General features: G+C 52.6%; 117 protein-coding genes. 28 read left to right on the plus strand and 89 right to left on the minus strand.

Translation table 11 applies throughout. The annotated features are described in order from the left end of the window. The first annotated feature begins 395 nt into the window (after positions 1-395). Complete coding sequence (locus J1779_RS03925; protein ID WP_217202928.1) at positions 396-938, plus strand: gamma carbonic anhydrase family protein; 543 nt, start codon at positions 396-398, stop codon at positions 936-938. Between the two features lie 49 nt (positions 939-987). On the opposite strand, the gene aroE is transcribed toward J1779_RS03925, so the two are convergent. The 5 genes from aroE to dprA are packed head-to-tail and all read right to left on the minus strand — an operon-like array spanning position 988 to position 4,579. Further along, a complete protein-coding gene (gene aroE, locus J1779_RS03930; RefSeq protein ID WP_217202929.1) occupies positions 988-1,806 on the minus strand; it encodes a shikimate dehydrogenase in 819 nt (272 codons plus the stop codon). Between the two features lie 11 nt (positions 1,807-1,817). Next, complete coding sequence (tsaC, locus tag J1779_RS03935; protein WP_056778095.1) at positions 1,818-2,387, minus strand: L-threonylcarbamoyladenylate synthase type 1 TsaC; 570 nt, start codon at positions 2,385-2,387, stop codon at positions 1,818-1,820. Next, entirely contained in the window at positions 2,380-2,940 is a 561-nt protein-coding gene (locus J1779_RS03940) for a DNA topoisomerase family protein (protein ID WP_056778091.1), read from the minus strand. Before J1779_RS03940 ends, tsaC begins: the two co-directional genes overlap by 8 nt. Positions 2,941-2,964: 24 nt before the next feature. Then, entirely contained in the window at positions 2,965-3,438 is a 474-nt protein-coding gene (locus tag J1779_RS03945; RefSeq protein WP_056778086.1) for a DUF494 family protein, read from the minus strand. Beyond that, a complete protein-coding gene (gene dprA / locus J1779_RS03950) occupies positions 3,410-4,579 on the minus strand; it encodes a DNA-protecting protein DprA (protein ID WP_183851047.1) in 1,170 nt (389 codons plus the stop codon). Before dprA ends, J1779_RS03945 begins: the two co-directional genes overlap by 29 nt. 128 nt (positions 4,580-4,707) lie before the next feature. Here dprA and def point away from each other — a divergent pair, with 128 nt between their 5' ends. The 5 genes from def to mscL all read left to right on the plus strand — a co-directional run bounded on the left by def (position 4,708) and on the right by mscL (position 9,520). After that, positions 4,708-5,220, plus strand: a complete 513-nt coding sequence (gene def / locus J1779_RS03955; RefSeq protein WP_056778079.1) for a peptide deformylase — start codon at positions 4,708-4,710, stop codon at positions 5,218-5,220. A 1-nt stretch (position 5,221) separates the two neighbouring features. Continuing rightward, on the plus strand, positions 5,222-6,181 hold the full coding sequence (fmt, locus tag J1779_RS03960; protein WP_183851053.1) for a methionyl-tRNA formyltransferase: 960 nt from the start codon (positions 5,222-5,224) through the stop codon (positions 6,179-6,181). 75 nt (positions 6,182-6,256) lie between these two features. Beyond that, the gene (rsmB, locus tag J1779_RS03965) at positions 6,257-7,546 is read left to right on the plus strand and encodes a 16S rRNA (cytosine(967)-C(5))-methyltransferase RsmB (protein WP_056778072.1); all 1,290 of its coding nucleotides are present in this window, start codon (positions 6,257-6,259) and stop codon (positions 7,544-7,546) included. A gap of 59 nt (positions 7,547-7,605) precedes the next feature. Beyond that, the gene (gene trkA, locus J1779_RS03970) at positions 7,606-8,982 is read left to right on the plus strand and encodes a Trk system potassium transporter TrkA (RefSeq protein WP_056778068.1); all 1,377 of its coding nucleotides are present in this window, start codon (positions 7,606-7,608) and stop codon (positions 8,980-8,982) included. A 121-nt stretch (positions 8,983-9,103) separates the two neighbouring features. After that, positions 9,104-9,520 (plus strand): large-conductance mechanosensitive channel protein MscL, encoded by a 417-nt coding sequence (gene mscL, locus J1779_RS03975; RefSeq protein ID WP_056778064.1) that lies wholly within the window; start codon positions 9,104-9,106, stop codon positions 9,518-9,520. A gap of 27 nt (positions 9,521-9,547) precedes the next feature. Here the strand turns inward: mscL and J1779_RS03980 are convergent, their stop codons facing one another. The 31 genes from J1779_RS03980 to rpsJ form a co-directional block, all read right to left on the minus strand. Further along, the gene (locus J1779_RS03980; RefSeq protein WP_056778060.1) at positions 9,548-9,748 is read right to left on the minus strand and encodes an alternative ribosome-rescue factor A; all 201 of its coding nucleotides are present in this window, start codon (positions 9,746-9,748) and stop codon (positions 9,548-9,550) included. Positions 9,749-9,802: 54 nt separating this feature from the next. Next, positions 9,803-10,243: a Zn(2+)-responsive transcriptional regulator gene (gene zntR, locus J1779_RS03985; RefSeq protein ID WP_056778056.1), complete on the minus strand. Its 441-nt coding sequence runs from the start codon at positions 10,241-10,243 to the stop codon at positions 9,803-9,805. A 2-nt stretch (positions 10,244-10,245) separates the two neighbouring features. After that, positions 10,246-10,614 carry a DnaJ family domain-containing protein gene (locus J1779_RS03990; protein WP_217202930.1) on the minus strand — a complete coding sequence of 123 codons (369 nt, stop codon included), beginning with the start codon at positions 10,612-10,614 and terminating at the stop codon, positions 10,246-10,248. A gap of 154 nt (positions 10,615-10,768) precedes the next feature. Continuing rightward, entirely contained in the window at positions 10,769-11,158 is a 390-nt protein-coding gene (rplQ, locus tag J1779_RS03995; protein WP_013573706.1) for a 50S ribosomal protein L17, read from the minus strand. Between the two features lie 40 nt (positions 11,159-11,198). Next, positions 11,199-12,188 carry a DNA-directed RNA polymerase subunit alpha gene (locus J1779_RS04000; RefSeq protein ID WP_002919219.1) on the minus strand — a complete coding sequence of 330 codons (990 nt, stop codon included), beginning with the start codon at positions 12,186-12,188 and terminating at the stop codon, positions 11,199-11,201. A 25-nt stretch (positions 12,189-12,213) separates the two neighbouring features. After that, positions 12,214-12,834, minus strand: a complete 621-nt coding sequence (gene rpsD / locus J1779_RS04005) for a 30S ribosomal protein S4 (protein WP_056778049.1) — start codon at positions 12,832-12,834, stop codon at positions 12,214-12,216. 30 nt (positions 12,835-12,864) lie between these two features. Beyond that, the gene (gene rpsK / locus J1779_RS04010; RefSeq protein ID WP_004929731.1) at positions 12,865-13,254 is read right to left on the minus strand and encodes a 30S ribosomal protein S11; all 390 of its coding nucleotides are present in this window, start codon (positions 13,252-13,254) and stop codon (positions 12,865-12,867) included. A gap of 17 nt (positions 13,255-13,271) precedes the next feature. Next, positions 13,272-13,628 carry a 30S ribosomal protein S13 gene (rpsM, locus tag J1779_RS04015; RefSeq protein ID WP_013573704.1) on the minus strand — a complete coding sequence of 119 codons (357 nt, stop codon included), beginning with the start codon at positions 13,626-13,628 and terminating at the stop codon, positions 13,272-13,274. 148 nt (positions 13,629-13,776) lie between these two features. Next, positions 13,777-13,893 carry a 50S ribosomal protein L36 gene (gene rpmJ, locus J1779_RS04020; protein WP_012768118.1) on the minus strand — a complete coding sequence of 39 codons (117 nt, stop codon included), beginning with the start codon at positions 13,891-13,893 and terminating at the stop codon, positions 13,777-13,779. 33 nt (positions 13,894-13,926) lie between these two features. Next, positions 13,927-15,258 carry a preprotein translocase subunit SecY gene (secY, locus tag J1779_RS04025; RefSeq protein ID WP_034793668.1) on the minus strand — a complete coding sequence of 444 codons (1,332 nt, stop codon included), beginning with the start codon at positions 15,256-15,258 and terminating at the stop codon, positions 13,927-13,929. Between the two features lie 7 nt (positions 15,259-15,265). Next, a complete protein-coding gene (gene rplO / locus J1779_RS04030) occupies positions 15,266-15,700 on the minus strand; it encodes a 50S ribosomal protein L15 (RefSeq protein ID WP_056778046.1) in 435 nt (144 codons plus the stop codon). Between the two features lie 3 nt (positions 15,701-15,703). After that, positions 15,704-15,883 carry a 50S ribosomal protein L30 gene (rpmD, locus tag J1779_RS04035; protein ID WP_013573701.1) on the minus strand — a complete coding sequence of 60 codons (180 nt, stop codon included), beginning with the start codon at positions 15,881-15,883 and terminating at the stop codon, positions 15,704-15,706. Positions 15,884-15,889: 6 nt separating this feature from the next. Continuing rightward, positions 15,890-16,390: a 30S ribosomal protein S5 gene (gene rpsE / locus J1779_RS04040; RefSeq protein WP_013573700.1), complete on the minus strand. Its 501-nt coding sequence runs from the start codon at positions 16,388-16,390 to the stop codon at positions 15,890-15,892. 14 nt (positions 16,391-16,404) lie between these two features. Then, a complete protein-coding gene (gene rplR / locus J1779_RS04045) occupies positions 16,405-16,758 on the minus strand; it encodes a 50S ribosomal protein L18 (protein ID WP_034793671.1) in 354 nt (117 codons plus the stop codon). Between the two features lie 9 nt (positions 16,759-16,767). Continuing rightward, positions 16,768-17,301, minus strand: a complete 534-nt coding sequence (rplF, locus tag J1779_RS04050; RefSeq protein WP_056778041.1) for a 50S ribosomal protein L6 — start codon at positions 17,299-17,301, stop codon at positions 16,768-16,770. Between the two features lie 13 nt (positions 17,302-17,314). Further along, on the minus strand, positions 17,315-17,707 hold the full coding sequence (gene rpsH / locus J1779_RS04055; protein ID WP_013573697.1) for a 30S ribosomal protein S8: 393 nt from the start codon (positions 17,705-17,707) through the stop codon (positions 17,315-17,317). Positions 17,708-17,740: 33 nt separating this feature from the next. Beyond that, the gene (rpsN, locus tag J1779_RS04060; protein WP_013573696.1) at positions 17,741-18,046 is read right to left on the minus strand and encodes a 30S ribosomal protein S14; all 306 of its coding nucleotides are present in this window, start codon (positions 18,044-18,046) and stop codon (positions 17,741-17,743) included. A gap of 13 nt (positions 18,047-18,059) precedes the next feature. Then, positions 18,060-18,599, minus strand: coding sequence for a 50S ribosomal protein L5 (gene rplE / locus J1779_RS04065; protein ID WP_013573695.1), 540 nt, complete (start codon positions 18,597-18,599; stop codon positions 18,060-18,062). A 14-nt stretch (positions 18,600-18,613) separates the two neighbouring features. Further along, the gene (rplX, locus tag J1779_RS04070; protein WP_056778037.1) at positions 18,614-18,928 is read right to left on the minus strand and encodes a 50S ribosomal protein L24; all 315 of its coding nucleotides are present in this window, start codon (positions 18,926-18,928) and stop codon (positions 18,614-18,616) included. An 11-nt stretch (positions 18,929-18,939) separates the two neighbouring features. After that, complete coding sequence (rplN, locus tag J1779_RS04075) at positions 18,940-19,311, minus strand: 50S ribosomal protein L14 (protein WP_008457164.1); 372 nt, start codon at positions 19,309-19,311, stop codon at positions 18,940-18,942. A gap of 169 nt (positions 19,312-19,480) precedes the next feature. Next, the gene (gene rpsQ / locus J1779_RS04080) at positions 19,481-19,735 is read right to left on the minus strand and encodes a 30S ribosomal protein S17 (protein ID WP_056778032.1); all 255 of its coding nucleotides are present in this window, start codon (positions 19,733-19,735) and stop codon (positions 19,481-19,483) included. Continuing rightward, on the minus strand, positions 19,735-19,926 hold the full coding sequence (gene rpmC, locus J1779_RS04085) for a 50S ribosomal protein L29 (protein WP_013573692.1): 192 nt from the start codon (positions 19,924-19,926) through the stop codon (positions 19,735-19,737). Before rpmC ends, rpsQ begins: the two co-directional genes overlap by 1 nt. After that, complete coding sequence (rplP, locus tag J1779_RS04090) at positions 19,926-20,336, minus strand: 50S ribosomal protein L16 (RefSeq protein ID WP_009639183.1); 411 nt, start codon at positions 20,334-20,336, stop codon at positions 19,926-19,928. Before rplP ends, rpmC begins: the two co-directional genes overlap by 1 nt. Before the next feature lie 12 nt (positions 20,337-20,348). Next, on the minus strand, positions 20,349-21,047 hold the full coding sequence (rpsC, locus tag J1779_RS04095; RefSeq protein WP_056778028.1) for a 30S ribosomal protein S3: 699 nt from the start codon (positions 21,045-21,047) through the stop codon (positions 20,349-20,351). Positions 21,048-21,064: 17 nt separating this feature from the next. Further along, positions 21,065-21,397, minus strand: coding sequence for a 50S ribosomal protein L22 (gene rplV, locus J1779_RS04100; RefSeq protein ID WP_004391423.1), 333 nt, complete (start codon positions 21,395-21,397; stop codon positions 21,065-21,067). Positions 21,398-21,411: 14 nt separating this feature from the next. Then, complete coding sequence (gene rpsS, locus J1779_RS04105) at positions 21,412-21,690, minus strand: 30S ribosomal protein S19 (RefSeq protein WP_004929772.1); 279 nt, start codon at positions 21,688-21,690, stop codon at positions 21,412-21,414. Positions 21,691-21,704: 14 nt separating this feature from the next. Further along, a complete protein-coding gene (rplB, locus tag J1779_RS04110) occupies positions 21,705-22,529 on the minus strand; it encodes a 50S ribosomal protein L2 (protein WP_056778025.1) in 825 nt (274 codons plus the stop codon). A gap of 19 nt (positions 22,530-22,548) precedes the next feature. Beyond that, the gene (gene rplW, locus J1779_RS04115; RefSeq protein ID WP_056778023.1) at positions 22,549-22,851 is read right to left on the minus strand and encodes a 50S ribosomal protein L23; all 303 of its coding nucleotides are present in this window, start codon (positions 22,849-22,851) and stop codon (positions 22,549-22,551) included. Next, positions 22,848-23,453 (minus strand): 50S ribosomal protein L4, encoded by a 606-nt coding sequence (gene rplD, locus J1779_RS04120; RefSeq protein ID WP_056778021.1) that lies wholly within the window; start codon positions 23,451-23,453, stop codon positions 22,848-22,850. Before rplD ends, rplW begins: the two co-directional genes overlap by 4 nt. 16 nt (positions 23,454-23,469) lie before the next feature. Continuing rightward, a complete protein-coding gene (gene rplC, locus J1779_RS04125) occupies positions 23,470-24,099 on the minus strand; it encodes a 50S ribosomal protein L3 (RefSeq protein ID WP_056778020.1) in 630 nt (209 codons plus the stop codon). Positions 24,100-24,130: 31 nt separating this feature from the next. After that, a complete protein-coding gene (gene rpsJ, locus J1779_RS04130; protein ID WP_009639175.1) occupies positions 24,131-24,442 on the minus strand; it encodes a 30S ribosomal protein S10 in 312 nt (103 codons plus the stop codon). 426 nt (positions 24,443-24,868) lie between these two features. On the opposite strand from rpsJ, the gene J1779_RS04135 reads away from it, so the two are divergent. Continuing rightward, complete coding sequence (locus J1779_RS04135) at positions 24,869-25,693, plus strand: prepilin peptidase (protein WP_238485059.1); 825 nt, start codon at positions 24,869-24,871, stop codon at positions 25,691-25,693. 25 nt (positions 25,694-25,718) lie between these two features. Here the strand turns inward: J1779_RS04135 and bfr are convergent, their stop codons facing one another. From bfr to fkpA, 11 genes are all read right to left on the minus strand, one after another. Further along, positions 25,719-26,198 (minus strand): bacterioferritin, encoded by a 480-nt coding sequence (bfr, locus tag J1779_RS04140; RefSeq protein ID WP_056778014.1) that lies wholly within the window; start codon positions 26,196-26,198, stop codon positions 25,719-25,721. An 85-nt stretch (positions 26,199-26,283) separates the two neighbouring features. Beyond that, positions 26,284-26,478: a bacterioferritin-associated ferredoxin gene (gene bfd, locus J1779_RS04145; protein ID WP_056778102.1), complete on the minus strand. Its 195-nt coding sequence runs from the start codon at positions 26,476-26,478 to the stop codon at positions 26,284-26,286. A 145-nt stretch (positions 26,479-26,623) separates the two neighbouring features. Beyond that, positions 26,624-27,808, minus strand: coding sequence for an elongation factor Tu (gene tuf / locus J1779_RS04150; protein WP_122097336.1), 1,185 nt, complete (start codon positions 27,806-27,808; stop codon positions 26,624-26,626). 71 nt (positions 27,809-27,879) lie between these two features. Then, positions 27,880-29,994, minus strand: a complete 2,115-nt coding sequence (fusA, locus tag J1779_RS04155; RefSeq protein ID WP_056775179.1) for an elongation factor G — start codon at positions 29,992-29,994, stop codon at positions 27,880-27,882. A 96-nt stretch (positions 29,995-30,090) separates the two neighbouring features. After that, the gene (rpsG, locus tag J1779_RS04160; RefSeq protein WP_005969574.1) at positions 30,091-30,561 is read right to left on the minus strand and encodes a 30S ribosomal protein S7; all 471 of its coding nucleotides are present in this window, start codon (positions 30,559-30,561) and stop codon (positions 30,091-30,093) included. Positions 30,562-30,657: 96 nt separating this feature from the next. After that, positions 30,658-31,032, minus strand: a complete 375-nt coding sequence (gene rpsL / locus J1779_RS04165) for a 30S ribosomal protein S12 (RefSeq protein WP_013573668.1) — start codon at positions 31,030-31,032, stop codon at positions 30,658-30,660. 143 nt (positions 31,033-31,175) lie between these two features. Further along, positions 31,176-31,463: a sulfurtransferase complex subunit TusB gene (tusB, locus tag J1779_RS04170; RefSeq protein ID WP_056775182.1), complete on the minus strand. Its 288-nt coding sequence runs from the start codon at positions 31,461-31,463 to the stop codon at positions 31,176-31,178. Positions 31,464-31,476: 13 nt separating this feature from the next. Then, positions 31,477-31,836: a sulfurtransferase complex subunit TusC gene (tusC, locus tag J1779_RS04175; RefSeq protein WP_056775186.1), complete on the minus strand. Its 360-nt coding sequence runs from the start codon at positions 31,834-31,836 to the stop codon at positions 31,477-31,479. 22 nt (positions 31,837-31,858) lie between these two features. After that, positions 31,859-32,251 carry a sulfurtransferase complex subunit TusD gene (tusD, locus tag J1779_RS04180; RefSeq protein ID WP_082465728.1) on the minus strand — a complete coding sequence of 131 codons (393 nt, stop codon included), beginning with the start codon at positions 32,249-32,251 and terminating at the stop codon, positions 31,859-31,861. Further along, positions 32,248-32,970 (minus strand): helix-turn-helix transcriptional regulator, encoded by a 723-nt coding sequence (locus tag J1779_RS04185; RefSeq protein WP_056775190.1) that lies wholly within the window; start codon positions 32,968-32,970, stop codon positions 32,248-32,250. Before J1779_RS04185 ends, tusD begins: the two co-directional genes overlap by 4 nt. 264 nt (positions 32,971-33,234) lie before the next feature. Then, positions 33,235-34,086: an FKBP-type peptidyl-prolyl cis-trans isomerase gene (fkpA, locus tag J1779_RS04190; protein ID WP_056775194.1), complete on the minus strand. Its 852-nt coding sequence runs from the start codon at positions 34,084-34,086 to the stop codon at positions 33,235-33,237. 292 nt (positions 34,087-34,378) lie between these two features. On the opposite strand from fkpA, the gene J1779_RS04195 reads away from it, so the two are divergent. After that, a complete protein-coding gene (locus J1779_RS04195) occupies positions 34,379-34,597 on the plus strand; it encodes a protein SlyX (protein ID WP_056775197.1) in 219 nt (72 codons plus the stop codon). A 72-nt stretch (positions 34,598-34,669) separates the two neighbouring features. On the opposite strand, the gene slyD is transcribed toward J1779_RS04195, so the two are convergent. The 4 genes from slyD to kefG all read right to left on the minus strand — a co-directional run bounded on the left by slyD (position 34,670) and on the right by kefG (position 38,121). Further along, entirely contained in the window at positions 34,670-35,275 is a 606-nt protein-coding gene (gene slyD / locus J1779_RS04200; RefSeq protein WP_056775200.1) for a peptidylprolyl isomerase, read from the minus strand. Positions 35,276-35,475: 200 nt separating this feature from the next. Further along, a complete protein-coding gene (locus tag J1779_RS04205; protein WP_056775203.1) occupies positions 35,476-35,679 on the minus strand; it encodes a YheV family putative zinc ribbon protein in 204 nt (67 codons plus the stop codon). A 79-nt stretch (positions 35,680-35,758) separates the two neighbouring features. After that, positions 35,759-37,567 carry a glutathione-regulated potassium-efflux system protein KefB gene (gene kefB / locus J1779_RS04210; protein ID WP_217202931.1) on the minus strand — a complete coding sequence of 603 codons (1,809 nt, stop codon included), beginning with the start codon at positions 37,565-37,567 and terminating at the stop codon, positions 35,759-35,761. Then, positions 37,567-38,121, minus strand: a complete 555-nt coding sequence (gene kefG, locus J1779_RS04215; RefSeq protein WP_056775210.1) for a glutathione-regulated potassium-efflux system ancillary protein KefG — start codon at positions 38,119-38,121, stop codon at positions 37,567-37,569. The genes kefB and kefG overlap by 1 nt, the downstream gene beginning before the upstream one ends. A 129-nt stretch (positions 38,122-38,250) precedes the next feature. On the opposite strand from kefG, the gene J1779_RS04220 reads away from it, so the two are divergent. Next, positions 38,251-40,170 (plus strand): ABC transporter ATP-binding protein, encoded by a 1,920-nt coding sequence (locus tag J1779_RS04220; RefSeq protein WP_217202932.1) that lies wholly within the window; start codon positions 38,251-38,253, stop codon positions 40,168-40,170. A 96-nt stretch (positions 40,171-40,266) separates the two neighbouring features. Here the strand turns inward: J1779_RS04220 and tauD are convergent, their stop codons facing one another. The 5 genes from tauD to J1779_RS04245 all read right to left on the minus strand — a co-directional run bounded on the left by tauD (position 40,267) and on the right by J1779_RS04245 (position 44,497). Then, positions 40,267-41,115: a taurine dioxygenase gene (gene tauD, locus J1779_RS04225; RefSeq protein ID WP_056775219.1), complete on the minus strand. Its 849-nt coding sequence runs from the start codon at positions 41,113-41,115 to the stop codon at positions 40,267-40,269. Next, entirely contained in the window at positions 41,112-41,945 is an 834-nt protein-coding gene (gene tauC / locus J1779_RS04230; protein ID WP_183849679.1) for a taurine ABC transporter permease TauC, read from the minus strand. The genes tauD and tauC overlap by 4 nt, the downstream gene beginning before the upstream one ends. After that, positions 41,942-42,709 (minus strand): taurine ABC transporter ATP-binding subunit, encoded by a 768-nt coding sequence (gene tauB, locus J1779_RS04235; RefSeq protein WP_136375002.1) that lies wholly within the window; start codon positions 42,707-42,709, stop codon positions 41,942-41,944. Before tauB ends, tauC begins: the two co-directional genes overlap by 4 nt. A 10-nt stretch (positions 42,710-42,719) precedes the next feature. Then, entirely contained in the window at positions 42,720-43,730 is a 1,011-nt protein-coding gene (tauA, locus tag J1779_RS04240) for a taurine ABC transporter substrate-binding protein (protein ID WP_183849681.1), read from the minus strand. Positions 43,731-43,894: 164 nt separating this feature from the next. Further along, a complete protein-coding gene (locus J1779_RS04245) occupies positions 43,895-44,497 on the minus strand; it encodes a LysE family translocator (protein ID WP_056775230.1) in 603 nt (200 codons plus the stop codon). 111 nt (positions 44,498-44,608) lie between these two features. Between J1779_RS04245 and J1779_RS04250 the strand changes: the two genes are divergently transcribed. Both J1779_RS04250 and J1779_RS04255 read left to right on the plus strand, forming a co-directional pair. Next, complete coding sequence (locus J1779_RS04250) at positions 44,609-45,610, plus strand: hydrolase (protein ID WP_056775233.1); 1,002 nt, start codon at positions 44,609-44,611, stop codon at positions 45,608-45,610. Further along, a complete protein-coding gene (locus J1779_RS04255; protein WP_056775236.1) occupies positions 45,607-45,852 on the plus strand; it encodes a YheU family protein in 246 nt (81 codons plus the stop codon). The genes J1779_RS04250 and J1779_RS04255 overlap by 4 nt, the downstream gene beginning before the upstream one ends. 74 nt (positions 45,853-45,926) lie before the next feature. Here J1779_RS04255 and glgP read toward each other — a convergent pair whose 3' ends face one another. The 6 genes from glgP to asd form a co-directional block, all read right to left on the minus strand. Next, on the minus strand, positions 45,927-48,374 hold the full coding sequence (glgP, locus tag J1779_RS04260; RefSeq protein ID WP_056775239.1) for a glycogen phosphorylase: 2,448 nt from the start codon (positions 48,372-48,374) through the stop codon (positions 45,927-45,929). A 39-nt stretch (positions 48,375-48,413) separates the two neighbouring features. After that, on the minus strand, positions 48,414-49,850 hold the full coding sequence (gene glgA / locus J1779_RS04265) for a glycogen synthase GlgA (protein WP_056775242.1): 1,437 nt from the start codon (positions 49,848-49,850) through the stop codon (positions 48,414-48,416). Between the two features lie 72 nt (positions 49,851-49,922). After that, positions 49,923-51,200, minus strand: coding sequence for a glucose-1-phosphate adenylyltransferase (glgC, locus tag J1779_RS04270; protein ID WP_217202933.1), 1,278 nt, complete (start codon positions 51,198-51,200; stop codon positions 49,923-49,925). 17 nt (positions 51,201-51,217) lie between these two features. Next, positions 51,218-53,242: a glycogen debranching protein GlgX gene (gene glgX, locus J1779_RS04275; RefSeq protein WP_217202934.1), complete on the minus strand. Its 2,025-nt coding sequence runs from the start codon at positions 53,240-53,242 to the stop codon at positions 51,218-51,220. Then, positions 53,242-55,425, minus strand: coding sequence for a 1,4-alpha-glucan branching enzyme (gene glgB, locus J1779_RS04280; protein ID WP_217202935.1), 2,184 nt, complete (start codon positions 55,423-55,425; stop codon positions 53,242-53,244). The genes glgX and glgB overlap by 1 nt, the downstream gene beginning before the upstream one ends. A gap of 412 nt (positions 55,426-55,837) precedes the next feature. Continuing rightward, on the minus strand, positions 55,838-56,941 hold the full coding sequence (gene asd / locus J1779_RS04285; protein WP_056775255.1) for an aspartate-semialdehyde dehydrogenase: 1,104 nt from the start codon (positions 56,939-56,941) through the stop codon (positions 55,838-55,840). A 226-nt stretch (positions 56,942-57,167) separates the two neighbouring features. Between asd and J1779_RS04290 the strand changes: the two genes are divergently transcribed. Beyond that, positions 57,168-57,761, plus strand: a complete 594-nt coding sequence (locus J1779_RS04290; protein ID WP_056775258.1) for a YhgN family NAAT transporter — start codon at positions 57,168-57,170, stop codon at positions 57,759-57,761. Between the two features lie 62 nt (positions 57,762-57,823). On the opposite strand, the gene gntT is transcribed toward J1779_RS04290, so the two are convergent. After that, positions 57,824-59,140, minus strand: coding sequence for a gluconate transporter (gntT, locus tag J1779_RS04295; protein WP_217202936.1), 1,317 nt, complete (start codon positions 59,138-59,140; stop codon positions 57,824-57,826). Between the two features lie 246 nt (positions 59,141-59,386). On the opposite strand from gntT, the gene J1779_RS04300 reads away from it, so the two are divergent. Further along, positions 59,387-59,902 carry a gluconokinase gene (locus tag J1779_RS04300; protein ID WP_056775267.1) on the plus strand — a complete coding sequence of 172 codons (516 nt, stop codon included), beginning with the start codon at positions 59,387-59,389 and terminating at the stop codon, positions 59,900-59,902. A 19-nt stretch (positions 59,903-59,921) separates the two neighbouring features. Here the strand turns inward: J1779_RS04300 and J1779_RS04305 are convergent, their stop codons facing one another. Then, on the minus strand, positions 59,922-60,284 hold the full coding sequence (locus J1779_RS04305; RefSeq protein ID WP_217202937.1) for a hypothetical protein: 363 nt from the start codon (positions 60,282-60,284) through the stop codon (positions 59,922-59,924). A 53-nt stretch (positions 60,285-60,337) separates the two neighbouring features. Here J1779_RS04305 and J1779_RS04310 point away from each other — a divergent pair, with 53 nt between their 5' ends. Next, entirely contained in the window at positions 60,338-61,207 is an 870-nt protein-coding gene (locus J1779_RS04310; protein ID WP_056775274.1) for a phosphoribulokinase, read from the plus strand. A gap of 6 nt (positions 61,208-61,213) precedes the next feature. Here the strand turns inward: J1779_RS04310 and J1779_RS04315 are convergent, their stop codons facing one another. Both J1779_RS04315 and J1779_RS04320 read right to left on the minus strand, forming a co-directional pair. Next, positions 61,214-62,398 (minus strand): amidohydrolase, encoded by a 1,185-nt coding sequence (locus J1779_RS04315; protein WP_217202938.1) that lies wholly within the window; start codon positions 62,396-62,398, stop codon positions 61,214-61,216. A gap of 15 nt (positions 62,399-62,413) precedes the next feature. After that, positions 62,414-63,604, minus strand: a complete 1,191-nt coding sequence (locus J1779_RS04320; protein ID WP_217202939.1) for an MFS transporter — start codon at positions 63,602-63,604, stop codon at positions 62,414-62,416. 192 nt (positions 63,605-63,796) lie between these two features. Between J1779_RS04320 and J1779_RS04325 the strand changes: the two genes are divergently transcribed. Further along, positions 63,797-64,708, plus strand: coding sequence for a LysR substrate-binding domain-containing protein (locus J1779_RS04325; protein ID WP_136375010.1), 912 nt, complete (start codon positions 63,797-63,799; stop codon positions 64,706-64,708). Position 64,709: 1 nt separating this feature from the next. On the opposite strand, the gene J1779_RS04330 is transcribed toward J1779_RS04325, so the two are convergent. Continuing rightward, positions 64,710-65,117, minus strand: a complete 408-nt coding sequence (locus tag J1779_RS04330; protein ID WP_122097314.1) for an OsmC family protein — start codon at positions 65,115-65,117, stop codon at positions 64,710-64,712. A gap of 362 nt (positions 65,118-65,479) precedes the next feature. On the opposite strand from J1779_RS04330, the gene crp reads away from it, so the two are divergent. Both crp and J1779_RS04340 read left to right on the plus strand, forming a co-directional pair. Continuing rightward, positions 65,480-66,112: a cAMP-activated global transcriptional regulator CRP gene (crp, locus tag J1779_RS04335; protein WP_056775291.1), complete on the plus strand. Its 633-nt coding sequence runs from the start codon at positions 65,480-65,482 to the stop codon at positions 66,110-66,112. 61 nt (positions 66,113-66,173) lie between these two features. After that, positions 66,174-68,249 carry a YccS/YhfK family putative transporter gene (locus tag J1779_RS04340; RefSeq protein WP_217202940.1) on the plus strand — a complete coding sequence of 692 codons (2,076 nt, stop codon included), beginning with the start codon at positions 66,174-66,176 and terminating at the stop codon, positions 68,247-68,249. A gap of 161 nt (positions 68,250-68,410) precedes the next feature. Here the strand turns inward: J1779_RS04340 and argD are convergent, their stop codons facing one another. The 8 genes from argD to J1779_RS04380 all read right to left on the minus strand — a co-directional run bounded on the left by argD (position 68,411) and on the right by J1779_RS04380 (position 76,383). Next, on the minus strand, positions 68,411-69,628 hold the full coding sequence (gene argD / locus J1779_RS04345) for a bifunctional acetylornithine/succinyldiaminopimelate transaminase (RefSeq protein WP_217202941.1): 1,218 nt from the start codon (positions 69,626-69,628) through the stop codon (positions 68,411-68,413). Positions 69,629-69,750: 122 nt separating this feature from the next. Next, positions 69,751-70,326: an aminodeoxychorismate synthase component II gene (locus J1779_RS04350; RefSeq protein WP_136374712.1), complete on the minus strand. Its 576-nt coding sequence runs from the start codon at positions 70,324-70,326 to the stop codon at positions 69,751-69,753. A 95-nt stretch (positions 70,327-70,421) separates the two neighbouring features. Beyond that, entirely contained in the window at positions 70,422-71,024 is a 603-nt protein-coding gene (locus J1779_RS04355) for a putative adenosine monophosphate-protein transferase Fic (RefSeq protein ID WP_122097311.1), read from the minus strand. Continuing rightward, positions 71,014-71,184 (minus strand): YhfG family protein, encoded by a 171-nt coding sequence (locus J1779_RS04360; protein ID WP_072158094.1) that lies wholly within the window; start codon positions 71,182-71,184, stop codon positions 71,014-71,016. The genes J1779_RS04355 and J1779_RS04360 overlap by 11 nt, the downstream gene beginning before the upstream one ends. A 96-nt stretch (positions 71,185-71,280) precedes the next feature. Continuing rightward, positions 71,281-72,486, minus strand: coding sequence for an aldose 1-epimerase family protein (locus tag J1779_RS04365; protein WP_122097310.1), 1,206 nt, complete (start codon positions 72,484-72,486; stop codon positions 71,281-71,283). A 242-nt stretch (positions 72,487-72,728) separates the two neighbouring features. Then, on the minus strand, positions 72,729-74,252 hold the full coding sequence (locus J1779_RS04370) for a helicase HerA-like domain-containing protein (RefSeq protein WP_217202942.1): 1,524 nt from the start codon (positions 74,250-74,252) through the stop codon (positions 72,729-72,731). A gap of 136 nt (positions 74,253-74,388) precedes the next feature. Further along, a complete protein-coding gene (ppiA, locus tag J1779_RS04375; RefSeq protein ID WP_056775319.1) occupies positions 74,389-74,955 on the minus strand; it encodes a peptidylprolyl isomerase A in 567 nt (188 codons plus the stop codon). A 144-nt stretch (positions 74,956-75,099) separates the two neighbouring features. Next, positions 75,100-76,383: a cytosine deaminase gene (locus J1779_RS04380; protein WP_217202943.1), complete on the minus strand. Its 1,284-nt coding sequence runs from the start codon at positions 76,381-76,383 to the stop codon at positions 75,100-75,102. A gap of 211 nt (positions 76,384-76,594) precedes the next feature. Here J1779_RS04380 and nirB point away from each other — a divergent pair, with 211 nt between their 5' ends. The 3 genes from nirB to cysG all read left to right on the plus strand — a co-directional run bounded on the left by nirB (position 76,595) and on the right by cysG (position 80,952). Further along, on the plus strand, positions 76,595-79,147 hold the full coding sequence (gene nirB / locus J1779_RS04385) for a nitrite reductase large subunit NirB (protein ID WP_217202944.1): 2,553 nt from the start codon (positions 76,595-76,597) through the stop codon (positions 79,145-79,147). Next, positions 79,144-79,494 (plus strand): nitrite reductase small subunit NirD, encoded by a 351-nt coding sequence (nirD, locus tag J1779_RS04390; RefSeq protein ID WP_056775329.1) that lies wholly within the window; start codon positions 79,144-79,146, stop codon positions 79,492-79,494. The genes nirB and nirD overlap by 4 nt, the downstream gene beginning before the upstream one ends. A gap of 75 nt (positions 79,495-79,569) precedes the next feature. Next, complete coding sequence (cysG, locus tag J1779_RS04395) at positions 79,570-80,952, plus strand: siroheme synthase CysG (RefSeq protein WP_217202945.1); 1,383 nt, start codon at positions 79,570-79,572, stop codon at positions 80,950-80,952. 108 nt (positions 80,953-81,060) lie between these two features. Here the strand turns inward: cysG and trpS are convergent, their stop codons facing one another. The 11 genes from trpS to pilM all read right to left on the minus strand — a co-directional run bounded on the left by trpS (position 81,061) and on the right by pilM (position 91,077). Next, the gene (gene trpS / locus J1779_RS04400) at positions 81,061-82,077 is read right to left on the minus strand and encodes a tryptophan--tRNA ligase (RefSeq protein ID WP_056775333.1); all 1,017 of its coding nucleotides are present in this window, start codon (positions 82,075-82,077) and stop codon (positions 81,061-81,063) included. Position 82,078: 1 nt separating this feature from the next. After that, positions 82,079-82,777 (minus strand): phosphoglycolate phosphatase, encoded by a 699-nt coding sequence (locus J1779_RS04405; protein ID WP_056775336.1) that lies wholly within the window; start codon positions 82,775-82,777, stop codon positions 82,079-82,081. Continuing rightward, positions 82,770-83,447 carry a ribulose-phosphate 3-epimerase gene (gene rpe / locus J1779_RS04410; RefSeq protein WP_122097303.1) on the minus strand — a complete coding sequence of 226 codons (678 nt, stop codon included), beginning with the start codon at positions 83,445-83,447 and terminating at the stop codon, positions 82,770-82,772. Before rpe ends, J1779_RS04405 begins: the two co-directional genes overlap by 8 nt. A gap of 51 nt (positions 83,448-83,498) precedes the next feature. Continuing rightward, the gene (dam, locus tag J1779_RS04415) at positions 83,499-84,311 is read right to left on the minus strand and encodes an adenine-specific DNA-methyltransferase (RefSeq protein WP_056775343.1); all 813 of its coding nucleotides are present in this window, start codon (positions 84,309-84,311) and stop codon (positions 83,499-83,501) included. A gap of 80 nt (positions 84,312-84,391) precedes the next feature. Further along, positions 84,392-85,423 carry an SPOR domain-containing protein gene (locus tag J1779_RS04420; protein WP_217202946.1) on the minus strand — a complete coding sequence of 344 codons (1,032 nt, stop codon included), beginning with the start codon at positions 85,421-85,423 and terminating at the stop codon, positions 84,392-84,394. Between the two features lie 130 nt (positions 85,424-85,553). Further along, on the minus strand, positions 85,554-86,636 hold the full coding sequence (aroB, locus tag J1779_RS04425) for a 3-dehydroquinate synthase (protein ID WP_217202947.1): 1,083 nt from the start codon (positions 86,634-86,636) through the stop codon (positions 85,554-85,556). Positions 86,637-86,693: 57 nt separating this feature from the next. Next, the gene (aroK, locus tag J1779_RS04430) at positions 86,694-87,215 is read right to left on the minus strand and encodes a shikimate kinase AroK (protein ID WP_014333540.1); all 522 of its coding nucleotides are present in this window, start codon (positions 87,213-87,215) and stop codon (positions 86,694-86,696) included. 346 nt (positions 87,216-87,561) lie between these two features. Beyond that, positions 87,562-88,824, minus strand: a complete 1,263-nt coding sequence (gene hofQ / locus J1779_RS04435; protein WP_217202957.1) for a DNA uptake porin HofQ — start codon at positions 88,822-88,824, stop codon at positions 87,562-87,564. Continuing rightward, positions 88,824-89,669: a DNA utilization family protein gene (locus tag J1779_RS04440; RefSeq protein ID WP_217202948.1), complete on the minus strand. Its 846-nt coding sequence runs from the start codon at positions 89,667-89,669 to the stop codon at positions 88,824-88,826. Before J1779_RS04440 ends, hofQ begins: the two co-directional genes overlap by 1 nt. Beyond that, positions 89,666-90,238 carry a PilN domain-containing protein gene (locus tag J1779_RS04445; protein ID WP_217202949.1) on the minus strand — a complete coding sequence of 191 codons (573 nt, stop codon included), beginning with the start codon at positions 90,236-90,238 and terminating at the stop codon, positions 89,666-89,668. Before J1779_RS04445 ends, J1779_RS04440 begins: the two co-directional genes overlap by 4 nt. Next, the gene (pilM, locus tag J1779_RS04450) at positions 90,238-91,077 is read right to left on the minus strand and encodes a pilus assembly protein PilM (protein WP_217202950.1); all 840 of its coding nucleotides are present in this window, start codon (positions 91,075-91,077) and stop codon (positions 90,238-90,240) included. The genes J1779_RS04445 and pilM overlap by 1 nt, the downstream gene beginning before the upstream one ends. A 121-nt stretch (positions 91,078-91,198) precedes the next feature. Here pilM and mrcA point away from each other — a divergent pair, with 121 nt between their 5' ends. After that, a complete protein-coding gene (gene mrcA, locus J1779_RS04455; protein ID WP_217202952.1) occupies positions 91,199-93,754 on the plus strand; it encodes a peptidoglycan glycosyltransferase/peptidoglycan DD-transpeptidase MrcA in 2,556 nt (851 codons plus the stop codon). A 96-nt stretch (positions 93,755-93,850) separates the two neighbouring features. Here the strand turns inward: mrcA and nudE are convergent, their stop codons facing one another. Next, positions 93,851-94,408 carry an ADP compounds hydrolase NudE gene (gene nudE / locus J1779_RS04460; protein WP_056775361.1) on the minus strand — a complete coding sequence of 186 codons (558 nt, stop codon included), beginning with the start codon at positions 94,406-94,408 and terminating at the stop codon, positions 93,851-93,853. A gap of 467 nt (positions 94,409-94,875) precedes the next feature. Between nudE and J1779_RS04465 the strand changes: the two genes are divergently transcribed. The 7 genes from J1779_RS04465 (at position 94,876) to J1779_RS04495 (ending at position 101,810) form a co-directional block, all read left to right on the plus strand. Further along, positions 94,876-97,020: an intracellular growth attenuator family protein gene (locus J1779_RS04465; RefSeq protein WP_183849722.1), complete on the plus strand. Its 2,145-nt coding sequence runs from the start codon at positions 94,876-94,878 to the stop codon at positions 97,018-97,020. 108 nt (positions 97,021-97,128) lie between these two features. Beyond that, positions 97,129-97,818 (plus strand): GMP/IMP nucleotidase, encoded by a 690-nt coding sequence (gene yrfG / locus J1779_RS04470; RefSeq protein WP_217202953.1) that lies wholly within the window; start codon positions 97,129-97,131, stop codon positions 97,816-97,818. Between the two features lie 24 nt (positions 97,819-97,842). Next, complete coding sequence (hslR, locus tag J1779_RS04475; RefSeq protein WP_122097296.1) at positions 97,843-98,247, plus strand: ribosome-associated heat shock protein Hsp15; 405 nt, start codon at positions 97,843-97,845, stop codon at positions 98,245-98,247. 24 nt (positions 98,248-98,271) lie between these two features. After that, positions 98,272-99,156 carry an Hsp33 family molecular chaperone HslO gene (gene hslO / locus J1779_RS04480; protein WP_056775370.1) on the plus strand — a complete coding sequence of 295 codons (885 nt, stop codon included), beginning with the start codon at positions 98,272-98,274 and terminating at the stop codon, positions 99,154-99,156. Between the two features lie 239 nt (positions 99,157-99,395). Further along, positions 99,396-101,018, plus strand: a complete 1,623-nt coding sequence (gene pckA, locus J1779_RS04485; protein ID WP_217202954.1) for a phosphoenolpyruvate carboxykinase (ATP) — start codon at positions 99,396-99,398, stop codon at positions 101,016-101,018. Between the two features lie 103 nt (positions 101,019-101,121). Continuing rightward, positions 101,122-101,334 carry a FitA-like ribbon-helix-helix domain-containing protein gene (locus J1779_RS04490; protein ID WP_056775379.1) on the plus strand — a complete coding sequence of 71 codons (213 nt, stop codon included), beginning with the start codon at positions 101,122-101,124 and terminating at the stop codon, positions 101,332-101,334. Beyond that, positions 101,331-101,810, plus strand: a complete 480-nt coding sequence (locus tag J1779_RS04495) for a PIN domain-containing protein (RefSeq protein ID WP_217202955.1) — start codon at positions 101,331-101,333, stop codon at positions 101,808-101,810. The genes J1779_RS04490 and J1779_RS04495 overlap by 4 nt, the downstream gene beginning before the upstream one ends. Before the next feature lie 122 nt (positions 101,811-101,932). Here the strand turns inward: J1779_RS04495 and envZ are convergent, their stop codons facing one another. Continuing rightward, positions 101,933-103,294 (minus strand): two-component system sensor histidine kinase EnvZ, encoded by a 1,362-nt coding sequence (envZ, locus tag J1779_RS04500; RefSeq protein ID WP_056775384.1) that lies wholly within the window; start codon positions 103,292-103,294, stop codon positions 101,933-101,935. Further along, positions 103,291-104,010, minus strand: coding sequence for an osmolarity response regulator transcription factor OmpR (gene ompR, locus J1779_RS04505; RefSeq protein ID WP_009635740.1), 720 nt, complete (start codon positions 104,008-104,010; stop codon positions 103,291-103,293). The genes envZ and ompR overlap by 4 nt, the downstream gene beginning before the upstream one ends. Between the last annotated feature and the right edge of the window lie 356 nt (positions 104,011-104,366).

Raw genomic sequence — 104,366 nt, forward strand, 5'->3', positions numbered from 1 at the left:
TGTGAGTGCCCACACAGATTGTCTGATAAATTGTTAAAGAGCAGTGAGTTACGCGCTTTCGCTTGCTAACTCGAGGTGGCGTATATTACGCTTTCCTCATTCAGTGTCAACCGTTTATTTCATCCGGCCATCACTGTTTTTAATCTTTCCGACCCGGTTACTTCGTGATGTTGTTCACGTTGTTCCCTGTCGATGGAGCGGCATTATAGGGATCCGTATTTTTTGCACAAGCATTTATTTCGATAAAAAGGATCGACTGCGTGTTTTTCAACCCCATCGAGGAGATCTCACTCGATCCGCGGGTTTTACAACCGATCCAGGCACCTCATAATTGGTATTTCTTCATACCCGAACTATATTGCCAAGATTAAAACCCAATTATGAGGTAATTAAACATGTCTCAGGCATTACGTGCATATCAGGGATCATTGCCCACCTTGGGGGAAAACGTCATGGTTGACCCCTCCAGCGTCATCATTGGTGATGTTGCTCTCGCGGACGATGTCAGTATCTGGCCATTGGTTGTGATACGTGGTGACGTTAATCACGTTGTCATCGGTTGCAGAACCAATGTGCAAGATGGGAGCGTATTGCATGTCACCCATCAGTCTCGTCACAATCCGGAAGGTCATCCGCTGATCATTGGTGAGGATGTCACGGTCGGTCATAAAGCTATGTTGCATGGTTGTACCATCGGCAATCGGGTACTGGTTGGAATGGGATCAATACTGCTGGATGGGGCGATCATTGAAGATGACGTGATGATCGGTGCAGGAAGTCTGGTCCCCCCAGGGAAGCGACTTGAAAGTGGATATCTTTATCTGGGAAGTCCGGTGAAGCAGATCCGGGAGCTGACGTCTGAAGAACTTGCAGGACTGACTTACTCTTCCAATAACTATGTTACCTGGAAAGATCTGTATCTTACCGACCAGAAATGATTAAACGGTTCTCATGCCTGAAGCATCTTTCTTCAGGCATGCTTCAAAATTAACTCAGCAAATCCTGCTTCAATTGCGCCAGCACGGGTTCAATCTCAGGCATAACACCATGCCAAAGATGAAACGCATGTGCTGCCTGCCCGACCAGCATGCCCAAACCATCTGCATAATGCGTCACTCCCTTCTTTTGCGCCCATTCGATAAAAGGTGTGAGTCCGGCCTGATAGTACATATCGTATAAGCGAGTCTGCGAGGTGATCACTTCTTGGGGGATCGCTGGGATCTCACCTTTAATACCAGAGGCAGTGGCATTGATGATCAAATCAAATGATTCGTTCATCAGCTGTTCCAATGGCATTGCCTGAATATCGCCTCTGCTTTCAAAAATATGGCTTAAATGCTGTGCCCGCTCGAACGTCCGGTTAGTCACGACAAGAGAACAACCATAAGACAGCAGCGGAAGAATGACGCCCCGCGCCGCGCCGCCGGCGCCGATCAGCAGAACCCGGTCGCCTTTACGGATGAGGTTGAGCCGTTCAAGATCGCTCAGCATACCGATGCCATCGGTGTTATCCCCGAGCAGACGCCCGTCCTCAAGTTTCTTCAGAGTGTTCACCGCGCCAGACAATGCCGCACGATCGGTCAGTTCATCACACTCAGCAAATGCGCGCTCTTTAAAAGGGACTGTGATATTCGCCCCTTGGGCCCCACCGTGAAAAAAGGATCGTAGTGTTTCCTCAAACTCTTCGTGCGGGGCCAACACCGTTCCATAAGTATGATCAATACCCGTCTGGGCGGCGAAAAGTGCATGAATTCTTGGTGACTTGCTGTGACTAATCGGATTCCCAAACACTGCAAAAGATGGCATGAACTCGATCCTTAGCCCTGGCGAATGAGATCCCCGGTGAGGGCATCCCGGATTTCTGATGGATTTTCTCTTCCGCCGACATTACCCGCCAGAACCGGAAACTCATTCCCAAATTGCTGACTGACTTCTGCTGCGAAACGACAAGGTGGCTCACCATTGAGGTTGGCGCTGGTTGATACCAGAGGCTTTCCAAATTTCTGGCAGAGTTCTTTAACCTGAGGATGATCCGTAACACGAACCGCGAGCGAGGAAAAACGCCCGGTCAGCCAGTCAGGAGTGGAGACTTTAGCTGGCATTACCCAGGTGACAGGGCCGGGCCATGAGGACCATATTGTCTGACGTTGTTGCTCAGTCAAAAAAGAGTCATCTATATAAGGGAGGAGTTGCTGATAATTATCAGCAATTAAAATCAGCCCTTTATCTTTAGGACGTTTTTTTAGCGCCAGCAGTGCTTCGACTGCCCGTTCACTGTCAGGGTCGCATCCCAAACCAAAGACGGCCTCTGTGGGGTACGCGATCACTTGTTGTTGACGCAGTGCTTCAAGCACTACGCTAAATGAGTTTTCAGCTTCTTTATTCATCTGTTGGGTTATCTTTCGTTTGTACGGCTTTTCCGCATAATTTACTGGCACAAAATAATTTAATACCGTGCGCTGTTTTCTTTTCCATTAACAAGGAGTAGTGGCAATGCGCACACTCGCCCGCGACAGGCTTATTATTAATAGCAAACTGACAATCAGGATAGCGATCGCAGGCATGAAAGACTTTGCCGAACCGTGATTTGCGCTGTAACAGATGCCCGCTGCCGCACTGTGGACAACTCAGACTGGTTTCTTCAGGTTTGTCGATCACTTCAATATGATCACATTCGGGATATTGGCTGCATCCAATAAACATTCCATAACGGCCCTGACGCAATACCAGTGTCGATTCACATTTTGGGCAGTGCTGCCCATCCAGTACTTTGACGATATGGCCGTCAGCCTGCGCTTTGAGCGGTCGAATATACTGACATTGTGGATAAGAAGAACAGCTGAGAAAGGGGCCGTGGCGACCACTACGGATCACCAAACCGGCCCCGCATTCCGGACAGGATTCATTTTGCTTCTCAGCAAAAAGTGCTGCTTTAGTCATACGCTATGTTTTACCTGTTATCTGTTAGTGCAGATAACCTTCATTAACTTCAAATAACAGCTCTTCCATTTGCTGATACGCACTTTCATATCCGGGAATATTAAAGAGAACCATCAGCACGACCCACTTAAGATCTTCAAGATCGAACTCTTCAGTGTCCAGAGCCATAACACGATCGATAACCATTTCCCTGGTATCGAAATTCAACACTTTGATCTGTTCGAGGAACAATAAAAAACCACGACACATGCAATCTAACCGGTTTGTTTCCTCATCGGTGTAGATTCGTAATGCTGAAGGATCAGAATCCAGCATGTAAGATGGGGTTCCACCCTCTTGCATATCCGCAAGTTTTTCAAGCCAATTCAACGCATTGTGAATATCGGCCCGGTGGAAACCAGCTTCGGTCAAGTCATCCGTTAACCTATCCTCGTCAACATTCATCTCCGCTTCGTTGTGAATGTAAGTTTCAAATAAGTACATTAGTACGTCGAACATGGCCTGCCCTCTTAATTCGGACATAGCCGCCGGATACAGCTGCGATCCATCCTGCTAACTCCAGCTCGAGTAGTTTACCTACCACTTCTGGCACAGGTTGGCCGGCACGTTCGGCGACGACGTCAACAGATGTCACCTCATATTCTACGTTAGCCAACACATCAGCAAATGGCAATTCAACTTCGTCATCTTGTGCATAAAAAATCGCCTCTGAGGCACATATTTCCTCATCCTGCGGAATTTGCCGCAATGATGAGTCCACAGGCGCCGGAAACCATGTCAACCCGCTCCCCATATGCTCAGCGATATCCTTGGGTTCGGTGACCAGATAAGCACCCTGGCGGATAAGCCAGTGCGTTCCTTCTGAAGTCAGACTCCCCAGCGGTCCCGGTAAAGCAAATATTTCCCTGCCCTGCTCCAGCGCAAAGCGGGCTGTGATTAACGAGCCACTGCGCAGCGTCGCTTCAACCACCAAAACGCCCACGCTCAGGCCACTGATAATCCGATTTCTGCGAGGAAAGTGTGCGGCAATGGGAGGCATGGAGACTAAATGCTCAGACACCAGTGCGCCTCCTTGCGCCAGAATACGGTCAGCTAATTTGGAATGACGTGCTGGGTAGCGGTTCATTAATCCGCTACCCAGCACAGCGACAGTGTTTCCGTCTGAATCCAGAGCGGCTTTATGGCTGATGCCATCTATCCCCAGAGCAAGTCCGCTCGTGACGGTAAACCCGCTGCAAACTAATCCACCGGCAAAAACCTGCGCATAGTGATCACCATAATGGGTGAAGTGGCGACTTCCAACCATAGCAATCTGCGGGGATGACAACAGTCCAGCTTGTCCTTCGACAAAAAGAATTAACGGAGGTGACGATATCTGTGCCAATAGAGGCGGATAAAACTCACTGTTAAAGGTAACCAGATGGCGGTTATCACCTTCCAGCCACTTCAGGGATGCCAAAAGCCATTGCCGGTTGATTTGAAGGAAATCATCTATCTGCTCCGGTGAAAGTCCGCAACCAGAAAGCCCGGACCTCATGTAATTCCCCCGACTAAACAGAGCCTGGATAATCCCTTCAGCACGATGAGCGCTGAGCCGTTTCACCGCAGACAAACGTATCCATACTTCCTGTAGTGTCATTACTGCGCTCCGTTTCAATGCCTTTTAGCGAGTGATTCAATTGGCAGAGGATGCTGTCAATCGGAGCGAGAAATGTCTAGAATAGAAACTATATATCTTCAATCAATTGAATAAAGATCCAGAAAAATATGTCCGTATTACAGATATTACATTTCCCAGACGAGCGGCTTCGCATTACTGCAAAACCGGTCAAAGTAGTTGACGCCAAAATCCAGCAAATCGTGGATGATATGTTCGAAACCATGTATGCAGAGGAAGGCATTGGTCTGGCTGCGACTCAGGTCGACATCCATCAGCGTATTATTGTCATTGATGTTTCTGAAAATCGTGACGAGCGCCTGGTGCTCATCAACCCTGAGTTGCTGGAAAAAAGCGGCGAAACGGGAATTGAAGAAGGCTGCCTGTCGATTCCAGATCAACGTGCCCTTGTTCCACGCGCTGAGAAAGTGAAAATTCGTGCTCTGGATCGTGAAGGCAAAAGCTTCGAACTGGAAGCTGACGACTTGCTGGCGATCTGCATTCAACATGAAATGGATCATCTGGTCGGTAAATTGTTTGTGGATTACTTATCTCCACTGAAACGTCAGCGCATCCGTCAGAAAATGGAAAAGATGGCCAAGCTGAACGCCCGGCCTGACTAATATTCGTGTAACACAGGATACTGCTTTGCGGATTATATTTGCCGGTACACCCGATTTTGCAGCGCGTCATCTTGACGCGCTTTTGACATCTGAACATCAGGTTGTGGGTGTATTCACCCAACCTGATCGCCCCTCTGGCCGTGGCAATAAGCTGACTGCGAGCCCGGTAAAAATGCTGGCAGAGGCCAACAACATTCCGGTTTTCCAGCCTAAATCTTTGCGGCCCGAAGAAAATCAGACGCTGGTTTCCGCATTAGAAGCGGACATCATGGTCGTTGTTGCCTATGGGCTGATTTTGCCTAAAGCCGTACTGGAAATGCCGAGACTGGGATGCATCAATGTGCATGGTTCTCTGCTTCCACGCTGGCGCGGTGCGGCACCGATCCAACGTTCGCTGTGGGCCGGAGATACTAAAACGGGCATCACTATTATGCAGATGGATGTGGGACTGGACACCGGCGACATGCTGCATAAGGTCGAGTGCGATATCTTGCCTGAAGATACAAGCGCATCACTTTATAACAAACTGGCATTACTCGGCCCATCTGGGTTGCTTGAAACGCTACACCAGCTGGCAAAGGGCACTGCTCTTCGGGAAGTTCAGGATGAAGCGCATGTCACTTATGCAGAAAAACTCAGTAAAGAAGAAGCTCGCTTAGACTGGATGCTTTCTGCTGAGCAACTTGAACGTTGCATCCGTGCCTTTAACCCGTGGCCAGTCAGTTATTTCATGATTGACGACCAACCGGTGAAAGTATGGCTGGCAGACACTTTGCCCGATGAAACTGGTGCGCTACCGGGCACCATTATCGCCGCAGATAAAAAAGGGATACAGATTGCGACCGCCAGCGGTATCCTGAATATCACCCAACTCCAGCCTTCGGGTAAAAAAGCCATGTCCGCGCAGGACTTGCTGAACTCTCGTCGTGAATGGTTTATCGCAGGCACTCGTTTAGCCTGACCATTACGACTACGCCCGGCTTAATGCCGGGCCTTATCCCCATGATAATGCTGATATTGTTCAGCTTCTTTGACTATGAAAACAGCCTATAATCTCCGTAGTATTGCAGCGCAAGCTATTAGCCAGGTATTAGACAAAGGTCTGTCGCTTTCCACCGTTCTTCCCGGTTTGCAGAAAAACATCTCAGATAAAGATCGCGGATTACTGCAGGAATTGTGTTTCGGTACGCTGAGGGTTTTACCTCAGCTGGAATGGTGTTTGCAGCAACTCATGGCAAAACCATTAACGGGTAAACAACGGACTCTGCATTATTTACTGATGGTTGGCTTATACCAGCTGATCCATACCCGTATCCCTGCACACGCCGTGCTGGCAGAAACAGTTGACGGTGCTGTAGCACTAAAACGTCCACAATTAAAAGGTTTGATCAACGGTGTTCTGCGTCAGTTCCAGCGACAGCAGGAAGAGTTACTTCCGAAAATGGCTAATAATGACAGCCGTCATTTGCACCCAAGCTGGCTGTTAAATCGTCTGAAGAAAGCCTATCCCGCAGAATGGGAAAATATCGTTGATGCTAATAACCAAAGACCACCGATGTGGTTACGCGTCAATCGTCTGCATCATACCCGGGATGAGTATCTGCACCTGTTGAGCGAAGCTCAGATTGAGGCGATTGCGCATGACGAGTATCGCGATGCACTTCGTCTGGTTACACCTTGCCAGGTGAACCTGCTGCCAGGATTCGCAGAAGGATGGGTGACAGTTCAGGATGCATCGGCACAAGGTAGCGTTGATCTGCTGGATCCGCAGGATGGAGAAATGATCCTCGATTTATGCTGCGCCCCGGGCGGAAAAACCACACATATTTTGGAAGCAGCGCCTAAAGCGCATGTGTTAGCCATCGATGTGGACGAGCAGCGACTAAAACGGGTCCATGAGAATCTCCAGCGCCTTAAAATGAGTGCTGAAGTCAAACAAGGTGACGGCCGCGAGCCACAAAACTGGGCTGGCGACCGTGTCTTCGATAGAATTCTTCTCGATGCTCCTTGTTCCGCTACCGGTGTTATTCGCAGACATCCGGACATCAAATGGCTGCGCCGTGATAGTGATATTGCGGAACTCGCAAAACTGCAAAAAGAAATTCTGGAAGCCGTCTGGCCGCGACTGAAAAGTCAGGGTGTGATGGTTTATGCCACTTGCTCAATTCTGCCAGATGAAAACAGCGAACAAATTTCTGCTTTTTTACAAACGCATCCCGATGCAATGTTGGTTGAAACCGGTTCAGCTGAAAAACCAGGCCGACAAAATCTGCCTCATGCTGAAGACGGCGATGGCTTCTATTACGCTAAACTGATTAAACGTTAAACGTCTGCATTAGCGCTATCTACTCAGGCTGATACTTTTTAGGCAAAGCAGAGAGTCATATGAAAATAATCATTCTCGGTGCCGGGCAAGTTGGCGGAACGCTCGCCGAAAACCTGGTAGGCGAAAACAACGATATTACCGTTGTTGATACTAATACCGTTCGTTTACGTCAGCTCCAGGACAAGTTCGATCTGCGCGTCGTGCAAGGTCATGGCTCTCACCCGCGCGTTTTACGCGAAGCCGGCGCCGAAGATGCCGATATGTTAGTGGCAGTCACAAACTCTGATGAAACTAATATGGTGGCCTGTCAGATAGCGTATTCATTATTCAATACACCTAATCGCATTGCCCGAATACGCTCGACTGAATATATCCGTGAATCGGAAAAGCTCTTCAATCCTGAAGCGGTGCCCATTGATCATTTGATTTCTCCTGAGCAGTTAGTCACGGACTACATCTACAAACTGATTGAGTATCCAGGCGCACTTCAGGTCGTAAACTTTGCCGAAGGTAAAGTCAGCATTGCTGCGGTAAAAGCCTATTACGGTGGTCCGCTGGTGGGAAATGCCCTTTCATCAATGCGTGAGCACATGCCACATATTGAAACCCGCGTTGCTGCGATATTCCGCCACGAACGTCCGATACGTCCTCAGGGTTCTACAATTATAGAAGCAGGCGATGAAGTGTTCTTTGTCGCAGCCTCTCAGCACATACGTGCGGTAATGAGTGAACTTCAGCGGCTTGAAAAGCCTTACAAACGAATCATGATTGTAGGTGGTGGTAACGTTGGAGCTGGGCTGGCACAAAAGCTTGAGAAAAATTACAGCGTAAAACTCATCGAACGGGATCAGCAACGTGCCGCTGAACTTGCGGAACTTCTGCAAGACACTATCGTGTTTTACGGTGATGCCTCCGATCAGGAATTGCTGGCAGAAGAACACATCGAACAAGTAGATGTATTCATCGCGATCACCAATGACGATGAAGCCAATATTATGTCCGCCATGCTTGCCAAACGTATGGGCGCCAAGAAAGCCATGGTGCTTATTCAACGCAGCGCCTATGTCGACCTGGTTCAAGGAAGCGTCATTGATATCGCTATTTCACCTCAACAAGCCACCATATCAGCTCTGCTGGGTCACGTGAGAAAAGCAGATATTGTGAGCGTTTCATCATTGCGCCGGGGAGTAGCTGAAGCGATCGAAGCGATTGCGCATGGCGATGAAACTACGTCAAAGGTAGTTGGCCGTACTGTCGAACAAATTAAGCTTCCGCCTGGCACAACAATCGGGGCTATTGTTCGCGGTAATGAAGTCATCATTGCTAACGGAAACAGCAGGATACAACAAGGTGATCATGTCGTCATGTTCATCACCGACAAGAAGTTTGTCAGAGACGTTGAGCGTTTGTTCCAGCCAAGTCCGTTCTTCTTATAACGCACACAGCTCGACAGGTTTTGTTTAAAATAGATTTCTGAAGATAAGTTTTGTAGCGAAGACGCGACAAATGGTCTTTACTTTGTTTGACACAATTGTTGAATTTGCCAAGGAGAATTTTATGAGTTTTATGAAAGAGTTTCGTGAGTTTGCCATGCGAGGCAACGTGGTTGACCTGGCGGTAGGTGTCATCATCGGTGCCGCATTTGGGAAAATAGTATCATCACTGGTTGCTGACATTATTATGCCGCCACTGGGATTACTTATCGGTGGCGTTGATTTCAAACAGTTTACTCTGGTACTCCGGGAAGCGCAGGGCACAGTACCTGCCGTTGTGATGCATTACGGTGTCTTTATCCAGAACATCTTTGATTTCATTATTGTTGCATTAGCCATTTTTTGTGCGATTACACTGATGAATAAGATGCGTCGGAAACAAGAAGATGTACCCGCTGCACCGCCTAAACCGACCGCAGAAGAAACACTGTTAGCAGAAATACGTGACTTGTTAAAAGAGCAACAGACACCGAAATTCTAAGGGACTCAGAACCCTCATTCGGCTTACTTATGAAGGGCAGTGTTGAATATTCGTAAAACACTCAACACTGCCCTCCAGATAGCGCCCTTTTCCATTTTTTTCTTTGCGACGGTAACTGCCTTTTCCCTTCAGATTCTTTTCTATTCGCTGCTTAAAGAGCGGATCATGCAAAAGTGCTTGTAACGCATTTTCCTGAATAATGCCTTTTTGGTGCTTGTAGTTACTCATAAATTCCTCAGTTTAATCATTAACTGCCTAAAATACCGCCGCATCATACTGCGTTCATTCTTCATGTGAAAGGGATTTCAATGTCACTTTTCCAGCCCCGTCCTCTAAAGCTTCGAGGATAGAACAGCTGATGCTTGAGTGTGATGAACCGCAGCACGCCTTGCTCAACCTCTGAAGCGATTCTTTCATGCGCTCAAGCTCCTTCAATTTGAGCTCAACTTCTGCAAGCCGCTCCTCAACAATCGACTTTGATTCCTGGCAGGTATGATGAGCGGGGTCAATTCGAATCGACAGTAATTCTCTGATCGCTTCAAGAGTGAAGCCTGTTGATTTGGCGTACCGAATGAAGCGCAGTCTTTGCAGATCATTGTCATCATATTGACGATACCCCGAGCTGTCACGTTGTGCTGAACTCATCATTCCCTGCTTTTCATAGTAGCGAACAGTATCATTCGAAACATTTGCGAGCCGGGCTAATTCGCCAATTTTAAACATGTTTACTCACCTTTAAATTTCCCTCTAATGGCGTCGTTATAACACCCATCAATAAAATCTGTATTCATGCCCGACCGTTGCAATCTTAACTTGAGCAGTTGAAGGCGCTTCTCAATGACGCACAACTCTGGATCATTCGGCGCCAAGCATCTAAGCATATGTTCTAACTCGAGAGCTTCCTTACGATCTTGCAACTCAGGAGGTAAATACCCCGCATTCTTGAGAATACGATAAGCAACCCGGAGTTCTGCAGGCACCGCACTGTCATCATCTAAAACCAATGGCTTGCCTTTACCAGATAAGTTTTCGAACTCGCCTCTAGCACTCGCTTCTTTGATGTATTTTTCCACCCATTGATCAACCAAAAACATGGCAGAGCCTCGCCAACATTAAATGTGATTCATTAGTACAGAGTAGCGCGAAAACAAGGGTAATTCAGAATGGCGCAGAGAAAGAAATTATGGAAGGGATAAATTTTAGATGTAAAAAAACCGGGCAAGCCCGGTTTTTTCATGCATCTACAGATTATTCAGCAGTTGCTACTTCTGCTTTTGACTCTGCACGATCAACGAGCTCGATGTATGCCATCGGCGCATTGTCGCCTGCACGGAAACCACACTTAAGAATACGAGTGTAACCACCGGCACGGCTCGCGAAACGCGGGCCCAGTTCATTAAACAGTTTTGCCACGATCTCGTTATCACGAGTACGGGCGAATGCCAGACGACGATTTGCAACGTTGTCGGTCTTGGCAAGAGTAATCAGCGGCTCAACAACGCGACGCAGCTCTTTCGCTTTCGGCAGGGTCGTCTTGATGATCTCATGACGAACCAAAGAGCCGGCCATGTTACGGAACATAGCCTGTCGGTGGCTGCTGTTACGGTTCAGTTGACGACCACTCTTACGATGGCGCATGACCTTATCCTTCTCAGTAAAACCTTAACCTGTGATCCGGTTACTCGTCAGCAATACTTGCTGGTGGCCAGTTTTCCAGGCGCATGCCTAGTGACAAACCACGGGACGCAAGTACGTCTTTGATCTCAGTAAGAGATTTTTTACCCAGGTTAGGTGTTTTAAGTAACTCAACCTCGGTACGCTGTACCAGATCACCGATGTAGTGGATTGCTTCTGCTTTAAGGCAGTTAGCAGAGCGGACAGTCAATTCCAGATCGTCAACAGGGCGCAGCAGGATTGGATCGAATTCCGGCTTCTCTTCTTTGACTTCCGGTTGACGTACATCACGTAAATCAACGAAAGCTTCAAGTTGTTCAGCAAGAATGGTTGCCGCACGACGGATCGCCTCTTCAGGATCGATCGTACCGTTGGTTTCCATTTCGATAACCAGCTTGTCCAAATCAGTACGCTGTTCTACACGCGCTGCTTCAACATTGTAGGCAATTCGCTCTACAGGGCTGTAGCATGCATCTACTAACAGACGACCAATTGGGCGCTCATCTTCTTCCGAATGAATTCGGGCAGACGCCGGTACATATCCACGACCACGTTGAACTTTGATGCGCATGCTAATAGCTGCGTTCTCATCGGTCAGATGGCAGATGACATGTTGCGGCTTGACGATTTCGACATCACCATCATGGGTAATGTCGGCTGCAGTCACAGGGCCAATGCCAGACTTATTCAGGGTAAGAATAACTTCATCTTTCCCTTGAACTCTCACCGCCAGCCCTTTCAGGTTGAGCAGGATCTCCAGGATATCTTCCTGTACGCCTTCTTTGGTGCTGTACTCATGCAGTACACCATCAATCTCAACCTCGGTCACCGCGCAACCCGGCATGGATGAAAGCAGAATACGGCGCAGTGCGTTGCCTAAAGTATGGCCAAAGCCACGTTCTAAAGGCTCAAGGGTCACCTTGGCGTGCGTCGAACTGACTTGCTCGATATCTACCAGGCGCGGTTTTAGAAACTCTGTCACAGAACCCTGCATTGTGTCCTCTCTTTGGTACTAAGCTTTACTTAGAGTAAAGCTCGACGATCAGGTGTTCGTTAATGTCGGAAGACAGATCAGTACGTTCAGGCATACGCTTGAACACACCTTCCATCTTAGCAGCATCAACTTCAAGCCAAGTCGGCTTTTCACGCTGTTCAGCCAACTCCAAAGCGGCCTTCACACGAGATTGCTTTTTAGCTTTCTCTCGGATGCTGACAACGTCATTCGGAGATACCTGATAAGAAGCGATGTTAACAACGCGACCGTTTACCATGATAGCTTTGTGGCTAACTAACTGGCGCGATTCCGCACGAGTAGCGCCGAAGCCCATACGATAAACAACGTTGTCCAAACGACCTTCCAGGAGTTGCAACAGGTTTTCACCGGTGTTGCCTTTCAGGCGTGCTGCTTCTTTATAATAGTTACGGAACTGACGCTCAAGAACACCGAAGATACGGCGAACTTTTTGCTTTTCACGTAACTGTACACCGTAATCAGACAGACGCGGTTTACGCGCACCATGCTGACCAGGAGCTTGTTCAATTTTACACTTGGTATCGATCGCGCGAACGCCAGATTTAAGGAATAAATCTGTGCCCTCACGACGGCTAAGCTTGAGCTTAGGACCCAAATATCTTGCCATTTTCTCTCTCCAACAAACCTAAAAGCAGCGTTATACGCGACGCTTTTTCGGCGGACGACAACCGTTATGAGGGATAGGAGTCACATCAGTAATATTAGTGATGCGGAAACCAGCCGCGTTTAACGCGCGGATAGTAGACTCACGACCAGGACCAGGTCCTTTAACCATAACTTCCAGATTCTTGATACCGTATTCTTTCACTGCGTCAGCGCAGCGCTCTGCTGCAACCTGAGCTGCGAACGGAGTGGATTTACGAGAACCACGGAAACCGGAACCACCAGCTGTTGCCCAACCCAAAGCATTACCCTGACGATCGGTAATGGTAACAATGGTGTTGTTGAAAGAAGCATGGATATGAGCCACGCCGTCAGAGACTTGTTTTCTTACACGTTTACGTGTACGAACAGGTGCCTTTGCCATTTATTCAATCACCCCGATTATTTCTTGATCGGTTTACGCGGACCCTTACGGGTACGTGCGTTAGTCTTGGTACGCTGACCGCGTACTGGAAGACCACGACGATGACGCAAACCACGATAAGTTCCAAGGTCCATAAGACGCTTGATGCTCAGGGTGACTTCACGACGCAGATCACCTTCAACAATGAACTTGGCAACTTCGTCACGCAGTTTTTCGATTTGCTCTTCAGACAGCTCACTGATCTTAACATTTTCAGCAATACCGGATGCAGCACAGATAGACTGTGAGCGGGTTTTACCGATGCCGTAGATCGAAGTTAATGCGATCACGGTATGTTTCTGATCAGGAATGTTAATGCCTGCTATACGGGCCACTATGCACTCCTACTATTTATATACGGCAATACCATTCTGAAAAGCCCGTTTTCAGGATACTCAAATAGTATTGCTGCTTACATACAAAAGATTGGCTGGCTAATCTAGCCAGCTCAACCCAACTTTGCAAGAAAAATATGCGAGATAATCAGCCTTGACGCTGTTTATGCTTCGGTTCTGCGCTGCAGATTACGCGAACGATACCGTTACGCTTAACAATTTTGCAGTTACGACATAATTTCTTGACGGAAGCACGAACTTTCATTTTTACTCTCCGTAACTTCTCAAACGCACCAGATTAGCGGTTGTAGCCTTTCAGGTTTGCTTTCTTCAATGCAGACTCGTACTGACTTGACATCATCAGAGTTTGCACTTGAGCCATAAAGTCCATAATGACAACGACTACGATGAGTAGAGAAGTACCACCAAAGTAGAATGGAACTTTCATCGCGTCACGCATGAACTCCGGGATAAGGCAGATAAAAGTAATATACATCGCACCAATTAAGGTTAAGCGAGTCATTACTTTATCGATGTACTTCGCCGTTTGCTCTCCCGGACGAATTCCTGGTACAAATGCACCGGACTTCTTCAGGTTATCTGCTGTCTCACGCGGGTTGAACACCAGCGCAGTATAAAAGAAACAGAAGAAGATGATTGCAGTCGCATAGAGTAACACATAAAGCGGTTGTCCAGGCTGCAAATACAGCGAAATCGTAGTCAGCCAGTTCCAACCAGTCCCGCCCCCAAACCATGATGCAATCGTGGCTGGGAACAGAATTATGCTGGAAGCGAAGATTGCAGGGATAACCCCAGCCATATTCACTTTCAACGGTAAGTGCGTGCTCTGTGCTGCATAAACACGACGACCTTGTTGGCGTTTAGCGTAGTTAACGACAATACGACGTTGGCCACGTTCAACAAACACCACAAAGAAAGTCACTGCAAACACTAAAACTGCAACCAACAGCAACAGGAGGAAGTGCAGGTCGCCTTGCCGAGCTTGTTCGATAGTATGGGCAACTGCTGGCGGGAGACCCGCTACGATACCTGCAAAGATAATGATTGAAATACCGTTACCGATACCTCGTTCAGTAATCTGTTCACCCAGCCACATCAGGAACATTGTCCCGGTAACTAAGCTCACTACTGCAGTAAAGTAGAACGCAAAGCCTGGATTTAACACCAAGCCCTGCATACCAGGCATATTCGGAAGACCGGTAGCAATACCGATCGACTGAAACACTGCCAATACCAGCGTACCGTAGCGGGTATACTGACTAATCTTACGACGGCCAGCCTCCCCTTCTTTCTTAATTTCTGCTAACGCCGGATGAACCACCGTTAAGAGCTGGATAATAATCGATGCCGAAATGTACGGCATGATTCCCAGAGCAAAGATAGAAGCACGGCTAAGAGCACCACCAGAGAACATGTTAAACATTTCAATGATGGTGCCTCTTTGCTGTTCGAGCAATTTGGCAAGTACAGTGGCATCAATACCAGGGATCGGAATAAAAGAGCCGATACGGAAAACAATCAACGCACCGATAACAAACAAAAGTCTGCGCTTCAGTTCGCCTAGTCCACCCTTGGCACTTTGGAAATCTAACCCCGGTTGCTTAGCCATCTGCTACTTATTCCTCAATTTTACCGCCAGCAGCTTCGATAGCAACACGAGCGCCTTTGGTGACACGCAAACCACGCAGAGTTACCGCACGACCGACTTCGCCTGAAAGGATTACTTTCGCGAATTCAATCTGGATACCAACTACGTTAGCGGCTTTCAGCGCGTTCAGGTCGATCACGTCGCCTTCCACCAGAGCCAGTTCAGACAGACGAACTTCTGCCGTGATCATAGCTTTGCGGGAGGTGAAGCCGAATTTCGGCAAACGACGATATAAAGGCATCTGACCACCTTCAAAACCACGACGTACGCCACCGCCAGAACGTGAGTTCTGACCTTTGTGACCACGACCAGCGGTTTTACCCAGGCCAGAACCAATACCACGACCTACACGCTTAGGCGCTTGTTTGGCACCATCAGCCGGAGACAGAGTATTTAAACGCATCTCTTACTCCTCAACCTTAACCATGTAGGAAACCAGGTTGATCATACCGCGTACAGCAGGAGTATCCTCGCGCTCAACGGTGTGACCAATACGACGCAGACCCAGACCAAGCAGAGTAGCTTTATGCTTCGGCAGACGGCCAATGGAACTGCGAGTTTGTGTAACTTTAATAGTCTTTGCCATGGTTAATTACCCCAGAATTTCTTCAACGGATTTACCACGCTTGGCAGCGACCATTTGTGGGGATTTCATATTTGCCAGAGCATCAATAGTTGCACGAACCACGTTAATTGGGTTTGTAGAACCATAAGCTTTAGCTAATACGTTATGAACCCCTGCAACTTCCAGGACGGCGCGCATTGCACCACCGGCAATAATACCGGTACCTTCGGAAGCCGGCTGCATGAACACACGGGAACCCGTATGAGCACCTTTAACAGGATGCTGCAGGGTGCCGCTATTCAGCGCGACATTCATCATGTTGCGACGGGCTTTTTCCATCGCTTTCTGGATCGCTGCCGGAACTTCGCGTGCTTTGCCGTAGCCAAAACCAACGCGACCGTTACCATCACCAACTACTGTCAGTGCGGTAAAGCTGAAGATACGGCCACCTTTTACGGTTTTAGATACGCGGTTTACCGCGATCAGCTTTTCCTGCAGTTCGCCAGCTTGTTTTTCGATGTGAGCCATCTTAAACCTCTTCCTTAGAACTGAAGGCCAGCTTCACGGGCAGCATCTGCCAGTGCCTGGACTCGACCATGATATTGGAAACCGGAACGGTCAAAGGATACTTTCGTGATCCCTTTTTCCAATGCGCGTTCTGCGATAGCTTTACCTACAGCAGTGGCAGCATCTTTGTTGCCGGTATACTTCAGTTGCTCAGTAATAGTTTTTTCTACAGTAGATGCAGCAACTAATACTTCAGAACCGTTTGGTGCGATAACCTGTGCGTAAATATGACGCGGGGTACGATGTACCACCAGGCGAGTCGCACCCAATTCCTTGAGCTTGCGGCGTGCGCGGGTCGCACGACGGATACGAGCAGATTTCTTATCCATAGTGTTACCTTACTTCTTCTTAGCCTCTTTGGTACGCACGACTTCGTCGGCGTAACGGACACCCTTGCCTTTATAAGGCTCAGGACGACGGTAGGCACGTAAATCCGCAGCAACCTGACCAATGACTTGTTTATCAGCGCCTTTCAGCACGATTTCAGTCTGGGTAGGACATTCTGCAGTAACGCCTTCCGGCAGTTGGTGCTCGACTGGGTGAGAGAAGCCTAAGGCCAAATTCACCACATTGCCTTTAACAGCAGCACGATAACCAACACCTACCAATTGAAGCTTTTTAGTGAAGCCGTCGGTAACACCTATAACCATAGAGTTCAACAGTGCACGAGTGGTACCCGCTTGGGCCCAGCCGTCTACAAAACCTTCGTTCGGACCGAAGGTCAGTGTATTTTCTTCCTGTTTAACTACAACGGCGTCATGGATAGTACGTGACAGCTCGCCGTTTTTACCCTTAATCGAAATAACCTGACCGTTGAGTTTTACCTCTACGCCGGCAGGAATGACGACGGGTGCTTTTGCAACACGAGACATGCTTTCCTCCCGATTAAGCTACGTAGCAGATAATCTCGCCACCAAGACCAGCCTGGCGAGCTGCACGATCAGTCATAACACCTTTAGAGGTAGAAATAACAGCGATACCCATACCGGCCATAACCTTTGGCAGCTCATCTTTTTTCTTGTAGATGCGCAGACCAGGGCGGCTGATACGTTGAATGCTTTCTACCACTGCCTTGCCCTGGAAGTACTTCAGTACTAATTCCAGTTCAGGTTTGGCGTCGCCTTCGATTTTAAATTCTTCAATGTAGCCTTCTTCCTTCAGCACGTTGGCAATAGCCACTTTCAGCTTGGAGGAAGGCATGGTGACCGCAACTTTGTTCGCGGCTTGACCGTTACGGATACGGGTCAGCATATCCGCGATCGGATCTTGCATGCTCATCTGTCTTTACTCCCGTGATTCAATTGGTGACAATTACCAGCTAGCCTTTTTAAGACCCGGAATTTCACCGCGCATAGCGGCTTCACGGACCTTAATACGGCTCAACCCGAACTTCCGCAGGAAAGCATGCGGACGACCAGTTTGACGGCAGCGGTTACGCTGACGAGACGGGCTGGAATCACGCGGCAGAGACTGCAGCTTAAGAACTGCATCCCAACGATCTTCGTCGGATGAGTTCACACCAGAGATAATAGCTTTCAATTCCTCGCGTTTAGCGCGGTATTTATCAGCCAGTTTAACGCGAACGACTTCGCGTGCTTTCATGGATTGCTTAGCCATTAGTAACCCTGCCTTACTTGCGGAACGGGAAGTTAAAGGCTGTCAGCAATGCACGGCCTTCATCATCGGATTTCGCAGTAGTGGTGATAGTAATATCTAAACCACGAACGCGATCGACTTTATCATAATCGATTTCCGGGAAGATGATCTGTTCACGCACGCCCATGCTGTAGTTACCACGACCATCGAAAGACTTAGCAGACAAGCCGCGGAAGTCACGAATACGTGGAACAGCAATGGAGACCAGACGCTCAAAGAACTCCCACATGCGTTCGCCGCGGAGGGTTACTTTACAGCCGATCGGATAGCCCTGACGGATTTTGAAGCCTGCAACTGATTTGCGTGCTTTGGTGATCAACGGTTTTTGACCGGAGATTGCTGCCAGGTCAGCTGCTGCGTTATCCAGCAGTTTCTTGTCAGCGATCGCTTCACCAACACCCATGTTCAGGGTGATCTTCTCGACCCGAGGGACTTGCATGACAGAATTGTAACCAAACTCAGCCATGAGTTTTTTTACGACATCGTCTTTGTAGTAATCATGCAGTTTCGCCATCGTACTACTCCAAATTACTTGATAGTTACGCTGTTAGACTTGAAGAAACGTACTTTTTTGCCGTCTTCGAATCTAAAGCCTACACGGTCCGCCTTGCCAGTTGCCGTGTTGAAGAGTGCAACGTTAGAAACCGGAATTGCAGCTTCTTTTTCAACGATGCCGCCTGGTTGGTTCAGGGCCGGTACAGGCTTCTGATGTTTCTTAACCAGGTTTATACCTTCAACAATGACCTTACCAGAAGTCAGGACATTTTTAACTTTACCGCGCTTACCTTTATCTTTACCGGTAAGCAGGATAACTTCGTCATCACGACGGATTTTCGCTGCCATGGTTTCGCTCCTTAGAGTACTTCTGGTGCCAGAGAGATAATTTTCATGAACTTCTCATTACGCAGTTCACGAGTTACCGGCCCAAAAATACGCGTGCCGATTGGCTGTTCGCTGTTATTGTTTAAAATAACGCAAGCATTACCATCGAAGCGAATGACAGAACCGTCCGGGCGACGAACACCCTTCTTGGTGCGCACCACTACCGCCTTCAGCACATCGCCTTTCTTCACCTTACCGCGAGGAATTGCTTCCTTGATGGTAATTTTGATGATGTCGCCGACGCCTGCGTAGCGACGGTGCGAGCCACCTAGAACCTTGATACACATTACGCGACGTGCACCGGAGTTGTCGGCCACGGTCAGCATAGTCTGTTCTTGGATCATGTTAGTGCTCCGCTAATGTCAACTACAACTTAGGACCCAGGATAGGTCATTAAGAAATCCCCACAATATGAGGGCGCGGCATTATAACACCGGTTCCCGATTATGGGTAGAAAAAATAAACGGCCCACGTACATGAGCCGTTTATTTGTTTTTGAGAAGCGCTACTGTATTACAGAATCGCTTTCTCTACAACGCGAACCAAGGTCCAAGACTTAGTCTTAGACAGTGGACGGCATTCGCTGATTTCTACAACGTCGCCGATACCACATTCATTGTTCTCGTCATGTACGTGCAATTTGGTCGTACGTTTGATGAATTTACCGTAAATCGGGTGTTTCACCACACGCTCAATCGCAACAACCATGGATTTCTCCATTTTGTCACTGATTACACGACCCTGCAGAGTACGGATCTTATCAGTCATTACGCACCCGCCTTTTCAGTCAGTAAAGTTTTCACACGTGCAACATCACGACGCACTTGTTTCAACAGGTGTGTTTGCTGCAACTGACCGCTTGCCGTTTGCATGCGCAGGTTAAACTGCTCACGCAAAAGGTTCAGCAACTCAGTGTTCAGCTCTTCCACGCTTTTTTCGCGCAGCTCTTGTGCTTTCATTACATCACCGTCTTAGTTACAAAGGTGGTTTTGATAGGCAGTTTGGCTGCTGCCAGCTGGAAGGCTTCACGAGCCAGCTCTTCAGGCACACCGTCCATTTCATACAGGACTTTACCAGGCTGAATCAAAGCAACCCAATACTCTACGTTGCCTTTACCTTTACCCATACGAACTTCGAGCGGTTTCTCGGTGATCGGTTTGTCCGGGAATACTCGGATCCAGATCTTACCTTGACGCTTAACTGCACGGGTCATCGCACGACGTGCTGCTTCAATTTGACGAGCAGTCAGACGACCACGGCCAACAGCTTTCAGACCGTAAGTGCCGAAGCTCACATCCGTACCTTGCGCAAGACCACGGTTGCGGCCCTTGTGCACCTTACGGAATTTTGTACGCTTTGGTTGTAACATCAGCGACTCTCCTTACTTGCGGCCTTTACGCTGCTGCTTTTTAGGTTGAGCAGCCGGTTCCGGTTGTTCAACTGCAGCCATACCACCCAGGATCTCACCTTTGAAGATCCATACCTTAACGCCGATTACACCGTAAGTGGTGTGCGCTTCAGATGTGTTGTAATCGATATCCGCACGCAGAGTATGCAACGGAACACGACCTTCACGGTACCATTCGGTACGCGCGATTTCAGCACCGCCAAGGCGGCCGCTTACTTCAACTTTGATACCTTTAGCGCCAAGACGCATTGCGTTCTGTACAGCACGCTTCATAGCACGACGGAACATAACACGACGTTCCAGCTGTGAAGTAATGCTGTCAGCAACCAATTTTGCGTCCAGTTCCGGTTTACGGATTTCGGCGATGTTAATCTGCGCAGGAACGCCAGCGATATCCGCTACGACCTTACGCAGTTTTTCGACATCTTCACCTTTCTTGCCGATTACGATGCCAGGACGAGCGGTGTGAATAGTCACACGGATGCTCTTCGCTGGACGCTCGATAACGATGCGAGAAACGGAAGCTTTCGACAATTCCTTAGTCAGGAACTGGCGAACTTTAAAGTCGCTGTCCAGGTTGTCAGCGAAATCTTTGGTATTTGCATACCAAGTAGAATTCCAAGGTTTGACAATACCTAGGCGAATACCATTAGGATGTACTTTCTGACCCATTGCTAGTCTCCAGAGTCTCAGCGATCGGACACAACCACAGTAATGTGGCTGGTGCGCTTCAGGATGCGATCTGCACGACCTTTAGCACGCGGCATAATGCGCTTCATGCTTGGGCCTTCGTCTACGAAAATCTTCGTGACTTTCAGATCATCGATGTCAGCGCCATCGTTGTGTTCTGCGTTAGCAATGGCAGACTCCAGCACCTTCTTAACCAGACCAGCAGCTTTCTTGTTGGTGTAGGCCAAAGTTTCCAGAGCTTGCGACACTTTCTTACCGCGGATCAGGTCAGCAACAAGGCGGACCTTCTGAGCAGAAGAACGAGCGTGGCGATGTTTAGCTATAGTTTCCATCTCTTCCTCCTACCTTAGCGCTTTTTAGCTTTTTTATCAGCCGCATGGCCGCGATAAGTACGAGTCGGCGCGAATTCACCCAGTTTGTGACCGACCATTTCATCGGAAACGAACACTGGTACGTGCTGACGACCATTATGGACAGCGATGGTCAAACCGATCATGTTAGGAAAGATCGTTGAACGACGGGACCAAGTGCGCAAAGGCTTCTTGTCACCGCTTTCCACCGCTTTCTCTACCTTCTTCAGCAAGTGCAGGTCAATAAAAGGACCTTTCTTGAGAGAACGTGGCATGGCTTATCCTCTAATTATTTTTTACTACGGCGACGTACAATGAATTTATCAGTACGCTTGTTGCTACGGGTCTTCTTACCTTTGGTTTGAACGCCCCACGGAGTTACCGGGTGCTTACCAAAGTTACGACCTTCACCACCACCGTGTGGGTGATCGACTGGGTTCATCGCAGTACCGCGAACGGTAGGACGAATACCACGCCAACGACTTGCACCTGCTTTACCCAGAACGCGAAGCATATGTTCAGAGTTACCGACTTCACCTAAGGTGGCGCGGCAATCAATCTGAACTTTACGCATTTCGCCAGAGCGCAGACGCAGAGTTACGTAGGAACCGTCACGAGCAACGATCTGAACGTAGGCACCAGCTGAGCGAGCCATCTGGCCGCCTTTACCTGGTTTCATTTCTACGTTGTGAACCGTTGAACCTACTGGGATGTTGCGCATAGGCAGGGCGTTACCTGTCTTGATTGCAGCATCAACGCCAGATTGGATCTGGTCACCCACTTTCAGGCCTTTCGGCGCCAGGATATAACGGCGTTCACCGTCTTTGTACAGAACCAGCGCGATATTCGCGGAACGGTTCGGATCGTACTCCAGACGCTCAACCACTGCAGCGATGCCATCTTTGTTGCGTTTAAAGTCAACAAGACGGTAATGCTGTTTGTGGCCACCACCGATATGACGGGTGGTGATACGGCCATTGTTGTTACGGCCACCGCTTTTGCTCAGTTTTTCAAGCAGCGGGGCATAAGGTTTACCCTTGTGCAGCTCAGGGTTAACCACTTTAACAACGTGGCGACGACCCGGAGATGTAGGTTTACATTTAACAATTGCCATTGTTTCTTACTCCTCCGACTTACTCAGCGCCGCTGATGAAGTCCAGATTCTGGCCTTCTTTCAGGGTGACGTAAGCTTTTTTCCAGTCGCTACGACGACCAACACGCTGACCCTGACGTTTCACTTTGCCTTTAACCAGCAAGGTGTTTACGTCTTCGACTTCGACTTCAAACAGTTTCGAAACCGCAGCTTTGATTTCTGCTTTAGTCGCGTCTTTGGCAACTTTGAGTACGATGGTGTTGTTCTTTTCCATCGCGGTAGAAGCTTTTTCAGAAACGTGCGGCGCGCGCAGCACTTTCAGCAGACGTTCTTCACGAATCATGCCAGCATCTCCTCAACTTGCTTCACAGCGTCAGCAGTCATAACCACTTTGTCGAAGGCGATCAGGCTTACTGGATCGATACCTGCTACATCGCGAACGTCAACCTTGTACAGGTTACGTGCGGCCAGGAACAGATTCTCGTCGACTTCGCCAGTTACAATCAGCACGTCTTCCAGAGCCATGTCTTTCAGTTTCTGTGCCAGCAGCTTAGTTTTAGGCGCTTCTACAGAGAACGATTCGACAACGATCAGACGATCTTGACGTACCAGTTCGGACAGAATGCTTTTCAGCGCGCCGCGGTACATCTTTTTATTTACTTTTTGACTGTGGTCCTGTGGCTTTGCAGCGAAGGTTACACCACCGGAACGCCAGATTGGGCTCTTTACAGAACCTGCACGCGCACGGCCAGTACCTTTCTGACGCCAAGGTTTTTTACCGGAACCAGTTACTTCAGCACGGGTCTTCTGAGCGCGAGTACCTTGACGGGCACCTGCTGCATAAGCAACAACGACCTGGTGTACAAGCGCTTCATTGAAATCACGCCCGAAGGTAGTTTCGGAAACAGTCAGCGCGCTTTGCGCGTCTTTCACTACTAATTCCATTCCTATCTCCTCGACGTTAAGCCTTAACAGCAGGTTTAACGATCAGGTTGCCACCGGTAGCACCCGGAACAGCACCCTTGACCAGTAGCAGGTTGCGCTCAGCATCAACACGTACTACATCCAGGCTCTGAACGGTTACACGTTCGTTACCCAGTTGGCCTGCCATTTTCTTACCTTTGAACACTTTACCTGGAGTCTGGTTCTGACCGATTGAACCATGTCCACGGTGTGCCAAGGAGTTACCGTGGGTAGCATCTTGGGTACGGAAGTTCCAGCGCTTAACTGTGCCAGCAAAACCTTTACCTTTAGAAGTACCGGTAACATCGACTTTCTTAACGTCTGCGAAAATTTCAACGCTAATGTTCTGACCTGCAGTAAATTCTTCACCTTCTGCAAGGCGGAATTCCCACAAACCACGGCCAGCTTCTACGCCAGCTTTAGCGAAGTGACCCGCTTCTGGTTTGGTTACACGGTTAGCTTTTTTGCTACCAGTGGTAACCTGCACAGCACGGTAACCATCGTTGTCCAGGTCTTTGACCTGAGTAACGCGGTTTGCTTCAATTTCGATAACGGTTACTGGGATTGAAACGCCATCTTCTGTGAAGATACGAGTCATGCCCACTTTCTTACCGACTAAACCAATCATTGTTTCAACCTCTCAATCGTCAATGACCTGATTAACCCAGGCTGATCTGCACGTCTACACCAGCAGCCAGATCCAGACGCATCAGAGCATCAACGGTTTTCTCGGTTGGCTCAACGATGTCAACCAGACGCTTGTGAGTACGAATTTCATACTGATCGCGCGCATCTTTATTGACGTGCGGAGAAATCAGAATTGTAAAACGCTCTTTGCGGGTCGGCAGCGGGATTGGACCACGAACTTGCGCACCAGTGCGCTTCGCAGTCTCAACGATTTCCGCAGTTGATTGATCGATCAAACGATGATCAAACGCTTTCAGGCGGATACGGATTCTTTGGTTCTGCATGAGACCAGAGCTCCAATTATTTTAAACGTAAATGATTACTCCTCAAACCCATTTCGATTGATGGGAGAGTGTAATCGTTCTTCACATAACCCCCATATCGGGAGTATTGTTGACCAGCGAGTTGCCTCAGTGGCCAGCTGATTCAGATTGAATCAGGCTTACCAATATTAGGTAAGCCCGCGCATTATACGTAAACCGTCAGATTAAGCAACTGCCAATCCAGAGAATGTGTGTTTATTTTGCGCGCCCTCTTTGCGCTGTTCATCCTGCATCACACTCAATAATGTCCCGCATCAATAGTTATCAGCGGTCATATCAATGTCGTAATGCATTCATAGTTAACAATGAATTCTCTAGACCCCTGGCTACCGTTTATCCACTATCTGCCCTGGTAAATCTCATAGCATTAGGAAAGCGGGGGCAATCATGGCGGAACTTCTACAAAATATAATCAAGTCTGGCAGTTTACTTTCTTTCGCTATTCATGCCTCATCTTTGATGTTCGGCGCAATTTTTGGCAGCGCTTTAACGATCACCACACACCGACTTCACCTCGCAAATAACTCGAACGACGATTTGCAACCGAGTGCCGATACATTCAGGCTGGCACCGCATCGCCCCATAACAAAATCAGGTCTTCGAGCCAGACGCTCCATAAGATTGTCCAACTGCCCATTTTTCATCGGGCTCTGCATTTTCCTTCAGGAGTCGAGATCTAAGCGTGTTTTACTTAATGGAGGAGCTTGCGGAATACTGTTGCTTGGGGTTTCTTTTACCCTCCCCTTCTCATTAGCCCTTTTATCAATCTTGTGGTTCACGGGGTTTCTTCTGATTCTGAGCATGATCGACTATTACACCCTCAGGCTGCCAGATGCACTGACTCAACCTTTATTGTGGTCCGGCTTACTGATAAGTGTGTCTGGGGTGGGAATATCACCGGAGTCCGCCATATGCGGATCGGTATGTGGATATATGTCTTTATGGGGACTTTATTGGTTGTTCAGGTTTTTTTCGGGAAAGGAAGGCGTTGGATATGGCGACTTTAAACTGCTTGCAGCTATCGGAGCCTGGACAGGGTGGGAGGCGCTGCCTCTTGTCTGTACTCTGGCCGCATGTTCGGGAATAGTATTTTCGATATTTTGGAAAAAAAATGGGGGCGCTGAAAAGCAAATACCTTTTGGTCCGAGCCTTTCAGCCGCAGGCTTTCTTATCTACACCAGCCAGAAAAGTGAAATGCTCTGGCTGATGTAATATTCTTGGGTTCTACTCAAGACCGTTACTGTGATTCTTCTTTCAATTGCGACTGAATATAGTTTTGCAGTCCGATGCGTCCAATCAACTCGATCTCTGTTTCCAGCCAGTCGATGTGATGCTCCTCATCGGCCAGAATGGTGATCATCATATCGCGGCTGACGTAATCATGGACGGAGTCTGCATATGAAATAGCCTCACGCAGATCTTTCGCACCTTCTAATTCCAGAAGCAAATCTGACTTCAGCATCTCTTCAACATCTTCACCAATGTTGAGTTTGCCTAAATCCTGCAAATTTGGTAGCCCTTCAAGGAACAAGATACGCTCAATGTAGATATCAGCATGTTTCATTTCGTCTATCGATTCATGATACTCGATACCATTAAGACGCATCAGCCCCCAGTTTTTGAACATACGCGCATGCAAAAAATACTGATTGATAGCAACCAGTTCATTTCCAAGAAGTTTATTGAGGTGTGCAATGACTTTTTTATCGCCTTTCATAGGTAACTCCTCCGTTCCGGTATCTAAAGCGTAGATCCGGTACAGGGTAAGTCAAAAAAAAGGCACACTTTTTAACGAAGTATTTTTACGCGATGTTTTTGAACTCGGGAATTTGCTGCAACTCATCTTCCATTATCTGACGTGCTGCGCGTACACATTTGCCACATTGAGTCCCGACCGGCACAAAATTCCTGAGCTGTTGAAACGTTTGAGGCTGGTAACGTCTTACTGCCTGTCTGATTGTTTTATCACTGACTGAATTACACAAACACACGTACATATAAACCACACCTCGCATATAACTTCCTTTAACTTTAAATGAGAATGGTTATTATTGCAAATGTGGTGCGTATACTTTTGACTCATTTTCAGGCAATAAAAAAGGGTGCCGAAGCACCCTCTTTTTTGCTCTTAATTATCAGCGATTAAGCGATAACTTTAGCAACAACACCAGCGCCTACAGTACGGCCGCCTTCACGGATTGCGAAACGCAGGCCGTCATCCATCGCGATTGGGTGGATCAGAGTAACAACCATGTTCACGTTGTCACCAGGCATTACCATCTCAACGCCTTCTGGCAGTTCGATAGTACCGGTCACGTCAGTTGTACGGAAGTAGAACTGTGGACGGTAGCCTTTGAAGAATGGAGTATGACGACCACCTTCTTCTTTGCTCAGGATGTACACTTCGGAATCAAACTTAGTGTGTGGTTTGATTGAACCTGGTTTAGCCAGAACCTGACCACGTTCGATGTCTTCACGTTTGATACCACGCAGCAGAACACCAACGTTCTCACCAGCACGGCCTTCGTCCAGCAGTTTGCGGAACATTTCAACGCCGGTACAAGTAGACTTAACAGTGTCCTTGATACCCACGATTTCAACTTCTTCGCCCACTTTAACGATACCGCGCTCTACACGACCGGTAACAACTGTACCACGGCCGGAGATGGAGAATACGTCTTCGATTGGCAGCAGGAACGGCTTATCGATAGCACGCTCTGGCAATGGAATGTAGCTATCCAGTGCTTCTGCCAGTTCGATGATTTTCGCTTCCCAAGTTGCATCGCCTTCCAGTGCTTTCAGCGCTGAACCTTTGATGACCGGGATGTCGTCGCCTGGGAATTCGTAAGCAGAAAGAAGCTCACGAACTTCCATTTCTACCAGTTCCAGCAGCTCTTCATCATCAACCATGTCGCATTTGTTCATGAACACGATCATGAATGGAACGCCAACCTGGCGACCCAGCAGGATGTGCTCACGGGTCTGAGGCATAGGGCCATCAGTTGCAGCAACAACCAGGATAGCGCCGTCCATCTGAGCAGCACCGGTGATCATGTTTTTCACGTAGTCGGCGTGCCCTGGGCAGTCAACGTGCGCGTAGTGACGAGTCGGGGTGTCATATTCAACGTGTGAAGTGTTGATGGTGATACCACGAGCTTTTTCTTCTGGTGCGTTATCGATCTGGTCGAATGCGCGTGCAGAACCGCCGTAGGTTTTAGCCAGAACGGTGGTGATTGCTGCAGTCAGGGTAGTTTTACCGTGGTCGACGTGGCCGATAGTACCAACGTTAACGTGCGGTTTGTTACGTTCAAATTTTTCTTTAGACACGGCTATATTCCTTACTCTTGTGCTCTCCCTTCATAGAGAGAGCACGGGATCATTGTGTTTAAAACTGTGGCTTATTTGCCACGAGCTTCAATAACGGCCAGGGCCACGTTATTCGGCGCATCATCATACTTCAGGAATTCCATGGAGTAAGATGCACGGCCTTTAGTCAGTGAACGCAGCTGAGTTGCATAACCGAACATTTCGGAAAGCGGAACTTCGGCATGAATCACAACGCCAGTAGCGTTAGAATCTTGGCCTTTCAGCATACCACGACGACGGCTAAGGTCACCGATGACGTCACCAGTGTTCTCTTCTGGAGTTTCTACTTCAACCTTCATGATCGGCTCAAGCAGAACTGGTTTCGCTTTCTTAAAGCCATCTTTGAAGGCAATAGAAGCGGCCAGTTTAAACGCCAGCTCAGAGGAGTCAACGTCGTGGTAAGAACCGAAGTGCAGACGCACACCGAGATCTACTACTGGGTAACCCGCCAGAGGACCTGATTTCAGCTGTTCCTGGATGCCTTTGTCAATCGCAGAGATGTATTCGCCAGGAATTACACCACCCTTGATTTCGTTGACAAACTCGTAGCCTTTCGGATTCGAGCCTGGCTCCAATGGATACATATCGATCACAACGTGACCGTACTGACCACGACCACCAGACTGCTTGGCGTGTTTACCTTCAACGTCAGTCACTTTGGAGCGAATCGCTTCACGGTAAGCAACCTGCGGCTTACCTACGTTCGCTTCAACGTTAAACTCACGACGCATACGGTCAACCAGGATATCCAGGTGAAGTTCACCCATACCTGCGATGATAGTCTGACCAGATTCTTCGTCAGTCCATACGCGGAATGATGGGTCTTCTTTCGCCAGACGGCCCAGAGCCAGACCCATTTTTTCCTGGTCAGCTTTGGTTTTTGGTTCTACCGCAACGGAGATTACCGGTTCAGGGAATTCCATGCGCTCCAGAATGATCACGTTATCCGGATCACACAAGGTATCACCAGTAGTCACGTCTTTCAGACCGATCGCTGCAGCGATATCGCCCGCACGAACTTCTTTGATTTCTTCACGCTTGTTAGCGTGCATCTGAACGATACGACCCAGACGTTCACGCTGTGATTTCACTGGGTTAAATACAGTGTCACCAGAATTGACGAGACCGGAATAAACACGGAAGAACGTCAAGTTACCCACGAATGGGTCAGTAGCGATTTTGAACGCCAGAGCAGAGAACGGCTCAGCATCGTCAGAATGGCGAACTGCCGGAGTATCTTTACCGTCATCCAACATACCGTTGATTGCTTCAACGTCAGTTGGTGCTGGCAGATATTCAACAACAGCATCCAGCATTGCCTGTACGCCTTTGTTTTTAAACGCAGAACCACAGGTAACCAGGATAACTTCGTTGTTCAGAACGCGCTTACGCAGAGAAGCTTTGATCTCTTCTTCAGTCAGCTCTTCGCCACCAAAGAATTTCTCCATCAGCTCATCAGAACCTTCAGCAGCGGACTCAACCAGTTTCTGACGCCATTCTTCAGCCAGTTCTTGCATATCAGCTGGGATCTCTTCGTATTCGAAGGTCACGCCCTGATCTGCTTCGTTCCAGTTGATAGCTTTCATTTTCACCAGGTCAACAACACCGGTGAATTTCTCTTCCGCGCCGATTGCCAGTTGCAGAGGCACCGGAGTTGCGCCCAGACGTTTTTCAATCTGGTCAACAACTTTCAGGAAGTTAGCACCCATACGGTCCATTTTGTTAACGAACGCGATACGTGGAACTTTATATTTGTTTGCCTGACGCCATACGGTCTCAGACTGTGGCTGAACACCACCAACTGCACAGTAAACCATTACCGCGCCATCAAGAACACGCATGGAACGTTCAACTTCGATGGTGAAGTCAACGTGTCCTGGGGTGTCAATGATGTTGATGTGGTGTGGTTCAAACTGCTTAGCCATACCAGACCAGAAACAGGTTGTCGCAGCGGACGTGATGGTAATACCACGTTCCTGCTCCTGCTCCATCCAGTCCATGGTGGCTGCGCCGTCATGAACTTCACCGATTTTGTGGTTTACACCGGTGTAGAACAGAACACGTTCGGTAGTAGTTGTCTTACCGGCGTCGATGTGAGCACTGATACCAATGTTACGGTAGCGCTCAATGGGTGTTTTACGAGCCATTTGATTCCTCTATAACTAGGACGTTCAAGTTCGGTTAAGCCAAGCGGGTTGGCTTCTTGAAGCGCCCGCTTGGTTAGCATAACTACAGCGAAGTGATTACCAGCGGTAGTGGGCGAACGCCTTGTTGGCTTCAGCCATACGGTGAACGTCTTCACGTTTCTTAACTGCAGTACCTTTGTTCTCTGCAGCATCAGAAAGTTCGTTCGCCAGGCGGAGAGCCATGGATTTATCACCGCGTTTACGAGCAGCTTCAACGATCCAACGCATTGCCAGAGCATTACGACGAACCGGACGGACTTCTACTGGAACCTGATAAGTAGAACCACCTACACGGCGGGACTTAACTTCGACAGTCGGACGAACGTTGTCCAGTGCGACTTCGAAAGCTTCCAGGTGGCCTTTACCGCTACGTTGAGCCAGGGTCTCAAGAGCAGTGTAGACGATTGCTTCTGCAGTAGATTTTTTACCATCTACCATCAGAATGTTGACGAATTTTGCCAGCAGTTCGGATCCGAACTTAGGATCTGGCAGGATTTTACGTTGACCAATGACGCGACGACGTGGCATGGAAATACTCCGTTGTTAATTCAGGATTGTCCAAAACTCTAAGAGTTTATTTTGACAGTAATGTGAAAATGTTTGGCCTTACTTAACGGAGAACCATTAAGACTTCGGCTTTTTAACGCCGTATTTAGAACGAGATTGCTTACGATCCTTAACGCCTGAACAGTCCAGCGCGCCGCGGACGGTGTGATAACGCACACCTGGCAAGTCTTTTACACGACCGCCACGGATCAGGATCACGGAGTGTTCCTGAAGGTTATGACCTTCACCGCCGATGTAGGAGGTAACTTCAAAACCGTTAGTCAAACGCACACGGCATACTTTACGCAATGCGGAGTTTGGTTTTTTAGGAGTGGTGGTATATACACGGGTACATACGCCACGTTTCTGCGGGCAAGCTTCCAGCGCTGGAACGTTGCTTTTAGCAACCTTCGTAGAGCGTGGTTTGCGTACCAGCTGATTAATTGTTGCCATTAAAAAGCTCCTGGATTTTGGTTCATAAACTACTTTGTAAACGCGTGATAAATCGCCCCATAAAAAGCATTAGCTAATATGGGGACGCAGAATTTTAGAGCTGACCTTGGAGGGTGTCAAGAAATATACAGCACATCATAGATTCACCAAGCGGTTTGCTGGGCATGTTTCTCCGTCAGCGCGACGAAACCAGTATAGTCGATCAGGGTAATATTGTGTGATATTTGACCAACCAATCCTCTGGCGGCCAAATCCTCGCTTAGCACATAGACACTTTGTACATGCTGAAAAAGCAGCTCGCACGCCTCACTGCCTTCGAGGGAAGCCAGCACACCATCTTGCATCAACAGCAGGGCATCATCCTGAGTCACCAGTTTAACAAGCAGCGGGAAATCACAGTGTTGCGGGGAACGGGCAAGAGTAAAAAGCATCGGAATTCCTGATTCAGAAAGTCAGCACCACATCATATTCAGCCAGTTGGCGACGGATTTCGGCGACAGACAGCGGCGCAACATCCAGCACCCAATCCTGCGTAACAGACAATCCTCTTGCTTTTAAAGATGCCGAACAGACATAGCACTGATCGACGTCGTAAAGCGATAACACGCCAAATGTCGCGATATAATTGCGCGCTAATATTTTTTCGGGCTGCTGGCCTGGGATCAGCTGAAACACACCATCCGCCATGAAAAAGACGCCAATGTCTTCGGTCAGGGCAGAAGTTGCCAGCAATGCATCAAGACCTTCGCGACCGGCAGATGTACCGTGAGGTCCCTGCGTGAAAATAAACGCCACCTTCTTCATCGTTGTTTTCCGCTCAGACACATCAGAATTGCACCATACGATCGCAGGTCAGTGACGCTTCTGCGAGACTGCCCAATCCGGTGAGGTTGAAGCCGGGTTGCAGGTTGGTCTGACCATGCCCCTGATTATGCGCTTCCGTTTCATCGATCACTCCCCGACGCAATGCCGCAGCAATGCATACATTGAGCGCAACCTGATGATCGGCCGCCATTCTTTGCCATGAACGAACCAAATCGAATTCATCGGAGGCCGGGGCAGAAAGCAAATTGCCGTTCAACACTCCATCCCGATAGAAAAACACGCTGTCGAGTTGATGACCGCTGGCGATCAAAGCCAGCGCAAACTGATAAGCGGCGCTGGCTTGTTGTGTTCCATAAGCCGGGCCGGTCACCAGGAGGCAATAACGCAGTTTCAACGCTCATTCCCCACCAGGTCACCGCTTTTAAACTGGCGGATATACAGGTAGACCGTGTGTTTGGAAATATTCAGCCGGTCAGCGACCTGATTGATAGCATCTTTAATATCAAAAATACCTTTTTCATAAAGATTCAGAACCACCTGACGGTTCTTCGCATTGTTAGACACATTACGGTCAGCGTTCACTTCTTCAATCGTGAATTCGAGCGTTTGTGCGACCAGATCGTCAACAGATGACGCGAAGTTAACCGAAGGTGCCACTTCCTGCGTTTCAGGCGGCATAAAGGTTTGAATGATTTGCGAGAAAGGTACGTCAAGATTCATGTTGATACACAACAGCCCCACCACGCGCTGTTCGCGATTGCGAATGGCGATAGTGACTGACTTCATCAACACACCGCTTTTTGCGCGGGTGAAATAGGCTTTGGAGACATTGCTGTCCGCCCCGGTCATGTCATGCAACATGCGCAGCGCCAGATCCGTAATAGGCGAACCAATCTTACGGCCTGTGTGTTCACCGTTGGCAATTCGCACGGCGGAACATTTCAGATCTTCCAGCGAGTGAAGAACAATTTCGCAATGCTCACCAATAAGCATCGCCAGTCCGTCCACGACGGCCTCGTAGGAAGACAAAATTTCGTGATCGACCTGGCTAAAAGGACGTTGGTCCAGCAAATCCAGTTCGCCGGTTTCGCCAGTTATAAGCGAATTAGACATTGAAGCTACCACCCTCTACATCGCGCCTTCTCATGGGAGCCAGGGCGCATTATTCATCATTCCAGGTTCGTTACTGTACCAAAACTACAGAAAAAACGGTCTGGCGAGTTTACGGATCTGTGACGTTATGCCCGACGGACAGAAGCGTCAAGTAATCATCATAGAGTAACCGCAGTAAAAAGAGGGATTGGTTGCGATAAAAGTTACCCGCGAAAAAAAACCGCCGCATTATGCGACGGTTCGTTGTAGCAACTGTGCTTTCGCTTAGTTTGCTTTTGGCGCTGCTTCAGCTTCAGCTGGTTTTTCAGCTGCTTTAGGATCTGCTTTCGGTGCAGCCTTCACGTCCAGCAGTTCAACGTCGAACACCAGAGTAGAATTCGCTGGGATCCCCGGAACGCCGGTTTTGCCGTAGGCCAGTTCCGGTGGAATGACCAGCTTGATTTTGCCGCCTTTCTTGATGTGTTTCAGGCCTTCGGTCCAGCCTGGGATCACGCCATCAAGACGGAAAGACAGTGGCTCGCCGCGGGTATAAGAGTTATCAAACTCTGTACCGTCGGTCAGGGTACCTTTGTAGTTCACGACAACGGTGTCGCTGTCTTTAGGTGCCGCGCCAGTACCTGGTTTTTCTACCTGATACATCAGGCCAGATTCCGTCTTCTTCACGCCTTTTTCTTTAGCGAAATCAGCACGGAATTTGTCACCTTTGTCGGAATTCGCTTTAGCATCCTGTTCCATCTTAGCTTGTGCAGAAGCTTTCACACGGCCTTCGAAGGTTTGCAGGGTTTTCTCGATTTCCTGATCTGACAATTTGCTCTTGTTCGCAAACGCATCCTGAACACCGGCGATCAACTGGTCTTTATCCAGTTTGATGCCCAGTTTTTCTTGTTCTTTCAGCGAGTTGTCCATGTAGCGACCCAGTGAAGCGCCCAGCGCGTAAGCCGCCTGCTCATCATCACTTTTAAACTTAGAGGCTTCTGCTGCAGGTGCAGCAGCTGGCGCGGTGGCAGCAGGTGTTGCCGCTGCGGCCGGTGCAGTTTCAGCAGCCATAACCTGAGTCGCGTTCAGGGCGATTGCCATGGTCGTTGCCAGCAGGGTGACTTTAAACAGTGATTTCATCCATTTCTCCAGGACCAGAAGTTTATGACCTCTGGTAATCATTACGAAAGTTCGGCGGTTACTATAACTGTCCGTCTCACGACAAAACAATCTCTATACACGCCATTAGCGTCTATTTCAGACCTTTTACGCATCAATTAGTTTCGCGAAACCGTTGAAAAACGAAGGTTGAGCGCCACAGTTGTCAGGTAATTCGCCGTATTTGCAGGTAGAATCGGCCACCTAATTGCAGGATGAGGTTCCGGTCAGTGCTCAATCTGATCAACTTGAGCCACACGATGAGGTAACAATGATGAACTCAAATACCGTTGAACAGCGTCTGGAAATGCTGGAAAACAAACTGGCTTTTCAGGAAGTCACCATCGAAGAGCTGAATATGATCGTGACGCAACACCAGCTGGAGATGAGCCGTTTACATGATCATCTGCGTCTGCTGACGGACAAACTGCGCGCCAGCCAGCCGTCAATGATTGCCGATCAGTCGGAAGAAACTCCGCCGCCACATTATTGATAACGTTCCCTGACCCAGTAAAAAGGCGCCCATCAGGCGCCTTTCTTATTTACCGCGACAGCGGGCGTGCGATCAATGACAACCGCAGCCGCCGTTGCCGCCGCAACCGCCTTTCTTCGCTTCATCATGGCCGTGATCGTGATCATGGCTGTGACCGTGGCCACCGCAGCAACCGTCACCATGTTCGTGATCGTGACCATGGTCGTGGCCGTGTTCGCCATGAACGTGACCATGCGCCAGTTCTTCTTCAGTCGCTTCACGGATAGCAACCACTTCAACGTGGAAGTTCAGATCCTGACCCGCCAGCATGTGGTTACCATCGACAACAACGTGGTCGCCGTCAACTTCAGTGATTTCGACAGGAACCGGGCCCTGATCGGTGTCAGCCAGGAAACGCATACCCACTTCCAGCTCTTCAACACCCATGAACACGTCTTTAGGAACGCGCTGAACCAGATTTTCATCGTAGTTGCCGTAAGCGTCATTCGCGCCAACGTGCACGTCGAATACGTCACCGATGGCATGGCCTTCCAGCGCCGTTTCCAGACCGGAGATCAGGGAGCCATGGCCGTGCAGATAATCCAACGGTGCGCTCACCGGAGATTCATCAACCAACACACCGTCTTCTGTACGTACCTGATATGCCACGCTGATGACCAGGTCTTTAGATACTTTCATGATAACTCCTACCGTTGGAAACTTAATTTGTTGTATGCGGACGTCTTAACAACGTACGCAACGTCAGTTAAGACTAATTCAGTGACGGTTACTTTTCGATGAGATCATCCTGAAAAGCGATACCGGATAAATTTGGCGAAGAGTGTAGCGGAAATCCGCGCCGCTGTACCCTACAGCATAAAAAAACGCGGCTATTAACGCTACTTTGGATCGAAAATACCGATCACCTGCTCTTCCGGACGCAGCTTCTTACTGACCTGCGCATCCGTCTGGCGCTGATGGTGGCCGCACGTCATGCATTCCACCACTTCAACCTGATCTTCCGTCCATAACGCCAGCGTATCCAGCGCCTTACATTTCGGACACACCGCGCCGGCGATAAAACGTTTACGGGTAGTAGCCATTGTTACTTCTCCTGAAATTAACGACATTGCGTCTGGTCAGTTTTCGCTCAAAAGGCGGCATTATTTTTAATCTGCCGGACTATTCATCATCGTCCCAGCCATCAAGCTGCCGGCGTTCGTTATGCATTTCGCTCTGGAAGATATCTTCCAGTTCGCGCCGCGCCTCTTTCACGCGGGAAATTTGCGCCACATCACCGCGGTTTTGTGGCACCAGCTCACGCAGCATACGCATATCGAGACGGCGAAAGTGCTGCTGAGCACGATACGCACTGTGCGGATGCATACCCAGCGTCACCAGCGCCTTCTTGCCCAGTTCCAGCGCACTTGAGAACGTCTCGCGGGAGAAGTTCGCTACGCCCGCCTGCAACAGCTCATGGGCTTCTACACGGCCCCGGGCGCGCGCCAGAATATTCAGATGAGGAAAGTGTTGCTGACACAAATGCACGATGGTCATTGTGTCTTCCGGCTCATCACAGGTAATGACGATCGATTTCGCTTTCTCCGCGCCGGATGCCCTCAGCAACTCAAGTTCGGTCGCATCGCCGTAATAGACTTTATACCCATAGGTGCGCATCAGCCCGACCGCACTGATATCACGCTCCAGTACGGTGATGCGCATCTTATTCGCCATCAGCAAACGCCCGATCACCTGCCCGAAACGTCCGAATCCGACGATAATTACCTGCGGCTCATCGTCCTGCACAAAGTGCTTTTCGTCGCTCTCTTCACCGTCGTTATAGCGACGCACCAGGATCCGGTCCACCCACTGCATCAGCAAAGGTGTAGTCATCATCGATAACGTCACCACCACCAGCAGCAATGAAAGCTGGGAAGAAGAAATGACTTTCTGCGCGCCGGCGGCCGAAAACAGCACGAAAGCAAACTCGCCTCCCTGGCTGAGCACAGCGGAGAATTGCAGCCGGACTGAAGTGCGTAACCCAAACACTCGGGAAAGCCCGTAGAGTACCGCACCTTTGACCGTCACCAGAATAATCACACCGGCCAGCACCAGCAGAATATGGGTGTACAGCACCCCCAGATTCAACGCCATGCCAACAGAAATAAAGAACAGCCCGAGCAGTAAACCCTTAAATGGCTCGATAGCGATTTCCAGTTCGTGCTGATATTCACTTTCTGCCAGTAAAATCCCGGCGATAAATGTCCCGAGCGCCATCGAAAAGCCCAGCGTATCCATAAACAACGCCGAACCCAGCACCACCAGCAACGCGGCGGCGGTAAACACCTCGCGCACGCCGGAGGCAACGATCAGCCGGAAGATGGGCCGCAGCAAATAGCGGCCACCAATCAGCATGCCGCCAAACGCCAGCACTTTAATACCGATCATTTCCCAGTTATTGCTGCCCTCGGACCCTCCCGCCAGAATCGGGATCAGCGCCAGTGCCGGGATTACCGCGATGTCCTGAAACAGCAGCACGGCAAAACCCAGCTGGCCGCCTTCGTTACGGGTCATGCCTTTATCGCGCATCAGCTGCAACGCCATGGCCGTTGATGACATCGCCAGCCCGATACCGCCGATCACCGCCGCCTGCCAGGAGAACTTCGTCAGATAAAGCAGGCCGCCGAGCACCAGCGCAGTGAGGATCACCTGCCCAGCACCGACGCCAAATATTTGCCGCCGCAATGCCCACAGCTTTCCAGGGTTCAGCTCCAGCCCGATGATAAACATCAGAAAGACCACGCCGAGTTCAGAGAAGTGCAGAATTTCGTCGACGTCGCGAATAAAGCCCAGCCCCCAAGGGCCGATGGCGATCCCGGCCAGCAAATAGCCGAGCACCGCGCCAATACCTAAACGCTGCGCAACCGGAACGGCCACGACGGCGGCGAACAGAAACAGCAGGATCGCGGCGGGCAGATTTGAACCATCCATCAGGCGATCCCTCCCTGCGGCAGCGGAGATTTAAGCCATTCGCCGTAAGCTTCAGCATGGCTTTGCAGCACATCAGGTTTCTGACGACGCGCCCAGTAAATGATGACGGGCGTCATCCAGTGCATATGACACATCGCCGAGGTCAGCTCAAATGGCCGCATAATGTCGGACATCGGATAGCGGTTATACCCGCCCGCTTTATACGCCCCTTCGGGTTCGCCGGTGGTGACCACCGAACGCCAGTATTTTCCCCGCAGTTCATTGCCCCCTGCTCCGCTGGCAAAGCCTCTCGCCAGTACGCGATCCATCCATTCCTTCAGCAACGCCGGGCAGCTGTAGGTATAAAGAGGATGCTGGAAGACGATCACTTTATGCTCGCGCAGCAGTTGCTGTTCGCGGTGGATATCAATAAAGAAGTCGGGATAGTGGGCGTACAAATCGTGCACGGTGACATGTTCAAGTTGCTGCGCTTGTTGTAATAAAACGCGATTGGCGACCGAATCGGGTGATTCCGGGTGGGCGTACAGCAGCAAAACCTTTGGTGGCTGCGACATCAATACCTCCAAAGCGTCGTCAGGGTGCGGTTTTTCCGTTACCATGCTTCGCAAAGACAAAATGGGACGCGATACGTCTTGTTTAAATCATTTTCATGACAATTTAACATACTCTCAACACGGCGCTTTATGATTGTTTTCTCCTCCTTACAAATCCGACGCGGCACTAATGTGCTGCTGGACAACGCGTCTGCGACCATCAATCCTGGCCAAAAAGTCGGGCTGGTGGGCAAAAATGGCTGCGGTAAATCCACCCTTATTTCACTGCTAAAAGGTGAGATGAGCGCCGATGCAGGCAATCTGACATTTCCGTCCAGCTGGGCGCTGGCCTGGGTCAATCAGGAAACACCCGCTCTGGACGAGCCTGCGATAGAGTATGTTATCGACGGCGATCGCGAATTTCGTCAGTTAGAATCCGAATTACAGCAGGCCAATGAACGTGACGATGGCCATGCCATTGCCACGCTGCACGGCAAGCTGGATGCGATCAACGCCTGGACCATTCCGGCGCGCGCGGCCAGCCTGCTCAGCGGTTTAGGCTTTAGCCAGAATCAGCTTCAGCAGCCGGTCAAATCCTTCTCCGGTGGCTGGCGTATGCGCCTTAACCTGGCGCAGGCGCTGATTTGCCGCTCTGATTTACTGCTGCTCGACGAACCGACCAACCACCTGGATTTAGATGCGGTGATCTGGCTGGAAAAGTGGCTGAAAAGCTACACCGGCACGCTGGTGCTGATTTCCCATGACCGCGATTTCCTGGATCCGATTGTCGATAAAATTCTGCATATCGAGCAGCAAACGCTGAACGAATACACCGGCAACTACTCGTCTTTCGAACGTCAGCGTGCGACCAAACTGTCGCAACAGCAGGCATTGTTTGAAAGTCAGCAGGAAAAAGTGGCGCATCTGCAAAGTTATATCGATCGTTTCCGCGCCCAGGCCACCAAAGCCAAACAGGCGCAGAGCCGTATCAAAATGCTCGAACGCATGGAGCTGATTGCTCCGGCACACGTCGACAATCCTTTTCATTTTAGCTTCCGTTCGCCGGAAAGCTTACCCGATCCGCTGCTGCGGATGGAAAAAGTCAGCGCCGGTTATGGCGACACCACCATTCTGGATTCGATCAAGCTGAATCTGGTGCCGGGGTCGCGCATCGGCCTGCTGGGCCGTAACGGTGCCGGTAAATCCACGCTGATCAAACTGCTGGCGGGCACTATGGCGCCGCTTCAGGGTGATATCGGGCTGTCTAAAGGCGTCAAACTCGGTTACTTCGCGCAGCATCAGCTCGAGTTCCTGCGCGCCGATGATTCGCCACTGCAACACCTGGTGCGCCTGGCGGCGAAAGAAACCGAGCAGCAGCTGCGGGATTATCTCGGTGGTTTCGGCTTCCACGGCGACAAAGTGACGGATCCGACCGGGCGTTTCTCCGGTGGCGAAAAAGCCCGTCTGGTGCTGGCCCTGATCGTCTGGCAGCGTCCGAACCTGCTGCTGCTCGATGAACCGACCAACCACCTCGATCTGGATATGCGTCAGGCGCTGACCGAAGCGCTGATGGACTTTGAAGGCGCGATGGTGGTGGTGTCGCATGACCGTCACTTACTGCGTTCCACCACGGATGATTTGTATCTGGTTCACGGCGGTAAAGTCGAACAGTTCGACGGCGATCTGGAAGATTATCAGCAGTGGCTGGTGGATATTCAGCGTCAGGAAAATCAGCTGGATGCACCCTCGAAAGACGGTGGCGTAAACAGTGCGCAATCACGCAAAGACCAGAAGCGCCGCGAAGCCGATTTCCGCAACCAGACCCAGCCGCTGCGTAAGCAAATCACCAAACTTGAAACGCAGATGGAAAAACTGAGCACTGAACTGGCGGCGATTGAAGAACGTCTGGCCGATTCCGCGATGTACGACATCAGCCGTAAAGCCGATCTTACCGAATGTCTGCAACAACAGACCAAAGTGAAAGGCGCGCTGGAAGAAACCGAAATGACCTGGCTCGATGCCCAGGAACAGCTGGAAGAGTTATCAAAAGCCTTTGATGTAGAAGGCTGAGCTGACGGTTAAAAGCCGTCACACCGATAAAACGTGATTGTGCAGGAGCGACCAACGTGACGCAGCGATGCCGTCATCGCCCTGCACAACCTCGTATCAGGCTTTGTAAAAGGGTTTATCGCCCAATATGGTCGCGCGATGCATGATCCGCCGCTGCGGCAAATAATCGGCATTCGCATAGTGCTGCGTCACGCGGTTATCCCATATCGCGATATCATTTTCCTGCCAGCGCCAGCGCACCTGAAATTCCGGTTTAGTGATATGGCTGAACAGGAACGTCAACACAGCCGCGCTCTCTTTTTCACTCAAGCCGATAATCCGCGTCGTGAAACCCTCATTGACGAACAACGCCTTTTTGCCGCTGACCGGGTGTGAACGGATCACAGGATGCAACAACGGCGGATTTTTCTCCTTGGCTTTCAGCCATTGCGCGTGTTCTTCCGCCGTTTTCCGGTACTTAAATTCCTGGAATGATTTGGTAAAGTCGTGCTCAGCCTGTAAACCACTCAGCAATTGCCGGAATGGCTCAGACAGCGCCTCATAGGCCGCAATACCACTGGCCCACAGCGTATCTCCGCCTGAAGAAGGCAACCTTTTCGCGGCTAAAATCGCACCGGCTGGCGGTGTGTCGATGAAGGTCACGTCGGTATGCCAGTTGTCGTTGTCCGGCGGATTATCATCATGCGTATCCAGCACGATGATCTCTTCCACGTCCGGCGCGTGCGGATACACCGGGTGAATATGCAAATCACCGAAACGGGCGGCCAGCGCACGTTGCTCCAGCGGGGTAACCGGCTGATTACGCAAGAACAGCACCTGATGCTTTAACAGCGCGTGATAAAGCTGCTCGAACTGCGCGTCTGACAGCGGTTTACTCAGCACGACATTCTCAACCTGCGCGCCGATATACGGACCTAAAGGCGTGATCACCAAACGTTCGTTCATTGTTGTTCTCCATGCCACGGGGTCAGCCTGCGTTGCAAAGCGCGCAACCCGAGTTCAAGACTAAAAGCGATCAGTGCGATGACACTGATACCGGCAATCACCACATCGGTCGCCAGAAACTCACCGGCCGACTGCACCATAAATCCGAGGCCACGCGTGGCGGCAATCAGTTCTGCCGCGACCAGCGTTGACCAGCCGACGCCCAGTCCGATGCGGATCCCCGTCAGGATTTCCGGCAGCGCACTCGGCAATATCACGTAACGCAAAACCTGAATTTTGCTGGCACCGAGTGCCTGAGCAGCGCGAACCCGCACCTGCGACACACTGCGCACACCGGCCAGCGCAGAGAGCGCCACCGGCGCAAAAATGGCCAGATAGATCAGCAGAATTTTCGAGGTTTCACCGATCCCAAACCAGATAACCATCAGTGGCAAATAAGCCAGCGGCGGCACCGGGCGATACAGTTCGATCAGCGGATCAAGAATGCCGCGTACGGTGTCATTGAGCCCCATGGCGATGCCGACCGGCACACCAATGATCACCGCGGCCAGCAGGGCGATAACGATGCGCGTCAGGCTCGCGGCCAGATGCTGCCACAGCGTGGCATCCATAAATCCCTGAGGACTGCCGATCACGTACAGCTGATGCAAAACCTGCTGCGGCGCGGGTAAAAACAGCGGGCTGATGAGATGCAACGCCGTCACCGCCCACCAGACCAGCAGCAACACCAGCAGCGTGGCAATGCTCAGGCGCACATTGCGCGGCAGGCGAAATCGCCGCCGCGAAACGGTCACCGGCGAATCGGTTTTCAACGCGGAATCCAGGCTCATATCAGCACCTCGCGCTGCTGAAAGACTTTACTCAGCACGTATTCACGCTGAGCAATAAATTCAGGATCAGATTTGATTGCGCGGCAGTTTTCACCCCCGGCATAGCGCTGGCCGAAGTTGAGTTTCAGGCGTTCTACCACCTGCCCCGGCCCCGGCGACAACAGCAACAGCTCGCTGGCCAGGAAAACGGCTTCTTCGATGTCGTGGGTGATCAGCAGGATCTGTTTGCCCGTATCACGCCAGATGGTCAGCAGTAATTCCTGCATCTGTTCGCGGGTAAAAGCATCCAGCGCGCCGAAAGGCTCATCAAGCAAAAGCAGTTGCGGATCCGCCGCCAGCGCACGGGCGATACCCACCCGCTGGCGCATCCCGCCGGAAAGCTGCCAGATAAAATGCTTTTCGTAACCGCCCAGCCCCACTTTGCTTAACATGCGCTGCGCGATGTCCCGACGCTGAGTTTTCTTCACGCCAGCCAGTTCCAGACCAAATTCGACATTACTTTGAACGTCCCGCCACGGCAGCAAACCTTCGTGCTGAAATACCACGCCGCGGTCGGCACCCGGCCCGTTCACCGGCTTGCCGTCCAGCGTGATGCTCCCTGAAGAGGCAGACTGGAAACCGGCGATCAAATTGAGCAGCGTGGTTTTTCCGCAACCGGACGGCCCTAGCACCACCACCAGTTCGCCACTGGCGATCTGCAGTGAAATGTCTTTGAGTGCCGGTTTGCCCTGATATTCAGCCGATAAATGCGAGACATTTAACATAGGTTGCTCCTCAGGATTTCGGGCCGGACTGCACCGCTTTCACAAACTCACTGGTCACATAGTCGCTGTAATCATCGTCAGTCTGCTGAATTTTGCCCTGCTCCTTGAGGAAGGCCGCCGTATCTTTAATCGCTTTGTTCACCGGCTCGCCGAGCTGGGTAATTTGCTCGCTGACCGGCAGATAGCGGTTGCCTTTCACCAGACCCGGGATCTGCTCATCCGGCACGCCGCTCAGACGCGATAAGGTGTCGAGATTCTTTTTATCCTGTAACCATTTTTCAGGTTGCTGCAAATAGTCGCCCTGCGCTTTCAGTGCGCTGCGGGCAAAGGCGGTCACGACGTCAGGATGTGCTTTGGCGAAATCTTTACGCACGACCCACACGTCCAGCGTGGGGGCGCCCCATTGACCCACTTGTGCCGAATCAGTCAGCACTTTGCCGGTTTTCTCAAGCTCGTTCACCGCCGGCGCCCAGACATAAGCCCCGTCAATGTCACCCCGCGCCCACGCCGCCGCGATGGCCGGTGGCTGTAAATTCACAATAGTGACCTGCTTCGGATCGATACCCCAATGCTTCAGCGCGGCCAGCAGGCTGTAGTGAGTGGTGGAAATAAACGGCACGGCGATGCGTTTACCGATCAGATCTTTCGGGCCGTTAATGCTTTTCTTCACCACCAGCGCCTCGGAACTGCCGAGTTCAGACGCCAGCAAAAACACTTCTATCGGCAACTTCTGGCTCGCGGCAACGGCCAGCGGGCTGGATCCAATATTGCCGATCTGCACGTCACCGGAAGCCAGCGCGCGCAGCACGCTTGATCCGCTGTCAAATTTGCGCCAGTCCACCTTGGCACCGGATTCTTTGGCAAACGTATTTTCTGCCTGAGCGACCTTAGCCGGTTCCGCTGACGTCTGATAAGCCACGGTGACATCCGTCGCCTGCGCGCAGAACGCCGCCATACTCAGAGCGAGGGCCAGGCCACTTTTTTTCAATGCAGAGAGGGGAAACGTATTGAGATCGGTCATGGGGGTCAGCTCCGCGCAGGGCGTCATTGTGTGTGTTTGTCAGTTGTAGCGGAGGTGTAAAAATAGATAAAGTAATTAGAAATTATCTTTAATGCTTTTATGGAATATAAAACACCAACAAAAAGGCCTCGTTGCGGAGGCCATGGAAAACGCAGGAAAAAAAATCAGTGCCAGATTAACAGCACGCAGGCAGCGGTCAGGATACCCATCGCAATATTAAAGGTGTACCAGGCGCGACGACTGCGCAGCAGGCGGCCAATCACCGTACCGAAACCCAGCCAGATCACCCCGGAAACCAGATTCACCAAAAACATTCCGAGGCTGATACCGGCAATCGAGTGATTGTAAGCCGCGCCCGCCAGGCTGAAACTCGCTACCGCTCCCAGCCCCATCAGCCACGCTTTAGGGTTGAGGAATTGCAACAACCAGCCCTGATATAAGCGGATCGGCTTTGGCGGCGGTGCGCCGGTTTCCAGTTTTTCATAGGCGGAAGTGGCAATCTTCCACGCCAGCCACAGCAAATACAGGCTACCGGCGATCTTCAGGAACAGATGTAACGCGGGATACACCGTGATCAATCCGCCGACGCCAAATGCCACCAGCAGCAAAATACTTTGCATACCGAGCATAATGCCGACCATCAGCCAGAGTGAGCGGAAGAACCCGAAGTTAGCGCCAGAGGTGGTTAACAACATATTATTTGGCCCCGGCGTGATGGCCGCGACCCATAAAAAACCGAGCATGGATAAAAATAAACTAAGTTCCATTTAATGGGTGCTCCTCACCCGGTGTCGTGCGATTCAGTTGTGCGATAAGATTGAAGCTATCAGTGTGATATTGATCGCACAAGAGCCTGTTGAGAGAAAATTATTCATCTTATGTATGAATCCTTTCGCCCTTTGCGCGGGGCCAGTAATCCGCATATCCAGACGCTGTTACCGCGGCTGGTCAGGCGGCACGCAAAACTTAAACCCTGCTGGCAAAGACTGGACACGCCCGACGGCGATTTTCTGGATCTGGCCTGGAGTGAAGATCCGCAACTGGCGCGCCACAAACCGCGTATGGTGCTGTTTCACGGGCTGGAAGGCAGCTTCTACAGCCCGTATGCGCACGGCTTATTACAGGCATGGAAAGACCGGGGCTGGCTGGGTGTGGTGATGCATTTTCGCGGATGCAGCGGCGAGCCGAATAAACTTCAGCGAATTTACCATTCGGGCGAAACCGAAGACGCGCGCTTTTTCATTCACTGGCTAAATGAAACTTACGGTGAAATGCCCACCGGCGCCGTCGGCGTTTCTCTTGGCGGCAATATGCTGGCCTGTTATCTCGGTCAGGAAGGCGAAAACTGCACCCTCAGCGCCGCCGTGGTGGTGTCGGCGCCGCTGATGCTTGAGCCTTGCGCGTACCGGCTGGAGCGCGGTTCATCGCGGATTTATCAGCGCTATTTGCTCGGTCAGCTTAAAGGGAATGCGTCACGCAAACTGGCAAAATACCCCGGAACGCTGCCGGTCACCCTGACACAGCTGAAATCGATGCGGCGCCTGCGCGAATTCGATGACGCGATCACGTCGAAAGCCCACGGTTTTGCCGATGCGCTGGATTATTACCGCCGGTGCAGCGGCCTGCCGTTACTGTTACAGGTACGCACGCCGCTGCTGATCATCCATGCCAAGGACGATCCGTTCATGACGCCGGAGGTGATCCCTAAAGCAGAGGATTTACCGGCCTGCGTGGAGTATCAGCTGACCGAACACGGCGGGCATGTCGGGTTTGTTTCCGGCAGTCTGCGCAATCCGCAGATGTGGCTGGAGCAGCGCATTCCCGCGTGGATCGCCCCCTATTTAGAGAAAGAAGAACCAACAAAGGATGTAACGTTGTGATTATTCCCTGGCAAGAACTGGACGCAGAAATCCTCACCAGCGTGGTGGAATCTTTTGTCTTGCGCGAAGGTACCGACTACGGCGAACAGGAACGCTCTCTTGAGCAAAAAGTGGATGACGTGAAACGTCAGCTGAAAAGCGGCGAAATTGTGCTGGTATGGTCCGAACTGCACGAAACGCTCAACATCATGCCGCGCGGCCAGTTTCGCGCCGGGCAGGAAGAAACACCGCAGGACTGGTGAGTAAAAAACGTTCGCGTCATGGTTATTGTTAACCCCGGCCACTGACCGGGGTTAACCGTTAAATCAACGCCCCTCTACAATTTCACCGGCTTAATGTTCCAGATCTCATCCGCGTACTCCTGAATGGTACGGTCTGACGAGAAATAGCCCATATTGGCGATGTTGTGCAGCGTCCGGCGCGTCCACTCTTCCGGCAGTTTATACAGCTCATCGACTTTATCCTGCATATCGACATAACTGCGGTAATCCGCCAGTACCTGATAATGGTCGCCGAGATTCACCAGCGTATCGAACAGGTTGGTGTAGCGCTTTGGCTCGCCAGGGCTGAACACGCCGGTGGCGATTTGCGTTAGTACCTGATGCAGCTCCGCGTCCTGCTCAAAATACGTGTGCGGGTTATAACCCTGACGGCGTAACGTCTCGACCTGCTCGGTGGTGTTGCCGAAGATAAAGATATTCTCCTCGCCGACGTGTTCGAGCATTTCGACGTTTGCGCCGTCCAGCGTGCCGATGGTCAGCGCGCCGTTGAGAGCAAATTTCATATTACTGGTACCGGAAGCTTCGGTGCCTGCCAGCGAGATCTGCTCGGAGAGATCGGCTGCCGGAATGATCATCTGCGCCAGACTGACGCTGTAGTTAGGAATGAAGACGATCTTCAGCTTGTTACCGATACGCGGATCGTTATTGATCACCGCCGCCACGTCGTTGATCAGCCGGATGATCTGTTTCGCCGCATAATAGGCCGAGGCCGCTTTACCGGCAAAAATCACCGTACGCGGCACCCATTCGGCGTCCGGCTCTTCCAGAATGCGGTTATAACGGGTGATGACGTGCAGCACGTTCATCAGCTGGCGTTTGTACTCATGAATACGTTTGATCTGCACATCAAACAGACTTTTTGGATCCACCACGATATTCAGTTTTTGCGCGATATACAGCGCGAGCCGTTTTTTGTTATCCAGCTTGGCCTTACGGATGGCCTGCAAGAAACTCAGGTAATCCAGATTCTGTTTCAGCTCAGAAAGCTGACTCAGGTCGGAGCGCCAGGTGTGGCCTATCGCATCATCAATCACCGCCGACAGCGGTTTATTGGCCAGCGCCAGCCAGCGACGCGGCGTCACCCCGTTGGTTTTATTACAGAAACGGTCAGGATAGATATGCGCGAAATCCGCGAACAGCGACTGCACCATCAGATCGGAGTGCAGCGCCGAGACGCCGTTGACTTTATGACTCGCGATCACCGCCAGCCACGCCATGCGCACCTTGCGGCCATTGCCTTCATCAATAATAGAAACGCGTGACAGCAGGCCGTCGTCGCCCGGTATTTGTGCCGCGACTTCTTTGAGGAAGTGATCGTTAATCTGGAAAATGATTTCCAGATGTCGCGGCAGGATCTTACCGATCATATCCACCGACCAGGTTTCCAGCGCTTCGGTCATCAGCGTGTGGTTGGTGTAGGAGAACACGCGGGAAACAGTGTCCCACGCTACCAGCCATTCAAATTTATGTTCGTCGATCAGTAACCGCATCAGCTCAGGGATAGACAGCACCGGGTGCGTGTCGTTGAGGTGAATGGCAATTTTATCGGCCAGATTATCGTAGGTATGGTGGGTGGTGTAGTGGCGGTTGAGGATATCCTGCACCGTTGCCGACACCAGGAAATACTCCTGACGCAAACGCAGTTCGCGGCCCGAATAGGTGGAATCATCCGGATAAAGCACGCGCGATACGTTCTCGGAATGGTTTTTATCTTCCACCGCCGCGAAATAGTCGCCCTGATTGAATTTACCCAGATTGATCTCGTTACTGGCCTGCGCGCCCCACAGCCGCAGCGTGTTGGTGGCGTCAGTGTCGTAACCGGGAATGACCTGATCGTAGGCACAGGCGATGACCTCTTCGGTTTCCAGCCAGCGGGTTTTCACCCCTTCATGCTGAACGCGGCCACCGAAACGTACTTTATAACGGGTGTTGTAACGCTGAAACTCCCACGGATTCCCGTACTCCAGCCAGTAATCCGGTGACTCTTTTTGCTCGCCGTTAACGATGTTCTGCGCAAACATGCCGTATTCGTAACGAATGCCATATCCGCGCCCCGGCAGCGCCAGCGTCGCCAGCGAATCCAGGAAACAGGCTGCCAGACGCCCCAGGCCGCCGTTGCCTAATCCGGGGTCATTCTCTTCGCCGATCAGTTCTTCAAGATCAAAGCCCATTTCATCAAGCGCGCTTTTAAGATCGTCGTAAATACCCATCGCCAGCAGCGCATTGGAGAGCGTCCGTCCAATCAAAAACTCCATCGACAGGTAATACACCTGCCGGACATCCTGTGAGGTTTGCGCCCGGTTAGAGCGCAACCAGCGTTCAACCATACGGTCACGCACCGCAAATAAGGTGGCGTTCAGCCAGTCATGCTGCGTCGCGATAGACGGGTCTTTGCCAATAATAAACATCAGCTTATAGGCGATAGAATGCTTTAGCGCTTCGACACTGACTGTCGGTGAGTTGTAATTAAACGGTGAAGTCATAACGTTACATTCCCGATCAAGTTAGCTACGTTCAGGGGTTCAGGACAGAAGACGGTGATACAGCGTGAGATATTCCTGCGCTGCGACCTTCCAGCCAAAATCAATACCCATGGCGTGTTGTTGTACGTGTCGCCAATGTTTAGGACGGCTCCACAAAACAAATGCCCGGCGGATCGCACTTGCCAGCGATTTCCCCGTGGCTTCTTCGAACACAAAACCGCTGGCCGTTCCGTCAGCCAGATTTTCCAATGCACAATCCACCACGGTATCCGCTAACCCGCCGGTACGACGCACCAGCGGCAGGGTGCCGTATTTCAAACCATATAATTGCGTCAGACCGCAAGGCTCAAAGCGACTCGGCACCATAATGACATCCGCCCCGCCGATAATGCGGTGGGAAAAGGCTTCGTGGTAACCGAGCTGCACACCGACCTGCCCCGGATTGTCAGCGGCGGCGGCCAGAAATGCCTGTTGCAGCACCGCATCACCCGCTCCCAGCAGCGCCAGCTGACCGCCACGCTCGAGTAAATCCGGCAACGCTTCCAGCACCAGATCCAGCCCTTTCTGGCTGGTCAGGCGGCTGACGACTGCAAACACCAGCCGCGAGTCGTCAACGTCCAGCCCCATCGCCCGTTGCAAATAGGCTTTGTTAATGGCTTTGGAACGTAAATCATCGGCGTCATACCGCGCAGAGAGCAGCACGTCATCACGTGGCTGCCAGATCGCTTCATCAACACCGTTAAGAATACCGGTCAGCCGCCCTTCCATTTCCCTCAGCTGCAACAAAGATTCCATGCCGTAACCGAATTCCGGACGGGTGATTTCTTTAGCGTAGGTCGGGCTGACGGTGGTCACGTGATCGGAGAAATACAAACCGGCTTTCAGATAGGAAATCTGGCCGTAGAACTCCAGTCCGTGCATCTGGAAAAATTCACGCGGGATGTATAACTCATCCACGTGGTGCGCGCCAAACAGCCCCTGGAACGCCAGATTATGCACGGTAAAGACCGTTTTCACCGGCGCATGGCGGGCGCGGATATACGCCGACGCCAGACCGGCGTGCCAGTCATGGGAATGCACAATATTTGGCTGCCAGTGGTGATCAAATCCCAACGCCAGTTCGCACGCCATCCAGCTTAACAATGCAAAACGCAGATGATTATCGGCGTAAGCAAAGGAAGACTGATCGTGATACGGGCTGCCGGGACGATCGTACAAACCTGGCACATCAATCAGATAAATACCGACGCCGTCAAAATAACCCAGCGAAAGGGTGACGTACCCGGCGAAAGTATCCAGCGTACCGATTACCCGTGTTTCTCCGAGGCCTTTTTTGACATCGGGGAACGCCGGAATGAGCACGCGGACATCCGCTCCCTCAGCAATCTGCGCGGCAGGCAGTGCACCGGCGACGTCTGCAAGGCCACCCGTTTTTAACAGGGGGAACAGCTCGGAACAAACATGTAAAACCTGCATTCGCGCTCCTGATTATCCCGGTCATCCCGGCGATAACCGGGATGACGAAAAGTCATGCTTTCTAAGGTCTGTTTATAGTTTCGCCAACATTGCGCGCGTCACAAGCACAACGCCGCCTTCGGAACGGTAAAAGCGGCGGCTGTCTTCGTCGGCGTTTTCACCAATGACCATGCCTTCGGGGATCTGACAGGCGCGGTCAATCACACATTTGCGCAGACGGCATGAACGACCCACATTCACATCCGGCAAAATAATCGTTGAATCAATATTGCAGAAAGAATTGATCCTCACACGCGGGAACAGCACTGAATGCACCACCACCGAGCCCGACACAATGCAACCCCCGGCCACCAGCGAGTTCATGGTCATGCCGTGACTGCCCGAGCGGTCCTGCACAAATTTTGCTGGCGGCAGCGGTTCCATGTGGGTGCGGATCGGCCAGTCGCGATCGTACATATCCAGTTCCGGCGTCACCGACGCCAGATCCAGATTAGCGCGCCAGTAAGCGTCGAGCGTGCCGACGTCGCGCCAGTACGGAGGCAACTCTTCGTTCTGCGTAACGCACGACAGGCTGAACGGGTGCGCACGCGCCACCCCCTGAACCGTCAGTTTCGGGATCAGATCTTTGCCGAAGTCATGGGTGGAACTTTCATCCGCCATATCTTCTTCGAGGATCCGAAACAGATAGTCCGCATTAAAAATGTAGATGCCCATGCTCGCCAGCGCCATATCAGGGTGCCCCGGCATCGGCGGTGGATTTTGCGGTTTCTCGACAAAGCTTTTGATCTGATAGTCTTCGCTGACGTCCATCACACCGAATTCACTGCCCTCGGCAATCGGCACCGCAAGGCAGGCGACGGTACATTCACCGCCCTTCTGCACGTGGTCGATCAGCATGCGCGAGTAGTCCATCTTGTAGATATGATCGCCCGCCAGGATCACCACAAACTCGGCGTTATAGCGGCGAATAATATCCAGGTTCTGATAGACAGCATCGGCGGTGCCCTTGTACCAGTGTTCCGTGCTGTGACGCTGTTGCGCCGGAAGCAAATCCACAAACTCATTCATTTCTTCGTTAAGAAATGACCAGCCGCGCTGAATGTGCTGCACCAGCGTATGCGACTGATATTGAGTGATCACGCCGATACGCCGGATGCCCGAGTTGAGACAATTCGACAGAGCGAAATCGATGATGCGAAATTTACCGCCGAAGTGAACGGCGGGCTTTGCCCTGGTGGCCGTCAAATCTTTCAGTCGTGAACCACGTCCCCCGGCAAGAATCAACGCCACGGATTTCAGCGGCAGTTGTCGCGCCAGCATGACCGGGTCCCGGTTATCTAATGTCGCCATATCTGACTCCTTCGTTTTTATTGTGACCGGCTCTGTGGAGTGACATCTTGTAGGACACAGAGGGTTTTCGCTGCTGCCCGCCATTGCGAGCCTTCCATGACGCGTCGGGGTTCCTCATCAAAAAGCACGCTGTTGAACGGTGCCACCGGCTGCCAGTTTCCCGGCGGCAGTTGCAGATCCACGTCGTGCAAGGAAGCATTCACGATTAACAGCCAGCGGCGGGAAAGAAGGATTTGCAGCCATTGCTGCGGCCCCTGCTCCCAGTCGCCGGGGGTCATCGGCTGCCCCTGTTGATTCAGCCATTGCACGTCGTCGCCGTCCTCCTGCCATCGGCGGTTTTGCGTCAGTGCCGGGATTTTCCGGCGCAGCGCAATCAGCGCGCAGACGTAGGCGGTCAGGCTTTCATCGGCATTTTCCCAGTCGAGCCAGGTCAGCGCGTTGTCCTGACAGTAGGCGTTGTTGTTGCCCGACTGGCTGTTACCGTGCTCGTCACCGGCCAGCAACATCGGCGTGCCTTGTGACAAAAACAGCGACGCCAGCAGCGCACGCTGGCTGAGACGACGTTGCCGTAAGACTTCAGCAGACGCCTCCAGCCCTTCCTCGCCGTGGTTTTGGCTGAAGTTCTCGTTATGGCCGTCACGGTTTTCTTCACCGTTGGCCTGGTTGTGTTTCTGGTTAAAACTGACGACATCGCGCAACGTGAAACCGTCGTGCGCCGTCAGCATGTTGATGCTGGCGTAGGGTTCACGCTGCGCCGGGTCGAATTTGTCTGCTGACGCCGCCACGCGACCGGCAAACTGACCGATCGAGACATCGCCATGCAGCCAGAACTGACGCATTTCATCGCGCCAGACGTCATTCCATTCCGCAAAGGGTGCCGGGAACTGTCCGAGCTGATAACCGCCGGTACCGATGTCCCAGGGTTCGGCGATAAGCTTGACCTGCGAAAGTACCGCATCCTGCTTAATGGCGTTGAACAGCGGCGAATGTGCGGTGAACGCCGGCGTTCGTCCGAGCAGCGTCGCCAGGTCAAACCGGAAACCATCAACGTGACATTCGCGCACCCAGTAGTGCAGGCAGTCGAGCGTCCAGGCAATCACCTCGTCGTCCACCAGCCGCAGCGCGTTGCCGCAGCCGGTCATGTTGTTGTCAGTGCCGTCTTCGTTCAGCCAGTACCAGCTGGCGTTGTCGATGCCGCGAAACGAGATAAACGGCCCGTCAATATCAAGCTCAGCACTGTGGTTGAACACCACATCGAGGATCACTTCGATCCCCGCCTTATGCAGTGCTTTCACCGCCGACTTAAACTCACTCAGCGCCGAGACACCGCCCAGACCGCTGGCATAACGCGGGTCTACGGCACACGGCGCGAGCACGTTGTAACCCCAGTAATTGGTCAGCCCAAGACGTTGCAGGCGGGGTTCATCTGCGTGATGCTGTACCGGTAAAAGCTCAATGGCCGTCACCCCGAGATGTTGCAAATACTCGAGCATGACCGGATGCGCCAGCCCGGCATAGGTGCCGCGCAGTGCCGCCGGAATGCGCGGGTGCTGACGCGTCAGGCCGCGCACATGGGCTTCGTAAATCACCGTATCGCCCCACGGCGTGGCGGGCGGCTTATCCTCTTCCCAGTCAAAGTTTCCGGCAACGACAACGGATTTTGGCGCCACAACGGCGCTGTCGCGGTCATCCGGCGCATCAATTCCGCCGGTGAAGCGCGCGTTGTCGAGCAGCACGCCGTCAATGGCCCGTGCGCTGGGGTCGATCAGCACTTTTTTCGGGTTAAAACGATGGCCGTGTAGCGGATCAAAGGGCCCGTAAATCCGGTAACCGTAGCGCTGCCCGGCTTTGGCACCCGGCAGAAAGCCGTGCCAGAGATTGCCGGTGCGCGAAGTCAGCGGCAGATGCTGCTCGCTGCCCGTCTCATCAAACAGACATAACTCCACTTTTTCCGCATGCGCGGAGAACAGGCAAAAATTGACGCCGTTATCTCTGAGATGCGCACCAAAGGGCGCGGGCTGACCGGGCTCGAGCTGCTTCATTACGGCTCCCTTCGCAAATAAATCGTCGCCAGCGGCGGGATGGTGACGCTCAAAGAATGTTCGCGCTGATGCTGACTGATGTTTTCACTGTGAACATCGCCGGCATTGCCGACGTTGCTGCCGTGGTAGAAATGCGAATCGGTGTTCAGTATTTCGCGGTACACGCCCGGACGGCTGATGCCAATGCGGTAGTCATAGCGCGGCACCGGCGTGAAGTTGCTGATGACAATCACCTCACCGGCGTTTTCATCGCGGCGGGCAAACGCAAAGATCGAGTTCTCATGATCGTCAACCACCAGCCATTCAAAACCGCGCGGATTGAAATCCAGCTCATACAGCGGCGCATTAGCCTTGTAAGTCAGGTTCAGATCCCGCACCAGATGCTGTACGCCGCGGTGCCAGCCGTCAGGATTGTCCAGCAGATGCCAGTCGAGACTGGCGTTAAAGTTCCATTCGCGCCCCTGGGCAAATTCGCAGCCCATAAACAGCAGTTTTTTGCCGGGATGCGCCCACATAAAACCGTAATAGGCGCGCAGGTTGGCAAATTTCTGCCACGCGTCGCCGGGCATTTTGTCGATCAGGGATTTTTTACCGTGAACAACTTCATCGTGCGACAGCGGCAGAATGAAATTCTCGCTGTAGGCGTAAAGCACGCCGAACGTCATGAGATTGTGGTGATATTTGCGGTGAACCGGATCGAGCTGCATGTACTTCAGCGAGTCGTTCATCCAGCCCATGTTCCATTTGTAATGGAACCCCAGCCCGTTGGCATCCGGCGGCATAGTGACGCCCGGATAATCCGTGGATTCTTCTGCCAGCGTCACGGCACCGCCCAGTTCGCGGCCAATGGTCTGGTTGGTGTATTTCAGGAAGGCAATGGCTTCAAGATTCTCGCGCCCGCCGTAATGATTGGGGATCCATTCACCGGCTTTGCGGCTGTAATCGCGGTAGATCATGGAGGCCACGGCATCGACGCGCAGACCATCAATACCAAAACGCTCGATCCAGTAAAAACCATTTCCCGCCAGGTAGTTACGCACTTCATGGCGGCCATAGTTATAAATCAGCGTATTCCAGTCCTGATGATAGCCTTCACGCGGATCGGCGTATTCGTACAGTGCGGTGCCGTCAAACTCCGCCAGACCATGGGAATCACTCGGGAAATGCCCCGGCACCCAGTCAAGAATGACGTTCAGCCCGGCGTTATGGGCCGCCTCGACCAGCGCTTTGAAATCCATCGGCGTGCCGAAACGGCGGGTGGGCGCATACATGCCGAGCGGCTGATAGCCCCAGCTGCCGTCGAACGGATGTTCGTTAACCGGCATCAGTTCGATATGCGTAAAACCCATCCATTTGGCGTAAGACACCAGTTGTTCCGCCAGCTCGCCGTAGCTCAGCCAGAAGTTATCGTCAGTGTGACGACGCCAGGATCCCAGATGCACTTCATACACTGAGACAGGCTGATTCAGCGCATTGGCTTTCTTTCTGCTTTCCGAAAACGGCACGACGTCCGGCAGTTTACGCACGCAGGAAGCGGTGTCCGGGCGCATCTGCGCTTCAAAAGCATAAGGGTCAGCGCGCAGGGTGACGTGCCCGCGACAGTCGATAATTTCGAATTTATACAGCTGGCCTTCGTGGACGGCCGGGATAAACAATTCCCAGATGCCGTTTTCGCGGCGCTGACGCATCGGATGACGGCGGCCATCCCAGAAATTGAATTCACCCACCACCGAAATACGCTGGGCGTTGGGTGCCCAGACGGCAAAACTGACGCCCGCAACGTTATCGAGCGTTTGCGGATGTGCGCCGAGCTTTTCGTAAGGACGCAGGTGCTTGCCTTCGGACAACAGCCAGATATCCAGCTCCTGCAACAGCGTGCCAAACCGGTAAGGGTCGTCAATCACCTGGGTGTTTTCGCCCCAGCGTACTTCCAGCTGATAGCGGAAAGCATTTTTACGGCGTGGCATCAGCCCGACAAAAAAACCGCGATCGTCGGTACGGCGCAGTTCAACAACTTTTTTACCTTTATCTGCATCAATCACCCAAACCTGATCGGCATCCGGAAGCAGCGCACGCACTTCCAGTCCGGCGGTCACGGTGTGCATTCCCAGCAGAGAAAAAGGATCAGCGTAGTGACCCGATATAATTTGATTAATGACGTGCTGATCGGGAAGTACAGACATGAATTTCGTCCTATGATTAATTAAATCAATAAATCCAATAAAATCATTCAGGTGCCAAATACGAAACGTAACCCCAGTTTGCTCCCCTTTTTATCGTGGCTTTGTGATCTCATCTGGTTTCAGTTTTGCCAAATAGTGCGCGATAACGCGTTTGCTCACACTTTCTAAATAAGTGTCTGTTTCAGCTTCTCAAAGAGGCAGAGCTCTTCTACTAAGCATAGACAAAGGTTGAATAAATCAGTGGGAAGAAACCGAGGAATTTTGCTCAAAATGAAATACAGAGAGATGCGCTGGCAAAATGCGGATAAACGGTGAAGTGGTTGATGACTGGAATAAAAACGGGACACCGTGCTGGCATCCCGTGGGTAAATCATAAAGATGAAAACAAGACAGTTTTCAACATACAGGCCTGTTAGAGCAAAATACGCAGCATACGGCGTAAAGGCTCTGCCGCGCCCCACAACAACTGGTCGCCGACGGTAAACGCAGACAGGTATTGCGGGCCCATATTCAGTTTACGCAGACGTCCAACCGGGGTGTTCATGGTGCCCGTAACCGCCGCAGGCGTCAGTTCACGCATCGACAGTTCACGGTCATTTGGGATCACGCGAACCCAGTCGTTGTGCGTCGCCAGCATTTGCTCAATCTCAGGGATCGACACGTCTTTTTTCAGCTTCAGCGTGAATGCCTGGCTGTGGCAGCGCAACGCGCCGATACGGACACACAAGCCGTCCACCGGAATGATGCTTGAGGTGCCGAGAATTTTGTTGGTTTCTGCCTGACCTTTCCACTCTTCTTTGGTCTGGCCGTTATCCAGCTGTTTGTCGATCCACGGGATCAGACCGCCCGCCAGCGGAACACCGAAGTTATCGGTTGGCAGCGTGCCACTGCGGGTCAGCGCGGTGACTTTACGTTCGATATCCAGAATGGCAGAGGCCGGATTTTCCAGCTCTTTCGCCACGCTGTTGTGCAGCATGCCCATTTGGGTCAGCAGTTCACGCATGTGGCGCGCACCACCGCCGGATGCCGCCTGATAAGTGGCAACCGAAGCCCACTCGATCAGGTCATTGGCAAACAGGCCGCCGAGAGACATCAGCATCAGGCTGACGGTACAGTTACCGCCCACAAAGGTTTTGATGCCTTTGTCGATGCCCTGGTGGATCACCGCGCTGTTCACCGGGTCGAGGATGATTATCGCGTCATCCTTCATTCTCAGAGAGGATGCTGCGTCGATCCAGTAGCCGGACCAACCGATTTCACGCAGCTTAGGATAGATTTCATTGGTATAATCGCCGCCCTGACAGGTGATAATAATGTCCAGCGCGCTCAGTGCATCCAGATCATAGGCATCCTGTAAGGTGCCACTCTGGCCCGTAAAGTCTGGAGCGGCCTGGCCATGCTGAGAGGTCGAAAAGAATACCGGACGGATAGCGTCGAAATCGCGTTCTTCAATCATGCGTTGCATGAGTACAGAACCGACCATCCCGCGCCAGCCAACGAAACCTACATTTTTCATAATATCTGTCCTGCCCTGAGGGTGATAACTGCTTAAAACGGCTTGAACGCGCGTTTGCACTAAGACAGTGCCTGTTTTCATGTACTCTGCCCCGTTAACGCGCGGGTCTACCACCTTACAAAATGCACCAGAAGTGGCAAGTGAATTTAATCAATAGTGCAGCGTTTAATAGCAGCACAACTTATAACAGGCGTTTTCAAAAGCCGAACTTTCATCTGAGGTAGTCATGACCGAAATGATTTCAGCAACAATTTTGCTGTTTCTGATTATGGATCCATTGGGCAATTTACCGATTTTCATGTCGGTGTTAAAACATCTCGACCCGAAACGCCGCCGCGTCGTACTGATCCGCGAAATGCTGATCGCCCTGCTGCTGATGCTGATTTTCCTGTTCGCCGGGGAAAAAATCCTGTCGTTCCTGAATTTACGTACTGAAACCGTGTCGATTTCCGGCGGTATCATTCTGTTTCTGATCGCCATAAAAATGATTTTCCCTTCTGAAGAAAAAAGCAGTACGGGCCTGTCAGCCGGTGAAGAACCTTTCCTCGTTCCGATGGCTATCCCGCTGGTCGCCGGTCCGTCGATCCTTGCCACGCTGATGCTGCTTTCACACCAGTATCCGAACCAGATGAGCCACCTGACGCTGGCCCTGTTTATTGCATGGGGACTGTCAATGGCCATCCTCCTGCTGTCGAATTTGTTCCTGCGCCTGCTGGGCGATAAAGGCGTCAGCGCTCTCGAACGCCTGATGGGCCTGATTCTGGTCATGCTCTCCACGCAGATGTTCCTCGATGGCATCAGGGCGTATTTGAAGATTTAGCGGACAGAAGAAACAAAAAAGGCGAGCCAACTGGCTCGCCTTTTTTATGACGGCTTTTACCGTTACACCACCATCGAGAGCAGCAAACATCCGCCCAGGCCGCACAGGGAAATGATGGTTTCCAGCACGGACCAGGATTTGAAGGTTTCGACGATGCTCAGGTTGAAATACTCCTTGAACAGCCAGAAACCCGGATCGTTAACGTGCGAGAAAATTACGCTGCCGGAACCGACGGCGATAACCATCAGTTCAGGGCTGACGCCGGTGGTAGCGATGAGCGGTGCGGCGATACCGCCAGCCGTGATTGCTGCCACCGTGGCAGACCCGAGCGCAATACGCAGTACCGCTGCAATTGACCAGGCCAGCAGGATAGGTGACAGCGTGCTGCCATCCATCATCGCAGCGATATATTTCTCGATACCACTGTCGACCAGTACCTGTTTGAACGCACCGCCACCGCCGATAATCAACAGCATCATCGCAATGATTTTGATGGAATCGCTGACCGTATCCATCACATCTTCCATCTTGCGGCCACGATTCAGGCCGAAGGTGAAGATTGCGATCAGCACAGCAATCAGCGTCGCCATCACCGGGTCACCGAAGAACTCTGCGTAAGCCAGCACCGGATGCCCTTTCGGCAAAATCATTTCGCAAACTGCGCGAAACGCCATCAAAATCACCGGCACCAGAGAAGTCGCGACGCTGACGCCGAAGCTCGGCATTTCTTCTTCAGTAAACGTTTTCGGGTTGAAGAGGCCTTCCGGCACAGGTTTGTCGATGCCTTTCAGGAAGCGGGCGTACACCGGTCCGGCCAGAATCACCGTCGGCACGGCCAGCAGTGAACCATACAACAGCGTTTTCCCCATATCGGCGTGGAAAATAGTCGCGATAGCCGTCGGCCCCGGGTGCGGAGGCAGGAAACCGTGGGTCACTGACAACGCTGCCGCCATCGGCACACCGACGTAAAGCAGTGGCAGACGCGCCGCTGCCGCCACGGTGAAGACCAGTGGCAACATAAGAACGAAGCCCACTTCATAGAACAACGCAAAACCGACGATAAAACCGGTCAGTACGATCGCCCACTGAATGTGTTCACGTCCAAATTTTTCGATAAGCGTGGTGGCAATCCGTTGTGCGCCCCCGCAGTCGGCCAGCATTTTACCGAGCATGGCACCAAAGCCCATGATCAGCGCCAGACTGCCGAGCGTGCCGCCCACCCCGTTCTTAATGGAGGTGATGACTTTATCGACCGGCATGCCTTGCATGATACCCACAGCCAGCGCGACCAGAATCAGTGCGATGAAGCCGTTGAGCTTAAAGCGGATCATCAGTAACAACAGCAGTGCGACGCCCACCGCTACAATAACTAGTGGCATATTCTTCCCCTCATGCTGTCGCTCTGGCGCAGAAACCCAACGAGCGACGCATTGATTTTAATTTTCAACATGTTGTAGGAATTAACAGTGCAACGGGTACAGACCGCGACCGCTAAAACAGCAGTGCATTCCTTTGTGATATTAGTCACATCTCCATTTGTTACCGGTATCATGATACCGGTAACATGCTAATATTAGGACTCACTACGCAGTCAAAATTTTCATTTTGGGATAGAGATCATACTTATGGCAGGACAAAGCATCATTCTGATGGGCGTGTCAGGCAGCGGTAAATCCACCGTCGGCGCGGCACTGGCCCGTGAAATCAACGCGAAATTCATCGACGGTGATGATCTTCATCCCCGCGCCAACATTCAAAAAATGGCCAGCGGCACGCCACTGAACGACGACGATCGTGCGCCGTGGTTATTACGCTTAAATGACGCCGCATACAGCCTGCGCCATAAAAACGAAACGGGCGTGATTGTCTGTTCCGCCCTGAAACGCCGCTATCGCGACGCGCTGCGTAAAGACAACGAAGGGATGGTATTCATCTACATGAAAGGCAGTTTCGACGTGATCGCCGATCGCCTGAAAGCCCGCGCCGGACACTTCATGCCGACTGATTTACTGAGAAGCCAGTTCGATGCGCTCGAAGAGCCGGGCGAAGACGAACCGGATGTCTTACGCGTCAATATTGATCATAAATTTGACGGCGTGGTCGACCGCTGCGTAGCTGCGTTGAAGACGGTAAAAAAGTAGTTTTCCGCATCCCGCTTGTTCAGAGATCCCCGGCCTGCACCGGGGGTTTCTTATTCCTTTCCCTGCTTTCTTCCTGAACTGCCCTCTTTTTCACAACGATCATACAGACCGGATTTTCACTGCTGAGAACATACCTCAGGCTTCGCCGCCAGGGCTGCCAGCGGCTGTTCGAAACCTGCCAACGGCGCGCAGACCGTATCGTAAAAATGATGATTTTGCCGCCGCTATCGGGCATTTGATGGAGAAAGACTACCTGAGAAATCAGGGAAAAAATGCCGGTTGCGGGCGGCTGAAATAACCGGTCGTCGCCTGTCACTTCCCGAATAAATATGGTAACAATAGGCGTAATTATGCGCAGCGATGACGCCAGGTCTTCGATCACAGAAAGGGCCGCGTCGCGCCTGCCAGCATCACCTTTACGGAGAACAGCGCAATATGTCAGCCAAACACCCTGTTATTGCAGTCACCGGTTCGAGCGGTGCGGGCACCACCACCACCAGCGTGGCGTTTCGTAAGATTTTCCAACAACTTGGCCTGCGCGCGGCTGAGCTGGAAGGCGACAGTTTCCATCATTTCACCCGCCCTGAAATGGACGCCGCCATCCGCAAGGCGCGCGATCTCGGGCGTCATATCAGCTATTTCGGGCCGGAAGCCAATGACTTCGGCTTACTGGAAAAAAGCTTCATTGAATACGGTAATACCGGCACCGGGCGCTCTCGTAAATATCTGCATACTTATGACGAAGCTGTTCCCTACAATCAGGTGCCGGGCACCTTTACGCCGTGGCAGGCGCTGCCGGAACCGACGGACATTTTATTTTATGAAGGTCTGCACGGCGGTGTGGTGGCGGACAAAATTGACGTCGCCGCGCAGGTTGATTTGCTGGTCGGCGTGGTGCCTATCGTCAACCTTGAGTGGATACAGAAACTGGTGCGCGATACCGGCGAGCGCGGGCATTCCCGTGAGGCGGTGATGGATTCGGTCGTGCGTTCGATGGATGACTACATCAACTACATCACCCCGCAATTTTCCCGCACCCACATTAACTTTCAGCGTGTGCCGACCATCGACACCTCCAACCCGTTTGCCGCAAAAGCCATCCCTTCACTGGATGAAAGTTTTGTGGTGATCCACTTCCAGGGGCTGGATGACATTGATTTCCCTTACCTGCTGGCGATGATTCAGGGCTCATTTATCTCGCAAATTAAAACGCTGGTGGTGCCGGGCGGCAAAATGGGGCTGGCAATGGAGCTGATTATGGCGCCGCTGGTGCAGCGCCTGATGGAAGGTAAAAAAATCGAATAAGCGGGCTCAGGCGTCGTTCATCAGTAAATGCTGAATGAAGCCAACATGCAGTTTTACGCCAATCTGCATCGCCTCTTCATCGAGGCGAAAACGCGGATTATGCACGCCATACGTCGCGCCGATCTTCTCGTTACCGCTGCCGATAAAGAGGAAACAGCCGGGCACTTTTTGCTGATAGGAAGAGAAATCTTCGCCACCAAACAGCGGCTGGCTGATTTCACGCAGCGCCTGTGTGCCTACCGTTTTGGCAATCACCTGACGCGCAATCGCACAGGCGTCAGGATGGTTATCTCCGTTGACGTAACCACGCGTCCAGCGCAGTTCATACTGCGCGCCGTGCGCGGCGGTAATCCCCGAAATAATCTGCTCCATCAATTGCGGCACATGCTCGCGTACCGTGCTGTGATGGGTGCGCAGCGTACCGGCGAGTTTTACCCGCTCCGGGATCACATTATAACTTTCGCCCGTCTGGAAGGTGGCGATGGTCAGCACCGGCACCTGAAGCGGGTCGATACGGCGGGCCACCACGTTTTGCAGCGCCGTCACCACTTCAGCGCCAATCACTACAGGATCCACGCACAGATGTGGCATCGAACCATGACCGCCTTTGCCGGTAATGGTGATGTCGAAATTATCCGTAGAGGCGCAGAACACGCCCTCTTTCAGCCCTACTTCGCCGGTCGGGGAGTTTGGCATCACATGCAGGCCGAAGATTTTCTCAACGCCGTCCAGCACACCTAAATCCACCAGTTCCTGCGCGCCGCCCGGTGGAAGCTCTTCCGCATGCTGAAAGATAAACCTCACCGAGCCGTGCAGCGCAGGCTGGCATTGCGTCAGCACTTTCGCCGCACCCAGCAGCATCGCAGTATGGGCATCATGGCCGCAGGCGTGCATCACGCCGGGCACCGTCGAGCAGAAGGGTTCGTCGTTTTCTTCCTGAATCGGTAAGGCATCAATGTCCGCGCGCAGCGCATATTTCGGCCCCGGATGTGCGCCCTGTAAATCGGCCACCACGCTGTTGGGCGTCAGCCGCGTCAGGGTCAGGCCGCCAAAATCTTCCAGCTGACGGGCGATATAATCCGCCGTGTTATGCTCCTGAAATGACAGCTCAGGATGAGCATGAAGATGTCTGCGCCAGCGCAGCACGTCCGCCCGGACATCAGCCAGCATCGCATCGAAATTAAAAGTCATCACACTTCTCCTCAGTTAAGCCGCATCACGCAGCGTTGCGCGCGGTTTCATCGCCAGCGGCAGGATCGCCAGACCGGCAACCACCATCGCCAGCGCCAGAAAAACAAACGTCGAGAGATATCCGTGACTGACGCTGATCAGATATCCCATCGCTATCGGTGCCACAAATCCGCCGAGTGTTCCGCCGGTGTTAATCAGCCCCATCGCCGCCCCCATCACCTCAGCGGGCAGGCGTTTCATCGGCAGCGTAAAGACCGTAACAAATGACGCCATCAGGAAAACGTAGCCGAGGAACAGACATAAACCGGCGGTCACCGCCGACGTTGAGGTGTACACCAGCCAGATGCACACGGCACTGAGCAAGGTGCAGCAGAAAATCACTTTCGGCTCGTTGCCCTGCATATAACGCCCGACCAGCCAGCCTGTCGCCAGCGACGAAATCCAGATCCCCAGCCCGCCGGTGGCAACCACCATCCCGGAGACGTCGAGCGACATGCCCCGCTGCTGCACCAGATACTTCGGCAGCCACGCCATCAGGCCATAAGAAGGAATGTTGATGCAGAAAATCGAGACGAACAGCAGTAAAACAATCGGGTTCTTCAGCAACTCACGATATCCGGTTTTCGCCCCTGTACGGGCCTGCGCTTTCGGCGGATCAGGCACCAGCAGGACAATCGCAGCCGCAATGGCAAAGGCCAGCAGACCGAGAATCGAGAACGATCCGCGCCAGCCGAGGGTATCGAGTGCACGGACGGCGATGAGCGGCCCGGCGGTCATCGCCAGCCCGGCGGAGGAGAGCAGAATGGACTGGGCGAAGGTACGTTGTTCGAGGGCGAAGTTGGATACCACGGCTTTTGCGCAGGAACAGGGGTAACCAGAATGGCCGATGCCTGAAAGAAAGCGAAACGTCACCAGCAGCCCCAGACCAAAGCCCAGTGCGCCGAAACATAAGGCGAAGCCCCCGAGCAGGAACAACGATATCGCCAGCACTTTTTTATAGCCAAACCGGTCATTCAGCCAGCCGGCGGGAATTTGAAACAGCGAATAGGCGAGGAAGAACATCCCGGTGATGTAGCCCAGTTGCTGCGGCTGAAGAGTAAATTCGCGCTCTATCGGCAACAGCGCAAAGCCCATCACCGTTTTGTCGATATACACCACGACATAGCCCACGAACAGCAGGAAAATCATCAGGGAACGACTTTTCATAGCGGATATCCCTTTTTGTTATCACCACGTCAGAAGTTCTCACTGTCGGGCGAAAGATAAAATGCGACATACGTCACGTAATCAACTGAATAACAACGCATTATTTTAACAACCCTGACGCTATCAGCTTTACAGTGCGGCCATAAGATGCAATTTTTGGGCGGGTGATGCTTTTTACTGATAGGGATCGGGATGCGCTATTTGCCGAAATTACAGCAACTGAAGGTTTTCCAGCAGGTTATCCGCAGCGGCAGTATTCGCGGTGCGGCGCGGGCGATGAATCAGTCACAACCGGCGGTCAGCAGAACGTTGCGGGAACTGGAACACACCCTCGATACGCAGCTGATTGTGCGCGGCAATCAGGGCATGGCGCTGACCGAAACCGGACGCGCATTTGCCCAGCGGATGCAGTTCATCCTTGAAGAACTGGAACGCGCAGCAGAAGAAATTCAGCAGATTAATCAGTATTCGCAGGGGTCGGTGGCGATAGGTTTTTCTTCACTGCTGGCGCTGACGGTTTTTCCGGCGCTGAATGAGGGGTTCAAAACCCAGTTTCCGCAGTCGAAATTGCTGATCAAAGAAGGTCAGCTTTCGGTGCTGTTACCGGCGCTGCGCGAAGGCAGGCTGGATTTTGCCGTCGGCACCGTCGGGCCGGGCTTTCCGCTGGAGGATCTGGTGCGCGAACCGCTGTTTAGCGCACCGTTTGGCATCATCGCGCGGCGCGGTCATCCGCTGGCACACGCCACCTCGCTTGAGGAACTGCATGAGGCGCGCTGGGTACTGCCGGAAACGGACATGGGGTATTACCCGCAATTGCAGCTTTCGATGGGCGGATTGCATCCGCCGTTCGCAGAAACGCCGGTGCGAACGGATTCGGTGGTGTGCGGGCTAAATATGGTGTTGCAGTCAGATTACCTGACCATTGTTGCGCGGGCGATGCGGGCGCCTTTCGGATTGCAGGATAAGCTGTGTCTGCTCAATATCGACACCCTGCCACAGGCGGAATACTGCGTACTTTATTCGCAAAAATCGCCGCTGACGTTTGCCGCGCGGCGATTTTTGGATTTACTTCGTCATCAGTGCCAGACGTATGACTGGTCGTGACTTATTCGACGTTAACCACTTCGAAACTGTGGGTGATCGAGGCGGCTTTGCCCAGCATCAGAGAAACGGAACAATATTTCTCAGCTGACAGGCTGACGGCGCGCTCCACAACCTTGTCAGTCAGGTCTTTACCGGTGACGATGAAGTGCAGATTGATGTGTGTGAACAAACGCGGTGCTTCTTCGCGACGTTCTGACGTCAGTTTCACTTCACAGTCACGGACATCGCTGCGGCCTTTTTGCAAAATCGACACCACGTCGATCGCGCTACAGCCGCCAGCGGACATCAGTAACATTTCCATCGGACTCGGCGCTTTATCACCGGCATTCCCGTCCATTAAAACCTGATGACCCGACGCGGATTCACCTAAAAACGTCAGACCTTCCACCCATTTTACGCGTGCGTGCATTTGCTTATCTCCTGGCGTTCTTATTCATCAAATTTTCACCCCAGAGTACCCTTTCACCTAAAAACTGGCAACGTAACCCGATCGCCATCATGCTGAAGCGAGACAACACAAGACAGCATTGCAAACCTGTGTTACAAACAAAGCCGAAACATACTTTCCAGTAAATTGCGGTGACGGTTTTCGCGGTTTAAGAACAGAACCCAAGGTGATAACAGCAATTAACAGGCTGTTTCACTCCGACATCCGCTTGCAGCATTTCTGGTGAGTTACATGCTGATAGGGCGCATTAATATTCAGACGCCGTACAGGGAACTCTGAGCCCTGTGATTTTGGGCAGCGATAATAACAGAGGATAATAGCAAATGGTTCTCGGCAAGCCACAAACAGACCCGACACTTGAATGGTTCCTGTCTCACTGTCATATACATAAGTATCCTTCTAAAAGTACGCTGATTCACCAGGGTGAAAAAGCCGAAACGCTGTACTACATCGTGAAAGGGTCGGTTGCCGTCCTGATTAAAGATGAAGAAGGCAAAGAGATGATACTTTCCTACCTTAACCAAGGTGACTTCATCGGCGAGCTGGGACTCTTCGAAGAAGGTCAGGAACGCAGTGCCTGGGTACGTGCTAAAACTGCCTGCGAAGTGGCTGAAATTTCTTATAAAAAATTCCGCCAGCTGATTCAGGTTAACCCGGACATTTTGATGCGCCTCTCCGCGCAGATGGCAAACCGTCTGCAAATGACGTCAGAGAAAGTCGGTAACCTTGCTTTCCTCGACGTAACGGGCCGTATCGCTCAGACCTTATTGAATCTGGCCAAACAGCCAGATGCCATGACCCACCCGGACGGGATGCAGATTAAAATTACCCGCCAGGAAATCGGTCAGATCGTCGGTTGCTCCCGTGAAACCGTCGGCCGCATTCTCAAGATGCTGGAAGATCAGAGCCTGATCTCCGCACACGGTAAAACGATTGTCGTTTACGGCACACGTTAATCCCTCAAAAAAAGGCGCGACAGCTTACTGTCGCGCCTTTTTTATGGGCTAAGCTTCATCCATGACGCTATGGCGAAGGCTGTTTTATCATCCCGAAGTGAACTATGCACTGCGTCAGACGCTGGTGTTATGTCTGCCGGTCGGCCTCTGCTGGCTGTTTGGGAATCTGCAAATGGGCCTGTTGTTTTCCCTCTGCCCTGCCTGCTGTAACGTCGCCGGTCTTGATACTCCCCACAAACGCTTTTTCAAACGTCTCATTATTGGTGGTGCTCTGTTTGCGCTGGGCAGCATTCTGCTGCAAGTGATGCTGACCGGGTGGCACCTCCCGCTGCCGCTGATCATGCTGTCGCTGGCATTATTGCTTGGCGTCACCGGCGAAATCAGCCCGCTCCATGCGCGTCTGTTGCCCGGTGCTTTAGTGGCGACCATCTTTACCCTGAGCATGGTGGGCGTCAGGCCGATGTGGCAGGCACCCGCGCTGTTTGCCGCAGGCACCGCCTGGTACGGCCTGTTTAACTGGGCGTGGTTTCGCATATCAAAAGAACAACCGATGCGCGAAACCCTCAGTCAGCTGTATTTGCAACTGGCGGATTATTTCGAAGCCAAATACAGCCTGCTGACGCAGCATACTGACCCTGAAACCGCATTGCCGCCGCTGCTCAAGCGCCAGCAACAGGTCATCGATCTTATCGCCCTGCTTTATCAGCAGCTGCACATGCTGCCGCAGCACGGACATCATCATCACTACAAGCGGCTGTTTCAGCGTTTTCAGGTGGCACTGGATTTGCAGGAGCACATTACCGTCAGCCTGCATCAGCCGGAAGAAGTGCAAAAGCTGGTGGAAGAGAGCCATGCGGAAGCGGTGATCCGCCGTAATGCTCAGGTGATTTCAGCCCGTCTGCGGGTGATTGCTGACGACATTCTTTACCACCGTCTTTCCGGGCGTTTTACCATGGCGAACGAACTGGCGGCGCTGGAGAAAATTGCAGCACGCAATCCGGATAATCCGGTCGGCCAGTTCTGTTATTACCATTTCAGCCGCATCGCACGCCTGCTGCGTACCCAGAGGCCACTGTACCGGCGCGATCTGATGAATACTCAGCCGCGCCTGCCTTTCTGGCCCGCACTGAAAAGCTATTTGTCCTTTAAATCCATTGCCCTGCGCAATGCCGCACGTCTCGGCATTATTCTGGCGTTAGGCAGCAGCCTCGGGTTGTTCTTCAATCTGCCGAAACCTTACTGGATTTTGCTGACCATCATGCTGGTCAGTCAGAACGGTTATAACGCCACACGCGTGCGCATTCAGCACCGTGCGCTCGGCACGCTGGCGGGATTGCTGATCGCCGCTGCCCTGCTGAAACTGGAGCTGCCCGAGGGCGTCACGCTGCTGTGTATGCTGGTGATTACGCTGATATCGTACACAGTGTTGCGGAAAAACTACGGGCTGGCGATGGTGGGTATGACGGTGACGGCGGTGTATACGCTCCAGCTTCTGGCGATGAATGGCGTGCATTTTCTGGTGCCCCGGCTTATCGATACCCTGATCGGCTGCGCCCTCGCCTTCGGCGGTACGATCTGGCTGTGGCCTCAGTGGCAGAGCGGATTGCTGCGACAAAATGCCCATCAGGCGCTGGAAGCCGATCAGGAAGCGATCCGGTTGTTACTGCAGGATAATCCGGATACCGCCAAACTGGCATACGCCCGAATGCAGGTCAATCAGGCCCACAACAAGCTGTTTACCTCGCTGAATCAGGCGATGCAGGAACCGGGGTTTAACTCGCATTATCTGACGGATATGCGTTTGTGGGTAACGCACAGCCAGTTTGTGGTCGAGCATATTAACGCGATGACCATTCTCGCCCGCGAGCATTACATGCTGCCGGAAAAACTGGCGACGGAGTATTTACAGACCTGCGAAATCGCGCTGCAAAGCTGTCAGCAACGCTTGCTCTACGACGGGCCGGGCAGCGAGAACAATCTGTTCAATGCGCCTGAACTGCACCCGGATATGCCGCTGACCGAGATGGAACGCCACCTGCGACGCGTAATTTCGCATCTCAGCGTGATGCATACGATTTCGTCACTGGCGTGGAAGCAGAGGCCGCATCATGGGATCTGGCTGACGCGCAAGGCGTGAAGGGGAATGCCCTTTCAAACTCCCGTTTTTACTGGCTTGCAGCCTGCCTGTCTTTTAAAACAGACTGGCGCTATTTCGGTTTCTCGGTGTGGAGGCGCGCACTCGCCGCTGGTTAAAACCGACTGAGTACATTTCGGTGTTAACCAGCGATTTAGCAGGGCTCACCCCCCGCAAACTTTCCCCACCGCTTTCTCAAACCGCTGCATCCCTTCTTCAATATCCGCGAAGTCGATAACCAGCGATGGTGCAAACCGCATTACATTCGGTCCCGCGACCAGCATCATCAGGCCGAATTCAGCGGCGGCGGCGTGGAACTCGCCCGCGCGGTTTTTGAAGGCATCCGACAACTCGGCTCCAATCAGTAATCCCTGACCGCGGAATTCTTTGAAGATGTGATATTTCTGGTTGATGGCCTCCAGCGCGATGATGAATTTCTCGCGACGCTCGTCGATACCCGCCAGCACTTCCGGGGTGTTGATGATATCCAGTGCCGCTTCAGCCACGGCGCAGGCCAGCGGGTTACCGCCGTAAGTGGTGCCGTGTTTGCCCGGTTCCATCACGGAGGCCACGTCTTCGGTTGCCAGCATCGCTGAAACCGGGAAGCCGCCGCCCAGCGCTTTGGCGGTGGTCAGAATGTCCGGCGTCACACCGTAATGCATGTAGCTGAAGAGTTTGCCGCTGCGGCCCATGCCGCTTTGTACTTCGTCCAGCACCAGCAGCGCCTGATGTTTGTCGCACAACTCGCGCAGACCTTGCAGGAATTCCTGGGTGGCAGGCGTCACTCCGCCCTCGCCTTGTACCGGCTCAACCACAATGGCGCAGGTGTGATCGTCGATGACCGCTTTGACGGCGTCCAGATCGTTAAACGGCACGTGGACGATATCAGCCGGTTTCGGGCCAAAGCCGTCGGAGTATTTTGGCTGACCGCCCACAGACACGGTGAACAGCGTGCGGCCATGGAAGGCGTTATGGAAAGCGATGATCTTACTTTTGTACGGGCTGTGACGGTGCGAGGCGTAGTAGCGCGCCAGTTTAAAGGCCGCTTCGTTGGCTTCCGCGCCTGAGTTGGCGAAAAATACGCGGTCAGCAAAGGTGGCGTCGATCAGCTTCTGAGCCAGTCGCAACGCGGGTTCGTTGGTGAACACATTGCTCACGTGCCACAGCGTTTCGCCCTGCTCGTGTAATGCTTTCACCAGTGCAGGATGGCAATGCCCGAGCGCCGTCACGGCAATCCCCCCGGCGAAATCAACATACTCTTTGCCCTGCTGATCCCACACGCGGCTGCCTTTACCTTTCACCGGAATAAATTTAGCAGGTGAATAAATCGGCAAAATCACTTTGTCGAACGTGCTCCGGTCTACCGCTGATTTTTCTGCCATAACCCTTTCCCTCACTGCCGTTAACATGAAAATATAATCACAAAATATGCATAAAAAATCACAAACAGGCAAACGGTAATCGCACCTGATGGGTAAGTAATTTTTTCGGCAGAATTAACTGATTAGATTTTAAGGAAATTATTCAGAAGCTGGTGCCCCTGTTCGCTCAGAATGCTTTCCGGATGGAACTGAACGCCATGCAGCGGAAGGGTTTTGTGCATGATGCCCATGATTTCGTCGCGGGCGCCTTCACGTTCTGTCCACGCGGTGACGTCAAAACAGTCTGGCAGCGTGTCGGGTGCAATCACCAGAGAGTGATAACGCGTGACGGTCAGCGGGTTATTCAGCCCGCTAAACACGCTGTTGCCGGTGTGGCGGATGGGCGACGTTTTGCCGTGAATCGCCTGACGGGCGCGCACGATGTTCGCACCAAATGCCTGTGCCATCGCCTGATGCCCAAGGCATACGCCAAGCACCGGCAAGCGCGTCGAGAAATGCGTAATGGCTTTCAGGGAAATCCCGGCCTGATCGGGCGTGCAGGGGCCGGGGGAAATCACCAGATGCGACGGCGAGAGCTGCTCAATGTCGGCGAGGGTCAGCTGATCGTTACGCATCACTTTCACCTCTGCGCCCAGCTCGCAAAAATACTGATAGAGGTTGTAAGTGAAGGAGTCGTAGTTGTCGATCAGCAGCAGCATAGTGTTCCCGGTAAAGTCGAAAATTTACCGGGCAATTCTACGCATTTTTCCGTGCAGGCTTCAGCACTTTCTGGGAATGTTTTACCGGCAGAAAGTCAGTGGTCGTCGGCTATTTCACTGATCACGGTGCTGAAAATCGCCACCAGATCAGATTCATCGCCAAACACGGCAGTTTTGTTGGCCTCTATCCACCGCTCCCTTCCGACATTCGCCCACTGAATGTCATAACCGGCATGGATAACCAGCTGCTCGGTGAAAATCCTCAGTGCGCGCCCGTTGCCGTCGCGGAAAGGATGCAGCAAGTTCAGTCCGGTGTAGTAATGCGCCAGCCGTTCGGCAAACTGATCAAGTGGCAGGCCAACGAGAAACTCTTCGTCTTCCAGTTCCTGCATCAGGGCATTGCCTTCCTTTTCGATATAGCCGAAATGGCAAAACTGGGTGTCGTCTTTATAGATATCGATTTCACGGAACTCACCCGCCCACGGATAGATATCCTGAAACAGGGACAGATGGATGGCGCACAGGTGCGGCAGCCCCATTACCGAGGGGCCGAGGGGCATCACTGCCGCCCGCAATGCCGTGAAGGCCAGCTCGGCTTCGCGCAGGCGGTGTGCCTCGCGGATTTCCAGCCTGTTTTTCAATACGTTAATGCCGCGATAGTAGTAAGGGTCGGCACCGGCCACCAGTTTATCGTTCATAGTGCCCCCTCAGCTCGGCCAGACGTTGTGCAATCTGGTCGTTATCTAACGTGACGACCTCAACCTGCAGGCCATCCAGCGCGCTGCTGGCCTGAAAGTTTTGCCGCTGCCGTTCCCGAAAGAGTTTTTCCTGCTGTCTGAGCGTGGTTTTCTTCGCCATCGTTTCCTCCCTGGCACAGCCATTAGGGCGCATACCTTGTGGAGTTAAGTATAGACAGAGAAAAAAGGGCGCCACGTGCGGCGCCATAAACTCAGATTATTCAACGGCGATCGGTTGATCGCTGACCTCCGTTTTTTGTTCGCCCTGCAACGTTTTCACCCGTTGCTCAAGCTGCTGAACGGCTTTGGCATCCGGCAGCAGTGAGTATTTCAGCTCAAACACCGTGCTCTGACCCGGCTGTAACTGTTTAACGCGGCCTTGCTTACGTTCGATGGTCACCGGATAGGCGTAATTGGTGCCCGGTTCGATGCCGGTGACGTAACCTTGTTTCAGCGTGTCGGTGTTTTTCCACAGCGTCAGCAGCGGCAACTGATGGGTGTCGAACTCAATCGAGGCGCCTTTATCACCCGCTTTGTTGACCACCCCGGCCACGGTTTTGCCCTGTGCATCCGCCAGCGGCACCATGTTAAACACCATTTCGTCGAAGCCTTTGGTCGGCCCGGCGTAGGTTTGCCAGTCGGTCAGCCCTTTTTTGGCGTAGTCATTGAACGGTGAAATGGACTTCAGCGGCGCGATAAAGCGGGCACCCTGTTCAAGGATCGGCTGACCAAAGTTGCTGTGATAGATGATCTGATAATCGTGCGGATAGTCAGAGGCGTTGGTCAGCGTGTCATGGATAGTCCAGGACTGACTGCCCGGCACGTAACGCAACTCTGTCCAGGTTTCGAGCCTGGCTTTCTTAAAGGTGTTCTCTTTCAGCAGGCCGCGTACGGTGATTTCAAACGGCGCTTTGTCGGCAATCTCAATCTCTACCTTCGACGCGGGCGTATTGCCTGCGCGGCCATGCAAGGTGTAAATCATGCCGTCGGCAGTCACCGGATGGCCGGTCCATTCAAAGCCGCAGCGCACCATCATTTCGTTGAAACCTTCCAGCCAGCCCACACCGTTGCGGCTTTCCAGATTGATATACGCCGGGTTCACCACTTCCTGAACCGGCGAATCCCAGCCTAAACGAATGTTATCGCCGGTGACGTGCAGTAAATCCATCCCGCGCGTCGGGCTGAGGGCGATTGTCAGCCCTTTACTGGTGATAGTGATGACTTTGGAGCCTTCCTGCTTGCCGCCATGCAGTACTTTTTGTTCGATGCTGAAATCCGCGCCGGCAAGATTCAGCTTTTTGCTGTCAGTCTTCCAGTTTCCCAGTTCCGTACCGGCTTCAGCATCCGTCAGCACGATAGTTTGTGCAGCAGCCTGCCACGAAAAAAGCCCCATCACGATCCCGGTTACGAGTAATTTTTTCACATTCACTCCTTTTTGCTGAATTGATTTAGCCCAAAAGCAATTCAGCCTACAAAGCCCGTCAGGTGAAAAACGTGACAGCCTTCACTTCGCCGGGTTTTTCATCAAAAACAGCCACAGTAACGTGCTTTGAACGACACATTGAGATGTCACAAAGGGAGTGTTGCACTGAAAAATGCGAGGTCAGGCGGGAATCAAACAGGAGAAGCTGACGCGGTTCAGCTACTCCTGTTAAGTGAAGAGCGTTACTTTTTACGGCCACCCATAATGGAGCCGAGCACACCACGTAAAATCTGACGCCCCAGGTCGCGCGCAATACTTTTCGCCGCCACCTGCACCACGCCGTCGCGTTTGCCACCGCGCGGGCCGGTGCTGCCAAACAGCAGATCGTTCAGGCCTCCCATCAGTCCGCCGCCGGAAGCACCTTCCGCCGCAGGTTTGGCGGAGGCGGTTGATTGCGGCGTGGCGACCGTGCCAAAGCCCTGTGCGGTGATTTTTTCGTAAGCGGATTCCCGGTCAATGCTGTCTTCGTAGCGGCCATACAACGGTGACTGATTGATGGCTTTATTGCGTTCGTCATCGCCCAGCATGCCCATTTTAGATTCCGGCGCGATCACCATCGCCCGCTGCACCACCTCAGGACGCCCTTTTTCATCCAGGAATGACACCAGCGCTTCGCCCACGCCCAGTTCGGTAATTGCCGTTTCAGCATCAAATGCCGGATTGGCGCGCAGCGTTTGTGCCGCTGCCTTCACCGCTTTCTGGTCACGCGGCGTAAAGGCGCGCAGGGCATGCTGCACACGGTTGCCGAGCTGCCCGAGCACGCTGTCTGGAATATCCAGCGGATTCTGCGTGACGAAGTAAATCCCGACGCCTTTCGAGCGGATCAGACGCACCACCTGCTCGATTTTGGTCAGCAATGCCTGCGGCGCGTCATTGAACAGCAGATGCGCTTCATCAAAGAAAAACACCAGCTTCGGCTGTTCCGGATCGCCCACTTCAGGCAGATGTTCGAACAGCTCGGCCAGCAGCCACAACAGAAAAACCGAGTAGAGTTTCGGCTGATTAATCAGCTTATCCGCCGCCAGCAGATTGATCACACCGTGGCCGTTTTTATCGGTTTTCATCAGATCATTGATCTCCAGCATCGGCTCGCCGAAGAACTGGTTGGCGCCCTGACCTTCAAGCGTCAGCAGCCCGCGCTGGATAGCTCCGATGGACGCTGTGGAAATATTGCCGTACTGCGTCTGGAACTGTTTCGCGTTCTCGCCGGCAAACTGCACCATGGCACGCAAATCTTTCATGTCGAGCAGCAACAGGCCATTGTCGTCGGCAATCTTAAACACCAGCTGCAATACGCCGCTCTGCACCTCATTAAGGTCCAACAAACGCGCCAGCAACAGCGGGCCGAGATCTGAAACCGTGGCGCGGATCGGATGGCCTTTTTCGCCAAAAATGTCCCATGGAATAATGCTGCACGCCTGCGGCTGCCAGTCGGTCACGCCGATGTTATTCAGCCGCGCGGTGAGTTTTTCCGACGGCACACCTGCGGCGCCAATCCCTGATAAATCCCCTTTCACATCGGCCAGAAAAACCGGAATGCCGATGCGCGAAAACTGCTCGGCCATGCGTTGCAGCGTGACGGTTTTACCGGTGCCGGTCGCGCCGGTAATCAGACCATGCCGGTTCGCCAGCGCAGGCAGGATCACCAGATCCTGTACCGGTTGACCTTCACTCATGGCTTTCGCAATCAGACGGGCTTCACTCATTTCATTATCCTTGACGTGGGCGCGGGGCGTTTATTAAAACCTATTCGTCAGCGGGTTGGGCGTCAAGAAATGGACATGAAAAAGCCCCCGAATCCGGAGGCTTTATAGAAAGGAACAAAAGGGTCGGAAATAAAGCTTATGGCAGCACTTTCGCAGACAAGATCACGATAGGCGTTGTCGGGACGTTCTGGTACGGGCCGACGTTGTCGGTTTTGACCTGAGACATCTTGTCTACGATATCCATCCCTTTGACGACTTTACCGAAAACGGCGTAACCGAAATCACGCTGGCCGTGATCGAGGAAGGCGTTGTCTGCCACGTTGATGAAGAACTGGCTGGTGGCGCTGTCTTTATCGGCAGTACGCGCCATCGCGACGGTGCCGCGCAGGTTACGCAGGCCGTTATCCGCTTCGTTCTTGATAGGCGCTTTGGTGGCTTTCTGCTGCATGTCCGCGGAGAAGCCGCCGCCCTGCACCATAAAACCTGGGATTACGCGATGGAATACGGTGTTGTTATAGAAACCGCTCTGGGCGTAATCAACAAAATTCTTCACAGAAACCGGTGCTTTCGCACTGTCGAGTTCCAGTTCGATATTCCCTGCTGAAGTCGTCAGCATTACGTGAGTTTCACCGGCAGCAAAAACTGGCGACACAGCAGTCAGGGATAGCAGCGCAGTTAAGGCCACTAAAGTACGTTTAAACATGACGGTTCCTTTCTCGTGAATACAAACAGCAGATCTTACTGATTCTAAAGAGCCTTTACGCTCAGCGCCAGACCTTTACCTTTATTTACGCTCAAGGCTAATTATTCAGTTATTTCAAAATATTACATAAGATTTTTCACGCGTTTAACTGTTGAAATCTACGGGATAATCTTGCTCAAGATGAATGAGGGTTTGTGCAGGCTGAGTTTGCGCAATCACCACGCCCTGACGAACAGAGAACCGCACCGGCGTCTGGCGGCGCACGGCATCGAAACCACTCTCCGCCGCTAAAATAACCAGGCTGGCCGCATTGCCTGCCTTCAGGTCATAGCCTTGCAAATTCATGGTACGGGCGCTGTAGGTGGTGATGAGCTTCAGGCCGTCGTCAATTTGCTGGTAGCCCATCAGCTGGCAAACGTGCAGCCCCATGTGCAGCACCTGCAACATATTGGCGGTGCCCAGCGGATACCACGGGTCAAACACATCATCGTGGCCGAAACAGACGTTAATTCCCGCCTCCAGCATCTCTTTCACCCGCGTGATACCGCGCCGTTTAGGGTAAGTATCGAACCGGCCCTGCAGGTGGATATTCACCAGAGGATTGGCGACAAAGTTGATACCTGACATTTTCAGCAAACGGAACAGACGCGAGGTGTACGCGCCGTTGTAAGAGTGCATCGCGGTGGTGTGGCTGGCGGTCACGCGTTCGCCCATGTTTTCACGTAACGCCAGGGCGGCGACGGTTTCTACAAAGCGCGATTGTTCGTCGTCAATCTCATCGCAATGCACGTCGATAAGCTTGTTGTATTTTTTCGCCAGCGCGAAGGTTTTATGCAGCGATTCCACGCCGTATTCGCGGGTGAATTCAAAGTGCGGAATAGCCCCGACGACGTCGGCACCCAGCTTCAGCGCCTCTTCCAGCAGGGCTTCACCGTTCGGGTAGGACATAATGCCTTCCTGCGGAAAGGCCACGATTTGCAGCGTCACCCATGGCGCGACTTCAGCTTTCACTTCCAGCATGGCTTTGAGCGCGGTGAGCGTCGGATCGGACACGTCCACGTGCGTGCGCACATGCTGGATGCCGTTAGCGATCTGCCACTTCAGCGTCTGCCAGGCGCGCTGTTTGACGTCCTCATGCGAAAGCAGCGCCTTACGCTCTGCCCAGCGTTCAATCCCTTCAAACAGGGTACCAGACTGATTCCACGCGGGCTGACCGGCGGTTTGTGTGGTGTCGAGATGGATATGCGGCTCGATAAACGGCGGGATTGCCAGCCCCCCCTGCGCATCCAGGATGTGCTCACCCTGCGCGTCACTGTCAGGCTGGGAAATAATCTGACGAACAACGCCGTCTTCGATATCGATCTGCCACAGGCCTTCGCGGTCAGGCATCCGGACATTTTTAATGGTACGCAAAGGGGTTTTCGTCACGCTCTACCTCGTGGTTTCAGAAAGTGTTTGAGGAAATGCAATAACAGAACAATAGCCCGAAACTGTTTATAAATCGAAAGGTTACATAAAAACCTAACAAAATCAGACAAATACTACCTAAGGAGTATATTGGGAGCGGCTTGATTTGCATCAATACCCCCTGTTACGCGCGCGTTATGTTTAGCCTTAGAAAATCAAAATTGAGGCAATTATGAGCAAAGTCAGACTCGCGATTATTGGTAACGGCATGGTCGGCCATCGCTTTATCGAAGACTTACTGGATAAAGCAGAGCCGGGCCAGTTCGAGATCACGGTATTTTGTGAAGAACCGCGCGTGGCCTATGACCGCGTCCATCTCTCCTCCTATTTCTCCCACCATACCGCCGAAGAGTTGTCACTGGTACGCGAAGGGTTCTACGAGAAGCATAACGTCAACGTGCTGATTGGCGAACGCGCCATCACGCTGAACCGCAAAGAGAAAGTGATCCACTCCAGCAGCGGCCGCACGGTGGTTTACGACAAACTGATTATCGCGACGGGCTCCTACCCGTGGGTGCCTCCGATCCTCGGTTCCGACGGCCAGGATTGCTTCGTTTACCGCACCATTGAAGATTTACATGCTATCGAATCCTGTGCCCGTCGCAGTAAACGCGGCGCCGTGGTAGGCGGCGGTTTGCTCGGCCTCGAAGCCGCCGGCGCGTTGAAAAACCTCGGCGTGGAAACCCACGTGGTCGAATTCGCCCCCGGCCTGATGGCTGAACAGCTCGATGTGATGGGCGGCAGTCAGCTGCGCCAGAAAATCGAAAGCATGGGCGTACGCGTCCACACCGCAAAAAATACCAAACAGATTGTTCAGGGTGGCACCGCCGCCCGTAAGACGATGGAGTTTGCCGATGGCACCTTCCTCGAAGTCGATTTTATCGTGTTCTCCACCGGTATCCGCCCGCAGGACAAACTGGCGCGCCAGTGCGATTTAGAGATCGCCCAGCGCGGTGGCATTGTGATTAACGACCAGTGCCAGACCAGCGATCCGGACGTGTACGCCATCGGCGAATGTGCGTCGTGGAATCAGCGGACTTTCGGCCTGGTGGCGCCGGGCTACAAAATGGCGCAAGTAACCGCCGACCATTTACTGGGGCGCGAAAATGCGTTCACCGGCGCAGACATGAGCGCCAAACTGAAACTGTTAGGCGTCGATGTGGCCGGTATTGGCGACGCACACGCCCGCACGCCGGGGGCACGCAGCTATGTGTACCTCGACGAGAACAAGGCGCTGTATAAGCGTCTGGTGGTCAGCGAAGACAATAAAACGCTGCTCGGCGCTGTGCTGGTGGGCGATACCAGCGATTATGGCAATCTGCTGCAACTGGTACTGAACAACATTCCGCTGCCGGAAAATCCGGATGCGCTGATCCTACCCGCCCACGCAGGCAGCGGCGGCGCGGTGATCGGCACCGATGCCCTGCCGGAAAGCGCGCAAATCTGCTCCTGCTTCGACGTCACGAAAGGCGACATCATCAAAGCGGTTCAGGGCGGCTGCCACACCGTAGCAGCACTGAAATCGGCCACCAAAGCCGGGACTGGCTGCGGCGGCTGTATTCCGCTGGTCACTCAGGTGCTGAATGCTGAACTGAGTAAGCAAGGCATCGAAGTGAATCATCACCTGTGTGAACACTTCGCGTATTCACGTCAGGAGCTGTATCACCTGATCCGCGTCGAAGGCATCCGTTCGTTCGACGATTTACTGAATAAATACGGCAAAGGCTACGGCTGCGAAGTCTGTAAACCGACCGTCGGCTCGCTGCTGGCTTCCTGCTGGAATGATTACGTGCTTAAAGCACAGCACACGCCGCTGCAGGACACCAACGACGTGTTCCTCGCCAACATGCAGAAAGACGGCACTTATTCCGTCATTCCTCGTTCGCCGGGCGGTGAAATCACACCACAAGGTTTGCAGGCAATTGGCGAAATCGCGGCGGAATACAATCTTTACACCAAAATCACCGGCTCGCAGCGCATCGGGATGTTCGGCGCGCAAAAAGACGATTTGCCAGCCATCTGGCAGAAACTGATTAACGCCGGGTTCGAAACCGGCCAGGCTTACGCCAAAGCACTGCGCATGGCGAAAACCTGCGTCGGCAGCACCTGGTGCCGTTACGGCGTCGGCGACAGCCTCGGTTTCGGCATCAGCCTGGAACACCGTTACAAAGGCATCCGTACGCCGCACAAGATGAAATTCGGCGTTTCCGGCTGTACCCGTGAATGTTCTGAAGCACAGGGCAAAGACGTCGGGATTATTGCGACGGAAAACGGCTGGAACCTGTATGTCTGCGGCAACGGCGGCATGAAACCGCGCCACGGTGATTTGCTGGCAGCCGATCTGGATAACGAGACTCTGCTGCGTTATCTCGACCGCTTCATGATGTTCTACATCCGCACCGCCGATAAGCTGCAACGCACCTCGGTCTGGATGGACAACCTTGAAGGCGGAATTGTTTACCTGCGTAAAGTTATCATCGACAACAAACTGGGCCTGAACGATCAGCTGGAAGCCGAGCTGACACGCCTGCGGGAATCAGCCGTGTGTGAATGGCAGGAAACGCTGAACGACCCGGCGGCGCAAACCCGCTTTAGCCACTTTATCAACAGCAGCCAGCGTGACCCGAACGTGCAGTTCGTCGGTGAACGTCAGCAACATCGTCCGGCGCGTCCTGACGAACGTATCCCGGTGAAACAACTCGCCGACGGGGAGGAAGTATTATGAGCCAGTGGTTAACGCTTTGTTCTGTTGAGCAGATCTTACCGGGTTGTGGTGTCTGCGCACTGGCGGGCGATCAGCAGGTTGCCCTGTTCCGCCCTTACGCTGACGAGCAGATCTTTGCCCTGTCGAACCTCGACCCGTTTGCGCAGGCCAGTGTGCTGTCACGCGGAATTATCGCGGAGCATCAGGGCGAGCTGTGGGTGGCAAGCCCGCTGAAAAAACAGCATTTTCGCCTGAGCGATGGTTTGTGCATGGAAGACGATCAGTATTCGATCCCGGCCTATGACGTGCGCGTGCGCGACGGGAATGTGGAAATCAATACCGCCCGTCTTCAGGCTGAGCGCTGTTAAACTCCGCACCGTCCACGCCGCCTCCGGGCGGCGTTTTTATCTGTTTCGCCACATCCGTTTGATAGAGAAACGCCCATGGATTACCTGCCCCTCTTTTGTCAGTTAAAAAACAGAGCCTGTTTGCTGGTTGGTGCCGGTGACGTGGCAGAACGTAAAGCCCGCCTGCTGCTGGAAGCCGGTGCAAAACTGACGGTAAACGCCCTCACCTTTACACCGCAATTTCAGATCTGGGCTGATGAAGGCAAAGTCCGCCTGTTGCGCGGCGAATTCTCCCCGCTGCTGGTGGATGAAAAATGGCTGGTCGTGGCCGCCACCGATTCCGATCTGGTGAATCAGGAAGTCAGTGACGCCGCCGAACACCGTCGCGTGTTCTGTAACGTGGTGGATGCCCCGGAAAGTGCCAGCGTGATCATGCCGTCGATTATCGACCGTTCGCCGCTGATGATTGCCGTCTCCTCCGGCGGTAATGCACCGGTGCTGGCGCGCCTGCTGCGTGAGCGTCTGGAGGCTATACTGCCGCTGCATCTGGGCAAACTGGCGCAGGTAGCGGGCGGATTACGCGCACGGGTCAAAAACCAGTTCAGCGAGATGTCCGAACGCCGCCGCTGGTGGGAAAAGTTGTTTAATCATCATCGTCTGGCGCAGTCTCTGGCCAACAACGATGAAGCCCAAAGCGCGCAATTTATCGAAGAGCTGTTCAGCGAGCCGGTAGATAAACACGGCGAAGTGGTTCTGGTGGGCGCCGGGCCAGGCGACGCCGGATTACTGACGCTCAAAGGCTTGCAGCAAATGCAGCTGGCCGACGTGGTGGTTTACGACCGGCTGGTTTCCGATGGCGTGCTGAATCTGGTGCGCCGTGACGCCGAGCGGATTTTCGTCGGCAAGCGTGCCGGACACCACTGCGTACCGCAGGAGCGTATCAATGAAATCCTGCTGGAACAGGCGCAGATGGGCAAACGCGTTGTCCGGCTAAAAGGCGGCGATCCGTTCATCTTTGGCCGTGGCGGCGAGGAACTGGAAGCACTGAAAGCCGCGGGAATCGCGTTTTCCGTGGTGCCGGGCATCACGGCGGCTTCCGGTTGTTCAGCCTACAGCGGCATTCCGCTGACTCACCGTGACCACGCGCAAAGTGTGCGGCTGATCACCGGTCATGCGAAGCAGGACGGCATTCTGGACTGGGCCTGCATGGCGCAAAGCCAGCAAACGCTGGTGTTTTATATGGGGCTGACGCAGGCCGGTGAAATACAGCGCCGTTTACTGGAAAATGGTCTTGCCGCAGAAACGCCCGTCGCGCTGGTGGAAAACGGCACCAGCCAACAGCAGCGGGTCGTGACCGGCGTGCTGACTGAACTGGGCAATCTGGCAAAACAAGTGCAAAGCCCGAGCCTGATTATCGTTGGCAGCGTGGTAAGCCTGCGGGAAAAACTGAACTGGTTTGCCAGTAAAACGCAAAACTGACAAGCCAGCGCAACGTTGCGCTGTATGTTCCACTGATTTTGTAAGGTGTTGAAAGCAAAAAACCACGTCAGGAAGACGTGGTTTTTGTATTCACAGCGAAGTCAGAGATTATGGCAGCGTAACAAAACCAATCGCTTCATAAGCTTTCTTCAGCGTCACGCTGGCGCGGGCGCGGGCTTTCTCAGCACCTTCTTTCATCACCTCTTGCAGGTAAGCTTCGTCGCTGCGGAAGCGGTTAAAACGCTCTTGCACGTCGGTCAGCATGCCTGAAACAGCTTCGGCCACTGCACCTTTCAGATGACCATACATCTGGCCTTCAAATTCAGCTTCCAGCTCTGGAATCGCTTTGCCGGTGACACCGGAAAGGATATCCAGCAGGTTTGAAACGCCCGGCTTATTTTTAATGTCGTAACGGATGACCGGTGGCTCTTCGGAATCCGTCATCGCGCTTTTGATTTTCTTGGTGACCGCTTTCGGATCTTCCAGCAGGCCGATCACGTTTTTACGGTTGTCATCCGACTTGGACATCTTCTTGGTCGGTTCCTGCAATGACATCACACGCGCACCGGATTTCGGAATGAACGGCTCAGGCACGGTAAACACGTCACCGTAAATCGCGTTGAAACGGCTGGCGATATCGCGGCTCAGTTCCAGATGCTGTTTCTGGTCTTCACCGACCGGCACCTGATTGGTCTGGTACAGCAGAATATCGGCCGCCATCAGCACCGGATAATCGAACAGACCGGCGGTGATACTTTCGCTGTTGGACGTCTCGTAACGCGCTGATTTGTCTTTAAACTGCGTCATGCGCCCCAGTTCACCGAAATAGGTGTAGCAGTTCAGCGCCCAGCTCAGTTGCGTATGTTCAGGAACATGAGACTGCACGAAGATCGTGCTTTTCTTCGGATCAATACCGACGGCCAGATACAGTGCCAGCGTGTCGAGCGTTGCTTTACGCAGCTTTTCCGCATCCTGGCGCACGGTGATCGCATGCAAATCAACGATGCAGTAAATGCATTCGTAATCGTCCTGCATTTTGACCCACTGACGCAGCGCACCCATGTAGTTGCCAATGGTCAATTCGCCGGAGGGCTGTGCGCCACTAAATACGATGGGTTTACTCATTTTATGCTTCCTGATCTTTTAAAGATGACAGCCCCAAGGTGGGCAGAAGGTCGGCGAAATTCTCCAGTACGCGATCGGGTTTGGTCAGCGCGATAGTTTCACCGTAGTTATAACCGTATGTCATGCCGACGCACGGGCAGCCAGCGGCCTGTGCAGCATGAATATCATTGCGTGAATCACCGACAAACACCATTTCACTGGCACGCAGTCCGAGCAACGCCAGGGTCATATAGACCGGCGCCGGATGCGGTTTTTTTGCCACGACGTCATCGCCGCCAATCACGACGGTGAAATAACTGTCGATACCCAGCGATTGCAGCAAAGGCGCGATGAAAGGCGTCGGTTTATTGGTCACCAGCCCCATTGGCAGCCCCGCCGCGGCCAGTGCGGCCAGCGTCTCTTTAACCTGAGGGTATAAACGGCTGCCGCCTGCGGCAGTACCGGCATAATAGTGATCAAATTTATTACGCACATTCTGCAGAAATGCTGGCGACATATCGCCTTCGGCCCAGCGGACGGCGCGTTCAACCATGACGTCGGCACCGTTGCCGATCCAGGTGCTGAGGCGCGCAACGCCAGCGGCCGGTAAACCGACATCACGTAACGCCAGATCCACGGCCTCGGCCAGACCCGGCGCGCTGTCGACCAGCGTGCCGTCTAAATCAAATGCCAGACCACGCGCAGCCAGAGTGTCAGTCATGGGAAACCTTCGCCAGCTCGCTGCGCATGTGATCAATGACGGTGCCGTAATCCGGCTGATTGAAGATGGCTGAACCGGCGACAAACATGTCGGCGCCCGCAGCAGCAATCTCACGGATATTTTCCGCTTTCACGCCGCCATCCACTTCCAGACGAATGTCGTAACCGCTCGCATCAATAATCTTGCGCACCTGACGCAGTTTATCCAGCGTGCCCGGAATAAAGGACTGACCGCCAAAGCCGGGGTTGACCGACATCAGCAGGATCACATCCAGTTTATCCATCACGTAGTCGAGATAGCTCAGCGATGTGGCCGGATTAAAGACCAGACCGGCTTTACAGCCGTGGCTTTTGATCAGTTGCAAAGTGCGGTCAACGTGCTCAGAGGCTTCCGGATGGAAAGTAATGTACGTCGCGCCCGCTTCAGCAAAATCAGGCACCAGACGATCCACCGGTTTTACCATCAGATGAACATCGATCGGTGCTGTGATGCCGTAATCGCGCAGTGCTTTGAGGATCGCAGGCCCCATCGTTAAATTCGGTACGTAGTGGTTATCCATTACATCGAAATGTACGACGTCTCCACCCGCAGCCAGTGCCTTTGCCGTGTCTTCACCCAGACGGGCAAAGTCAGCAGACAGAATCGATGGTGCAATCAAAAACTGTTTCATCCGCTTCTCCAAACGATAAGGTTACCTGTTGACTGCGGCGCAAACCGGCAATCAGCGATACAGCGCTAAAAGTTCGTTCACTTTGCTGCGTTGAGCAACATTGCTGCTGATAGTACGACGCGCAGAGACGCGATGCAGTTCCGCTTCTGCGTACCATTCCAGCGTAAGTGGTGTTTCGTGGTTGGAGATCAGCACCGGTACCGCATTCTCATTAGAGAGCTGCTGCGCCAGGCGCGCCAGATTGCGCTGATCGTCCATGCTAAAGCTGTTGGTGTGATACGCCGTAAAATTCGCAGTAGCAGAAAGTGGCGCATAAGGTGGATCGCAATAAACCACCGAGCCGGACTCCGCTTTCAGCAACGTGTCCTGATAATGTTCGCACACGAAAACCGCATTTTTGGCTTTTTCAGCAAACCAGTGGAGTTCTTCTTCCGGGAAATACGGTTTTTTATAACGGCCAAAAGGCACGTTAAACGCTCCGCTGAGGTTATAGCGACACAGGCCGTTGTAACAATGGCGGTTCAAATAGAGGAAAAGTACCGAACGACGATAAGGGTCGCTGCTGGCATTGAACTCAGCCCTCAGGACGTAAAAACGATCTGAATCATTATACTCAGGCGTGAAAAGCACACGGGCATCACGCACAAATTCGTCTGTGCGGAGTTTCACAATGTTATAGAGGTTGATCAGGTCGCTGTTGATATCCGCCAGAATGTAGGCGTCATACTCAGTATTCAAAAATACCGAGCCCGCGCCAACAAAAGGCTCAATCAGACAATCTCCCGCCGGAAGATGACGTTTAATGTCATCAATCAGCGGGTATTTGCCGCCAGCCCACTTCAAAAACGCGCGGTTCTTCTTCATGCCGTCAGTTAGCTACTTATACAATTCACAGCCGCGGATTGTACCCTGTTTTTAGACAGCAAATCGCGTTGAGATCAGATTCATTTTTTCAGGTCTTGCTGTACCTGATGTACAGGTTTAACCCACGGTTTTTTCGCCTGAACTTCCGCAGGCAGACTGGCAATAGCACGCTTGGCTTCTGCAGAAGACGCATAGTTACCACTGACCAATACATACCACGGCTTCCCGTCACGGGCAGTCTGATAGACCAGATAGTTTTTCAAACCTGATTGTTTGGCAAAAGCGTTCAGCGAAGTAGCCTGAGAGGCACCGCTTAACTGCAGCGTGAAGTGTGAACCAGGTGCAGATTTAATGGCTGATGCGCTGCCTGAAGCCACTGCTGGCGCAGACGCGGCAGGCGTAGACGCTGTCTGGGATTTGGCCGGGTGCGATGCCGTCGCCGCAGGTTTACGCTCAACCGGTTTCGCGGTATGGGTGGTCTGCGGGGTACGGGCAGTTTGCGCCGGACGAGTATGCGTAGCTGAAGGTTGTGAAACGGCCGGCGTCTGAGTACGCGCCGAACCATTGACTGTCGCCGCAGCGGTCGGCAGAGAGGTCAGAGATTGTGCAGCACTATTGGTTGCTGAACCCTGAACCATACTGCCCTGCGCAACACCATCCACCTGATTCTGCTGGGAAGACAATGCATCGCCCATATCACCCGGCAGATCCACACGTTCTTTCTGACCATTATCAGGCAGAGGCTGTGCTTCAGTTGGGGTGGAGGACACTGGCGGTAAACCAATATTCTGCGGCTGCTGGCCATTTGCGGCCTGAGCGGTGTTGTTTTGCGCCTGCGCGGAGGGCTGAGCCGGGGCTGCAGCGTCGTTGCCCGCAAGATTAATGTCTTTCGGACCGTTGTTCTGCTGGGTAGCCTGGTTCGATGTCGGTGACTTCATGGCAGAGCCGATACCTACGATCAGCAATACCAGCACCACAATACCGATGCCAATCATGACGTACTGACGGGAAACAGCGACCTTTGGTATGGAAGGAGACGGTTTGCGCGCGCGCGGTGGGCGGCGATCGCTGGTGTCTGGCTTGAGATCGTCTTCCGGTGTTAAATCATCCATCTAAAACCTCCAACCCGGCTAAAAGCCTGAAACAGGCCTCACGCGGAGCAACTATCCTGACTAATAAATATAACGCTTGCTGGGCATTGGTAAAATCGGTCGTTATCTGGCCAAAAAAGTGGCCACAGGTTTAACGGCAATCTTCAATCGAAGCCAGCACCATTTCATGCGATACGCCGGAGCGTACTTCAGACTGTCCAATTGCTTTCGGTAAAACCAGACGCAGTTCGCCAGCCAGTACTTTCTTATCACGCATCATGTGCGGCAAATAGGCGTCGGCTTTCATGACCTGTGGCCCGGTGACCGGTAAACCGGCGCGGGTCAGCAAGGTTTTCACCCGGGCGATATCACCCAGACCGAATTGACCGAGGCGATGGGCGGTATAACACGCCATCATCATGCCTGCGGACACGGCTTCACCGTGCAGCCAGTTGCCATAACCCATTTCAGCTTCAATAGCATGGCCATAAGTATGGCCCAGATTCAGCAAGGCGCGCAGTCCGTTTTCACGTTCATCGGCAGCGACAACCTCCGCTTTCAGCTCGCAGCAACGTCGGATGCAATAAGCCAGCGCGTTCATATCCAGCGCCAGCAGAGCGTCCATGTTGTCTTCAAGCCAGACAAAGAAGTCGGCATCCAAAATAATGCCGTATTTGATCACTTCCGCCAGCCCCGATGACATTTCACGGGCAGGTAAAGTGCGCAGACAGTCGAGATCAACCACCACCGACGCAGGCTGATAAAACGCGCCGATCATGTTTTTTCCGAGGGGATGGTTTACCGCCGTTTTACCGCCAACGGAGGAATCGACCTGAGAAAGCAACGTGGTAGGCACCTGAACAAAGCGTACACCGCGTTGATAACTGGCTGCAGCGAAGCCGGTTAAATCACCGACTACGCCGCCGCCAAGGGCGACAAGTGTGGTATCACGTCCGTGCGGCTTTTGGAGCAGCGCGGAGAACACGTCATTGAGAACAGCCAGGGATTTGTATTGTTCACCATCAGGCAAAATCACCTGATCAACACGAACGCCTGCCTGCTCCAGCACTGAACGAATGCCGTCCAGATAGAGAGGAGCGAGGGTTTCATTGGTCACTATCATGACCTGATCGCCTGCCTTTACCGGCATAAAAGAAGCCGGATCGTGGAACAATCCGGCAGCAATCGTAATGGGGTAGCTACGCTCCCCTAACGTTACGGTAATCCTCTCCATGTCGCGCTCTGTAACCTTCTTTAACTGACACCCTCAGGCAATGATAGAAACCAAAAATCAGTTACTTTCCAGCATGTTAATAATCTGGTTGGCGACGACTTTGGCACTTTGATCATCGGTACGAATAGTGACGTCGGCAATCTCTTCATACAAAGGATTGCGTTCTCTCGCCAGTGCTTCAAGCACTTCACGCGGCGGAGCACTCACTTGTAATAATGGACGTTTTTTGTCGCGTTGTGTACGCGCCAGTTGTTTTTCGATGGTAGTTTCAAGATAGACGACAACGCCACGCGCCGACAAACGGTTACGGGTTTCACGTGATTTAACGGAACCCCCGCCAGTTGCCAGAACGATGCCTTGTTTTTCGGTCAATTCGTTGATCACTTTTTCTTCGCGGTCGCGGAAGCCGTCTTCGCCTTCTAAATCAAATACCCAGCCCACATCAGCTCCGGTACGTCGCTCAATTTCGTGATCGGAGTCGAAAAACTCCATATTGAGTTGTTGAGCTAACTGTCGACCAATAGTGCTTTTGCCGGCACCCATAGGCCCAACCAGAAAGATATTGCGTTTCTCTGCCATGTTTTTCGGTATTACTAAGACTATTTCGTTGATGATAACCCGCCCCGCCAATCAAATTAGCGGCGGGACCTAAACTGAAACCTCATGAGCGATAGTGCGAGATCAGAAAAAAATTATCTCAACACTCTTGGTAGTTTGGCAACCGAATAAATCACATTGCACGCCGCAGGAGGGAAACCGTACGTTTTTATCGACGTGTGTGCAGTAAAAAAAGATCACGGTGCTTAATTCGGTAACCCTTGTAAGCTAAATCGACGGCAGCGTCAAACTCAGAAGCCTCTGACGACACAAAAAGTTGCACGTGCTCAAGGTAATTATGCGGTTTAGGTTAACACTTAATACCCGCTTAGCGGGTGCGGATTAAGGTTGGAGTGATGAAAATCACCAACTCACGCCGCTGTTCATTCGTATACTGGTGTTTAAACAAGGAACCTACCACCGGAATATCGCCGAGGACGGGCACTTTTGTATCTGTGTTCTGATTTTTACGTTGAAAAATTCCGCCGAGTACAATCGTTTCGCCATCTTTTACAGTGACCTGGGTTTTAATTTCCTGCTTATCGATCGCCAGCGCTTCACCTTCTGACTGTTTAATGCTCCGCCCCGGCATGTTCTGGCTGATTTGTAATGCCAGCTGGATGCGACCGTCACGCTGAATTTTGGGCGTCACTTCCATACCGAGCACGGCTTCTTTAAATTCGATCGAGGTGCTGCCACTCGCACCACTGGACACCTGATAAGGAATTTCGGTGCCCTGTTTGATACTGGCGGTCTGCATATGCGCCGTCAGCAACCGCGGGCTGGCGATAATATCGACTTTGTCTTCCTGCTCCAGCGCGGTCAATTCGAGATCCAGTATCCGTCCGCTGATGTGCGCCAGATTAAATCCCGCGGTAAATATCGGGTTTTCTACCGGCATCCCCATGCTGAAATTGTTCATACGCACGGCTTTGGTGAGCGCCTCTTCCCCCGTGAATCCCCAGCGTACGCCTAATTCCCTCAGGCTTTCGCTATTCATTGTTACGATGTGTGCTGCAAGTTGCACCTGCTGCAAGGGCAGATCCATCTCTTTCACCCACGGCGCAACCACATCCAGCGCTTCTTGAGTATCACGCAATAAAAGTGTGTTGGTGCGCGGATCCGCAGACGCGCTGCCCTTTACAGAAAGCAGCGTGCCTTTTTGCGCGTTCAGACTCAGCGCCGCGTCTTTGGCATCAGCATATTGCAGCGGCACGGTCAGGCTGAGTACCGGACGTTGATCTTCCTGCTGCTCGGCAGCCTCCCTGAGTTTCTGTTGCTGTAAAAGCGGATCGATTTCAGGTGACACCATCAGCACGTTGCCTTCCAGCTGGCTGGTGAGATGGTTCATGCGCAGGATAATATCCAGCGCCTGCTGCCAGGGCACTTCCCTGAGCTTCACGCTAATCTGCCCTTCAACGCCCGGCGCAGTAATAAGATTGAGCTGCCGGGTATCGGCCAGCGCCTGCAATACCATTTCCACCGGCGCGGTCTGAAACTCCAGTGACACCGGCGACAACTGAGCGGCCTTCGCCGCGCTAAAACACAAACATAACGGCAGCCACCAGGCGGCATAGTTACTCTGTTTCATCATTTTCCTTTCCGTGGAGTGACAATAGTTTGACCAAACCGAAGGGTCTGGCGCTGCTCGCCGCAGCGAATATCGCTGATGCTGAGTTCGATCTTTGACGCACTGAGCGCTTCTACCGTCCATTGCGGCATACCGATCTGCGCGCCTGCTTCTACCTTTATCCAGCCTTCATCCGGCGAGAGTAACCAGCCGGACTGCCGCCCTTCCACCTGCACGATCCCGCCTAAACGCCATGCTGGAGATAGCGCTTCGTCCGCACAAGGCCGGGCTGGCGTGGAAGCAAAGGGATCACGCACGGGAAGGCTCGTGGCAGCCGCATCGGGAATTTCCGCAGCCTCGGTGGTTTGCGTCAATAAAAGTGAGGCCGCAAGACCGTCTTCACCCGCCCGCAGATTCAGTTCACTGAACGCCGGATGCGAAGGTTTTTGCAGCAATGTCTGAAGAAAATGCACCAGCGCGCTAAACGACGCTTTCAGATGAAGTTCACCTTGCGGGCCGGGCGCGGGCAACCACTGAACCAGCGTGGCTTGTGAGGTTTTCAGTGGCTGTGAGAATTGCTGATCCAGAGGCAAAATGTCATTTTCTGCCCGCACGTTTTCTTTCAGAGTCTGCTCCAGGCGCGACAGCGGTGATGCCTGAAGCAATATCACCTGGGCATGAGCCACAACACGCTGCATATCCTTGATCTGCTTCTCCAGATCATTCTGTTGCTGCCACATGCCACTCAACACGCACTGATATAGGATCATCGCCATGCACAACGTTGCCCCCGTCAGCATTGATGCCAGCTGCCAGCCTGGTTTTTGCATGAGAGGTTCAAGCCGCGCGGCGAAGGAGAACGTCATGGCCGCGCCCCCTGTTTATCCGCTGATAACACGCCAGGCGGCTGACGCAGTTGCATCTTCAGGGTAAAACTCAGCGCCTGACCGGATTGCTGACGTACATCTGCAAGGCTGACGTCACCGAGTAATTCGCTGGCGGCGAGCGTTTCACCAAAAGCCAAAATATCGTGATAAAACCGCCCTTCACCCTTGAGCGTCAGGTGGTTCTGATGCTCAGTCAGTTCACTCAGCCGGAGATCCTCGGGCATATTTTCAGCCAGCAACGTCAGCAGTTGCAGATAGTCCCTGCTTCGCTGCGCCTTCTGCTGGCTTATCAGGCGCTGAGCCATCTGCTCTTTTACCTTTGCTGATGCCGCATCCACACGCCGTTGCTGGAGAGACAGCGCCTGCGAAGCGAGTTTCAGCGCAGCGACATGCTGCAGTAACAGTGTCTGATGCTGTGCCTGAAAAGCAGCACAGATCCAAGAACCCGCCAGCAGCAATCCCGGAAACAACATCGTCACGTTCAGCCAGAAACGCAGCCGTTTCCGGCCCTGCACCCTGCGCCAGGGCAATAAATTGACCTGTAGCATCAGCAATCCATATGTCGCAGTGCCAGCCCGACGGCGGGAGCAAAAGCGCCGGGGCTGACCGGTAGCGGTGCAGATAACTGACCGATAGCGCTCAGCGGCGACCAGCTTTGCAGTGACGGCGGTGGATTTTCGCCGCTGTAATAGCCTCCGGCTTCACACAACGTCGCCGCGCGATACTGCGTACGAACCCGCTCTGCCAGGGAAGTGTCGGCCTGCGCGTCAGTGTTATCGAATAATCCAAACTGGAACGGCAAACCGTGCGGCGAAGCCCAGAGAATGGCATCGTCGAGAGGATGAATCAGCAAAGCGTCACCGGGAAGCCCGGCGGCATGGGCGGCAACCTGAAGAGCACAGGGGGCAAGTTCGATCACCTGCGGGAAAAGCTGCGCCTGCGCCAGACAGCGCATCCACTGTTCGATTTCCTGCTGCCTGGCAGCGGTGACCACCATCTGATTATCGCCGCACGGGTCTGCGCGATAGTCCATCACCAGATGTTCGATGCTGAGGGGGAACTGTTTCGCCGCATGGGCGAAAATAAAGGCGCTGCGGGCAGGCTCAGGCATACGCACATCAGGCGCGGCCATACGCTGCTGCATGATCCGCTGTGCCGGGAGGCTGATTCTGAGTGACAGCGTCGAGGGTAAGGTTTTGCGCCAAATTGATAAAATGGCGATCAGTGGCGCAGTCTCATGTAATATGCCCTCCCGCAACGTGAAATCGGGCAGCGGATGCTGCCACCAATGACGTAATTGCCAGCCATGACGCCGCCTTTGTACGGCGATCGCACGGGCAAAACCGGCTTGAATATCCAGACCTACCTGCCATGCTTGTAGTCGCATTTTCGCCCAATCTCCATATCGTCAAGTAAATAAAAGTACGTATCCATGTTGCAGGCTTGCCTTTATACTACCGCGCGGTTGTTTATAAACTGCCCAATTGACACTAAATGGGAAATCTCAGGTGAAGTTCGTAAAGTATTTATTGATTCTTGCAGTGTGTTGCATTTTGCTGGGAGCAGCCTCGATCTTCGGTTTGTATAAATTTATCGAGCCTCAGCTACCCGATGTTGCCACGCTCAAAGACGTGCGCTTGCAAACACCCATGCAGGTCTTCAGTGCCGAAGGCGATCTGATCGCCCAATACGGTGAGAAGCGCCGTATCCCGCTGAAACTGGGCCAGATCCCTCCGGAAATGGTGCATGCGTTTATCGCCACAGAAGACAGCCGTTTTTACGAGCATCACGGTGTGGATCCGATCGGTATTTTCCGTGCGGCGTCTGTCGCGCTGATGTCCGGTCACGCCTCACAGGGCGCGAGTACCATTACTCAGCAGCTGGCCCGTAACTTCTTCCTGAGCCCAGAACGCACGCTGACCCGTAAAATCAAGGAAGTATTTTTAGCCATCCGCATTGAACAGCTGATGACTAAAGATGAAATCCTCGAGCTGTACCTAAACAAGATTTATCTCGGTTACCGCGCCTATGGCGTGGGCGCTGCTGCGCAGGTGTATTTCGGGAAAGACGTGAGCCAGCTGACACTCAGCGAAATGGCCGTGATTGCCGGTCTGCCAAAAGCGCCGTCAACCTTTAACCCGCTCTATTCACACGACCGTTCTGTTGCACGTCGCAATACCGTACTGGCCCGTATGCTGGATGAAAAATACATCACGCAGGAGCAGTACGATCAGGCACGTGCAGAACCGGTTGTGGCGAACTATCACGCCCCACACATTGAGTTTTCTGCGCCGTACCTGACCGAAATGGTGCGCCAGGAGATGGTGAAACGTTATGGCGACAACGCTTATAACGATGGCTATGAGGTCTACACCACCATCACCAAGAAAACGCAGCTGGCAGCGCAGGAAGCCCTGCGTACTAACGTACTGAATTACGATATGCGCCATGGCTACCGCGGCCCGTCGAATCAGATGTGGAAAGTCGGTGAACCTGCGTGGGATGAAGACAAAATCGTTCAGTCGCTGAAAACGCTGCCGGTCTACGGGCCATTGTTCCCGGCGGTCATCACGTCAATCGACGATGCGCAGGCCACGGCAACCATGTCTAACCGTGCGGTGATCAGCCTGCCGTTTAGCACCATGCGCTGGGCGCGACCTTATCGTAATGACAACGCTCAGGGCCCGACGCCGAAAAAAGTGTCCGACGTGGTTCAGCCGGGCCAGCAGGTGTGGGTGCGTAAAGTGGGGGATGTCTGGTGGCTGGCACAGGTTCCTGATGTCAACTCCGCCATCGTTTCCCTGAATCAAAACGACGGCGCGATTGAAGCGCTGGTGGGTGGATTTGATTTCAACCAGAGCAAATTTAACCGCGCAAATCAGGCTGTCCGTCAGTTGGGTTCGAACATTAAACCGTTCCTGTACACCGCTGCGATGGATAAGGGGCTGACGCTCGCCACTATCCTCAATGACATGCCGATCACCCGCTGGGATGCGGGCGCAGGCCAGGACTGGCGTCCGAAGAACTCCCCACCAACCTACGTCGGCCCTATCCGCCTGCGTCAGGGGCTGGGAGAGTCTAAGAACGTGGTGATGGTGCGTGCGATGCGTGCGATGGGCGTAGATTACGCAGCAGAATATCTGCAGCGTTTCGGCTTCCCGGCCGCCAACATTGTGCATTCTGAATCACTGGCGCTCGGTTCTGCTTCGTTCACGCCATTACAGGTGGTGCGCGGTTATGCGACGTTAACCAACGGCGGTTATCTGGTGGATCCGTATTTCATCACCAAAATCTTGTCCGAGTCCGGCGAAGTTCTGTTTGAAGCTAAACCGAAAATCGCCTGCCGCACCTGTAATATTCCGGTGATTTATGGTGATACACAGAAATCGGCGGTGTTATCTGATGACAACGTGGAAAACGTTGCCACTTCAGTGAATAACAGCAATAACGCCGTGCCGACGCCGCAGCTTGAACAGGTGCCGCCTAATTCGCCACAGGTCGATGCACAGCAACAGTACGCGCCACATGTGATCAGTACGCCGCTGTCATTCCTCATCAGTGATGCGCTGAACTCCAACATCTTCGGCGAACCTGGCTGGATGGGCACAGGCTGGCGCGCAGGACGTGACCTGAAACGTCACGACATTGGCGGTAAAACCGGGACAACCAACAGCTCGAAAGATGCCTGGTTCTCCGGCTACGGTCCAAATGTAGTGACTTCAGTCTGGATTGGTTTTGACGATCACCGACGCGATCTGGGCCGTTCGACCGCTTCGGGTGTGATCCCGGATCAAATCTCCGGCGCTGAAGGCGGCGCGAAGAGTGCGCAACCGGCATGGGATGACTACATGAAAGCGGTGCTGGAAGGCGTACCTGAAGAGAAACAAACGCCGCCTCCGGGCATCGTGACGGTCACTATCGATAAGAGCACCGGCAAGTTGTCTGACGGCGGCGGTGGTAGCCGTCCGGAATACTTCATTGACGGAACGCAGCCGACGGAACATGCGGTGCATGAAGTCGGGACGACCATCATGGATAACGGTCAGGAACACGAACTGTTCTGATGCCTGAGCTGTAAAGCAAAAAAGCCGGTCTGCATAATGCATGACCGGCTTTTTTATTGGCGTTTTTTAGGCTCAAACGCCGCAAAGCCCATTGAGTCAGCGGGCGTTGCGGGTCAGGAAATCATGCGCCAGGAATAACGCGCTGACGTTGCGGGCTTCGCAAAAATCAGGCTGTTGCAGCAGTTCCATCATCCGCGAAATCGGCCAGCGGGTTTGCGGTAAAGGCTCCGGCTCATCACCTTCGAGACTTTTCGGATACAGCGCTTTCGCAATCACAATGTTCATACGGCTGGAGAAATAGGACGGCGCCATCGTCAGTTTTGCCAGTACGTCAAAATGACCGGCACCGTAACCGACTTCTTCCATCAGTTCACGGTTCGCCGCTTCCAGCACACTTTCTCCCGCATCGATAAGCCCTTTCGGAAAACCCAGCTCGTAGCTTTCGATACCGACGGCATATTCATGGATCAGCAGCAGATCGTCATCAATGATCGGCACGATCATCACCGCTTCGCGATCGGAAGGACGCATGCGTTCATAGACACGTTCGGCGCCATTGCTGAACGCCAGATCAACAGATTCGATGGTGAATAAACGCGAACGGGCTACGGTTTCCACCTTCAGGATTTTCGGTTTTTGCAGGTGTTGTGTCATTTCATCCCCAACTTATTATTCACCTGACTGCGGGTGTCGTAATGGGTTCATATGGGTTTCTGAATATTACTATCAGAAAACATTGTGCGTTAATGCAAGCCTGAATCGCAATCTTTACCGCGCATAAGTTCAGCGCAGACGGGTTTATTCACCGCCGAAGCTCGGATTTCACGCCTGATATCGTGCAAAAAAGACCCGTTGTTATGTTCGCGTCACAATTCTGCTGTAACAAAAACACGCACGATTCAAAATAGGATTATACCGATACCCATTAAAGTACAATTGCGGATATCCTTTAGCGTGGTATGTTTTGAAAAAAATTTGCGCATAAAAATCAGTCAAATAATGAAAATTCTGTCCGATATCAGGCCGCGCGTAAAAATGTGTATTGGGTTTATGTGTTTTTAAATTATGTATAATACTTTCACAGAGTTGACGTAAGTCACCCACGTCAGAACGGGGATAGGATGAGCACAGTAGTCGTGACACTGGTGTTGTTGTGTATCGCAATCATTGCCACTGGGAGTTTCTTTTGGTTTGCCTTGCGACGCCGCCAACGCGACGAGTCCGTGGTACATTTCCCCACCCCCAGCCAGCGAAAACTTTCGCAACAAGAGCGCGACGCCGTTGAACGGTATTTGCGACAAAGCGAAGGCCTGGGACAAACACCGATTACCCACCGTAATAACCTGATTATCCTGCGCGATAAACTCATCCTGACCACCAAAAGCGAAAACGTCTACAGCCTCAAGCGCGCGATTACCCGTTACGGGGTCGCCAGCGAAGAGACCAACAGCGGACGTTACTTCCTTGATACCACCGAAATTCACCTGCCGCCTTTCTGGGAGCAATACATTGCCCAGGAAAATCAGGTTGAGCTGATCAAAACGCAGTCTATGCCGCTGGTCATCTCCCTTAACGGGCATTCGCTGGTCGATCACGTCTATGAAGGCCCGGCGCCGGTTTCTACCGTGCTGCCTTCGCAGCCGCAAAATGCCTCGATCCGCCATGAAGAAAGTGAACATATCGAACTGGTAAAAGTGCGCCGTGAAACCCGTGAAGAGCACGCGCTTACCCGCTCCAGCGGCGTGAAAGAAGCGCTGGCCATCTCCGGCGTTTTATTGCTGCTGTTTATCACCCTGCTCAGCCCGGTGGTGTTCCTGCCATGGTTACTGACGCTGGCGGCGGTGCTTACCGCCTGGGTGGGCTGGCGGGTCGTCTCCGAACGTTTAGGTAAAAACCGCAAGGAAATCCATTGCCTGCGGGGATTACCTAAACGCTGGGGTCTTTTTGGTGAATCCAAACAAGGTGATATCAGCAATATTTCACTCGGTACGGTTGATCTGATTTATCCGCCGCACTGGCAGCCGTTTATTGGCCGTGACCTGGGTCAGCCGACAGATATCGAGCTGTACATGAACAGCCACGTGGTTCGTCAGGGCAGCTATTTGTCTTTGCACGACGAAGTGAAAAAATTCCCGTTGCAACTGTGGGGAAAGAATCTGGTGCTGGCGACCAGCGCTTTCCTGCTGCTGCTCATGCTGCTGGTGTACGTACCGCTCGGACTGCCGCTTAAACTCAGCATGGCATGGCTTCAGGGTGCGCAAAGTGCGCAGGTGAACAGCGTGCAGGATCTGGAAAAAACGGCACTGCGCGTCGGCGACACGCTGAAAGTTCAGGGCACGGGGATGTGCTATGTGGCGCCATCGGGCAGCCGCAGCGCATCGGGTTTCATGCCATTCGACTGTTCCGGTATTTACTGGAACAACGCCGCGCCGCTGCCGGTTCCGCAGTCAGAAATTATTGATGCCGCCACCGCACTGCAAACGACGGTCAACAATCAGATGCATCCGGGTGAAAATCTGGAGCAGAACATCAACCCGCAACTGGCGACCGCGATTGAAAAATCCGGCATGATCCTGCTCGACGATTTCGCCGATATCGTGCTGAAAACCGATGCGCTGTGCGGAAACAAATCAAACGAGTGTGTGCGCCTGAAAAATGCGCTGGTGAATCTGGGCAATTCAAATAACTGGAGCATGCTGGTAAAGCGTGCAAAAGCGGGAACATTGCAGGGAATCAACGTTCTGCTGCGACCGGTCAGCGCGCAATCATTGAGTGAACTGGTCAACAACGCCACGTCTTCTTTCTTCCTGCAGGAAACCCGCCGCGCCGCTGACAGCCTGAACAGCCCACCTCCCGGCGGATTCCTGATCAGCAATGACGAAGGCCGTCAGTTGGTCGAACAGCCGGTGCCGCCGGTCGGGTTATTCGGTAATCCGCCACAGGATCAGTGGAAACAGCTGCAAACCCTTTCCGCGATGTTGCTGCACACACCGTTCAGTGCGCAGGGTGTGATCACCAGCATCAGCATTGATGCCAACGGCACGCGTCACATTTCATTGCACAGTGAGCCCGATATCTCGACGCTGTGGCGCTATCTGGGCACCAGTGTCCTGCTGTTCTTGCTGCTTGGCGTGCTGCTGGTGAATACGGTGCTGTTTATTCGCCGCTTCATCAAAGACAAGCGCCGCATCGACGATATTGAACAGTATTACAACGCCAGCTTTCACCCGACATTGATGCCTGCCCCCACGCATACGCTGAACTGAATCCCAGGGTGGCTCTGCGCCGCCCTGAGAGAATATGGTATTCTGGCCCTTCCCTGCTTGCGTTTAACCTCTCCTGCCATGCTCCGGCACGCAGGACATGGAGTTTTCATGCCTCTTGATCTCGACTGGAACAATATCGATACCGTTTTACTGGATATGGACGGCACGCTGCTGGATCTGGCTTTCGACAGTCAGTTCTGGTTACAGGACGTGCCGGCTGCGCTCAGCCTGCAACGTGCAATCCCGCTGGAAAATGCCCGCCAGATCATTCATGAAGAATACCTGGCCGTTCAGCACACCATGAACTGGTATTGCTTTGATTACTGGAGCGAGAGGCTGGATCTGGACATCTATCAGATGACCACAAACATCGGCAAAAATGCGCGCTTACGCGAAGATACGGTGCCGTTCTTGCGTCATCTGCGGGCGAGCGGTCGCGAAACTATTTTGCTGACTAACGCGCATCCCCACAGTCTGTCAGTTAAAATTGAACACACCGGTTTGGATCAGCACCTTGATTTATTACTTTCCACCCACACATTTGGTTATCCAAAGGAAGATCAACGTTTGTGGGCTGCCGTGCAGCAGCAGACCGGTTTTAACCCCGGCAGAACCCTGTTTGTCGATGACGGGGAACCGATCCTGAATGCGGCAAAAACCTTTGGTATCCGCTATTGTCTGGGTATAGAAAATCCGGATTCGAGCGGGGCAAATAAGTCATTCCAGGGACACCCTTCCATCAATGACTACCGCGACCTGTTGCCTTCGATTCACCCCGTAACAGGCCCGGCTCAGTAGTTCCGGTACGTTTCAGGGGGAGAGATGAAAGGTAAAAAGGAAGAGGACGACAACGCAGTACGTCTCGATAAATGGCTGTGGGCGGCTCGTTTTTATAAGACCCGGGCACTGGCACGCGAGATGATTGACGGCGGCAAGGTGCATTACAACGGCCAGCGCGGGAAACCCAGCAAGCTGATGGAACTGAATGCCGAAATCACCCTGCGTCAGGGAAACGATGCAAAAACGATCATTGTGCTGGGGCTGACCACTCAGCGTCGCAGTGCGGAAGAAGCGCAAACGCTTTATCAGGAAACCGAGGCCAGCATTGCCAGCCGGGAGAAAATTTCTCAGGCGCGGAAGATGAATGCGATGCCCCATCCGGACCGACGTCCGGACAAAAAGGAACGCCGCAACCTGATCAAATTCAAATATGGCGATGCGGAATAAACACCGCCAAACAGAGAGAACGTTATGTCAAATCACGACCAGTTACACCGTTACCTGTTCAACCATCACGCTGTGCGCGGCGAACTGGTTTCACTCCATGAGACGTTCCGGCACATCGTAGCGGGTCACGACTACCCGGCTGAAGTCCGTAATTTACTGGGCGAAATGTTGGTCGCCACCAGCCTGCTGACGGCCACTCTGAAATTTGATGGCGATATCACCGTACAACTGCAGGGCGATGGCCCGCTGAAACTGGCGGTGATCAACGGCAATAACCGACAGGAATTGCGTGGCATTGCGCGTTTACAGGGTGACATCGCCGAAGGCAGCTCCCTGAAAGAGATGATTGGTAACGGCTACATGGTGATAACCATTTCTCCAAACGTGGGCGAACGTTACCAGGGCGTTGTCGGGCTGGAAGGTGAAAATCTGGCTGAGTGTCTGGAAAACTATTTCATGCAGTCTGAACAGTTGCCGACACGTATTTTCATCCGTACGGGCGAAGTCGAAGGTCAGCCCGCGGCTGGCGGCATGTTGTTGCAGGTTCTGCCCGCTGAAGAGACGGACGCGGAAGAGTTCAGCCATCTGTCACAGCTGACGACCACCATCAAAGCTGAAGAATTGCTGAATTTGCCGGCTAACGAAGTGCTTTATCGTCTGTATCATCAGGAAGAAGTCACTCTGTATGAACCGCAAGACGTATGTTTCCGCTGTACCTGTTCGCGTGAACGCTGCGCCGGTGCGCTGATGACGCTGCCAGATGAAGAGATCCTCGAAATGCTGGAAGAAGACGGCAAAATCGAGATGCACTGTGATTATTGCGGTTCAGACTATGAATTTGACGCCATGGACATGGCGACGCTGAAGGCGAGCGGCAATGTTATTTCGGGAAATGATAACGTTCATTAACCGTTAACTCATTAAACTAAAGGGACTTTCTGTTGAAAGTCCCTTTTTTATTGCTTCCTCATAACTTCATTGCACAATTTGTTAGTTTTCCATCACATTTCCAGAAGAAAATTCACATCTCCGGTTATTCTTTGAGAGCTATCGCTGTTTGACCGCCATAAATACCTACAATTACCGCTGGTTTATCCCTAAAGACGCTGACGCTTTAGGGGTTCTACGTTCAGGTAAGGAGCAGGGAAATGCCAACCACTCTCGGGATCAACGCCGAAACACTCGCCCGCTACGGGATCCATCAAAGCAGTCAAATCGTCTATAACCCTGATTACGAGACTCTTTTCAATGAGGAAACCGCACCGGGCCTTGAAGGCTTTGAGCGCGGACAGGTGACAGAACTGGGCGCAGTGAACGTCGATACCGGCATTTTCACCGGCCGTTCCCCAAAGGATAAATACATTGTCCGCGACGACACCACGCGCGATACCTTGTGGTGGGCAGATCAGGGCAAAGGCAAAAATGACAATAAACCGTTGTCGCCTGAAGTCTGGTCTTCGCTGAAAGCTTTAGTCAGCAAGCAATTGTCTGGAAAGCGTTTATTCATCATCGATGCCTTTTGCGGTGCAAACGCCGATTCCCGCCTGAAGGTGCGCTTTATTACTGAAGTCGCCTGGCAGGCTCACTTCGTCAAAAATATGTTTATTCGCCCGCAGGAGACTGAGCTGGAGAACTTCGAGCCTGACTTTATTGTCATGAACGGCGCGAAATGCACCAACCCGGACTGGCAGAAACAGGGCCTGAATTCTGAAAACTTCATCGCTTTTAATCTCACCGAGCGCATTCAGCTGATCGGCGGCTCGTGGTACGGCGGCGAGATGAAGAAAGGCATGTTCGCGGTGATGAATTACCTGTTGCCGTTGCAGGGCATAGCGTCAATGCACTGTTCCGCCAACGTCGGTGAACAAGGTGATGTGGCGGTCTTCTTTGGCCTTTCAGGCACAGGAAAAACCACATTGTCCACCGACCCGAAACGTCAGTTAATTGGTGACGATGAACACGGCTGGGACGATGACGGCGTGTTTAATTTCGAGGGAGGTTGTTACGCAAAAACCATCAAACTCAGCAAGGAGGCGGAGCCGGAAATTTTTGGTGCGATAAAACGCGATGCGTTACTGGAAAATGTCGTGGTTAGCGAAGACGGTAAGATCGACTTCGATGACAACAGCAAAACTGAAAACACCCGCGTTTCATACCCGATTTATCACATTCAGAATATCGTGCAGCCGGTGTCCAAAGCAGGTCACGCCAGCAAAGTGATTTTCCTGACCGCCGATGCCTTTGGCGTTTTACCTCCGGTATCCCGACTGACGGCTTCGCAGACGCAATACCATTTCCTGTCTGGTTTCACCGCCAAACTGGCGGGTACGGAGCGCGGCGTCAATGAGCCGACACCGACCTTCTCCGCCTGCTTTGGTGCCGCCTTTCTGATGCTGCACCCGACGCAATACTCCGAAGTGCTGGTCAGGCGCATGGAAGCGGTTGGGGCTCAGGCCTATCTGGTCAATACCGGCTGGAACGGCACCGGTAAGCGTATTTCGCTGAAAAACACCCGCGCCATTATCGACGCCATCCTCAATGGCACGATTGACGATGCAGAAACGTTTACGCTGCCGCTGTTTAATCTGGCCGTGCCGGTTGAGTTGCCGGGTGTCGATACGCACATTCTGGATCCGCGCAATACCTACGCCAGCCGTGAACAATGGCAGGAAAAAGCAGAGCATCTGGCCCGGTTATTTATTGATAACTTCGACAAATATACCGATACGCCTGCGGGTGCTGCATTGGTCAGCGCCGGGCCGACGCTTTAATCTGTCGATATTCACCTTTCAGGCGCGGGCTTCCGCGCCTTTTTTATTGCAACCGGCCCGGCGGCATTTCAGAATGACAGCAAAGCTGTCAGAGGAGCATCACATGGCGACTATTACCGTTCGTAATCTGGATGACGACGTGAAGGAACTGTTGCGTATCGCGGCAGCCAGAAAAGGCCATTCGATGGAAGAGGAAGTGCGTTTAATTCTGAAGCAGGCCTTAACGCCCGCCCAACCTGACTTCGGTTTGGGCAGCCAGCTCCGCCAGCGTTTTTCTACGCTGAGCATCGGGCCCCTCGAACTGCCATCCAAATGATTATTCTCAATACCGCCGTCATCCTGGAGATGATCAACCCCCGGCCGCAAAAGAACGTACTGCAATGGCTGGATGCGCAGGACACTACGCAGCTGTACCTGACCAGCCTGAGCGTCGCCGCACTTTTCTCCTGGGTTGAGAATTTGCCTGAGAACCAGCCGAAAGCCGCACTTTCGGAGGCTTTGCTGGAAATGCTGAATCAGGATTTCGCCGGTCGCCTGCTGTCATTTGATGCGGCCAGCGCACTGTATTACCCGCGAGTTTCAGCCTTATTAAAAGCGGCCAACAGGGATATGCCGGAGCCTGATATCCAGCTCGCCGCCGTTTGCCTCAATCATCAGGCGACTCTGGCAACGGATCATCCTGAGAGCTTTGCACTGGCAGGCGTGCAACTCGTGAATCCGTGGGACACAGCAGAGACACCGAGATGGCGGGAAGAAGCGGCAGAGTATTATGTGATGAGCAGGAAGAGCTGACAAAACCCTGGGATGCCGCAGCGGGACAAGTGATCGCCGATATGAAGAAACCGGGATGTTCTCAGCTGCTTTTTACAGCCCTGATGCCATTAAAGCGGGGGATTATTAAGGCCCCCGTTTAATCAGACAGGCTTCTGCTGAACCGCCACCGCTTTCAGCATCTCAACCGGTAACGGCAAATAAGCGCGAATGCGTAACCCGCCACGCTCACTTTTCCCGATATCCAGCGTCCCCGAATGCGCATCAATAATACGCTGGACGATGGCCAGCCCGAGCCCGGTTCCGCTGGTGGTGCGTGCGCTTTCCCCCCGCACAAACGGCTGGAACAGATGCTTGAGCTGATCAGGCGCAATGCCCGGACCGTCATCCTCAACCTGGAACCAGGCGCGCTGCAACTCACGACCGCTGCTGACTTTAATCCAGCCATCACCGTAGCGGGCGGCGTTAACCACCATATTCACCACCGCGCGCTTGATCGACAGCGGATGCGCATTTACCAGCAATTCACCTTCAGCCAGACCGGAATCGATTTCACGCTCATAGCCGCTTTCCGTGGCGATCACTTCACCCAAAATACCGTTGAGATCGGTGATTTCCGTCGGCATTTCCTGCCCGGTGCGCAGATAATCAATGAACTGCTCGATGATGGCATTGCACTCTTCGATGTCTTTATTGATCGACTCCGCGAGATAACCATCGCCGTCACTCATCATTTCCGTCGCTAAACGAATGCGGGTGAGCGGCGTGCGTAAATCATGGCTGACGCCCGCCATCAATAATGTGCGGTCATCGGCCAGCAGTTTCACACCGGCAGCCATCTGGTTAAAGGCACGGGTAACCGAACGGACTTCTGAAGCACCGTACTCGCGCAGCGGCGGAGGAATGATCCCCTTACCCACCTGCAACGCGGCATGTTCAAGTTCCACCAGGGGTCGGTTCTGAATGCGGATAAACAGCCATGCGCCGCCTATCGCCAGTAACATAATGGCAAGCGTATAACGGAACAGCGGGGAAAAATCACCCTGATGAATTTCAGTCAGAGGTACGCGCACCCAGATATCCGGCGACAGCCAGGTTTTCAGCCACACGACCGGCGTGTTTTGGTTCACTTCAACACGCACGTCAGTCGGGCCACCGAGTTGCTGGGCCATCTGCTGACTGAGGAATTCGTAATGTTGCGCCCAGCGCAGGCCACTCTCCTCTGCCGCAGAGTTGGTATAAAGAGAGATGCCCAGTTCACGATAAATCTCGCGACGAAACGCCGGTGGTACGGCCAGCAACGTGCCATCTTCCAGCTGCAGCCGATCGGTCATCAGCATACGCACTTCGTAGGCCAAAACCTTATTGAACTGTTGCAGGCTCGGTAAGATGGCGAAGTTCAAGACCACCAGATAAGTCGTCACCAGGCTGACGAACAGCAAGGTGACGATGAGTAACAGTGTTCGGGCAAACGAGCTACGCGGTGAAAAGCGTATTCGTCTCATGCCTTACTGCCGTCCGGCACGAAGACATAGCCCAGACCCCAGACGGTCTGGATATAACGTGGATGCGCCGGATCTTCTTCTACCATTCGACGCAGACGCGAAATCTGCACGTCGATAGAACGCTCCATTGCACTGTATTCACGACCACGCGCAAGATTCATCAGCTTGTCGCGGGACAGCGGTTCACGCGGATGGCTCACCAGCGCTTTCAGCACGGCAAATTCACCGCTGGTCAGCGGCATAGGCTCATCTTCACGGAACATTTCGCGGGTGCCGAGATTCAGTTTGAATTTACCGAAGGAGATCACCGCTTCTTCCTGAGAAGGGGCACCCGGCAGTTCATTGGCCTGACGGCGCAATACGGCACGAATACGGGCCAGCAGTTCACGCGGGTTAAACGGCTTAGGAATGTAGTCGTCGGCACCAATTTCCAGCCCCACGATGCGGTCAACTTCTTCGCCTTTCGCGGTGACCATAATGATGGGCATCGGATTACTTTGGCTGCGCAGGCGGCGGCAGATAGACAAACCGTCTTCGCCCGGCAACATCAAATCCAGCACCATCAGGTGGAAGGACTCACGGGTCAGCAGGCGGTCCATTTGTTCAGCATTGGCAACGCTACGCACCTGGAAGCCCTGTTCAGTCAGATAACGCTCCAAAAGTGCGCGCAGACGCATGTCGTCATCGACCACCAGAATCTTGTGATTTTCTTGCATGTAACTCTCCCAAAGGCGTGAATGCCTGAAGCGTGTATTGTTAGAAAAATCAGCCAAAACAGACAGTGTTTAATGGTATATATTCTAGCCGAAATTGTAACAATGAATACGGATTTCCTAATTTATCAACAATATCAGAGGAATCTTCCGCTACCAACGCCTGCTTTGTTACGGTTTGTCCCGCCCTCCAAAACCCGTTCCCGACTTCTGCTGTACTTTATCTGACCTGTCTGACCGATTCCCAGACGGCATCCTTGCGGGGTAAGAGTAAAAAGTGGCTCATTGCCGGTAAAAAAATCCCTCTTAAATTAATTTGAGATGAAATTAAACAGAAATCTTAATGAGTCCTTTTATAG

Source organism: Rahnella rivi, from assembly GCF_019049655.1.
Taxonomy (GTDB): Bacteria; Pseudomonadota; Gammaproteobacteria; order Enterobacterales; family Enterobacteriaceae; genus Rahnella; species Rahnella rivi.

Excerpts from the sequence above, each read along its gene's own strand:
- J1779_RS04205 (WP_056775203.1), bottom strand. The coding sequence starts at position 35,679 with ATGGCTACTACCCGTAAACGTTTTATCGCCGGCGCGGTGTGTCCGAAA.
- J1779_RS04490 (WP_056775379.1), top strand. The coding sequence starts at position 101,122 with ATGGCGACTATTACCGTTCGTAATCTGGATGACGACGTGAAGGAACTG.
- rplD (WP_056778021.1), bottom strand. The coding sequence starts at position 23,453 with ATGGAATTAGTAGTGAAAGACGCGCAAAGCGCGCTGACTGTTTCCGAA.
- J1779_RS03945 (WP_056778086.1), bottom strand. The coding sequence starts at position 3,438 with ATGTTCGACGTACTAATGTACTTATTTGAAACTTACATTCACAACGAA.
- rpsS (WP_004929772.1), bottom strand. The coding sequence starts at position 21,690 with ATGCCACGTTCTCTCAAGAAAGGTCCTTTTATTGACCTGCACTTGCTG.
- J1779_RS04245 (WP_056775230.1), bottom strand. The coding sequence starts at position 44,497 with ATGGAACTTAGTTTATTTTTATCCATGCTCGGTTTTTTATGGGTCGCG.
- nirD (WP_056775329.1), top strand. The coding sequence starts at position 79,144 with ATGAGCCAGTGGTTAACGCTTTGTTCTGTTGAGCAGATCTTACCGGGT.
- dprA (WP_183851047.1), bottom strand. The coding sequence starts at position 4,579 with ATGACACTACAGGAAGTATGGATACGTTTGTCTGCGGTGAAACGGCTC.
- glgA (WP_056775242.1), bottom strand. The coding sequence starts at position 49,850 with ATGCAGGTTTTACATGTTTGTTCCGAGCTGTTCCCCCTGTTAAAAACG.
- J1779_RS04135 (WP_238485059.1), top strand. The coding sequence starts at position 24,869 with ATGGCGGAACTTCTACAAAATATAATCAAGTCTGGCAGTTTACTTTCT.
- rpsQ (WP_056778032.1), bottom strand. The coding sequence starts at position 19,735 with ATGACTGATAAGATCCGTACTCTGCAGGGTCGTGTAATCAGTGACAAA.
- rplC (WP_056778020.1), bottom strand. The coding sequence starts at position 24,099 with ATGATTGGTTTAGTCGGTAAGAAAGTGGGCATGACTCGTATCTTCACA.
- J1779_RS04195 (WP_056775197.1), top strand. The coding sequence starts at position 34,379 with ATGAACTCAAATACCGTTGAACAGCGTCTGGAAATGCTGGAAAACAAA.
- zntR (WP_056778056.1), bottom strand. The coding sequence starts at position 10,243 with ATGTTTAAAATTGGCGAATTAGCCCGGCTCGCAAATGTTTCGAATGAT.
- J1779_RS04420 (WP_217202946.1), bottom strand. The coding sequence starts at position 85,423 with ATGGATGATTTAACACCGGAAGACGATCTCAAGCCAGACACCAGCGAT.
- tusB (WP_056775182.1), bottom strand. The coding sequence starts at position 31,463 with ATGCTTTTTACTCTTGCCCGTTCCCCGCAACACTGTGATTTCCCGCTG.
- J1779_RS03980 (WP_056778060.1), bottom strand. The coding sequence starts at position 9,748 with ATGAGTAACTACAAGCACCAAAAAGGCATTATTCAGGAAAATGCGTTA.
- J1779_RS04290 (WP_056775258.1), top strand. The coding sequence starts at position 57,168 with ATGACCGAAATGATTTCAGCAACAATTTTGCTGTTTCTGATTATGGAT.
- ompR (WP_009635740.1), bottom strand. The coding sequence starts at position 104,010 with ATGCAAGAAAATCACAAGATTCTGGTGGTCGATGACGACATGCGTCTG.
- J1779_RS03940 (WP_056778091.1), bottom strand. The coding sequence starts at position 2,940 with ATGACTAAAGCAGCACTTTTTGCTGAGAAGCAAAATGAATCCTGTCCG.
- J1779_RS04340 (WP_217202940.1), top strand. The coding sequence starts at position 66,174 with ATGACGCTATGGCGAAGGCTGTTTTATCATCCCGAAGTGAACTATGCA.
- rpe (WP_122097303.1), bottom strand. The coding sequence starts at position 83,447 with ATGAAACAGTTTTTGATTGCACCATCGATTCTGTCTGCTGACTTTGCC.
- ppiA (WP_056775319.1), bottom strand. The coding sequence starts at position 74,955 with ATGTTTAAACGTACTTTAGTGGCCTTAACTGCGCTGCTATCCCTGACT.
- rplR (WP_034793671.1), bottom strand. The coding sequence starts at position 16,758 with ATGGATAAGAAATCTGCTCGTATCCGTCGTGCGACCCGCGCACGCCGC.
- rplQ (WP_013573706.1), bottom strand. The coding sequence starts at position 11,158 with ATGCGCCATCGTAAGAGTGGTCGTCAACTGAACCGTAACAGCAGCCAC.
- cysG (WP_217202945.1), top strand. The coding sequence starts at position 79,570 with ATGGATTACCTGCCCCTCTTTTGTCAGTTAAAAAACAGAGCCTGTTTG.
- tauD (WP_056775219.1), bottom strand. The coding sequence starts at position 41,115 with ATGAACGAACGTTTGGTGATCACGCCTTTAGGTCCGTATATCGGCGCG.
- pckA (WP_217202954.1), top strand. The coding sequence starts at position 99,396 with ATGCCAACCACTCTCGGGATCAACGCCGAAACACTCGCCCGCTACGGG.
- J1779_RS04250 (WP_056775233.1), top strand. The coding sequence starts at position 44,609 with ATGTATGAATCCTTTCGCCCTTTGCGCGGGGCCAGTAATCCGCATATC.
- J1779_RS03925 (WP_217202928.1), top strand. The coding sequence starts at position 396 with ATGTCTCAGGCATTACGTGCATATCAGGGATCATTGCCCACCTTGGGG.
- J1779_RS04300 (WP_056775267.1), top strand. The coding sequence starts at position 59,387 with ATGGCAGGACAAAGCATCATTCTGATGGGCGTGTCAGGCAGCGGTAAA.
- rpmC (WP_013573692.1), bottom strand. The coding sequence starts at position 19,926 with ATGAAAGCACAAGAGCTGCGCGAAAAAAGCGTGGAAGAGCTGAACACT.
- J1779_RS04350 (WP_136374712.1), bottom strand. The coding sequence starts at position 70,326 with ATGCTGCTGCTGATCGACAACTACGACTCCTTCACTTACAACCTCTAT.
- glgX (WP_217202934.1), bottom strand. The coding sequence starts at position 53,242 with ATGAAGCAGCTCGAGCCCGGTCAGCCCGCGCCCTTTGGTGCGCATCTC.
- tauC (WP_183849679.1), bottom strand. The coding sequence starts at position 41,945 with ATGAGCCTGGATTCCGCGTTGAAAACCGATTCGCCGGTGACCGTTTCG.
- J1779_RS04440 (WP_217202948.1), bottom strand. The coding sequence starts at position 89,669 with ATGACGTTCTCCTTCGCCGCGCGGCTTGAACCTCTCATGCAAAAACCA.
- J1779_RS04315 (WP_217202938.1), bottom strand. The coding sequence starts at position 62,398 with ATGACTTTTAATTTCGATGCGATGCTGGCTGATGTCCGGGCGGACGTG.
- rpsD (WP_056778049.1), bottom strand. The coding sequence starts at position 12,834 with ATGGCAAGATATTTGGGTCCTAAGCTCAAGCTTAGCCGTCGTGAGGGC.
- rpsN (WP_013573696.1), bottom strand. The coding sequence starts at position 18,046 with ATGGCTAAGCAATCCATGAAAGCACGCGAAGTCGTTCGCGTTAAACTG.
- rplO (WP_056778046.1), bottom strand. The coding sequence starts at position 15,700 with ATGCGTTTAAATACTCTGTCTCCGGCTGATGGTGCCAAACAAGCGCCT.
- bfr (WP_056778014.1), bottom strand. The coding sequence starts at position 26,198 with ATGAAAGGCGATAAAAAAGTCATTGCACACCTCAATAAACTTCTTGGA.
- tauB (WP_136375002.1), bottom strand. The coding sequence starts at position 42,709 with ATGTTAAATGTCTCGCATTTATCGGCTGAATATCAGGGCAAACCGGCA.
- aroK (WP_014333540.1), bottom strand. The coding sequence starts at position 87,215 with ATGGCAGAGAAACGCAATATCTTTCTGGTTGGGCCTATGGGTGCCGGC.
- J1779_RS04355 (WP_122097311.1), bottom strand. The coding sequence starts at position 71,024 with ATGAACGATAAACTGGTGGCCGGTGCCGACCCTTACTACTATCGCGGC.
- yrfG (WP_217202953.1), top strand. The coding sequence starts at position 97,129 with ATGCCTCTTGATCTCGACTGGAACAATATCGATACCGTTTTACTGGAT.
- J1779_RS04445 (WP_217202949.1), bottom strand. The coding sequence starts at position 90,238 with ATGCTACAGGTCAATTTATTGCCCTGGCGCAGGGTGCAGGGCCGGAAA.
- rplW (WP_056778023.1), bottom strand. The coding sequence starts at position 22,851 with ATGATTCGTGAAGAACGTCTGCTGAAAGTGCTGCGCGCGCCGCACGTT.
- rpsK (WP_004929731.1), bottom strand. The coding sequence starts at position 13,254 with ATGGCAAAGGCACCTGTTCGTACACGTAAACGTGTAAGAAAACAAGTC.
- aroE (WP_217202929.1), bottom strand. The coding sequence starts at position 1,806 with ATGCCATCTTTTGCAGTGTTTGGGAATCCGATTAGTCACAGCAAGTCA.
- gntT (WP_217202936.1), bottom strand. The coding sequence starts at position 59,140 with ATGCCACTAGTTATTGTAGCGGTGGGCGTCGCACTGCTGTTGTTACTG.
- rpmD (WP_013573701.1), bottom strand. The coding sequence starts at position 15,883 with ATGGCAAAGACTATTAAAGTTACACAAACTCGCAGTTCCATTGGCCGT.
- rpsG (WP_005969574.1), bottom strand. The coding sequence starts at position 30,561 with ATGCCACGTCGTCGCGTCATTGGTCAACGTAAAATCCTGCCAGATCCT.
- trpS (WP_056775333.1), bottom strand. The coding sequence starts at position 82,077 with ATGAGTAAACCCATCGTATTTAGTGGCGCACAGCCCTCCGGCGAATTG.
- J1779_RS04000 (WP_002919219.1), bottom strand. The coding sequence starts at position 12,188 with ATGCAGGGTTCTGTGACAGAGTTTCTAAAACCGCGCCTGGTAGATATC.
- hslO (WP_056775370.1), top strand. The coding sequence starts at position 98,272 with ATGTCAAATCACGACCAGTTACACCGTTACCTGTTCAACCATCACGCT.
- bfd (WP_056778102.1), bottom strand. The coding sequence starts at position 26,478 with ATGTACGTGTGTTTGTGTAATTCAGTCAGTGATAAAACAATCAGACAG.
- J1779_RS04495 (WP_217202955.1), top strand. The coding sequence starts at position 101,331 with ATGATTATTCTCAATACCGCCGTCATCCTGGAGATGATCAACCCCCGG.
- crp (WP_056775291.1), top strand. The coding sequence starts at position 65,480 with ATGGTTCTCGGCAAGCCACAAACAGACCCGACACTTGAATGGTTCCTG.
- secY (WP_034793668.1), bottom strand. The coding sequence starts at position 15,258 with ATGGCTAAGCAACCGGGGTTAGATTTCCAAAGTGCCAAGGGTGGACTA.
- J1779_RS04330 (WP_122097314.1), bottom strand. The coding sequence starts at position 65,117 with ATGCACGCACGCGTAAAATGGGTGGAAGGTCTGACGTTTTTAGGTGAA.
- rplF (WP_056778041.1), bottom strand. The coding sequence starts at position 17,301 with ATGTCTCGTGTTGCAAAAGCACCCGTCGTCATTCCTGCCGGCGTAGAG.
- tauA (WP_183849681.1), bottom strand. The coding sequence starts at position 43,730 with ATGACCGATCTCAATACGTTTCCCCTCTCTGCATTGAAAAAAAGTGGC.
- envZ (WP_056775384.1), bottom strand. The coding sequence starts at position 103,294 with ATGAGACGAATACGCTTTTCACCGCGTAGCTCGTTTGCCCGAACACTG.
- rpsE (WP_013573700.1), bottom strand. The coding sequence starts at position 16,390 with ATGGCTCACATCGAAAAACAAGCTGGCGAACTGCAGGAAAAGCTGATC.
- fkpA (WP_056775194.1), bottom strand. The coding sequence starts at position 34,086 with ATGAAATCACTGTTTAAAGTCACCCTGCTGGCAACGACCATGGCAATC.
- rpsL (WP_013573668.1), bottom strand. The coding sequence starts at position 31,032 with ATGGCAACAATTAATCAGCTGGTACGCAAACCACGCTCTACGAAGGTT.
- kefG (WP_056775210.1), bottom strand. The coding sequence starts at position 38,121 with ATGTCGCAGCCACCAAAGGTTTTGCTGCTGTACGCCCACCCGGAATCA.
- J1779_RS04360 (WP_072158094.1), bottom strand. The coding sequence starts at position 71,184 with ATGGCGAAGAAAACCACGCTCAGACAGCAGGAAAAACTCTTTCGGGAA.
- nudE (WP_056775361.1), bottom strand. The coding sequence starts at position 94,408 with ATGACACAACACCTGCAAAAACCGAAAATCCTGAAGGTGGAAACCGTA.
- J1779_RS04220 (WP_217202932.1), top strand. The coding sequence starts at position 38,251 with ATGATTGTTTTCTCCTCCTTACAAATCCGACGCGGCACTAATGTGCTG.
- glgB (WP_217202935.1), bottom strand. The coding sequence starts at position 55,425 with ATGTCTGTACTTCCCGATCAGCACGTCATTAATCAAATTATATCGGGT.
- J1779_RS04185 (WP_056775190.1), bottom strand. The coding sequence starts at position 32,970 with ATGTCTAATTCGCTTATAACTGGCGAAACCGGCGAACTGGATTTGCTG.
- rplV (WP_004391423.1), bottom strand. The coding sequence starts at position 21,397 with ATGGAAACTATAGCTAAACATCGCCACGCTCGTTCTTCTGCTCAGAAG.
- mscL (WP_056778064.1), top strand. The coding sequence starts at position 9,104 with ATGAGTTTTATGAAAGAGTTTCGTGAGTTTGCCATGCGAGGCAACGTG.
- rplN (WP_008457164.1), bottom strand. The coding sequence starts at position 19,311 with ATGATCCAAGAACAGACTATGCTGACCGTGGCCGACAACTCCGGTGCA.
- rpsH (WP_013573697.1), bottom strand. The coding sequence starts at position 17,707 with ATGAGCATGCAAGATCCGATCGCGGATATGCTGACCCGTATCCGTAAC.
- J1779_RS04465 (WP_183849722.1), top strand. The coding sequence starts at position 94,876 with ATGAGCACAGTAGTCGTGACACTGGTGTTGTTGTGTATCGCAATCATT.
- J1779_RS04310 (WP_056775274.1), top strand. The coding sequence starts at position 60,338 with ATGTCAGCCAAACACCCTGTTATTGCAGTCACCGGTTCGAGCGGTGCG.
- J1779_RS04320 (WP_217202939.1), bottom strand. The coding sequence starts at position 63,604 with ATGAAAAGTCGTTCCCTGATGATTTTCCTGCTGTTCGTGGGCTATGTC.
- trkA (WP_056778068.1), top strand. The coding sequence starts at position 7,606 with ATGAAAATAATCATTCTCGGTGCCGGGCAAGTTGGCGGAACGCTCGCC.
- fusA (WP_056775179.1), bottom strand. The coding sequence starts at position 29,994 with ATGGCTCGTAAAACACCCATTGAGCGCTACCGTAACATTGGTATCAGT.
- rplB (WP_056778025.1), bottom strand. The coding sequence starts at position 22,529 with ATGGCAATTGTTAAATGTAAACCTACATCTCCGGGTCGTCGCCACGTT.
- nirB (WP_217202944.1), top strand. The coding sequence starts at position 76,595 with ATGAGCAAAGTCAGACTCGCGATTATTGGTAACGGCATGGTCGGCCAT.
- def (WP_056778079.1), top strand. The coding sequence starts at position 4,708 with ATGTCCGTATTACAGATATTACATTTCCCAGACGAGCGGCTTCGCATT.
- dam (WP_056775343.1), bottom strand. The coding sequence starts at position 84,311 with ATGAAGAAGAACCGCGCGTTTTTGAAGTGGGCTGGCGGCAAATACCCG.
- J1779_RS04405 (WP_056775336.1), bottom strand. The coding sequence starts at position 82,777 with ATGACTGACACTCTGGCTGCGCGTGGTCTGGCATTTGATTTAGACGGC.
- hofQ (WP_217202957.1), bottom strand. The coding sequence starts at position 88,824 with ATGAAACAGAGTAACTATGCCGCCTGGTGGCTGCCGTTATGTTTGTGT.
- glgP (WP_056775239.1), bottom strand. The coding sequence starts at position 48,374 with ATGACTTCACCGTTTAATTACAACTCACCGACAGTCAGTGTCGAAGCG.
- rpmJ (WP_012768118.1), bottom strand. The coding sequence starts at position 13,893 with ATGAAAGTTCGTGCTTCCGTCAAGAAATTATGTCGTAACTGCAAAATT.
- rplE (WP_013573695.1), bottom strand. The coding sequence starts at position 18,599 with ATGGCGAAACTGCATGATTACTACAAAGACGATGTCGTAAAAAAACTC.
- argD (WP_217202941.1), bottom strand. The coding sequence starts at position 69,628 with ATGGCAGAAAAATCAGCGGTAGACCGGAGCACGTTCGACAAAGTGATT.
- tsaC (WP_056778095.1), bottom strand. The coding sequence starts at position 2,387 with ATGAATAAAGAAGCTGAAAACTCATTTAGCGTAGTGCTTGAAGCACTG.
- pilM (WP_217202950.1), bottom strand. The coding sequence starts at position 91,077 with ATGCGACTACAAGCATGGCAGGTAGGTCTGGATATTCAAGCCGGTTTT.
- J1779_RS04370 (WP_217202942.1), bottom strand. The coding sequence starts at position 74,252 with ATGAGTGAAGCCCGTCTGATTGCGAAAGCCATGAGTGAAGGTCAACCG.
- hslR (WP_122097296.1), top strand. The coding sequence starts at position 97,843 with ATGAAAGGTAAAAAGGAAGAGGACGACAACGCAGTACGTCTCGATAAA.
- rpsJ (WP_009639175.1), bottom strand. The coding sequence starts at position 24,442 with ATGCAGAACCAAAGAATCCGTATCCGCCTGAAAGCGTTTGATCATCGT.
- tusC (WP_056775186.1), bottom strand. The coding sequence starts at position 31,836 with ATGAAGAAGGTGGCGTTTATTTTCACGCAGGGACCTCACGGTACATCT.
- slyD (WP_056775200.1), bottom strand. The coding sequence starts at position 35,275 with ATGAAAGTATCTAAAGACCTGGTCATCAGCGTGGCATATCAGGTACGT.
- rpsC (WP_056778028.1), bottom strand. The coding sequence starts at position 21,047 with ATGGGTCAGAAAGTACATCCTAATGGTATTCGCCTAGGTATTGTCAAA.
- rsmB (WP_056778072.1), top strand. The coding sequence starts at position 6,257 with ATGAAAACAGCCTATAATCTCCGTAGTATTGCAGCGCAAGCTATTAGC.
- kefB (WP_217202931.1), bottom strand. The coding sequence starts at position 37,567 with ATGGATGGTTCAAATCTGCCCGCCGCGATCCTGCTGTTTCTGTTCGCC.
- asd (WP_056775255.1), bottom strand. The coding sequence starts at position 56,941 with ATGAAAAATGTAGGTTTCGTTGGCTGGCGCGGGATGGTCGGTTCTGTA.
- glgC (WP_217202933.1), bottom strand. The coding sequence starts at position 51,200 with ATGGCGACATTAGATAACCGGGACCCGGTCATGCTGGCGCGACAACTG.
- aroB (WP_217202947.1), bottom strand. The coding sequence starts at position 86,636 with ATGGAGAGGATTACCGTAACGTTAGGGGAGCGTAGCTACCCCATTACG.
- J1779_RS04325 (WP_136375010.1), top strand. The coding sequence starts at position 63,797 with ATGCGCTATTTGCCGAAATTACAGCAACTGAAGGTTTTCCAGCAGGTT.
- rplP (WP_009639183.1), bottom strand. The coding sequence starts at position 20,336 with ATGTTACAACCAAAGCGTACAAAATTCCGTAAGGTGCACAAGGGCCGC.
- rplX (WP_056778037.1), bottom strand. The coding sequence starts at position 18,928 with ATGGCAGCGAAAATCCGTCGTGATGACGAAGTTATCCTGCTTACCGGT.
- J1779_RS03990 (WP_217202930.1), bottom strand. The coding sequence starts at position 10,614 with ATGTTTTTGGTTGATCAATGGGTGGAAAAATACATCAAAGAAGCGAGT.